The organism is Mesorhizobium sp. AD1-1, from assembly GCF_020164655.1.
In the GTDB taxonomy this organism is placed as follows: Bacteria; Pseudomonadota; Alphaproteobacteria; order Rhizobiales; family Rhizobiaceae; genus Mesorhizobium; species Mesorhizobium ciceri.
This window is the reverse complement of sequence record NZ_JAIUGP010000003.1, coordinates 57,450-169,488: the sequence shown is the minus strand read 5'-3', so window position 1 is coordinate 169,488 and position 112,039 is coordinate 57,450. Positions and strand designations below refer to the sequence as shown.

116 protein-coding genes, 1 tRNA gene and 1 pseudogene (2 of these 118 only partly in view) are annotated in these 112,039 nt (G+C 62.0%); 74 read left to right on the top strand and 44 right to left on the bottom strand.

All coding sequences use genetic code 11. The features are described 5' to 3' along the window. The 3 genes from LB519_RS07500 to LB519_RS07490 all read right to left on the bottom strand — a co-directional run. On the bottom strand, nucleotides 1–828 hold the 5' portion of the coding sequence (locus tag LB519_RS07500) for a YcjF family protein (RefSeq protein ID WP_224619299.1). Its footprint begins 264 nt before the window's first position; only the first 828 of its 1,092 coding nucleotides appear in the window; its start codon is at nucleotides 826–828; its stop codon lies off the left edge, out of view. Further along, nucleotides 825–2,303, bottom strand: a complete 1,479-nt coding sequence (locus LB519_RS07495) for a YcjX family protein (RefSeq protein WP_224619297.1) — start codon at nucleotides 2,301–2,303, stop codon at nucleotides 825–827. The genes LB519_RS07500 and LB519_RS07495 overlap by 4 nt, the downstream gene beginning before the upstream one ends. Before the next feature lie 63 nt (nucleotides 2,304–2,366). Then, nucleotides 2,367–2,870 (bottom strand): SixA phosphatase family protein, encoded by a 504-nt coding sequence (locus LB519_RS07490; protein ID WP_013531863.1) that lies wholly within the window; start codon nucleotides 2,868–2,870, stop codon nucleotides 2,367–2,369. 332 nt (nucleotides 2,871–3,202) lie between these two features. Here LB519_RS07490 and dksA point away from each other — a divergent pair, with 332 nt between their 5' ends. Further along, nucleotides 3,203–3,619: an RNA polymerase-binding protein DksA gene (gene dksA, locus LB519_RS07485; RefSeq protein ID WP_013531862.1), complete on the top strand. Its 417-nt coding sequence runs from the start codon at nucleotides 3,203–3,205 to the stop codon at nucleotides 3,617–3,619. 184 nt (nucleotides 3,620–3,803) lie between these two features. Here dksA and LB519_RS07480 read toward each other — a convergent pair whose 3' ends face one another. Beyond that, nucleotides 3,804–4,541 carry a flagellar biosynthetic protein FliO gene (locus LB519_RS07480; RefSeq protein WP_024503531.1) on the bottom strand — a complete coding sequence of 246 codons (738 nt, stop codon included), beginning with the start codon at nucleotides 4,539–4,541 and terminating at the stop codon, nucleotides 3,804–3,806. A gap of 225 nt (nucleotides 4,542–4,766) precedes the next feature. Here LB519_RS07480 and cckA point away from each other — a divergent pair, with 225 nt between their 5' ends. Next, a complete protein-coding gene (gene cckA / locus LB519_RS07475; RefSeq protein ID WP_024503530.1) occupies nucleotides 4,767–7,340 on the top strand; it encodes a cell cycle histidine kinase CckA in 2,574 nt (857 codons plus the stop codon). A gap of 86 nt (nucleotides 7,341–7,426) precedes the next feature. Next, nucleotides 7,427–8,134 carry a DeoD-type purine-nucleoside phosphorylase gene (locus LB519_RS07470; RefSeq protein WP_224619295.1) on the top strand — a complete coding sequence of 236 codons (708 nt, stop codon included), beginning with the start codon at nucleotides 7,427–7,429 and terminating at the stop codon, nucleotides 8,132–8,134. 9 nt (nucleotides 8,135–8,143) lie between these two features. Here LB519_RS07470 and LB519_RS07465 read toward each other — a convergent pair whose 3' ends face one another. From LB519_RS07465 to LB519_RS07455, 3 genes are read right to left on the bottom strand one after another with little or no spacing between them, the layout of a single operon-like run. After that, a complete protein-coding gene (locus tag LB519_RS07465; protein ID WP_127367115.1) occupies nucleotides 8,144–9,361 on the bottom strand; it encodes a c-type cytochrome in 1,218 nt (405 codons plus the stop codon). Next, nucleotides 9,358–11,124 carry a GMC family oxidoreductase gene (locus tag LB519_RS07460; RefSeq protein ID WP_063173670.1) on the bottom strand — a complete coding sequence of 589 codons (1,767 nt, stop codon included), beginning with the start codon at nucleotides 11,122–11,124 and terminating at the stop codon, nucleotides 9,358–9,360. Before LB519_RS07460 ends, LB519_RS07465 begins: the two co-directional genes overlap by 4 nt. 2 nt (nucleotides 11,125–11,126) lie before the next feature. Beyond that, on the bottom strand, nucleotides 11,127–11,753 hold the full coding sequence (locus LB519_RS07455; protein ID WP_224619294.1) for a gluconate 2-dehydrogenase subunit 3 family protein: 627 nt from the start codon (nucleotides 11,751–11,753) through the stop codon (nucleotides 11,127–11,129). 588 nt (nucleotides 11,754–12,341) lie between these two features. On the opposite strand from LB519_RS07455, the gene LB519_RS07450 reads away from it, so the two are divergent. Then, the gene (locus LB519_RS07450) at nucleotides 12,342–12,779 is read left to right on the top strand and encodes a VOC family protein (RefSeq protein WP_024503525.1); all 438 of its coding nucleotides are present in this window, start codon (nucleotides 12,342–12,344) and stop codon (nucleotides 12,777–12,779) included. A 10-nt stretch (nucleotides 12,780–12,789) separates the two neighbouring features. Here LB519_RS07450 and LB519_RS07445 read toward each other — a convergent pair whose 3' ends face one another. Beyond that, entirely contained in the window at nucleotides 12,790–13,095 is a 306-nt protein-coding gene (locus tag LB519_RS07445) for a ribbon-helix-helix domain-containing protein (RefSeq protein ID WP_013531854.1), read from the bottom strand. Nucleotides 13,096–13,303: 208 nt separating this feature from the next. Here LB519_RS07445 and LB519_RS07440 point away from each other — a divergent pair, with 208 nt between their 5' ends. The 3 genes from LB519_RS07440 (at nucleotide 13,304) to LB519_RS07430 (ending at nucleotide 15,929) form a co-directional block, all read left to right on the top strand. Then, a complete protein-coding gene (locus LB519_RS07440) occupies nucleotides 13,304–13,699 on the top strand; it encodes a VOC family protein (RefSeq protein ID WP_027161507.1) in 396 nt (131 codons plus the stop codon). 81 nt (nucleotides 13,700–13,780) lie between these two features. Next, complete coding sequence (locus LB519_RS07435; RefSeq protein WP_224619292.1) at nucleotides 13,781–14,311, top strand: gluconate 2-dehydrogenase subunit 3 family protein; 531 nt, start codon at nucleotides 13,781–13,783, stop codon at nucleotides 14,309–14,311. A gap of 46 nt (nucleotides 14,312–14,357) precedes the next feature. After that, nucleotides 14,358–15,929: a GMC family oxidoreductase gene (locus LB519_RS07430; RefSeq protein ID WP_013531851.1), complete on the top strand. Its 1,572-nt coding sequence runs from the start codon at nucleotides 14,358–14,360 to the stop codon at nucleotides 15,927–15,929. 64 nt (nucleotides 15,930–15,993) lie between these two features. Here the strand turns inward: LB519_RS07430 and LB519_RS07425 are convergent, their stop codons facing one another. Continuing rightward, entirely contained in the window at nucleotides 15,994–16,407 is a 414-nt protein-coding gene (locus LB519_RS07425) for a hypothetical protein (RefSeq protein WP_024503521.1), read from the bottom strand. Nucleotides 16,408–16,719: 312 nt separating this feature from the next. Between LB519_RS07425 and urtA the strand changes: the two genes are divergently transcribed. The 6 genes from urtA to LB519_RS07395 all read left to right on the top strand — a co-directional run bounded on the left by urtA (nucleotide 16,720) and on the right by LB519_RS07395 (nucleotide 22,934). Next, nucleotides 16,720–18,030 carry an urea ABC transporter substrate-binding protein gene (urtA, locus tag LB519_RS07420; RefSeq protein WP_013531849.1) on the top strand — a complete coding sequence of 437 codons (1,311 nt, stop codon included), beginning with the start codon at nucleotides 16,720–16,722 and terminating at the stop codon, nucleotides 18,028–18,030. A 97-nt stretch (nucleotides 18,031–18,127) separates the two neighbouring features. Next, nucleotides 18,128–19,741 (top strand): urea ABC transporter permease subunit UrtB, encoded by a 1,614-nt coding sequence (gene urtB / locus LB519_RS07415; RefSeq protein ID WP_224619290.1) that lies wholly within the window; start codon nucleotides 18,128–18,130, stop codon nucleotides 19,739–19,741. Continuing rightward, nucleotides 19,738–20,970, top strand: coding sequence for an urea ABC transporter permease subunit UrtC (urtC, locus tag LB519_RS07410; RefSeq protein WP_224619289.1), 1,233 nt, complete (start codon nucleotides 19,738–19,740; stop codon nucleotides 20,968–20,970). Before urtB ends, urtC begins: the two co-directional genes overlap by 4 nt. Before the next feature lie 6 nt (nucleotides 20,971–20,976). Then, nucleotides 20,977–21,723 carry an urea ABC transporter ATP-binding protein UrtD gene (urtD, locus tag LB519_RS07405; protein ID WP_013531846.1) on the top strand — a complete coding sequence of 249 codons (747 nt, stop codon included), beginning with the start codon at nucleotides 20,977–20,979 and terminating at the stop codon, nucleotides 21,721–21,723. A 69-nt stretch (nucleotides 21,724–21,792) separates the two neighbouring features. After that, entirely contained in the window at nucleotides 21,793–22,488 is a 696-nt protein-coding gene (urtE, locus tag LB519_RS07400) for an urea ABC transporter ATP-binding subunit UrtE (RefSeq protein ID WP_224619287.1), read from the top strand. 269 nt (nucleotides 22,489–22,757) lie between these two features. Next, the gene (locus tag LB519_RS07395) at nucleotides 22,758–22,934 is read left to right on the top strand and encodes a hypothetical protein (protein WP_013531844.1); all 177 of its coding nucleotides are present in this window, start codon (nucleotides 22,758–22,760) and stop codon (nucleotides 22,932–22,934) included. Nucleotides 22,935–22,978: 44 nt separating this feature from the next. Here the strand turns inward: LB519_RS07395 and LB519_RS07390 are convergent, their stop codons facing one another. From LB519_RS07390 to LB519_RS07350, 9 genes are all read right to left on the bottom strand, one after another. Beyond that, entirely contained in the window at nucleotides 22,979–24,130 is a 1,152-nt protein-coding gene (locus tag LB519_RS07390) for a GGDEF domain-containing protein (RefSeq protein ID WP_224619285.1), read from the bottom strand. 115 nt (nucleotides 24,131–24,245) lie between these two features. Further along, on the bottom strand, nucleotides 24,246–25,067 hold the full coding sequence (locus LB519_RS07385; RefSeq protein ID WP_127385406.1) for a DUF72 domain-containing protein: 822 nt from the start codon (nucleotides 25,065–25,067) through the stop codon (nucleotides 24,246–24,248). A 26-nt stretch (nucleotides 25,068–25,093) separates the two neighbouring features. Beyond that, the gene (locus tag LB519_RS07380; protein ID WP_224619283.1) at nucleotides 25,094–25,564 is read right to left on the bottom strand and encodes a GNAT family N-acetyltransferase; all 471 of its coding nucleotides are present in this window, start codon (nucleotides 25,562–25,564) and stop codon (nucleotides 25,094–25,096) included. 40 nt (nucleotides 25,565–25,604) lie between these two features. After that, nucleotides 25,605–28,526, bottom strand: a complete 2,922-nt coding sequence (gene uvrA, locus LB519_RS07375; protein ID WP_063167932.1) for an excinuclease ABC subunit UvrA — start codon at nucleotides 28,524–28,526, stop codon at nucleotides 25,605–25,607. Nucleotides 28,527–29,218: 692 nt separating this feature from the next. Continuing rightward, on the bottom strand, nucleotides 29,219–29,515 hold the full coding sequence (locus tag LB519_RS07370; protein WP_024503514.1) for a hypothetical protein: 297 nt from the start codon (nucleotides 29,513–29,515) through the stop codon (nucleotides 29,219–29,221). Between the two features lie 88 nt (nucleotides 29,516–29,603). Next, nucleotides 29,604–30,209: an ATP-dependent Clp protease proteolytic subunit gene (locus LB519_RS07365; protein WP_063167934.1), complete on the bottom strand. Its 606-nt coding sequence runs from the start codon at nucleotides 30,207–30,209 to the stop codon at nucleotides 29,604–29,606. A gap of 20 nt (nucleotides 30,210–30,229) precedes the next feature. Next, on the bottom strand, nucleotides 30,230–30,718 hold the full coding sequence (locus LB519_RS07360; RefSeq protein ID WP_224619282.1) for an SRPBCC family protein: 489 nt from the start codon (nucleotides 30,716–30,718) through the stop codon (nucleotides 30,230–30,232). Then, nucleotides 30,715–31,029 carry an ArsR/SmtB family transcription factor gene (locus tag LB519_RS07355; protein WP_013531836.1) on the bottom strand — a complete coding sequence of 105 codons (315 nt, stop codon included), beginning with the start codon at nucleotides 31,027–31,029 and terminating at the stop codon, nucleotides 30,715–30,717. Before LB519_RS07355 ends, LB519_RS07360 begins: the two co-directional genes overlap by 4 nt. Before the next feature lie 44 nt (nucleotides 31,030–31,073). After that, a complete protein-coding gene (locus tag LB519_RS07350) occupies nucleotides 31,074–31,493 on the bottom strand; it encodes a cupin domain-containing protein (RefSeq protein WP_013531835.1) in 420 nt (139 codons plus the stop codon). Nucleotides 31,494–31,676: 183 nt separating this feature from the next. On the opposite strand from LB519_RS07350, the gene LB519_RS07345 reads away from it, so the two are divergent. After that, nucleotides 31,677–32,198, top strand: a complete 522-nt coding sequence (locus tag LB519_RS07345; protein ID WP_024503512.1) for a single-stranded DNA-binding protein — start codon at nucleotides 31,677–31,679, stop codon at nucleotides 32,196–32,198. A 135-nt stretch (nucleotides 32,199–32,333) separates the two neighbouring features. Continuing rightward, nucleotides 32,334–32,759 carry an OsmC family protein gene (locus tag LB519_RS07340; RefSeq protein ID WP_127367750.1) on the top strand — a complete coding sequence of 142 codons (426 nt, stop codon included), beginning with the start codon at nucleotides 32,334–32,336 and terminating at the stop codon, nucleotides 32,757–32,759. A gap of 33 nt (nucleotides 32,760–32,792) precedes the next feature. Here LB519_RS07340 and LB519_RS07335 read toward each other — a convergent pair whose 3' ends face one another. Both LB519_RS07335 and LB519_RS07330 read right to left on the bottom strand, forming a co-directional pair. Continuing rightward, nucleotides 32,793–33,422: a MarC family protein gene (locus LB519_RS07335; RefSeq protein ID WP_013531832.1), complete on the bottom strand. Its 630-nt coding sequence runs from the start codon at nucleotides 33,420–33,422 to the stop codon at nucleotides 32,793–32,795. Nucleotides 33,423–33,582: 160 nt separating this feature from the next. Next, nucleotides 33,583–34,113 carry a hypothetical protein gene (locus tag LB519_RS07330; RefSeq protein WP_013531831.1) on the bottom strand — a complete coding sequence of 177 codons (531 nt, stop codon included), beginning with the start codon at nucleotides 34,111–34,113 and terminating at the stop codon, nucleotides 33,583–33,585. Nucleotides 34,114–34,199: 86 nt separating this feature from the next. On the opposite strand from LB519_RS07330, the gene LB519_RS07325 reads away from it, so the two are divergent. Both LB519_RS07325 and gyrA read left to right on the top strand, forming a co-directional pair. Then, entirely contained in the window at nucleotides 34,200–35,021 is an 822-nt protein-coding gene (locus LB519_RS07325) for a helix-turn-helix transcriptional regulator (RefSeq protein ID WP_224619280.1), read from the top strand. Between the two features lie 220 nt (nucleotides 35,022–35,241). Next, on the top strand, nucleotides 35,242–38,043 hold the full coding sequence (gene gyrA / locus LB519_RS07320; protein WP_224619278.1) for a DNA gyrase subunit A: 2,802 nt from the start codon (nucleotides 35,242–35,244) through the stop codon (nucleotides 38,041–38,043). Nucleotides 38,044–38,112: 69 nt separating this feature from the next. Here the strand turns inward: gyrA and LB519_RS07315 are convergent, their stop codons facing one another. Further along, nucleotides 38,113–38,265: a hypothetical protein gene (locus LB519_RS07315; RefSeq protein WP_081714296.1), complete on the bottom strand. Its 153-nt coding sequence runs from the start codon at nucleotides 38,263–38,265 to the stop codon at nucleotides 38,113–38,115. A 319-nt stretch (nucleotides 38,266–38,584) separates the two neighbouring features. Between LB519_RS07315 and coaD the strand changes: the two genes are divergently transcribed. From coaD to tgt, 7 genes are all read left to right on the top strand, one after another. Next, nucleotides 38,585–39,085 carry a pantetheine-phosphate adenylyltransferase gene (coaD, locus tag LB519_RS07310; RefSeq protein WP_013531827.1) on the top strand — a complete coding sequence of 167 codons (501 nt, stop codon included), beginning with the start codon at nucleotides 38,585–38,587 and terminating at the stop codon, nucleotides 39,083–39,085. Nucleotides 39,086–39,194: 109 nt separating this feature from the next. Further along, complete coding sequence (locus LB519_RS07305) at nucleotides 39,195–39,689, top strand: peptidylprolyl isomerase (RefSeq protein ID WP_224619653.1); 495 nt, start codon at nucleotides 39,195–39,197, stop codon at nucleotides 39,687–39,689. A 40-nt stretch (nucleotides 39,690–39,729) separates the two neighbouring features. After that, nucleotides 39,730–40,242 (top strand): peptidylprolyl isomerase, encoded by a 513-nt coding sequence (locus LB519_RS07300; RefSeq protein WP_013531825.1) that lies wholly within the window; start codon nucleotides 39,730–39,732, stop codon nucleotides 40,240–40,242. A 12-nt stretch (nucleotides 40,243–40,254) separates the two neighbouring features. Beyond that, entirely contained in the window at nucleotides 40,255–40,704 is a 450-nt protein-coding gene (locus tag LB519_RS07295; RefSeq protein ID WP_013531824.1) for a DMT family transporter, read from the top strand. After that, nucleotides 40,704–41,792 (top strand): tRNA preQ1(34) S-adenosylmethionine ribosyltransferase-isomerase QueA, encoded by a 1,089-nt coding sequence (queA, locus tag LB519_RS07290; protein WP_224619276.1) that lies wholly within the window; start codon nucleotides 40,704–40,706, stop codon nucleotides 41,790–41,792. The genes LB519_RS07295 and queA overlap by 1 nt, the downstream gene beginning before the upstream one ends. Continuing rightward, nucleotides 41,782–42,051: a hypothetical protein gene (locus LB519_RS07285; protein ID WP_013531822.1), complete on the top strand. Its 270-nt coding sequence runs from the start codon at nucleotides 41,782–41,784 to the stop codon at nucleotides 42,049–42,051. The genes queA and LB519_RS07285 overlap by 11 nt, the downstream gene beginning before the upstream one ends. Beyond that, nucleotides 42,044–43,174, top strand: a complete 1,131-nt coding sequence (tgt, locus tag LB519_RS07280; RefSeq protein ID WP_024503503.1) for a tRNA guanosine(34) transglycosylase Tgt — start codon at nucleotides 42,044–42,046, stop codon at nucleotides 43,172–43,174. The genes LB519_RS07285 and tgt overlap by 8 nt, the downstream gene beginning before the upstream one ends. Nucleotides 43,175–43,178: 4 nt before the next feature. On the opposite strand, the gene LB519_RS07275 is transcribed toward tgt, so the two are convergent. Next, nucleotides 43,179–43,598: a DUF4864 domain-containing protein gene (locus LB519_RS07275; protein ID WP_063167942.1), complete on the bottom strand. Its 420-nt coding sequence runs from the start codon at nucleotides 43,596–43,598 to the stop codon at nucleotides 43,179–43,181. 265 nt (nucleotides 43,599–43,863) lie between these two features. On the opposite strand from LB519_RS07275, the gene LB519_RS07270 reads away from it, so the two are divergent. From LB519_RS07270 to LB519_RS07195, 16 genes are all read left to right on the top strand, one after another. Next, on the top strand, nucleotides 43,864–44,100 hold the full coding sequence (locus tag LB519_RS07270) for an Lrp/AsnC family transcriptional regulator (RefSeq protein ID WP_010909609.1): 237 nt from the start codon (nucleotides 43,864–43,866) through the stop codon (nucleotides 44,098–44,100). Nucleotides 44,101–44,271: 171 nt separating this feature from the next. Continuing rightward, on the top strand, nucleotides 44,272–45,684 hold the full coding sequence (locus tag LB519_RS07265; RefSeq protein ID WP_024503502.1) for a circularly permuted type 2 ATP-grasp protein: 1,413 nt from the start codon (nucleotides 44,272–44,274) through the stop codon (nucleotides 45,682–45,684). 132 nt (nucleotides 45,685–45,816) lie between these two features. Continuing rightward, nucleotides 45,817–46,758, top strand: a complete 942-nt coding sequence (locus LB519_RS07260) for an alpha-E domain-containing protein (RefSeq protein ID WP_024503501.1) — start codon at nucleotides 45,817–45,819, stop codon at nucleotides 46,756–46,758. 85 nt (nucleotides 46,759–46,843) lie between these two features. Further along, nucleotides 46,844–47,638, top strand: a complete 795-nt coding sequence (locus LB519_RS07255) for a transglutaminase domain-containing protein (protein ID WP_063172085.1) — start codon at nucleotides 46,844–46,846, stop codon at nucleotides 47,636–47,638. A gap of 133 nt (nucleotides 47,639–47,771) precedes the next feature. Then, nucleotides 47,772–48,503 carry a peptidase gene (locus LB519_RS07250; RefSeq protein WP_027161528.1) on the top strand — a complete coding sequence of 244 codons (732 nt, stop codon included), beginning with the start codon at nucleotides 47,772–47,774 and terminating at the stop codon, nucleotides 48,501–48,503. A 100-nt stretch (nucleotides 48,504–48,603) separates the two neighbouring features. Then, a complete protein-coding gene (locus tag LB519_RS07245; protein ID WP_224619274.1) occupies nucleotides 48,604–50,013 on the top strand; it encodes a pyridoxal phosphate-dependent decarboxylase family protein in 1,410 nt (469 codons plus the stop codon). Between the two features lie 78 nt (nucleotides 50,014–50,091). Next, complete coding sequence (locus tag LB519_RS07240; RefSeq protein ID WP_013531814.1) at nucleotides 50,092–50,859, top strand: DeoR/GlpR family DNA-binding transcription regulator; 768 nt, start codon at nucleotides 50,092–50,094, stop codon at nucleotides 50,857–50,859. A 126-nt stretch (nucleotides 50,860–50,985) separates the two neighbouring features. Then, nucleotides 50,986–52,512, top strand: a complete 1,527-nt coding sequence (glpD, locus tag LB519_RS07235; RefSeq protein WP_224619272.1) for a glycerol-3-phosphate dehydrogenase — start codon at nucleotides 50,986–50,988, stop codon at nucleotides 52,510–52,512. Nucleotides 52,513–52,554: 42 nt separating this feature from the next. Beyond that, the gene (locus LB519_RS07230; protein WP_024503497.1) at nucleotides 52,555–53,634 is read left to right on the top strand and encodes an ABC transporter ATP-binding protein; all 1,080 of its coding nucleotides are present in this window, start codon (nucleotides 52,555–52,557) and stop codon (nucleotides 53,632–53,634) included. Between the two features lie 10 nt (nucleotides 53,635–53,644). Beyond that, a complete protein-coding gene (locus tag LB519_RS07225; protein WP_013531811.1) occupies nucleotides 53,645–54,712 on the top strand; it encodes an ABC transporter ATP-binding protein in 1,068 nt (355 codons plus the stop codon). Further along, nucleotides 54,713–55,579 carry a carbohydrate ABC transporter permease gene (locus tag LB519_RS07220; RefSeq protein ID WP_013531810.1) on the top strand — a complete coding sequence of 289 codons (867 nt, stop codon included), beginning with the start codon at nucleotides 54,713–54,715 and terminating at the stop codon, nucleotides 55,577–55,579. A 1-nt stretch (nucleotide 55,580) separates the two neighbouring features. Further along, nucleotides 55,581–56,495, top strand: a complete 915-nt coding sequence (locus tag LB519_RS07215) for a carbohydrate ABC transporter permease (protein WP_013531809.1) — start codon at nucleotides 55,581–55,583, stop codon at nucleotides 56,493–56,495. Nucleotides 56,496–56,497: 2 nt separating this feature from the next. Then, nucleotides 56,498–56,785 (top strand): DUF2160 domain-containing protein, encoded by a 288-nt coding sequence (locus LB519_RS07210; RefSeq protein WP_013531808.1) that lies wholly within the window; start codon nucleotides 56,498–56,500, stop codon nucleotides 56,783–56,785. 79 nt (nucleotides 56,786–56,864) lie between these two features. Beyond that, nucleotides 56,865–58,592, top strand: a complete 1,728-nt coding sequence (locus LB519_RS07205) for an ABC transporter substrate-binding protein (RefSeq protein ID WP_013531807.1) — start codon at nucleotides 56,865–56,867, stop codon at nucleotides 58,590–58,592. Nucleotides 58,593–58,792: 200 nt separating this feature from the next. Continuing rightward, nucleotides 58,793–60,283 carry a glycerol kinase GlpK gene (gene glpK, locus LB519_RS07200; RefSeq protein ID WP_224619270.1) on the top strand — a complete coding sequence of 497 codons (1,491 nt, stop codon included), beginning with the start codon at nucleotides 58,793–58,795 and terminating at the stop codon, nucleotides 60,281–60,283. Nucleotides 60,284–60,376: 93 nt separating this feature from the next. Next, nucleotides 60,377–60,784, top strand: a complete 408-nt coding sequence (locus LB519_RS07195) for a DUF6882 domain-containing protein (protein WP_224619268.1) — start codon at nucleotides 60,377–60,379, stop codon at nucleotides 60,782–60,784. Nucleotides 60,785–60,870: 86 nt separating this feature from the next. On the opposite strand, the gene LB519_RS07190 is transcribed toward LB519_RS07195, so the two are convergent. Beyond that, on the bottom strand, nucleotides 60,871–61,356 hold the full coding sequence (locus LB519_RS07190; protein WP_224619265.1) for a BA14K family protein: 486 nt from the start codon (nucleotides 61,354–61,356) through the stop codon (nucleotides 60,871–60,873). Between the two features lie 255 nt (nucleotides 61,357–61,611). Here LB519_RS07190 and LB519_RS07185 point away from each other — a divergent pair. Continuing rightward, nucleotides 61,612–61,687, top strand: a tRNA-Lys gene (locus LB519_RS07185). Between the two features lie 247 nt (nucleotides 61,688–61,934). Here the strand turns inward: LB519_RS07185 and LB519_RS07180 are convergent. From LB519_RS07180 to LB519_RS07150, 7 genes are all read right to left on the bottom strand, one after another. Further along, complete coding sequence (locus tag LB519_RS07180; RefSeq protein WP_063173672.1) at nucleotides 61,935–62,405, bottom strand: nucleoside deaminase; 471 nt, start codon at nucleotides 62,403–62,405, stop codon at nucleotides 61,935–61,937. A 129-nt stretch (nucleotides 62,406–62,534) separates the two neighbouring features. Beyond that, nucleotides 62,535–63,596: an ABC transporter ATP-binding protein gene (locus LB519_RS07175; protein WP_013531803.1), complete on the bottom strand. Its 1,062-nt coding sequence runs from the start codon at nucleotides 63,594–63,596 to the stop codon at nucleotides 62,535–62,537. A 41-nt stretch (nucleotides 63,597–63,637) separates the two neighbouring features. After that, on the bottom strand, nucleotides 63,638–64,459 hold the full coding sequence (locus LB519_RS07170; protein ID WP_013531802.1) for a carbohydrate ABC transporter permease: 822 nt from the start codon (nucleotides 64,457–64,459) through the stop codon (nucleotides 63,638–63,640). Beyond that, complete coding sequence (locus tag LB519_RS07165) at nucleotides 64,460–65,398, bottom strand: carbohydrate ABC transporter permease (protein WP_013531801.1); 939 nt, start codon at nucleotides 65,396–65,398, stop codon at nucleotides 64,460–64,462. It lies immediately after the preceding gene. Next, complete coding sequence (locus tag LB519_RS07160) at nucleotides 65,398–66,735, bottom strand: ABC transporter substrate-binding protein (protein ID WP_224619263.1); 1,338 nt, start codon at nucleotides 66,733–66,735, stop codon at nucleotides 65,398–65,400. Before LB519_RS07160 ends, LB519_RS07165 begins: the two co-directional genes overlap by 1 nt. Before the next feature lie 62 nt (nucleotides 66,736–66,797). Continuing rightward, the gene (locus LB519_RS07155; protein ID WP_224619261.1) at nucleotides 66,798–67,457 is read right to left on the bottom strand and encodes a GntR family transcriptional regulator; all 660 of its coding nucleotides are present in this window, start codon (nucleotides 67,455–67,457) and stop codon (nucleotides 66,798–66,800) included. Nucleotides 67,458–67,480: 23 nt separating this feature from the next. Continuing rightward, nucleotides 67,481–68,365, bottom strand: coding sequence for a dihydrodipicolinate synthase family protein (locus LB519_RS07150; protein ID WP_224619259.1), 885 nt, complete (start codon nucleotides 68,363–68,365; stop codon nucleotides 67,481–67,483). A gap of 355 nt (nucleotides 68,366–68,720) precedes the next feature. Here LB519_RS07150 and LB519_RS07145 point away from each other — a divergent pair, with 355 nt between their 5' ends. Next, nucleotides 68,721–69,803 carry a type I restriction enzyme HsdR N-terminal domain-containing protein gene (locus tag LB519_RS07145; RefSeq protein WP_224619249.1) on the top strand — a complete coding sequence of 361 codons (1,083 nt, stop codon included), beginning with the start codon at nucleotides 68,721–68,723 and terminating at the stop codon, nucleotides 69,801–69,803. A gap of 61 nt (nucleotides 69,804–69,864) precedes the next feature. On the opposite strand, the gene dprA is transcribed toward LB519_RS07145, so the two are convergent. From dprA to LB519_RS07125, 4 genes are read right to left on the bottom strand one after another with little or no spacing between them, the layout of a single operon-like run. Further along, entirely contained in the window at nucleotides 69,865–70,986 is a 1,122-nt protein-coding gene (dprA, locus tag LB519_RS07140; protein WP_224619247.1) for a DNA-processing protein DprA, read from the bottom strand. Next, a complete protein-coding gene (gene plsY, locus LB519_RS07135; RefSeq protein ID WP_024503489.1) occupies nucleotides 70,983–71,570 on the bottom strand; it encodes a glycerol-3-phosphate 1-O-acyltransferase PlsY in 588 nt (195 codons plus the stop codon). The genes dprA and plsY overlap by 4 nt, the downstream gene beginning before the upstream one ends. A gap of 60 nt (nucleotides 71,571–71,630) precedes the next feature. Next, nucleotides 71,631–72,917 (bottom strand): dihydroorotase, encoded by a 1,287-nt coding sequence (locus LB519_RS07130; RefSeq protein WP_224619245.1) that lies wholly within the window; start codon nucleotides 72,915–72,917, stop codon nucleotides 71,631–71,633. Further along, a complete protein-coding gene (locus tag LB519_RS07125; protein ID WP_224619243.1) occupies nucleotides 72,914–73,873 on the bottom strand; it encodes an aspartate carbamoyltransferase catalytic subunit in 960 nt (319 codons plus the stop codon). Before LB519_RS07125 ends, LB519_RS07130 begins: the two co-directional genes overlap by 4 nt. A gap of 193 nt (nucleotides 73,874–74,066) precedes the next feature. Between LB519_RS07125 and LB519_RS07120 the strand changes: the two genes are divergently transcribed. From LB519_RS07120 to LB519_RS07110, 3 genes are all read left to right on the top strand, one after another. After that, complete coding sequence (locus tag LB519_RS07120; protein ID WP_013531793.1) at nucleotides 74,067–75,695, top strand: DNA alkylation response protein; 1,629 nt, start codon at nucleotides 74,067–74,069, stop codon at nucleotides 75,693–75,695. 194 nt (nucleotides 75,696–75,889) lie between these two features. Further along, nucleotides 75,890–76,459 (top strand): hypothetical protein, encoded by a 570-nt coding sequence (locus LB519_RS07115; RefSeq protein ID WP_013531792.1) that lies wholly within the window; start codon nucleotides 75,890–75,892, stop codon nucleotides 76,457–76,459. Further along, nucleotides 76,459–76,800, top strand: a complete 342-nt coding sequence (locus LB519_RS07110; RefSeq protein WP_013531791.1) for a DUF6105 family protein — start codon at nucleotides 76,459–76,461, stop codon at nucleotides 76,798–76,800. The genes LB519_RS07115 and LB519_RS07110 overlap by 1 nt, the downstream gene beginning before the upstream one ends. Here the strand turns inward: LB519_RS07110 and ruvX are convergent. After that, the gene (gene ruvX / locus LB519_RS07105; protein WP_224619651.1) at nucleotides 76,718–77,224 is read right to left on the bottom strand and encodes a Holliday junction resolvase RuvX; all 507 of its coding nucleotides are present in this window, start codon (nucleotides 77,222–77,224) and stop codon (nucleotides 76,718–76,720) included. The two genes, LB519_RS07110 and ruvX, sit on opposite strands and share 83 nt — an antisense overlap. A 122-nt stretch (nucleotides 77,225–77,346) precedes the next feature. On the opposite strand from ruvX, the gene LB519_RS07100 reads away from it, so the two are divergent. The 7 genes from LB519_RS07100 (at nucleotide 77,347) to LB519_RS07070 (ending at nucleotide 82,273) form a co-directional block, all read left to right on the top strand. Continuing rightward, complete coding sequence (locus LB519_RS07100; protein ID WP_224619241.1) at nucleotides 77,347–78,054, top strand: metal-dependent hydrolase; 708 nt, start codon at nucleotides 77,347–77,349, stop codon at nucleotides 78,052–78,054. A gap of 54 nt (nucleotides 78,055–78,108) precedes the next feature. Beyond that, on the top strand, nucleotides 78,109–78,495 hold the full coding sequence (locus tag LB519_RS07095) for a hypothetical protein (protein WP_411909235.1): 387 nt from the start codon (nucleotides 78,109–78,111) through the stop codon (nucleotides 78,493–78,495). Nucleotides 78,496–78,625: 130 nt separating this feature from the next. Then, nucleotides 78,626–78,913, top strand: a complete 288-nt coding sequence (gatC, locus tag LB519_RS07090; protein ID WP_013531787.1) for an Asp-tRNA(Asn)/Glu-tRNA(Gln) amidotransferase subunit GatC — start codon at nucleotides 78,626–78,628, stop codon at nucleotides 78,911–78,913. An 8-nt stretch (nucleotides 78,914–78,921) separates the two neighbouring features. Continuing rightward, nucleotides 78,922–79,377, top strand: coding sequence for a GNAT family N-acetyltransferase (locus tag LB519_RS07085; RefSeq protein ID WP_013531786.1), 456 nt, complete (start codon nucleotides 78,922–78,924; stop codon nucleotides 79,375–79,377). Beyond that, nucleotides 79,377–80,942, top strand: a complete 1,566-nt coding sequence (locus LB519_RS07080) for an amidase (protein WP_024503484.1) — start codon at nucleotides 79,377–79,379, stop codon at nucleotides 80,940–80,942. The genes LB519_RS07085 and LB519_RS07080 overlap by 1 nt, the downstream gene beginning before the upstream one ends. A 1-nt stretch (nucleotide 80,943) precedes the next feature. Continuing rightward, entirely contained in the window at nucleotides 80,944–81,474 is a 531-nt protein-coding gene (locus LB519_RS07075) for a hypothetical protein (RefSeq protein ID WP_224619238.1), read from the top strand. Nucleotides 81,475–81,481: 7 nt separating this feature from the next. Then, nucleotides 81,482–82,273 (top strand): YdcF family protein, encoded by a 792-nt coding sequence (locus LB519_RS07070; protein ID WP_024503482.1) that lies wholly within the window; start codon nucleotides 81,482–81,484, stop codon nucleotides 82,271–82,273. Here LB519_RS07070 and LB519_RS07065 read toward each other — a convergent pair. Continuing rightward, nucleotides 82,252–82,965, bottom strand: a complete 714-nt coding sequence (locus LB519_RS07065; RefSeq protein WP_013531782.1) for a DUF599 domain-containing protein — start codon at nucleotides 82,963–82,965, stop codon at nucleotides 82,252–82,254. The two genes, LB519_RS07070 and LB519_RS07065, sit on opposite strands and share 22 nt — an antisense overlap. Nucleotides 82,966–83,143: 178 nt before the next feature. On the opposite strand from LB519_RS07065, the gene LB519_RS07060 reads away from it, so the two are divergent. From LB519_RS07060 to LB519_RS07045, 4 genes are all read left to right on the top strand, one after another. After that, nucleotides 83,144–84,547: an L-serine ammonia-lyase gene (locus LB519_RS07060; protein ID WP_224619236.1), complete on the top strand. Its 1,404-nt coding sequence runs from the start codon at nucleotides 83,144–83,146 to the stop codon at nucleotides 84,545–84,547. A gap of 76 nt (nucleotides 84,548–84,623) precedes the next feature. Further along, the gene (locus tag LB519_RS07055; RefSeq protein ID WP_027161545.1) at nucleotides 84,624–85,061 is read left to right on the top strand and encodes a DUF1489 family protein; all 438 of its coding nucleotides are present in this window, start codon (nucleotides 84,624–84,626) and stop codon (nucleotides 85,059–85,061) included. Nucleotides 85,062–85,145: 84 nt separating this feature from the next. Further along, nucleotides 85,146–85,877: a hypothetical protein gene (locus tag LB519_RS07050; RefSeq protein ID WP_027161546.1), complete on the top strand. Its 732-nt coding sequence runs from the start codon at nucleotides 85,146–85,148 to the stop codon at nucleotides 85,875–85,877. Next, nucleotides 85,877–86,575 (top strand): DnaJ domain-containing protein, encoded by a 699-nt coding sequence (locus LB519_RS07045; protein WP_224619234.1) that lies wholly within the window; start codon nucleotides 85,877–85,879, stop codon nucleotides 86,573–86,575. The genes LB519_RS07050 and LB519_RS07045 overlap by 1 nt, the downstream gene beginning before the upstream one ends. Nucleotides 86,576–86,621: 46 nt before the next feature. Here LB519_RS07045 and LB519_RS07040 read toward each other — a convergent pair whose 3' ends face one another. Then, nucleotides 86,622–88,031 (bottom strand): D-alanyl-D-alanine carboxypeptidase, encoded by a 1,410-nt coding sequence (locus LB519_RS07040; protein ID WP_013531777.1) that lies wholly within the window; start codon nucleotides 88,029–88,031, stop codon nucleotides 86,622–86,624. A gap of 285 nt (nucleotides 88,032–88,316) precedes the next feature. Here LB519_RS07040 and LB519_RS07035 point away from each other — a divergent pair, with 285 nt between their 5' ends. The 4 genes and pseudogenes from LB519_RS07035 to LB519_RS07020 form a co-directional block, all read left to right on the top strand. After that, nucleotides 88,317–88,646, top strand: a complete 330-nt coding sequence (locus LB519_RS07035) for a phasin family protein (protein WP_013531776.1) — start codon at nucleotides 88,317–88,319, stop codon at nucleotides 88,644–88,646. A 296-nt stretch (nucleotides 88,647–88,942) separates the two neighbouring features. Further along, nucleotides 88,943–89,272: an ATP-dependent Clp protease adapter ClpS gene (clpS, locus tag LB519_RS07030; RefSeq protein ID WP_023812950.1), complete on the top strand. Its 330-nt coding sequence runs from the start codon at nucleotides 88,943–88,945 to the stop codon at nucleotides 89,270–89,272. A 6-nt stretch (nucleotides 89,273–89,278) separates the two neighbouring features. Further along, nucleotides 89,279–91,747, top strand: coding sequence for an ATP-dependent Clp protease ATP-binding subunit ClpA (clpA, locus tag LB519_RS07025; protein WP_013531774.1), 2,469 nt, complete (start codon nucleotides 89,279–89,281; stop codon nucleotides 91,745–91,747). A gap of 59 nt (nucleotides 91,748–91,806) precedes the next feature. Further along, nucleotides 91,807–92,114: pseudogene (locus tag LB519_RS07020) on the top strand (phosphotransferase-like protein); the annotation flags it as partial. Nucleotides 92,115–92,193: 79 nt separating this feature from the next. Here the strand turns inward: LB519_RS07020 and LB519_RS07015 are convergent. The 6 genes from LB519_RS07015 to LB519_RS06990 all read right to left on the bottom strand — a co-directional run bounded on the left by LB519_RS07015 (nucleotide 92,194) and on the right by LB519_RS06990 (nucleotide 96,524). Further along, nucleotides 92,194–92,763 (bottom strand): phosphatase PAP2 family protein, encoded by a 570-nt coding sequence (locus LB519_RS07015; RefSeq protein WP_224619233.1) that lies wholly within the window; start codon nucleotides 92,761–92,763, stop codon nucleotides 92,194–92,196. A 6-nt stretch (nucleotides 92,764–92,769) separates the two neighbouring features. Beyond that, nucleotides 92,770–93,330 carry a hypothetical protein gene (locus LB519_RS07010; RefSeq protein WP_224619231.1) on the bottom strand — a complete coding sequence of 187 codons (561 nt, stop codon included), beginning with the start codon at nucleotides 93,328–93,330 and terminating at the stop codon, nucleotides 92,770–92,772. A 203-nt stretch (nucleotides 93,331–93,533) separates the two neighbouring features. Continuing rightward, nucleotides 93,534–93,965, bottom strand: a complete 432-nt coding sequence (locus LB519_RS07005; RefSeq protein ID WP_013531772.1) for an HIT family protein — start codon at nucleotides 93,963–93,965, stop codon at nucleotides 93,534–93,536. Between the two features lie 86 nt (nucleotides 93,966–94,051). Next, a complete protein-coding gene (locus LB519_RS07000; RefSeq protein ID WP_224619229.1) occupies nucleotides 94,052–95,266 on the bottom strand; it encodes a GNAT family N-acetyltransferase in 1,215 nt (404 codons plus the stop codon). Between the two features lie 50 nt (nucleotides 95,267–95,316). Continuing rightward, a complete protein-coding gene (locus LB519_RS06995; RefSeq protein WP_024503355.1) occupies nucleotides 95,317–96,045 on the bottom strand; it encodes a glycerophosphodiester phosphodiesterase in 729 nt (242 codons plus the stop codon). Nucleotides 96,046–96,059: 14 nt separating this feature from the next. After that, entirely contained in the window at nucleotides 96,060–96,524 is a 465-nt protein-coding gene (locus LB519_RS06990; protein WP_024503354.1) for a RidA family protein, read from the bottom strand. Between the two features lie 138 nt (nucleotides 96,525–96,662). On the opposite strand from LB519_RS06990, the gene LB519_RS06985 reads away from it, so the two are divergent. The 5 genes from LB519_RS06985 to tsf all read left to right on the top strand — a co-directional run bounded on the left by LB519_RS06985 (nucleotide 96,663) and on the right by tsf (nucleotide 101,249). Next, the gene (locus LB519_RS06985; protein ID WP_013531768.1) at nucleotides 96,663–97,490 is read left to right on the top strand and encodes a cell envelope integrity EipB family protein; all 828 of its coding nucleotides are present in this window, start codon (nucleotides 96,663–96,665) and stop codon (nucleotides 97,488–97,490) included. A gap of 102 nt (nucleotides 97,491–97,592) precedes the next feature. Continuing rightward, entirely contained in the window at nucleotides 97,593–98,891 is a 1,299-nt protein-coding gene (locus LB519_RS06980) for a hypothetical protein (protein WP_224619227.1), read from the top strand. A gap of 58 nt (nucleotides 98,892–98,949) precedes the next feature. Next, nucleotides 98,950–99,228, top strand: a complete 279-nt coding sequence (locus LB519_RS06975; protein ID WP_224619225.1) for a DUF4031 domain-containing protein — start codon at nucleotides 98,950–98,952, stop codon at nucleotides 99,226–99,228. A gap of 202 nt (nucleotides 99,229–99,430) precedes the next feature. Next, nucleotides 99,431–100,219, top strand: coding sequence for a 30S ribosomal protein S2 (gene rpsB / locus LB519_RS06970; protein WP_224619223.1), 789 nt, complete (start codon nucleotides 99,431–99,433; stop codon nucleotides 100,217–100,219). 109 nt (nucleotides 100,220–100,328) lie between these two features. Continuing rightward, on the top strand, nucleotides 100,329–101,249 hold the full coding sequence (tsf, locus tag LB519_RS06965; RefSeq protein ID WP_013531764.1) for a translation elongation factor Ts: 921 nt from the start codon (nucleotides 100,329–100,331) through the stop codon (nucleotides 101,247–101,249). 34 nt (nucleotides 101,250–101,283) lie between these two features. Here the strand turns inward: tsf and LB519_RS06960 are convergent, their stop codons facing one another. Next, complete coding sequence (locus LB519_RS06960) at nucleotides 101,284–102,210, bottom strand: LysR family transcriptional regulator (protein WP_224619222.1); 927 nt, start codon at nucleotides 102,208–102,210, stop codon at nucleotides 101,284–101,286. A 116-nt stretch (nucleotides 102,211–102,326) separates the two neighbouring features. On the opposite strand from LB519_RS06960, the gene LB519_RS06955 reads away from it, so the two are divergent. The 9 genes from LB519_RS06955 to lpxD form a co-directional block, all read left to right on the top strand. Further along, nucleotides 102,327–102,854: a nuclear transport factor 2 family protein gene (locus LB519_RS06955; protein ID WP_063167966.1), complete on the top strand. Its 528-nt coding sequence runs from the start codon at nucleotides 102,327–102,329 to the stop codon at nucleotides 102,852–102,854. 37 nt (nucleotides 102,855–102,891) lie between these two features. Continuing rightward, nucleotides 102,892–104,001 carry an aldo/keto reductase gene (locus LB519_RS06950; RefSeq protein WP_063167967.1) on the top strand — a complete coding sequence of 370 codons (1,110 nt, stop codon included), beginning with the start codon at nucleotides 102,892–102,894 and terminating at the stop codon, nucleotides 103,999–104,001. A 147-nt stretch (nucleotides 104,002–104,148) separates the two neighbouring features. Next, nucleotides 104,149–104,871 carry a UMP kinase gene (gene pyrH, locus LB519_RS06945; protein WP_013531760.1) on the top strand — a complete coding sequence of 241 codons (723 nt, stop codon included), beginning with the start codon at nucleotides 104,149–104,151 and terminating at the stop codon, nucleotides 104,869–104,871. A gap of 98 nt (nucleotides 104,872–104,969) precedes the next feature. Then, nucleotides 104,970–105,524 (top strand): ribosome recycling factor, encoded by a 555-nt coding sequence (frr, locus tag LB519_RS06940; RefSeq protein ID WP_224619212.1) that lies wholly within the window; start codon nucleotides 104,970–104,972, stop codon nucleotides 105,522–105,524. Between the two features lie 34 nt (nucleotides 105,525–105,558). Beyond that, a complete protein-coding gene (locus LB519_RS06935) occupies nucleotides 105,559–106,293 on the top strand; it encodes an isoprenyl transferase (protein WP_013531758.1) in 735 nt (244 codons plus the stop codon). Further along, nucleotides 106,290–107,105: a phosphatidate cytidylyltransferase gene (locus LB519_RS06930; RefSeq protein ID WP_013531757.1), complete on the top strand. Its 816-nt coding sequence runs from the start codon at nucleotides 106,290–106,292 to the stop codon at nucleotides 107,103–107,105. Before LB519_RS06935 ends, LB519_RS06930 begins: the two co-directional genes overlap by 4 nt. A gap of 103 nt (nucleotides 107,106–107,208) precedes the next feature. Then, nucleotides 107,209–108,351 (top strand): RIP metalloprotease RseP, encoded by a 1,143-nt coding sequence (gene rseP, locus LB519_RS06925; protein ID WP_024503348.1) that lies wholly within the window; start codon nucleotides 107,209–107,211, stop codon nucleotides 108,349–108,351. 217 nt (nucleotides 108,352–108,568) lie between these two features. Then, a complete protein-coding gene (gene bamA / locus LB519_RS06920) occupies nucleotides 108,569–110,938 on the top strand; it encodes an outer membrane protein assembly factor BamA (protein ID WP_224619210.1) in 2,370 nt (789 codons plus the stop codon). Between the two features lie 75 nt (nucleotides 110,939–111,013). Then, nucleotides 111,014–112,039, top strand: partial view of a UDP-3-O-(3-hydroxymyristoyl)glucosamine N-acyltransferase gene (gene lpxD, locus LB519_RS06915; RefSeq protein WP_224619208.1) — the 5' portion only. Its footprint extends 33 nt past the window's final position; the window shows 1,026 of its 1,059 coding nt (coding positions 1–1,026); the start codon lies at nucleotides 111,014–111,016; its stop codon lies beyond the right edge, outside the window.

Below are 112,039 nucleotides of genomic sequence, written 5' to 3'. Positions count from 1 at the left end.
ATGCGCCAGAACGCTGCGCGCCAGGCGGAAGAAACCCAGCGTTCCCGGCCGTCCGCCATAGAGTTCCGACAGGCGTCGAATGAGCCGCCCGGCCTCGAACACGACATAGGCAACATCGACCAGTGCGCGTGGACTGACCGCCGTCACCAGCGAGACGCGTTTGGCAGCTTCGAGAATCATCACTTTCGCCCTGGCATCGAGTGGTCCGAGAATTTCAGCCTCCGCCAGACGCACGAGATTGCCGCCGTCGATGATTTCGCCGCGCAATTCGGCCAGCGCGCGCCGGCCGGCCGCGGTCTCGGGTTTGGCCGAGACAAAGGCCGACAGTTCGTCGACGACCGATCGTGCCGCCTTGGGATCGTCGCGGGCGATCGCATCGAGCGCCCGCTTCTGCAGCTTTTCAACCTCGGCGAGGCGGGCGATCGCCAGGAATTCGCGAATCAGGATCACCACAAGCGCCAGCACGGCGATGGCGGCCATGCCGGCCGCCAGCCAGCCCAGCCACTCAGCGCGCGCAAAGAGGTCGCGTATGAGCTGGTCGGTCCACAGGCCGACCGCCAGCGAAACCAGCACGCCGAAGGCACCGAAGAAGATGCTGCCGAGCAGCGAGCGTTTCCTGGGGGCGACGGCTGGTGGCGGCTCTGCGGCAATGATGTCGGGCTCGTCGAAGACATCGACTTCCGCCGGTATGACCATCGCGACATCGGTTCTCATCGCGCGGGGTTTGCGCTGGGTGTCGGCCTGGATGTTGCGCGGCTCAGGGGCCGCTTGTCTCGGTGGGGCTTCCGGTTCGATGCGGAATGCCGCCGGCTTGCGGGGCGCGGTCATGCCAGATGATCTCCGATCAGGAACTGCAAGGCACGGTCGAGCCTGATATGCGGCAGCGACAGCGTGACGCCTTCGGCCGTGCGTTCGAGCTTTGGGGGACGGAAACGGACGAAGCGGATTGCAGGGTCCGCGGAGTCCTGCCTGTGATCGGCTCCCGAAACATCGAAAACCGCATCAATATTCTCCGGTAAGTCACCGGGAAATATGGCTGTTTCAGTTCTTCCATCGAAGGTTTCGCCGTTGATCTTCTCACCGGCTATCGGCGTGCCGATGATGACGGGAAGCGTCTCCCGGCCTTGCTTGACGGTGCCTTCGCGCGTCGCGCGCACCGCCGCCATGGCGACCACATCGACATCGGCGCCGGTGAAATTCGCCCGTGCCACGGCGCGGTCGGCAAGCCGCCGCACGATCGCCTGCAGGCGGTCATGGCTTTCGTGGTGCAGATGGTCGGCCTTGGTCGCCGCAACCAGGATGCGGTCGATGCGCCGCGAGAACAGATCGGTAAGGAAGCTGCCCCGGCCGGGGCGAAAACAGCTGAGGATCTCGGTCACCGCGCGTTCCAGGTCGGCCATGGCGCCCGGGCCGGCGTTCAGCGCCTGCATAGCGTCGATCAGCACGATCTGGCGGTCGAGGCGGGTGATGTGTTCCCGGAAAAAGGGTTTGACGACATGCGTCTTGTAGGCCTCATAGCGCCTGTCCATCATGGCGTGCAGCGAGCCTGCGCGCGGGCGCTTGTCGTCGATCCCGGCCAGTGGCGCGAAGGTCAGGGCCGGCGAGCCTTCGAGATCGCCCGGCATCAGGAAGCGGCCGGGCGGCAAGGTCGAAAGCGCCCGCTCGTCGAGCTTGCAGGCCTTCAGATAGGCGGCGAAACTCTCGGCCAGGCGGCGCGCCGTCATCTCGTCGGCATCGGCGTTCGGGTCGATCCCGGCCGATAGTGCCCGCCAGGCTTGCGACAGGTCCTCGCGCACCGGCAGAACAGCCATTTCAAAGGCTTCGTGGGAAAAATCGGCGAAGGATTTGCCGAGCAGCGGCAGATCGAGCAGCCATTCGCCGGGATAATCGACGATATCGACCGACAATCTGCCCGAGGAAAACATGCGGCTCCAGCCGGAAGCCGATTCATATTCGATGGTCAGCCGCAGCTCCGAAATGGCGCGCGTCGAATCGGGCCAGACGCGGTCGTTGACCAAGGCTGCGATGTGGTCCTCGTACTGGAAACGCGGCACCGCGTCGTCGGGCTGCTGCTCGAGGAAGGCGCGCGCGATGCGCCCCGATTTCTGCGCCTCAAACAGCGGCAGGCGCCCGCCATGGATCAAATTGTGGACAAGGGCCGATATGAACACCGTTTTGCCGGCGCGGGACAATCCGGTCACGCCGAGGCGCAGCGATGGGGAAAAAAGCCCGGTGGCGCGGCCCGATAGCGTGTCGAGGGCAATCCTCGCCTCGTCGGTGAAGGTGGTCAGCGATGATGCCAAAATATGCTCTCTCGAACTTCGGTCCGTCCGATATAGGCGCTGCGACAAGGCTTTGAAATGGCTTCAGAGATCGGCCGGCGTCAGGAACGCTTCGAGATAGCCGGTGCCTTGGGCGGCGCTGGCAAGATCGCCGTCGAAGCGGACGACCGCCAGGCCCGCGGTCGGGAACCCATGGTTCAGTGTGGCCCGCGCAGCCTCGTCGCCGCCGCCCGAAACTGCCATGGCAAGGTCTTCCATCATCGGGTTGTGGCCGATGACCAGCAACGAGCCCGATCCGCCATTGTTCCTGATAAGGTTGAGATAACCGGCCGCGTCCGCGCTGTAGAGCCCGTCGAAGAACAGGACCCGGCCGGTGTCGGTCTGGCCGGCCAGGCCTTCCAGCGTCTCTTTGGCGCGTTTGGCGTTGGAGCACAGCGTCCGGTCCGGAACATAGAGGCGGGAGCGCATGGCGGCGCCCATCATTTCGGCATCGGCGCGGCCGGACGCATCGAGCGGACGGTCGAAATCGCGCATGCCGGGCAATGCCCAGCCTGCCTTGGCATGTCGCAACAGATAAAGCCTGCTCACCCAACCTCCGAATGCCGAAGCCTTCCGGGATTAGCCACGAGAACGGCGTCGCGCACAATGGCCCGTGCTCTTCAAACACGGCGAATCAGCCAACGCTGGCTGCTGCAAAAGGCGCTTGCATATCGGCCCCGGGGTCACCGCGATCAGGGAAAATATGCGTCACCGGATCCAAAGTGTCGCGGCGGAGTTTGTACCAAAGCGACCGTACGCGGCTGCAAAGACGCGTGCCCAGGTACTTTAACAATTGCGTGAAACAGCGGCCGATTGCGCTTGTGCAGGCGTCGGACGACGAATATATAGGCGCCAAATTTGGGGCAGTTTGGGTGAGTCGAATGAACGACATCGTTACCGCCGATTACGTACCCTCCGAAGACGAGCCGTTCATGAACGAGCGGCAGAAATCCTACTTCCGCTCAAAGCTCGTCACCTGGAAGAATGACATATTGCGCGAAGCGCGCGAAACACTGGAAATCCTGCAGCAAGAAAACGCCAACCATCCCGATCTGGCCGATCGCGCCTCTTCGGAAACCGACCGTGCCATCGAACTCAGGGCCCGCGACCGTCAGCGCAAGCTCATTGCAAAGATCGATTCCGCCCTGCAGCGCATCGACGAAGGCACCTACGGCTATTGCGAAGAAACCGGCGAGCCGATCGCGCTGAAGCGGCTCGATGCACGTCCGATCGCGACATTGTCGATCGAAGCGCAGGAGCGGCATGAGCGCCGCGAAAAAGTCTATCGCGACGACTGAAGCTCACGGCCGGCTGTCTCGAACGAACTCGATTCTGAAAATGGCCGGTTTTCCGGCCATTTTCATTGGTGCGGCATCCACCGCTCAGGGCGCGCGAAGATCGAAAACCCTCGGCGCTTCGGACGAGGTGGTTCGGCAGCCGACCGGCGACGGTGTTTCGCGGGGATAGCGACCCGGCGGTCGCTCATTTCTTCTGGCTGGAGAGTTCACCGAGAAGCTTGGTCATCTCGTCGTCGAGCGACTGCGGCGCCGCCGGCTTGCCCACCTGGCCGCCCGAACGGGGCTGGTCCAGTGATACTTCAAGTTCTCTCATCAGCGTGTCGTCGATGCTGTCCTGCACCGGCTGCGGTGGTGGCGGGGCGTGCCGGGCGGTGTTGGCGTTGGCGGAGCCGTAGGCGGGCAACGGCGTGACATTGGTCGGCTGGTAGCTTTGCGTTGCCGGCTTCGGTGCAGGTGCCGGCGGCGCTGTCGGACGGGGGCGGGCGGGCGGCGTCGTATTCACCGGCTGTGGAGCGGGTGCCTGTCTCAGCGGCGGCGGAGCGGGTTGCGGCGGACGCGGCCTTGTCGGAGCGGCGGCCGGAACCGGCTGCAAGCCGCCATCTCCAGTCAATGCCGGCCGGCGCGGCGCCGAAAGCCGGATATCGCGCTCGACGACGACGTCGGTCGGACCGCCGATCAGAAGCAGATGTTCGATGTCGTCGCGGCGTATCAGCACCAACCTGCGATGGCTGTCGACGGCGGTGGCATCCATGACGGCCAGTCGCGTCTTGCGGTTCCGGCCGCCGGCGACGAACGTTCCGAATGTCAGGTTGCGCACCAGCTTGACGATGACGAGAACGATGACCAGCAGGACGAGCGCTGCAAACGTCCACAACAATGCTGCGGCATAACCGGGACCTGCCACGCTATCGAGCCATTGCATTGGTTTCCCCTGATCGCCCCTTGGAAGTGATAAGACACTAGACCGTTGCAGCGGGCCACCGCAAGTTGCGTTTCACGCTGTTGAACAGCTTGAAAAACTCCGAAGGCCGGAAGACATCATTTTTATCCGACATTTGCCGCCCAGGCCTTTTCCGGACTAGGAGAATGTGATTCAACCCGGTACGGGGCGGGTGTCGGAACACCGGAATTCACGAGCAGGGGGCACATGGCCAAGGAAGCGCGCGGCGATTTCTATCCGGTACCGATCGTCGACCAGAATACGCGACCGGGCGCGGTTACCCGGCTTATCATTTTCATCGTCGTTCTGACGGGGGCGGCGATCGTCTTCGGTCTTTTCCGCGAGCGCCTCGGCGATCCTTTCCTGCTCGGCATGCTCGGCGTGCTGGCGATGATCGGCGTCGGCTTCCTGTTCGCGACGGCGATCGGCTTCGTGCAGGTCACGCCACGCTCGACAGGCGACGAACTGTCGAAATCCTTCGTCGATTCGATGTCGCAGGGGCTTCTCGTCACCGACACCAAGGGCCGCGTCGTCTATGCCAACCGCGCCTATGCGGATATGACCGGAGCATCGTCTGCTGCCGACCTGAAGACCGTCGAGGGATTGCTCTCGGATGTCCCCGAAGCCTCGGTGACGATCTATCGCCTGGCGTCCGGCCTTCGCGACGGCCAGCCGGGCGACGGCGAGTTTAGGCTCGCACAGTCCATTCGGCCCGGTGCCGAGCCGGGCGCCCGCTGGTACCGCGCGCGCGCCCGCGCCTTCAGCGTTCCGGGCCAGCGGCTGCCGATGCTGGCCTGGCAGCTTGCCGACATCTCGCAGGAGCGGGCCGAGCAGGAGCGCTTCTTCCTCGATCTGCAGAAGGCGATCGATCACCTCGACCACGCGCCGGCCGGCTTCTTTTCGGCCGACCAGGAGGGCCGCGTCACCTACATCAACGCCACGCTCGCCGAATGGCTGGGCATCGACCTCACCAGCTTCACGCCCGGCGCCGTGTCTCTGTCGGAGATCGTGGCCGGCGACGGCATGGCGCTGGTCCGCTCGGTCAAGGCCGACCCCGGCACCACACGCAACGCGGTGATCGATCTCGATTTGACGACCATGACGGGCGAAGCGCTGCCGGTGCGCTTCATGCACCGCGTTTCGGCCAGCCGCGAAGGATTGAATGGGCCGACACGCACGATCGTGCTCAACCGCACGCAAGGCGAGGATGCCTCTGCCGATTTGCGGGCTTCGGAAGTGCGCTTCACCCGCTTCTTCAACTCGACACCGATGGCAATCGCCGGCGTCGACCACAACGGACGCATCCTGCGCACCAATGCGCCGTTTTTGTCGTTGTTTTCGTCTGTGGTCGATCGCGACGCCGTCGACCGTCGCGTGCGGCTCGACACGGTAATCCACGAACGCGACCGGCCGGCCTTCGCGGCTGCCTTCGAGAAAGCGCAGCAGCGGCAGGCCGACATCGAGCCGATCGACACGCTTCTGCCCGGCAACGACGAACGGCACATCCGCTTCTACGTCAACGCCGTCGCTGACGGCACCGGCGGCGAGGGCGCCGAGGAGTCGGCCATCGTCTACGCCGTCGAGACAACGGAGCAGAAGGCGCTGGAAGGGCAGATGGCGCAAAGCCAGAAGATGCAGGCAGTCGGCCAGCTTGCCGGCGGCATCGCGCATGATTTCAACAATGTGCTGACCGCCATCATCATGGCGTCCGACCTTTTGTTGACCAATCACCGCCCGTCGGACCCGTCCTTCCCAGACATCATGAACATCAAGCAGAATGCCAACCGGGCGGCTTCGCTGGTGCGGCAGCTTCTGGCCTTCTCGCGCAAGCAGACATTGCGGCCGGAAGTGCTCAACCTGACCGACGTGCTCGCCGATCTCAGGATGCTGCTGGCCCGCCTTGTCGGCAACGACATCAAGCTGAAGGTCGACCATGGCCGCGACCTGTGGCCGGTCAAGGTCGATATCGGGCAGTTCGAACAGGTGGTGGTCAACCTTGCGGTCAACGCGCGCGATGCTATGCCGGCGGGCGGCGATCTGACCGTGCGCACCCGCAATGTAACCGCCGAGGAGTGCAAGGCCTTTTCCTACCGCGAACTCGCCCCGGCGGACTATGTCGTGGTCGAAGTCGAGGACACCGGCAGCGGCATCGCGCCCGACGTGCTGAAGAAGATATTCGAGCCCTTTTTCACCACCAAGGAAGTCGGCAAAGGCACCGGCCTTGGCCTGTCGATGGTCTACGGCATCATCAAGCAGACCGGCGGCTTCATCTTCTGCGATTCCGAAGTCGGCAAAGGCTCGACTTTCCGCATTTTCCTGCCGCGTCACATCGCCGAAGCGAAAAAGGCAGGCGAGCCCGGCGATGCGCCGGCGGCGCCGGCAAAGGTCGCCGATCCGGCCAAGGATCTGTCGGGCTCGGCCACGGTGCTGCTCGTCGAGGACGAGGATGCCGTGCGCATGGGCGGCATGCGGGCGCTGACCTCGCGTGGCTACACCGTGCACGAGGCATCGTCGGGCGTCGAGGCGCTGGAAGTGTTCGAGGCGCTGGGCGGCAAGGTCGATATCGTCGTTTCCGACGTGGTGATGCCGGAAATGGACGGGCCGACGCTGCTCGGCGAATTGCGCAAGCGCCAGCCCGACATCAAATTCGTCTTCGTGTCCGGCTATGCCGAGGACGCATTCGCTAGAAACTTGCCGGCAGATGCGCATTTCGGCTTCCTGCCCAAGCCGTTTTCGCTCAAGCAACTGGCCACGATCGTCAAGGACGTGCTGGAGTCCTAGAGCCTTCCCCATGTTCCTCCTTGCGCAACGCCGTGACAACGCCATGATTGAAGGGTGAACGGCAGGAAGGCTTAGGGGAGCAACCGGTGACGCCGCACAACGAAGCGGGCAAGGACGACTATGCCGACACGGTGTTGTTGCCGGGCGACCCGCAGCGCGCCGAATGGATGGCGCAAACGTTCCTGGAAGCGCCGCGCTGCATCAATCGCCGACGCGGCACGCTTGGCTTCACCGGCTTGTTTCGTGGCAAGTCCATCAGCATTCAGGCGACGGGCATCGGCGTTTCATCGTTTCTGATCTATGCGCATGAACTGCTGGACCATTATGGCGCCCGGACGCTGATCCGTACCGGCACCTGCGGCAGCCTGACCGCAAAGGCAAAGCTGCGCAGCCTTGTCATCTCGCAATCGGCACAGGCGGAAAGCGCCCAGAGCGGCCAGGTTTTCGGCCTTTATGGACCGGCTGGCCCGGACCCGGCGCTCCTCGCATCGTCACGGGCCAAGGCGGTGGAATTTGGCATCGACCATCATGTCGGCCTGACGGTCTGCAGCGACATCTTCTATCACCCGGATGGGCGTGCCCGTTTTGCCGATGCACGGGCGCAAGGAGCCCTGGCCGTGGATATGGAAACCAGCGCGCTCTATGGCATATCGGAGCATTTCGGAGCACGTGCGCTGTCGATGTGTGTCGTGGTGGACAACATCGAGACCGGCGAACAGACCGACTATTCCGAGCGCCAGGCGCTTTTCACCGACATGAGCCGTCTGGCGCTGGCCGTCGCAGCAGAGAGCTAGAGTCCGGGTCTACTGGGTCAATCCCTTGCGTACGGCGGCGACATCGCCGGACGAGACTGCAGGAGCCGCGTTGCCCCAACTGGCGCGCACATAGGTCAAGACGTCGGCGACCTCCTGGTCTTTCAGGCGCCAGGCCAGGGAAGGCATGGCGGGCGTCGTCGGTGCATCGGCCGTGTGCACGGCCTGGCTGCCGGCAAGGACGAGCCGTGCCAGTGTTTCGGAACTGCCCTGCGCGACGATCGAATTGCCGGCAAGGGAAGGGAAAAGCGCGCCTGACCCGGCACCATCTCCACCATGGCAGGCCGAGCAATTGTCGCGATAGATTGCCTCGCCCGCGGTCATCCGTGTTGCGTCAGGCTTTGCCGGTTGGGCGCTGTCGACATCCGAGCCCAGGCTCTTGAGGTAGACTGCAACCGCCTTGAGATCGGGATCGGTCATTTTCGACGTGGAGTTCTCGATGGCCTCCGCCATCGGACCGGAGGCAATCGAATGCGCATTGACGCCGGTCTTGAGGTATTTCACCAAATCCTCTTCCGACCACTTGCCCAGGCCCGATTGCGCATTGTTGGTGATGTCGGGGGCAAACCAGCCCTGCAGGGAGGCACCTTGCAGGAACTCGCTGTCCTTATCGGCGCCAAGGAAAGATTTGGGCGAGTGGCAGGTGCCGCAATGGCCCGCGCCCTGGACGATATAAGCGCCGCGATTCCACTCCGCCGACTTGGAGGGATCCGGCTGAAAGCTTGCTTCGGTGAAGTTGAGGGCATTCCAGCCCAGCATCGCCAGCCGGATGTTCAACGGGAACGGCAGCTGATTGGCTTCGACCTTGTTCGATACCGGTTGAACCGTCGTCAGATAGGCCCACAAGTCGGAAATGTCCCGATCGTTCATCCTGGTATAGGCGGGGTAGGGCATTGCGGGGTAGAGCCGCACACCATTGTGGCCGATGCCTGACTTCATCATGCTGCGGAAGTCGGCTTCCGACCAACTGCCGATGCCCGTCTCGCGGTCAGGCGTTATGTTGGGCGGCACAAGCGCGCCGAACGGCGTTTCGAGCGGCAGGCCGCCGGCCAGCGGTTTGCCCTCGGCTCGCGTATGACAGCCTGCACAGTCGCCGAGCACCGCCTGATACTGTCCACGTATGATCTGGTCCGCCTGGTCGGCACTCCATGCCGGGCCGCCAGTGAGGGCCGCAGCACCGATGGCGAGCGTGAGAACGAGCTTGTTCATGCCTGCACCAGGGGTGCACCGGGATTGCGCAGATATTGATTGCGGATGGCATCGGCGGCGCGGAAAGCGAGCGCGCCGACCGTTCCTGTCGGATTTTTGCCGGCATTCTGCGGGAAGGCCGACGCACCGATGACAAAGACATTGGGGACGTCCCAGCTCTGGAGGAAGGTGTTGACCGCGCTCTTCTTCGGGTCCGTTCCCATGATGGCGCCGCCCGTATTGTGGGTGCTCTGGTAGGGGACGCTGTCCCAGCCTTTCTTGCGGCGGCTGACGGCGTACTGCTTTCCGCCGAGCGCCTTGGCGATTTCCTCCATCCGGTCGCAGACATAGTTCGACATGCGGATGTCGTTGTCGGGAAAATCGAACGTCATGCGCATCAGCGGCCGCCCGAAACGGTCCTTGTAGGTCGGGTCGAGGTCGAGGTAGTTGTTGCGCGTCGCGTAGCTGCTTCCCTGGGACGAGTAGCCAAGCGTGCTCTTGTAGCCCTCGACCGTTGCCTTCTTCCAGGCGCTGCCCCATTTCGGCGTGCCGGGCAGGGTCGGCCTGGTTCCGATCGGGCGCCCGTTGGTGGGAATGCAGTTGATGCCCGCACCGCCGACGAAGTCCAGCGCGCCGTGGTCGAACGCGTCACCATTGTAATCGTCGATCGTCTGGCCGAGCGCGCCTGCGGCGATGAACGGGTTGAAGTTCTTGTCGTCGAAGAACACCTGCACGCCGGCGTTTGTCTGGTAGCAGTAATTGCGCCCAACCGTTCCTTCGCCGCTGCCGGGGTCGTAGATCTTGCCGATGCCGGACAGCATCATCAGCCGGGCATTGTGCAGGCCGTAGGCGCACAGCAGCACCAGATCGGCCGGCTGGAAGTACTCCTCGCCTGAGGTATCGACGTAGGTCACGCCGCGCGCCGACTTGCCTCCGGGAGCCAGATCGACATGCAGTACCTCGCTGTCGGTGCGGACTTCGAAATTGGACTTCTTCATCAGCACCGGAAGGACGGTGGTCTGGGCGCTCGACTTCGAATAGTTGGCACAGCCGAAGCGTTCGCAGAATCCGCAATAGGTGCATTGACCCATGGCGATGCCGAGCGGGTTGACATAGGCCCGCGACATGTTGGCGGATGGGGTCGGGAAGGGATGCAGGCCGATCGACCGGCCGACCTCGGCGAACAGGGTTGGCGCGTAGGTCATCTGCATCGGCGGGTTCGGATAATCCCGCGACCTTGGATCCTCGAACGGATTGCCGCCTTCCTGCAACTGCCCCTTGATATTGCCGGCCTTGCCCGAGATGCCTGCCAGATACTCGAACTGGTCGTAATAGGGCTCCATCTCCGCGCCGGTCACGCCCCAGTCCTCGACCTGGAGATCGGCGATTCTCGATGCACCATATTTCTTCGTCAGATTGGTCTTTATCTGAAAATCTGAATCCCAGAACCGCCAGGTGTGGCCGTTCCAGTGGACGCCGGCGCCGCCGACGCCGTTGCCGGGGAGGAAGGAGCCGAAATCGCGCATCGGCAGCGCCTTCTGCGACGGGTCGTTGCGCACCGTCATGGTTTCCACGGCGGGCTGCAGGAAGAGGTCGCGCCGGATGCTGTAGCGCAACTCATCCTGCGCGTAGCCGATGTTGAAATCGGTTGCCGTATCGCGCCAGGGGCCGCGTTCTATAGCCACCACGTCCAGGCCCTGATCGGTCAATTCGTGCGCCAGAATGGATCCCGTCCAGCCGAGGCCGACGATCACGACGTCTTTGCGAGGCAGTATGTTGGTCATGATCAGGCGCCTTTGCCGAGCCATTCGGGGCGCCCGATGATCGAGACAGGCGGCTGCGGATATGGCTGATTGTGTTTGCTGACATGGTCGCGATAGTCGTAGCGGGCGCCTGGAAAACCAAGCATGCGCCACGAGACCATGTCCTTGTTGCCGCCATAGACGGGGTCGGCAAAGAACCCCTCCATGGTGTTCTGCAGCAGAAGCCCGAAGAAACCCGGCCCCTTGACGCCATTGGGCAGGTCGACCTTCCCGGCCTCCATAGCCGTCAGGAAGGCATCCTGTTCGGCCGGTGCGAGCTCGACGAATGTCTTGCCGTCCCGCTGTTTCAGGAAAGCGTCGATGGCGGCAAGCCCGGTGCGGTAACGCTGCGCCGGATTGGCCTCGCCCTGATAGCCCTGGGTGGGCAGTCCAGGCAGAAACGGGCCTTGCGTGTAAAGCCGGCTCGACGCACCGAACGCCCCCATCAACTGCCTGTCGATATAGACGGCGCAACCGGCTTCCTTGCCGCCCATGCTGAGCTCGTCGGCCGGAATGATGCGGTCGACGATCGCCTCGACTAGGGCTGCTTCCTGGGCCGAGAAAAAGTGCCAGCCGCCTGCCACGACCTGCGTCGGTGGATCGGATGCCATTGGCGTCCAGGGCAAAGTGCCCGAGAACGATCGCGCAAAACCGGCCGATGTCGCGGTTGCCGTAAACATTGCGACCGAGGACAGGAAAAGACGCCGATTCATTCGGACAGGGTTGCGACGGTTCATATTAGGAATCTCAAAAATAAGAGAGCGCGCTTGGGAAGTGATGCCCAAGTATTCATGACAACGATAGTTAGGTTAAGCCGCAGATCGAATGCCGATAGACTGCGAGATGAAAATGAGCTCGTCAACCACATCACAAAATCGTTAGCGAGGGTTTGGTCTACTGTCGACCAGGTCTGCTTGTGCTGTTGGAAGCCGGTTTTCGCCCGGAACTTGGGCTGCAGCGTCGCCTCTTGCAGAGCGTCCTGGCATACGCGGCCGGATACTGGACCGATAGAAACAGCATCGTGCCATCAGGCATGAATCAGGGACAGCCACAGACCGGCTGGCGTTCGAGGTAGTGGTCGACACCAGGGCGCCACCGCGACGTATCACGAGGCGTTCCGGACCCCTTGATCATACCTGCTCAGCTGGCAAGCAGCCTAATGAGTTTACGACCTGGACGACGCCTTGTAGACTGAACACATGGCGCTCAAACGGATGGACAACATAGGAATCGTCGTCGATGACCTCGAAGAGACGATTGGTTTCTTTGGCGAGCTCGGCCTTGAGCTCGAAGGGCGGGCCACGATCGAAGGAGAATGGGCCGGACGTGTCACTGGACTGGGCGATCAACGCGTCGAGATTGCCATGATGCGGACGCCGGACGGCCACAGCCGGCTCGAACTGTCCCGCTTCCTCACGCCGCCTGTCGTCTCGGATCACCGCAACGCCCCGGTTAACGCCCTCGGCTACCTCCGCGTCATGTTCGCCGTGGACGACATTGACGGGACGCTTGAAAGGCTCCGCAATCGCGGTGCGCGGCTCGAAGGCGAAGTCGTCCAGTATAGAGACGTGTACCGGCTCTGCTACATTCGAGGGCCCGGAGGGCTTCTCATCGGGCTCGCGCAAGAACTCAGCTGAGCGCAATGCGCTAAGCAGCCTCCCGTTTCGGCACCATCTGCTCATCCATCCCCGGCCGATGGCCGCGCAGATAGAGCGCGCAGGTGGTGCGCAGCATCGACGCAAAGTTCGGGATGGCGCCGTTGATCTCTATGGCTTCGTCATAGAGCTTGGAGATGAATTTCGGCGTCGTCAGGTTCTGGTTTTCGGCGATCTCGTCAAGCAACGCCCAGAACGTCGCTTCGAGCTGGATGCTGGTCGAGTGACCGTCGATGCGAATCGAGCGGTTGATCTGGCGATAGCCTTCGGGGTCCTGGCCCGCAAACACCCTGCACATCCGACAAACCTCCCATGATTGTTGGTCTTGGGTGGACGGGCGTGCAGTTTGATACTGCTTGACCTGTCCCCACACGTATTCTCGGGCAAAATTGCCGGTCCGGCAATCGGACTTTCGTCCCGTTCGCGGCTGCGGCCGTGGTAACCGGCTGCCACCACCTTTTGTCCGCGCCGCGCATAATCGCCTCCACACCAGCGCGGAGACTGATTTGGCCAAGGCGATCCACAGTATGATCCGGGTTCTCGACGAGACCCGATCGGTCGATTTCTACAGAAACGCCTTCGGGCTCAATGTCGCCGACAGGCTGGATTTCGAGACGTTCACGCTCCTTTACCTCAGCAATGCCGAGGCAGGGTTCGAGCTCGAACTGACCGTGAACAAGGATCGGCAGGAAGCTTACGGGCTCGGCGACGGCTACGGTCACTTCGCTGTCTCCGTCGCCGACCTCGACAGCGAACATGACCGTCTCGGTGCGCTTGGCCTGAATCCGAAGAAGATCGTCGAGTTCAACCGCGACGGATCGCTGATCGCCCGCTTTTTCTTCATCGAGGACCCCGACGGCTACAAGATCGAGGTTCTGCAGCGCGGAGGTCGCTTCCAATAGGAGACATAGCAGTCGCGCCGGCAGGTGCGGCGCCAGCAAACGCACTCTCAACAGTGCACATAGCAAGCAGGGAGGAATAAAATGGTCACGATCTATGACGCGAAGCCCGGGCTTTCACGTCGCGAGCTTCTCAAACGCGGCGGCATCGGCGCGCTGCTCGTCATCTCCGGTAGCGCCGTCATCAGTCCTGAACATGCCTGGGGGCTCGAGACATCGGCACTCAAGCCCGAAACCATGGCGACGCTGATCCAGATGGCGCGCGACATCTATCCGCACGATCAGGTGCCGGACAAATACTACGCCATTGCCGTGAAAGGTCATGACGAGCAGGCCGGCAAGGACGCCGCCTACAAGGCGATGCTCGAGGATGGCGTCGCCGACCTCGACAAGAAATCCGGTGGCGGCGGCTATCGCGGCCTCGGCTGGGAGGACCAGCGCGTCGGCGTGCTGAAGCAGATCGAGGCGACGCCGTTTTTCCAGGCCATCAGAGGCGGCCTTGTGGTCGGCCTCTACAACCAGAAAGAGGTGTGGCCGATCTTCGGCTACGAGGGCGAGTCCTATTCCAAGGGCGGCTACATCGCGCGCGGTTTCGACGACATCGAGTGGCTCTGAGCCCCGTCGTTCCTGAACCCGCAAACAGAAATCATGGGAGGAAACCATGGCAGCTTCATTTGATCTGAACAACGACGGCGTGGTCGTCATCATCGGTTCGGGCGCCGGCGGCGGCACGCTCGGCAACGAACTTGCCCAGAAGGGTGTCGACGTCGTCATCCTGGAAGCCGGCGCGCGCCACGAATACGAGGATTTCGTCAATGACGAGTGGGGTTCGTTCGCCCAGCTCGCCTGGACCGACAAGCGCACCACGTCCGGCGACTGGCGCGTGGCAAAGGATTTTCCGAACCTGCCGGCCTGGATCGTCAAGTCGGTCGGCGGTTCGACCACGCATTGGGCGGGAGCTTCGCTGCGCTTCCAGGAGCACGAGTTCAAGACGCTCTCGACCTATGGCAAACTGGAAGGCGCCAACCTGCTCGATTGGCCGATCACGCTGGCCGAGATGGAGCCCTACTACGCCAAGGCCGAGGCCAAGATGGGCGTCACCGGCACCAATGACTGGCCGCGGCTGCCGGGCAACAACAATTTCAAGGTGTTGAAGGCCGGCGCCGACAAGCTCGGCTACAAGGAATGCCACACCGGCAACATGGCCATCAACTCGGTCGATCGCGACGATCGTAATTCCTGCCAGCAAACCGGCTTCTGCTTCCAGGGCTGTAAATGGGGCGCCAAATGGTCGACGCTCTACACCGAGATCCCCAAGGGCGAGGCGACAGGCCATCTCGAAGTCAGGCCGAATGCCATGGCGATCAAGATCAACCACGACGCCAGCGGAAAGGTGACCGGCGTCGTCTACGCCGACAAGGACGGCAAGCTGCAGGAGCAGAAGGCGCGCATCGTCGCGGTTGCCGGCAACTCGATCGAGAGCCCAAGGCTGCTGCTCAATTCGGCGTCGGGAAAATTCCCCGATGGGCTTGCCAACTCGTCGGGCCAGGTCGGCAAGAACTACATGCGCCACACCACCGGCTCGGTCTATGCCATCTTCGACAGGCCGGTGCATATGTATCGCGGCACCACCATGGCCGGCATCATCCGCGACGAGGCGCGGCATGATCCGTCGCGTGGGTTCGTGGGCGGCTACGAGTTCGAGACGCTGTCGCTCGGCCTGCCGTTCATGGCCGCATTCCTCGATCCGGGCGCCTGGGGGCGCTCGTTCACCACCGCACTCGATCACTACGACCACATGGCCGGCCTGTGGATCGTCGGTGAGGACATGCCGCGCGCGGAGAACCGCATCACGCTGCATGCAGACGAGAAGGACGCACACGGCATGCCGATCGCCGACGTGCATTTCGACGACCATCCGAACGACACGGCGATGCGTAACCACGCCTACAAACAGGCTACGGCACTTTACGATGCGGTCGGCGCCACCCGCACCTTCCCGACGCCGCCCTATCCCTCGACCCACAATCTCGGCACCAACCGGATGAGCGAGAAAGCGGAAGACGGCGTCGTCAACAAGCACGGCCAGGCGCACGACATCAAGAACCTGTTCGTGTCGGACGGCAGCCAGTTCACCACCGGGGCCGCCGAAAACCCGACCCTGACGATCGTGTCGCTGGCGATCCGCCAGGCCGACTACATCGCCGCGCAGATGTCGGCAAAGACGATCTAGTCACATCCTCCCGACGGACTGCTGGCGCGGAACCCGCAAGGTTCCGCGCCTTTTTCTTGCCGCCTTATTGCTTGGTGCAGGTCGATGCGGTGAAGGCGCCGTCGGGTTGCTTCATGATGATGTCGAAGGAGGGCACGGTTTCGCCGTCCAGCGTCGCCTGGGTCAGCGACAGCGAGTTGCCGCCGGCGGTGTAGCCGCCCAGTGGTCCCAGCCAGGAAATCACGCCGTTCGCATCCATTTGGTAGTTGTACCCTTGCTGAGCGGGGCCGAAGCCGCCGAGGCTGGTGTAGACAGGGCCGCTGTAGACGTTCCCCTTGATGGTGATGTCGCCGAGGCTGAGGAACATGCCAAGCAGGTACACTTCGCAATGATAGGTGCCGTCAGGCATCTTGCCATCGCTGAAATCGGCTCGCGCGGCTCCGGTTGCTGCGGCCAGAAGCAGTATGCCGATGAAAAAGCGTGAAATCCCTGAAATCATGACGTCGCTCGTTTGAAGAGCGAGCTTGCCCTATTTTTGCACCGCGCCGCAACATCGGTCGCCCAAGGCGCCGCTATTCAGATCAAAATCTAGGCAGTCTGGGAGAATGAGCGAAAATTGGGCAAAAACTGTGTAAGCTGCGCAAATTTCCCTCAATCGAGTTCTGGCCGGCTCTCTTTGTTTTGGAAGCCGCGATATCCAAGGCGCTGATATCTATGAACTATTTGTACCCTTTCGGGATCGCTGGAGCGGTTGGCATGGGGGTTGCATTGTAGTGTTGCAGTGCAATCAACTAGCTTGGGAGTCCGTAATATGAGGGGTAATTTCTCGACAATAACAAAAATGTTTTCGGCTGGTGCGGTCGCCGCCGGCCTGTTGATGTCGGCTCCGGCCAAGGCCGCCGACGACACGATCAAGGTCGGCATTCTCCATTCGCTCTCGGGGACCATGGCGATTTCGGAGACGACACTGAAGGACGCCATGCTGATGCTCATCGACGAGCAGAACGCCAAGGGCGGCCTGCTCGGCAAGAAGCTCGAGGCGGTCGTCGTCGATCCGGCTTCCAACTGGCCGCTGTTTGCCGAAAAGGCGCGCGAACTGATCTCCAAGGACAAGGTTGCGGCGGTGTTCGGCTGCTGGACCTCGGTGTCGCGCAAATCGGTGCTGCCGGTGTTCTCCGAACTCGACAACATCCTGTTCTATCCGGTCCAGTATGAGGGCGAGGAGAGCGAGCGCAACGTGTTCTACACGGGTGCGGCGCCGAACCAGCAGGCGATCCCGGCGGTCGACTATCTGATGAGCGAGGACGGCGGTTCGGTTAAGCGCTGGGTGCTGGAAGGCACCGACTACGTCTATCCGCGCACCACCAACAAGATCCTCGAGGCCTATCTGAAGGCCAAGGGCGTGGCGGCTGAAGACATCATGGTCAATTACACGCCGTTCGGCTTCTCCGACTGGCAGACCGAGGTTTCGGCGATCAAGAAGTTCGGTTCGGCCGGCAAGAAGACCGCCGTCGTCTCGACCGTCAACGGCGACGCCAACGTGCCGTTCTACAAGGAACTCGGCAACCAGGGCATCAAGGCCGAGGACATTCCGGTCATGGCCTTCTCGGTCGGCGAGGAAGAGCTTGCAGGTCTCGACACCGCGCCGCTGGTCGGCCATCTCGCCGCCTGGAACTATTTCGAGAGCATCGATACGCCCGAGAACAAGAAGTTCATCGCCGACTGGCACAAGTTCATCAAGAACGACAAGCGCACCACCAACGACCCGATGGAGGCCCATTATATCGGCTTCAACATGTGGGTGAAGGCGGTCGAGAAGGCCGGCACCACCGATCCGGACAAGGTCATCGACGCCATGATCGGCGTGTCGGTGCCGAACCTGACCGGCGGCTATTCGACGATGATGCCGAACCACCACATCACCAAGCCGGTGCTGATCGGCGAAATCCAGGCCGACGGCCAGTTCGAGACCGTGTCGCGCACGCCGGGCCTGGTGATGGGCGACGAATGGTCCGACTATCTGCCTGATTCCAAGGACCTGATCTCGGATTGGCGCGCGCCTCTGTCCTGCGGCAACTTTAATGTTGCCACCGGCAAGTGCGGCGGCAAGGGCACGAACTGATCCCTCCCAGGGCTGACCCAGTCAGACCGCGCGCGTCCGGACGGCTTCCTCCGCCGTCCGGACGCCCACTTCAACCTTCAGGGGTTACCAGAAACCGATGACCTTAATCCGCACGGGTTTGATGCTGTTGTTCCTGCTGGCGACACTGTCGTCATCGGGCGCTGGCGAAACCGATCTGCGCGGCATCATCGCCAAATTCGCCACGGCCAAGGGCTTTTCCGAGATCGGAGCCGTCGTCCACGAACTGGCAGCCGCCGGCGACCCGGCGGTGGAGCGGCCGCTTGCGGCACTTGCCGACGGCAACCTCTATGTCCGCAAGGCCGATTCCCTGGTGTTTGTCGGCAAGGAAGCGGGCGAGAGCGTCCAGCTTTCCGACCCGTTGAGCGGGGAGGCATCGGGTGAGGCGGCCAAGGACGGCATCACCAAGATCAAGGTCAACAACACGCTGCGTCGCGTCATCCGCGATGCGTTGGGCACGCTGACGCTCGGCGCCAAGGATCCGGCTGTCCGCATCGCCGCCGCCGACACCATGTTCAAGACACCTGACGCCGCAAATATCGCCCCCCTCGATACGGCGATCGCCGGTGAGGCCGTGGCCAGCGTCAAGGCTCTGCTCGAACAGGCCCGTGCCGCGTCAGTTCTTGTCTCGGATCGGCCCGAAGCCGACAAGCTCGCCGCCATCGCGCTTATCGGGGCACGGGGCGATCGCGATGCTGTTTCGCTGCTCACTTCGGTCGTGGCGAATTCCACTGACGCGGTTAGGCAAGCGGCGACAGCCGCGATCGCCAACATCAATTCGACGCTGGCCTTCTGGGACGCCGGGCAGAACATCTGGTACGGCATCTCGCTGGGCTCGGTGCTGCTGCTGGCGGCAATCGGCCTCGCCATCACGTTCGGCGTCATGGGCGTCATCAACATGGCGCATGGCGAGATGGTCATGCTCGGCGCCTACACGACCTTCGTCGTCCAGCAGGTGATCCGTACATCCTTCCCGGACCTGTTCGACTGGTCGCTGGTCATCGCACTGCCGCTCGCGTTTCTCGTCGCGGCCCTGGTTGGCCTGATCATCGAGCGCGGTGTCATCCGCTTCCTCTATGGCCGGCCGCTTGAAACGCTGCTGGCGACATGGGGCGTCTCGCTGATCCTGCAACAGGCCGTGCGCTCAATCTTCGGGCCGACCAACCAGGAGGTCGGCAACCCATCCTGGATGTCGGGCTCGTTCAATGTCGGACAGTTGGCGATCACCTGGAACCGCCTGTGGATCCTGGTTTTCGCGCTCGCTGTCTTCGGCATCCTGCTCTACGTGATGAAGCGCACGCCCTGGGGCCTGCAGATGCGCGCCGTCACCGCCAACCGGCGCATGGCTGCCTCGATGGGCATCAGGACGCCGTGGGTCGACGCGCTGACCTTCGCGCTCGGCTCCGGCATTGCCGGCATTGCCGGCGTCGCGCTGAGCCAGATCGACAACGTCTCGCCCAATCTCGGCCGCGGGTACATCATCGGCAGCTTCATGGTCGTTGTCTTCGGCGGCGTCGGCAATCTGTGGGGCACGCTGGTCGGCGCCTTCTCGCTCGGCATCGTCAACAAGTTCCTCGAGCCTTATGCGGGCGCGGTGCTCGGCAAGATCGTCGTGCTGGTGCTGATCATCCTGTTCATCCAGAAACGCCCGCGCGGCCTGTTCGCGCTCAAGGGCAGGGCGGTGGAAGCATGATCACGGGACGCTTCTTTGCCGCCGGCGCGGACCGCCGCATCGCCATTACGATCTCCATCCTGCTGGCGGTGGCCGTCATCGTGCCGTTGCTCAACCTTGCGGTGTCTCCTACCAGCGCCTTCTACATCCCATCCTACATCGTCGCGCTGACCGGCAAATATCTCTGCTATGCGCTGCTCGCCTTGGCGCTCGATCTGGTCTGGGGCTATTGCGGCATCCTTTCGCTCGGCCACGGCGCCTTCTTCGCGCTCGGCGGCTATGCGATGGGCATGTATCTGATGCGCCAGATCGGCTCGCGCGGCGTCTATGGCAATCCCGTCTTGCCCGACTTCATGGTGTTCCTGAACTACAAGGAACTGCCATGGTTCTGGTATGGCTTCGACCATTTCTGGTTCGCCGGCCTCATGGTGCTCGCGGTGCCTGGCCTGCTCGCTTTCGTCTTCGGCTGGTTCGCCTTCCGCAGCCGCGTCACCGGCGTTTATCTCTCCATCATTACCCAGGCGATGACGTATGCGCTGCTGCTTGCCTTTTTCCGCAACGATATGGGGTTCGGCGGCAACAACGGCCTGACCGATTTCAAGGATATTCTGGGCTTCAACGTGCAGGCCGACGCGACGCGCTCGGCGCTGTTTGCCGCCAGCGCGGTGATGCTGGCACTTGCCGTCTTCGTCACCTGGGCGATCGTCGGCTCAAAATACGGCAAGCTCTTGATGGCGGTACGCGATGCCGAGAGCCGCACGCGCTTTCTCGGCTGGCGGGCGGAGAACGTGAAACTGTTCGCCTTCACCGTCTCGGCCGTCATGGCCGGCATAGCCGGCGCGCTCTACGTGCCGCAGGTCGGCATCATCAATCCGGGTGAATTCGAGCCGGCCAATTCGATTGAAGTCGTCGTCTGGGCGGCTGTCGGCGGGCGCGGCACCATTGTCGGGCCGATCATCGGTGCGTTGCTGGTCAATGCCGGAAAATCCTGGTTCACCGGCGTACTGCCGGAGTTCTGGCTGTTTGCATTGGGTGGACTGTTCGTCGCCGTCACGCTTTTGCTGCCCAAGGGCATCATCGGCATGTGGGACAGCTGGCGCGGCAACGCCAAGGCGTTGCGGGCAGCTTCCGTTGCCGAGGAAGCCGGCAGCGACTCCGACGTCCCGCCACCGGCGAAAGTCGTGCGCAGCGAGGCGAGAAAGCCAGGTGACTGGTCCGCCAGCAACCCCGAACCACAGCCGGCGGAGTGAGCGACCATGTCAAAGTCGAACACGATCCTTTATCTCGACGGCGTCTCGGTCTCCTTCGACGGCTTTCGCGCCATCAACAATCTGTCGCTGGTGCTCGACAAGGGCGAGATGCGCGCCATCATCGGCCCCAACGGCGCCGGCAAGACGACGATGATGGACATCGTCACCGGCAAGACGCGGCCCGACGAGGGCGAAGTGTTCTTCGACGGCCAAGTCGATCTGACCAAGCACGACGAGGCCGAGATCGCCATGATGGGCATTGGCCGTAAATTTCAGAAGCCGACCGTCTTCGAAAGCCACACGATCGAGGAAAACCTGATGCTGGCGCTGAAGGGTCCTCGCTCGATCTTCCCGGCGCTGTTTCACCGCCGCTCGGCCGCCGAGACGCGGCAGATCGATGACATCCTCGGCATCATCCGGCTTGGCGACAAGCGTGACGAACTGGCGGCCAATCTCAGCCATGGGCAAAAGCAGTGGCTGGAGATCGGCATGCTCTTGGCGCAGGACCCGAAACTGCTTCTGGTTGACGAGCCGGTCGCCGGCATGACCGATGCCGAGACCGAGGAAACCGCGCGGCTGCTCAAGGATATCGCCCGCGACCATTCGGTCATCGTCGTCGAGCACGACATGCATTTCGTGCGCGAGCTCGGCGTCAAGGTCACCTGCCTGCATGAAGGCTCGGTGCTCTCGGAAGGCACACTCGATTTCGTGTCGGCCGACGAGCGTGTCGTCGAAGTCTATCTGGGGAGATGAGCGTGGTCTGGCGGGTTCAATTCCATCACTTCGATCTGTCGTTTCTCAAATTCTGGAGAAAGCGCTGACATGCTCGAAGTTTCCAATGCCACGCTGCACTACGGCGCCGCCCAGGCGCTGCGCGGCGTGTCGCTGAAGGCGGGCGCCGGCAGGATCACCTGCGTGCTCGGCCGCAACGGCGTCGGTAAGACCAGTTTGATGAGATCGATCGTCGGCCACCACCGGCTGACGAGCGGAAGCGTTGCCTTCGAGGGGAAGGCGCTCGACCGGAGCGCGGCGTATGACCGCGCCCGGTCGGGCATCGCATTCGTACCGCAGGGCAGGGAGGTCTTTCCGCTGCTCACCGTGCGGGAGAACCTGGAATCAGGCTTTGCGCCGCTGAGGCGAGCCGACCGCAACATTCCGGCGCATGTCTTCGAATTGTTCCCGGTGCTGAAGCAGATGCTCGGCCGTCGCGGCGGCGATCTTTCCGGCGGCCAGCAGCAACAGCTCGCCATCGGGCGGGCGCTGGTGATGCGGCCGAAACTGCTCGTGCTCGATGAACCGACCGAGGGCATACAGCCGTCGATCATTAAGGACATCGGCCGCGCCATCCGCTATCTGCGCGACCAGGCGGGCATCGCCGTGCTTTTGGTCGAACAATATCTCGATTTCTGCCGCGAGCTCGCCGACGAGGTCAACATCATGGACCGGGGCGTGATCGTCCATACCGGCCCGGCTGAAGATTTAGACCGGGCTGATGTGCGGAAGTTCCTTACCGTCTAGAATTGGCGGTGAACTTCAGTTGGCGATCCGAAGTTCTTGCCAAGTCCAATATTTCTCCATCCGATCACCTGCGTCTCTGGCACGCTCAATATCGCGTGCTAGTCTTTTCCATGGCTTTGTGAGTCGGCCGCTTCCGTATCAGTCTGGTTATCGCAGATCGAGGACCACGGCCAATGCCGGGCAAGTTTCACGCAAGCAAGGCTGCCTAGCTTCCCTCCTGCGATCTCTGTCGTTCAAACGCGTTTGGGCACACAGGCTAAAGGACAGCCATGGAACGTTACGTCGAGGATTACCAGAAGCGGCGGCTTACCGAACGCGTCGACATCATCGCTGCCATCAATATCTTAAGATCACAGGGCTGCGACTACGACGATCTGATCGAGGAGATCACCAAGGTCTTCTATGTCGATCTCGATACCTTCAATGAGATTGTCATGGCGGCCTAGGAGCCGCATTCGTCTCCCCACGATCAGAGGCCGGTGTTGCGCGATTAGCTTGCGCGCCTGAACGGAGACGCGGTGACGCGGTTACGGCCTCCGCGCTTGGCGTCGTAGAGCGCCTTGTCGGCGGCGTTGAGCACCTTGTCGAAGCCGAGGCCTTCCTTGGTGCCGAAAGCAAATCCGGCACTGACGGTGCATATCAGCGAGCCTGTCTCGGTTTCGATGCGGTGCGCGGCGAAAGCTGCCCGTATGGCCTCGGCGGTGGCCTCCACCGTTTCGGGCAAGGTCCGCTTCAGCACCAGCGCGAACTCCTCGCCGCCCATGCGCGCGGCGACGTCGGCCGGGCGGCGATTGCTGGCGAGTTCCCGTGCAAACACCCTCAGCACTTCATCACCGGCGGCGTGGCCGAATTCGTCGTTGATGGCCTTGAAGTTGTCGAGATCGAAGACGACCACCGCCGTGAAGGCGCCGACCGGCGCATCGCCGTGCAGGTCGAACAGGGCGCGGCGGTTGAGCAGGCCGGTCAGCGGGTCGGTCAGGGCATTGTGGCGGTGATGCCGGGCCAAGCGTCCCTGATTCAGGGCCAGGGAAAGCGCTCCAATCCCGGTCATGCTGGCGATGACGATGATGAGGCTCAGTTCCTCGGCCCAGTTGCTTGGCGCATGTCCAAGGACCAGCTTTCCGTCCAAGGCTAAAACCATGGCGCAGAGAGCGAAGGATGCGGCCGTGGCAGAATAGAGCGCGGTGATACCGATCGTCAGGGCAGGGGCTTCGTCGCGGCCCTTCCAGTATTCGACCGCCGTTGCGAACAGAAGCAAGGCGGCGAAGGCATTTTCGAACATGAAGCCCAGCCCGTCATAGCCTAGAGCCATGGGAGGCAACGTCACGGCCAGCGAAATGGCGCTGCCAAGTACAGTTCGGGGCACTGGCGAGCCGCCGGTTCTGAACTGGTAGGCCGCGCCTAGCATTGTCGAGAAACCGAGCAGGAGGAAAGCCAGCGTGGCGACGCCCAGCAGGCGCCCGGGCATGTCGATATAGGCGTCATAGACAAAAATATCGCCGACCACGAACACCAGGCTGATCGCCCATGTCAGCAGGAATTTCTCCGAGCGAGCGGTCAGCCACATGCCGAACAATGTCAGGCTCAGGCAGGCAGCGGAAAAACCGACAGCCAGGAGAAGTGAAGTGTAGTCGAGCGACATGCCCCTCGTCCTTGCCCGTGGCGGCCCAGATCTGCGACTGGTCTGGCTGGATTCATGCAGCAAGGAGGTATCGATAAGGTTACGACGGTGGCGAAGATGCCATGATTCCGCTGCGTCAGGGCACCGGTTGACCCTGGTCCACTCGCTTCATCAGTGCCATGGCGCCGAACGGCGCGCGCACCTTGCCCTCGGTGATGAAATAAACGAACACGTCGCGTGGCTTGACCGGCGCATCGGTGGCGGGGTCGGCGCGCCGCAGGTCGGCCGGCTGCTTGCCTTGCGCCCAGGTCTTTACCCGCGCGGCCCATTCATCGAGGCCTTTCGGCGTATAGCAGTCGGGATTGTCATCGCTGCCGGTCTGCAGTCGGGCGTAGACGAAATCGGCGGTGATGTCGGCGATATCAGGATATTTGGCATGGTCGGCGTAGACGATCGCGGCCTTGTATTTTCGGGCAAGTGCTGCGAATTCCGGCACGACAAAACTGTCGTTGCGGACTTCGAGCGCATGGCGCAGCGCAACGCCGTCCTGCTTTTCCGGGAGCAGCTTCAGGAAGGCTTCGAAATCGTCCGGATCGAATTTCTTGGTCGGTGCGAACTGCCACAGGATCGGCCCGAGCTTTTCGCCGAGCGCCGCCACGCCGGAGCCAAGGAAGCGCATCATCGATTCGCCGGCCTCGCCCAGCACGCGCCGGTTGGTGACGAAGCGGTTGCCCTTCAGCGAATAAACAAAGCCGTCCGGCGCCTCGCTGGCCCATTTGACGAAGGTCGGCTCCTTGAAGCTGGAATAGTAAGTGCCGTTGACCTCGATGCTCGGCACCTGGCGAGTGGCGTAGTTCAACTGCTTGGCCTTGGAAAGCTTGTCGGGATAGAAGGAGGTATCCCAGGGTTCGAAGGTCCAGCCGCCCATGCCGGCGCGGATTGTTCCCGATGTGCTCATTGTCATCCTCCCAATGCAGAAAAAGATCAGGCCGCGGTGATCTGATCGACGGTTTTGATCATGTCGACGAGCACCCATCCTGGCCGGTAGGGATTGGGCCGGCGACCCGTTTCGTGGAAACCATAGGCAAGATAGAGCGCAATGTTCCGCTCCATCCTGGCATTGGTGTAGAGCCGCACTTCTGGCAGACCCCAGAGATGGGTCTGCTCATCCGCGTGTTTCAGCAGCGCAATGCCGAAGCCTTTGCCTTGAAAGTCGGGGGAGACCGCGACGGAGAAGATCATCGCGTGGTCGTCATGTCGCTCCAGCGTGATCAGCCCGGCAAGCTCGCCGCCACTTTCCAGCAACCAGACCTCGCCGCGCACGATGCGCGGCGCATAGTCCTCGGTGACCGGGATCGGCGGCGCGCCGAACAGTGCGATGTAAGGCGCATAGGCCGCTTCCGTCAGCGAGACGACGGTTTGGAGATCACCGGCAAGCGCTCTTCTGATTGTCATTCAAAAGCTCTCCAGAGCTCTCCAGGCGCCAACCGGTCGATCACTCCGCCGCTTCGCGCTTGCCTCCGGGACGTCGCTCCAGAAGCTCCTTGAGGAACTGGCCGGTGTAGCTGCGCTTTTCGCGCACGATGGCTTCCGGCGTGCCGGAGGCGACCAGTTCGCCGCCGCCGTCGCCGCCTTCGGGGCCGAGGTCGAGCACCCAGTCCGCGGTTTTTATCACTTCGAGATTGTGCTCGATGACCACCACCGTGTTGCCCTGGTCTACCAGTTCGTGCAGCACTTCCAGCAGTTTGGCAACGTCGTGGAAATGCAGGCCAGTGGTCGGCTCATCCAGGATGTAGAGCGTCTTGCCGGTCGCCTTGCGCGACAGTTCCTTGGCCAGCTTGATGCGCTGCGCCTCGCCGCCGGACAGCGTTGTCGCCTGCTGGCCGATATGGATGTAGCCGAGGCCGACCTGCTTCAGCGTGTCGAGCTTGTCGCGCACGCCGGGCACGGCGGCGAAGAAATCGACGCCTTCCTCGACCGTCATGTCGAGCACGTCGGCGATCGACTTGCCCTTGAACAGCACATCGAGCGTCTCGCGGTTATAACGCTTGCCGTGACAGACGTCGCAGGTGACGTAGACGTCGGGCAGGAAGTGCATCTCGATCTTGATGACGCCGTCGCCCTGGCAGGCCTCGCAGCGGCCGCCCTTGACGTTGAACGAGAAGCGTCCCGGCTGATAGCCGCGCGCCTTGGCCTCCGGCAGGCCAGCGAACCAGTCGCGGATCGGCGTGAAGGCGCCGGTATAGGTGGCCGGGTTTGAACGCGGTGTGCGGCCGATCGGCGACTGGTCGATGTCGATGACCTTGTCGAGGAATTCGAGGCCCTCGATGCGGTCGTGGTCGGCCGGATGTTCGCGCGAGCCCATGATGCGTCTCGAGGCGGCCTTGAACAGCGTCTCGATCAGGAAGGTCGACTTGCCGCCGCCGGACACGCCAGTGACGGCGGTGAAGGTGCCGAGCGGGATTTCGGCGGTGACGTTCTTCAGATTGTTGCCGCGCGCGCCGACGATCTTGATGCGGCGGTTCTTCTTCGCTTCACGCCGCACGCCGGGCGTCGCCACTTCGAGCGCGCCCGACAGATATTTGCCGGTGATCGAATTGGGATTGGCCATGACCTGCTGCGGCGTGCCCTGGGCGATGATCTCGCCGCCATGGATCCCGGCGGCCGGGCCCATGTCGACGACATAGTCGGCATGCAGGATGGCGTCCTCGTCATGCTCGACGACGATCACCGTGTTGCCGATGTCGCGCAGGTGCTTCAGCGTATCGAGCAGGCGCGCATTGTCGCGCTGGTGCAGGCCGATCGACGGCTCGTCCAGCACATAGAGCACGCCGGTCAGGCCGGAGCCGATCTGCGATGCCAGCCGGATGCGCTGGCTCTCGCCGCCCGACAGCGTGCCGGAATTGCGCGACAGCGTCAGATAGTCGAGCCCGACATCGTTGAGGAAGCGCAGCCGTTCACGGATTTCCTTGAGCACACGCACCGCGATTTCGTTCTGCTTGTCGTTGAGCGACGCGGGCAGGTCGGTGAACCACTGGTCGGCCTTGCGGATGGAAAGCTCGGTGACTTCGCCGATGTGCCTGCCGGCGATCTTCACCGCCAGCGACTCGGGCTTCAGCCGATAGCCCTTGCAGACCGGGCAGGGTGTGGCCGACATGAAGCGCTCGATCTCCTCGCGCATCCAGGCGGATTCGGTCTCTTTCCAGCGCCGCTCGAGATTGGGGATGACGCCTTCGAAAGTCTTCGTCGTCTTGTAGGAGCGCAGGCCGTCATCATACTGGAAGGTGATCTCGCGCTCGCCGGTGCCGCGCAGGACGGCTTCCTTGGCCTCTTCGGACAAATCCTTGAACTTGTCGCCGAGCTTGAAGCCATAGGCCTTGCCCAATGCCTCCAGCGTCTGCGCGTAATAGGGCGAGGTCGACTTCGCCCACGGGCTGACGGCGCCGTCGCGCAGCGAGATGTTTTCATCCGGCACGATCAGATTGCCGTCGATGGCGCGCTGGCTGCCGAGACCGTCGCAAGTCGGGCAGGCGCCGAACGGGTTGTTGAACGAGAACAGCCGCGGTTCGATTTCCGGAATGGTGAAGCCGGAGACCGGGCAAGCGAACTTTTCCGAGAACAGGATGCGCTCATGCGTCTCGTTCTTCGACTTGTTGACCGAATCCTCGCCCGTCTGGCTGGAATCGAGCGGCTTGTCGGCGAATTCGGCGACCGCCAGCCCATCGGCCAGCTTCAGCGCCGTTTCTATGGAATCGGCAAGCCGCGTCGCGAGATCGCCGCGCACGACGATGCGGTCGACGACGACATCGAGGTCATGCTTGTACTTCTTGTCCAGCGCCGGCACGTCGGCGATCTCATAGAAGACGCCGTCGACCTTGACGCGCTGAAAGCCCTTCTTCTGCAGTTCCAGCAATTCCTTGCGGTATTCGCCTTTGCGGCCGCGCACCATCGGCGCCAGGATGAACAGGCGCGTGCCTTCCTCGATCGCCAGCACGCGGTCGACCATCTGCGAAACCGTCTGGCTCTCGATCGGCAGGCCGGTGGCCGGCGAATAGGGGATGCCGACGCGCGCAAAAAGCAGGCGCATGTAATCGTAGATCTCGGTGACGGTGCCGACCGTCGAACGCGGGTTCTTCGATGTGGTCTTCTGCTCGATGGAAATGGCAGGCGACAGGCCGTCGATCTGGTCGACGTCAGGCTTCTGCATCATTTCGAGGAATTGCCGCGCGTAGGCCGACAGGCTTTCGACGTAGCGGCGCTGGCCCTCGGCATAGATCGTGTCGAAGGCAAGCGATGACTTGCCGGACCCCGACAGGCCGGTCATGACAATCAGGCTGTCACGCGGCAGGTCGAGATCGACATTCTTCAGATTGTGTTCGCGCGCCCCGCGAATGGAAAGATATTTATGGTCGGCCATAGCCGGTCGCCGCCTCAGAATCTGGAATTTCCTGGAATGGCGGGTTTTCCCGGCCATCCCCTATGTAGGTAGTTTTGCCGCCACGTCGAGAGACGCCACAATTCCCGACAAAAGCGTTTAAGCGTCTTTCACGTGAACGGGCAAGCGGAAAGAACAAAGGCCGAACACGCTCCTGACAAAGCTGTGCAAAAACTGACTTGTACGTAACCTCCCGGCGATCACGTTTTTCGGTAACCGGCTATTGATGGTTGACGCGGGCAACCCAGGAGCGCAGTCTCCGGAAGTCAACGAAGCCGGCCGTCTTTCGATGGCCTCGCCGCCCAAAGGCGGCCTGCGAGACGCCGCAGGCATTTGCGATTTGTGCTTCGAATTGACAACAATCGCAACGGACAGAGGAGCGGAGCTATGACGCCACCGGATCGTCCCCTAGGGTTCCAGTTGTCACTGGAGCCGCGGCAGGCATAAGTGCCAGGGTTTAGCGTCTGCGCCACCCGGCAAACCGTGACCTGCCATATCCCCTAAAAATCAGAGACTGCTAGTCGGATCGTCGGCCGAACGCCGCGGTGCATCCGAAATCAAACGCCGGCAGTACACTCCCGGCAAAGTTGGATTTGAGATCCAGAAGGCCCCGTCCGTTTGCCCAAGGCACGACGGGGCCGTTTTATGTGGGGAACGCTCATTTCCGCGCGCACTCAGTGACGCGGCGGCCCGATCGAGCCGGCGCCGACATCGACTGTGATGCTGCCGGAAATCCTGACATCCGTATCGCCGATCTTGAATGTGCCGTTCTCGCCGGCCGGCAGCGCATCGTCCGGCTCGGGAGCCGGCTTGGCGATGCGGTAGTCGCCGGTCACGCCGGGCAGGGCGCTTTTTTGCGTCGACGGCGAACTGTCCTCTGCAAGAGCCGCGCCGCTCACGAGGCTGGCAACAGCGAGCACCATGACGGCGATGACGGGGCGCAGTGGTCTGGAAGGATGAGTGTCGGTCATCCCAGGACTATAGTGGCGCGCCGCCGATGGAACCAGACCGGCATCGTCAAATCTTCGGCAGCCGGCCGGACTCCGCTCCGGCCCTGGCTTACGCCGCCTTTTTGCGCGTGTCGAAAACATGGTCGACGATGCCCCATGCCTGCGCCTCGCGGGCGGTCATGAAGTGGTCGCGGTCCAGCGTGCGCTCGACCTCTTCATAGGTACGGCCGCAATGCTGCGCGTAGAGCTCGGCCATGTGCCGTTTCGTCCTGCCGATGCGCTCGGCATGGCGCTGGATGTCGGAGGCCTGGCCCTGGAACCCGCCCAGCGGCTGATGCAGCAGGATGGTGGCGTTCGGCAGGGAAATCCGGCGCCCCGGTGTGCCTGCCATCAGCAGGAACGAGCCCATCGAAGCGGCAAAGCCCATGCATACGGTCGACACCGGACAGCTGATATATTGCATCGTGTCGTAGATGGCGAAACCACTGGTCACCACGCCGCCCGGCGAGTTGATGTAGAGCGAGATCTCCTTGTCCGGATTGTCCGATTCCAGCGACAAAAGCTGCGCGCAGACCAGCGCCGAGATGTCGTCGTTGATCTCGCCGTTGATGAAGATGATGCGCTCGCGCAGCAGCCGCGAAAAGATGTCGAAGGCGCGTTCGCCGCGGCTCGATTGCTCGATGACCATCGGCACCAGACTGGCAACACCGCTCATTTTTCTTCTCCGATTTTCTATTATGCCGCGCGCAGAAGGCGCGGTGCGTTCGCGGCGATGGGCTTTCCAATTGCGCGCAAACCGAGCGAAAGACGGCAGCCGGCGCCTGCCATGGCGACGGCAGGCATGGCCTTGCGGGCAAAGCCGTCATGGACGACACGCAGATGCGTGCCGCCGGAAACGGTCCGGGCAAGTGTGAAGGTGACGGTACTGTCGAGCGGATCCTGCCTGGCTGCGTCGCCCGGCTGCTCCCGCCAGGAATAGCGCAGCAACTTCTCGGGTTCGGCGTCGAGGATTTCGCATTCGATCGGCGCGCCCGTCCCGGCGAAGGCAAAACGGTTGCCGATCTCGGGTCTCATGTCGTTGGGCATCATCCAGGCGGCGAGCAATTCCGGTACGGTCAGGGCCCGCCAGACCTTTTCCGGCGGCTCGGCAAGGTCGTACTCGAACTCGAGCGCATCCGCGGCGTCGATTTGGCCCTCGTTGGTCGTTGATCCCGCCTTCTTCATTGATCCATGTCCTTCAAAACCGCCTTCAGCCTTTCGATGCGTTCCGGCCAGAAAGTCCGGTAGCGTTCGATCCAGGAGAGCAAGGGGGCGAGCCCCTGCGGATCGGCGCGGTAATAGGCGTTGCGGCCGGCTCGCCGCTCGACCACCAGGCCGGCGCCACGCAGCACCGCCAGATGCTGCGACACCGCGGGCTGCGACACCGTCATACCGGTGCGCAATTCCGACACGCTCATCTCGCCTGCGGCCAGCCGCTCAAAGACGGCGCGGCGCGTCGGGTCGGCCAGTGCGCGAAAAATCTCTGCTTCGATCATGTCGAAAGCATAAGTGAATACTTATTGATTTGGCAAGCACTGTTTTACGAGATTGTCGGAAGCCAGCGTCTCACCATTCCGGCAGGCCCATCGAACGTCGCCTCGAAAATCGGCGACGCAAGGACGGCGTGGATGTGAAGCGTTCCAGTGCCGGCGTTCTTGAACCCGTGTTTCCTGTTCGCGGGGACAACGAGAGACTGGCCCGATGTCACGACTGTATGCTCATCGTCGATCCACATCTCAGCCCTACCGGCGATAACGGTCAGCACTTCCTCCACGGGATGCCAATGCGTTGGGGCGCCGACCGTGGGCTCGACCCATTGCTCGAATATGCAAAGTTGCGATGCACCATTGCTGGCCGACACATGCATGCGTGTTTCCACACCTGCTCGCCATTGCTCGCGCTGCTGGTCCTCATGTGCGACAGACTTCATTTGATCGCCCCCGGTCAGATCCGATTTCATGGAAATTTCCGGCCGGGACACTACATCTTGCTGACAAACATTGACAGAACGTCATCTGCACCATAGAACGAACAGGGAACAAAAACCTTGTGGGTAAAGGCAGCCACGGCAAGCGGCTGACGCCTGCAGCCTGTAAGGTGCTGCGACAAAAAAATTTGTTTCGGATGAGCGCGGAGAAATATCATGGCGGGTAGCGTCAACAAGGTCATTTTGGTCGGCAACCTCGGCGCGGATCCCGAAATCCGTCGCCTCAACTCGGGCGAGCCGGTCGTCAACATTCGCATTGCGACGTCGGAAAGCTGGCGTGACAAGAATTCCGGCGAGCGCAAGGAAAAGACCGAATGGCACAACGTCGTCATCTTCAATGAGGGCATCGCCAAGGTGGCGGAGCAGTATTTGAAGAAGGGCATGAAGGTCTATGTCGAGGGCCAGTTGCAGACGCGCAAATGGCAGGACCAGACCGGCGCCGACAAGTACACGACGGAAGTCGTGCTGCAGAAATTCCGCGGCGAGCTGCAGATGCTCGACGCACGCGGGCAGGGTGAGGGCGGTCAGGTCGGCGGCTATGCCGGTGGCGGCAGCAGCCGTGGTTCCGATTTCGGCCAGTCCAGCCCGAGCGAAGGCTTCAATCGCGGTGGTGGCGGTGCCAAGAGCGGCGGCGGTGGCGGTTCGTCGCGCGAACTGGACGACGAAATCCCGTTCTGATCGCAACTGCAGATGTTATTTTTGGCTTAAGTCAAACATTGCGCCCCGAGAGTCCCTCATGGACTTTCGGGGTTTTGCATTGTCGAACTGAACGCCGACATGGCGATCAACGAAATATGGCGAAGGACGAGTTCGATGAAAGCACGCGTAAAATGGGTCGAGGAACGCACTTTCGTCGGCGAGTCCGGTAGCGGCCACAAACTGGTGCTGGGAACCGCGCCCGGACCGGAAGGCAGGACGCCGGGACCGAGCCCGATGGAGCTGGTGCTGATCGGCACCGGCGGCTGTTCGGCCTATGATGTCGTGCACATCCTCGAAAAGGGGCGCGAGGCGGTCGAGGACTGCGTGGTCGAGCTCGAGGCCGACCGGGCGGAAACCGAACCCAGAGTGTTCACCCGCATTCATATGCATTTCGTCGTCAAGGGCAGGCAACTCTCCAGCGACAAGGTGAAACGCGCGATCGACCTTTCGATCGAAAAATATTGCTCGGCCTCCGCGATGCTTGCCAAGACCGCCACGATTACCCACGATTTCGAGGTCGTCGACACGACGGCGAGATAGAGCCGGCTTCGAGATTCTCGCCGCGTCAGCCTGTCAGCCCGCTATCAGCGCCTTGATGCCGTCGGCGACGAATTGCACGGCCAGTGCTGCCAGGATGACGCCGAGCAGGCGGGTCAGGATCGAGCGGCCGGTCTGGCCGAGGATGCGGTCTATGCGTTCCGACAGCACGAACACCAGATAGGTGATGGCAAGGCAGACGAAGATGATGCCGACCAGCGCCGCCTGCGCCGCAAAGCCTTGAAAGGAACCTGAGAGCAGCACAGTTGCCGAAATGGCGCCTGGGCCGGCGATCAGCGGGATTGCCAGCGGGAAGGCGGCGATGTTGTGGATCATGTCCTTGGTGATGGCGACGTCGCCGATCTTCTCCTTGCGGTCCTGCCGGCGCTCGAACACCATTTCGAAGGCGATGAAGAACAGCAGGAAACCGCCGGCGACGCGGAAAGCCGGCAGCGTGATGCCGAACACCGACAGGATCGAGGCGCCTGCAACCGCAAACAGCGCCATCACCAGGAAACCGATGATCGAGGCGCGGACGGAAACCTGCTGGCGCTCCTCGCGGTTCATGCCGCGCGTCACGGCGAGGAACAGCGGCGCCAGGCCGGGCGGATCGATGGTCACGAGAATGGTGACGAACGCGTTGAACAGGCTGTCGAAACTCGGCATCTCTGACCCTCCCGCCGGGCCGTGCCCGTACCAGGACAATTGGTAGAGCAAAGCCCGTTCGGTGGGAACTGTTCGTGAGAAAGTGGTTGATGCCGGCGAGACAGCGGAGGGCGCAAAGGGTCGCGACGCTTTTATTCCGGGCTGCTGCATTCTTCGGCGATCAAACCGCTCGGCGCGCCAGGAACTCGACCTCCAGCCGCCATGTCGCGCCATTGTCATGCGAGCGCTCGCCCAGCCATCGGAAGGCGTTTTCGGTGATGCGTGAAAAGCCCCAGCGTACTGAGCTGCCGGTGCCGTCGGTGCCCACTTGGACGATCGTGTCGCCCTCGGCGCGGCCGAGCTGGCGGCTGAAATACTGGTTGCGCGGGTCGCTCCAGAAGATGTGCCAGGCATCCGCGCCGGGATCATAGACGCGCAGCGTCGTGCCATAGAAAGTCCATTTGCCGAGCGAAGGCTGGGAACCAGTGTCCCGCGCGGGCAGGATCCAGACGTCCTGGATCGCCCGGCCTTCCAGCACCCAGCCGAAATGCACCTCGCCGCGCCCTGTCAGCACCGTGCCGTCCTCGAGGTGGCGCGAGGCGTCGAAAGTCCAGGCGCCGACGAAGCGGCCGTAAAGGCTCAGTTTTTCGGCAAGGCCTTCGATCGGTCCGGGGCTATGCAGAGCATCGGCAAACGAAGATTGATCGAACATGGTTGTGGCCTCTTCTTGTCAGGAGATTGGGAGGGAATAGGCGGTTACGGGGTTCTGGGCTTGGGAAAAATTGCTATATTTCGACCATGACGACGACCACGCATAGTCTCGCATCCGGAGCCGGTTGGCATGTGACGGATGTGATCTGCACGGCCGGCGCCGGCCGGCCGTTCGAGGAGGCGCATCAGGATTTCTGTGTGGCTGCAGTCACCAGCGGCACGTTTCGCTACCGCGCCCAACAAGGAACGGCGATGCTGGCGCCCGGCGCGCTCCTGCTCGGCAATCCCGGCACATGTTACGAATGCGGGCACGAGCATGGCGGCGGCGATCGTTGCCTCTCGTTCCATTTCAGGCCGTCCTACATGGAGCGGATCGCGGCTGGCGTGCCGGGCGCCAGGAAGCTGGCTTTCGAGGCGGCGCGCCTGCCGCCTTTGCCGGTCCTGGCGCCACTCCTGGCCGAGGCGGAGACCGCGCGCGAGACGGCCGACATCGACGCCTTCGAGGAACTTTCCCTGCGCATGGCCGGTGCTGCCGTGGCCACAGCCTCTGGCGCTACGTATGTCAGCCGCGCGCCGAGCCGCCGCGACCAGAAGCGGGTGGCCGAGGCAGTGCGGTGGATCGAACTCGATGCCGACGGGCCGGTTTCCCTTTCAGCGCTTGCCGATGGGACGGCGACCAGTCCGTATCATTTCCTGCGCATCTTCCGGCAGGTGGCGGGCATGACCCCCTACCAATTCCTGCTCAAGACGCGATTGCACAGGGCCGCGGTGCGGCTACGCATGTCGGACGATACGGTTTCCGCGATCGCTTTCGGCGCTGGCTTCAGCGATCTGTCGACCTTCAATCGTCGTTTTCGGCGGATCATGGGGCAGACGCCAAGCCAGTATCGCAGCCGCCGTGGCGCATAGGTCGTTTCTGCTTGGTGAATCGGCCCGGTGCACCGCAAGGCAGACACGCAGGCTTTTGCGTCAGGGCGGCGAAAACCGCCTTGGCCATATCGTCGCAATCATCGGTATCCATTTGAAATTACCATCAAAAATGACACTGGAAAAGTGCCGTGAAGGTTGGAGTTTCGGGCTTGCTTCCTATATAAGCACCAAGTGATTCCTGATTAGATTGTGATCCGATTTGACCGACCAGAAGACACCGCGCGGCGCCGACGGCGGCCCCACCGGCATCGAGCCGATATCCATCGTCGAGGAGATGCAGCGCTCCTATCTCGATTACGCCATGAGCGTGATCGTCAGCCGTGCGCTGCCGGACGTGCGCGACGGCCTGAAGCCGGTGCATCGCCGCATTCTCTTCGCCGCCCATGAGAGCGGCTACCATTGGAACCGCAAATATGTGAAGTCGGCGCGTCCTGTCGCCGACGTGATGGGTAAATACCATCCGCATGGCGATGCTTCCATCTATGACGCCTTGGTGCGCATGGCGCAGGACTGGTCGTTGCGCGTTCCGTTGATCGACGGGCAGGGCAATTTCGGCTCCATCGACGGCGATCCGCCTGCGGCGATGCGCTACACGGAAGCGCGGCTGACCAAGGTCGCGCACGAGCTCCTGGAGGATATCGACAAGGATACGGTCGATTTCCAGGACACGTATGATGCTTCCGGCAGCGAACCGAAGGTTCTGCCGGCACGTTTTCCCAACCTTCTGGTCAATGGCTCGGGCGGCATCGCCGTCGGCATGGCGACCAACATCCCGCCGCACAATCTCGGTGAAGTCTGCAATGGCGCCATCGCCATCATCGACAATCCGGCGATCGACCTGCCGGCGCTGATGGAGATCATTCCTGGCCCTGATTTTCCGACCGGTGGCATCGTGCTTGGCCGTTCGGGCATCTACAGCGCCTATTCGACCGGCCGCGGCTCCATCGTCATGCGCGGGCGCGTCAACATCGAACAGCGCGGCAACGACCGCGAGTCCATCATCATCACCGAAGTTCCCTACCAGGTGAACAAGTCGTCGATGATCGAGAAGATGGCTGAGCTGGTGCGCGACAAGCGCATCGAGGGCATTTCCGATATCCGCGACGAGAGCGACCGCCAGGGCTACCGGGTCGTCATCGAGCTGAAGCGCGACGCCGTTGCCGACGTCATCCTCAATCAGCTCTACCGCTTCACGCCGCTGCAGACCTCTTTCGGCGCCAATATGGTGGCGCTGAATGGCGGCAAGCCGGAAGTGATGAACCTGACCGATATGCTGAAGGCTTTCGTCGCCTTCCGCGAGGAGGTGATCACAAGGCGGACGAAGTTCCTGCTGCGCAAGGCGCGCGATCGCGCCCATGTGCTGGTCGGTCTCGCTATCGCAGTCGCCAACATCGACGAAGTCATCAAGCTGATCCGCACCGCGCCGGATCCGCAGACGGCGCGTGAGCAGTTGATGGAGCGGCGCTGGCCCTCTGGCGACGTGGAATCTCTGATCCTCCTGATCGATGACCCACGCCACCGGATCAACGAGGACGGTACCTACAATCTGTCCGAGGAGCAGGCGCGCGCCATCCTCGAGCTGCGCCTGCAGCGCCTGACCGCGCTCGGCCGCGACGAGATCGCCGACGAGTTGAACACGATGGGCGCCGAAATCATCGATTATCTGGACATTTTGTCTTCCCGCGCGCGCGTCCAGCAGATCGTCAAGGACGAGCTTGCCGCCGTGCGCGACGAGTTCGGCACGCCGCGCCGCACCGAACTCACCGACGGCGGTTCGGACATGGAAGACGAGGATCTGATCCAGCGCGAAGACATGGTCGTGACGGTCAGCCATTCCGGCTACATCAAGCGCGTGCCTCTGTCGCTCTACCGGGCGCAGCGCCGCGGCGGCAAGGGCCGCTCCGGCATGTCGACCAAGGAAGAGGATTTCGTCACCCGGCTGTTCGTCGCCAACACCCATACGCCGGTGCTGTTCTTCTCCTCGCGCGGCATCGTCTACAAGGAAAAGGTCTGGCGGCTGCCGATCGGCAATCCGCAGTCACGCGGCAAGGCGCTGATCAACATGCTGCCGCTGGAGCAGGGCGAGCGCATCACCACCATCATGCCACTGCCCGAGGACGAGGCCAGCTGGGGCGAACTCTACGTGATGTTCGCCACCACGCGCGGCACCGTGCGCCGCAACGATCTATCCGACTTCGTCCAGGTCAACCGCAACGGCAAGATCGCCATGAAGCTGGAGGAAGAAGGCGACGAGATCCTCGGCGTCGAAACCTGCACCGACAAGGACGACGTGCTGCTGACCGCCAGTTCCGGCCAGTGCATACGCTTCTCCGTCGGCGACGTGCGCGTCTTCCAGAGCCGCAATTCGGTCGGTGTGCGAGGCATAACCATGGCCGAGACCGACCGCATCATCTCGATGTCGGTGATCGAGCATGTCGATGCTTCGCCGGCGGAACGCGCCGCTTACCTGAAGCGCGCGGCGGCGGAGCGGCGGCTTGCCACGGAAACGGCCGGAGAAGAGGAAGAGATCGCGCTGACCAATGAGGAGATCGGCGAGGAGACAGAGCTTTCCGACAGCCGATACGAAGAACTCAAGGCGCACGAACAGTACGTGCTGACGGTGACCGAATTCGGCTACGGCAAGCGTTCGTCGTCCTATGATTTCCGGCTGACCGGACGCGGCGGCAAGGGCATCCGCGCCACCGACGTGTCGAAGGCGGCCGAGATTGGCAGGCTGGTGGCGACCTTCCCGGTCGGCAATGACGACCAGATCATGCTGGTGTCGGACGGCGGCACCGTCATCCGGGTGCCGGTCAACGGCATTCGTTTCGCCAGCCGCGCCACCAAGGGTGTGACCATCTTCAACACGGCTGAAGGCGAAAAGGTGGTTTCGGTCGAGCGGATCTCTGAACCGCAAGCGGACGAAGAAAGCGAAGAAACCGTCGAGGGCGGTGCCGATGCCGCTGCGGCGTCTGACGCCGGTCCGGAGGGTGCGGACTAAGTCCGGCACCCAGGTTTTGACATGGCAACGCCGGCCAGCTGGCCGGCGCGGCAGCAAGTCCAGGCTTTATCAGTAGTGGCGATATGGCTTACGCGGGCCGAAGCCTTCGAAGCGCTTGGTGTTTGCCTTGACGCGGATGCGTTGTGCCTCCTGATGCAGCCCAAATACGGTGGCGATCAGCATGGCGACGGTCATTGCGGTGGCGAGCATGTAGATCAGCATGTGCGTGTTCTCCTGCGCCTAACAACGGATAGATGGGATTTTGGTTTCATCTTATTAAGGTGCAACCTAGTGAACGCTGCGTGAAGGCTTCGTGATCAGCGTGTTCATCTGTCGTTCATGTGCCGGAAAAGGTTCACGGCCGGCGCCCCGATCGGATTTGCCTTTGCGAGAGAGGCTCGCTAGAGCCTGTTCCATCTTGGTGGACGGACGGAACAGGCTCTAGCTTTCATTTGAGCATGATCTCTAGGACAAACGAAAAACCGTTTGTCCGCAAAAACCGGTTTCCACTTTTTGGGATCATGCATTAGAAGCACCTGCCATGACCGAACGCATCGCCCTCTATGCCGGCTCCTTCGACCCGCTGACCAACGGCCATCTCGATGTGCTGAAGGCTTCGCTGGCCGTGGCCGACATCGTCTATGCGGCGATCGGCATCCATCCGGGCAAGCAGCCGCTGTTTTCCTTCGAGGAGCGGGTGAAGCTGATCGAGACCGCGGCGAAGGCGGAATTCGGCAGCGATGGTGCCCGTATCAAGGTCGTCGCCTTCGACGGGCTGGTCATCGACGCCGCCAGGAAGCACGGCGCCTCGATCATGATCCGCGGCCTGCGCGACGGCACCGACCTCGACTATGAGATGCAGATGGCCGGCATGAACGAGACTATGGCACCTGAGTTGCAGACGGTTTTTCTGCCCGCCAGCCCGTCCGTGCGCACCATTACCGCCACACTTGTCCGCCAGATTGCCTCTATGGGAGGCAACATCCGCCCCTTCGTGCCGGCGGCGGTTGCCGGTGCGCTCACCGCCAAATTCGCGAAATAAGATTCCGGAGATAGATATGCAGCTGAAAAAGCTCGCCTCGTTCCTCGTTGTGCTTGCCGGCCTTGTGACCGCATCGGTCTCGGCCTTCGCCGCCGACCCGGAAAACACCATGGTCATCACGCTGAAGGACGGAGACGTCACCATTGCGCTTCGGCCCGATCTGGCGCCAAAGCATGTCGAGCAGATCAAGAAGCTGGTGCGCCAAGGCGCCTATGACAACGTCGCCTTCCACCGCGTCATAGACGGCTTCATGGCGCAGACCGGCGACGTCAAGTTCGGCAATATGAAGAAGGGTTTCAGCGCCGAGGCCGTCGGCACCGGCGGTTCCGACCTGCCCGACCTGCCGGCCGAATTCTCGCAGACCGAACATTACAAGCGCGGCGTGGTCGGCATGGCCCGCTCGCAGGACCCCAATTCGGCCAATTCGCAGTTCTTCATCATGTTCGCTCCGGCACCGCCGCTCGACGGCCAGTACACCATCGTCGGCAATGTCGTCAGCGGCATGGAACTGGTGGATCACATCAAGAAGGGCGACCAGGCGGATAACGGCACGGTCTCCGACCCCGACCGGATGATCAAGGTGCGCATCGCCGCAGACAAGTAAAATTGTCAAATAACTCTGTTTTCTCAAAAGGATATCTGACATGGCCGAAATCAAGGACCGCGAGAACGCGCTCATCATGGAAACGACCAAGGGCACGGTCGTCATCGAACTTTTCCCCGACCTGGCGCCGGGCCACGTCTCCCGCATCAAGGAACTGGCTAGGGAAGGCGCCTATGACGGCGTGGTCTTCCACCGCGTCATCGAAGGCTTCATGGCCCAGACCGGCGACGTCAAGTTCGGCAATTCGAGCAAGCCTTCCTTCGCGCCGTCCCGCGCGGGCATGGGCGGCTCTGAGAAGCCGGACCTGAAGGCCGAATTTTCCAACGCCAACCATGGCCGCGGCACCTGCTCGATGGCCCGTTCGCAGAACCCGAACTCGGCCAATTCGCAGTTCTTCATCTGCTTCGACGACGCCGCCTTCCTCAACCGCCAATACACGGTCTGGGGCCAGGTCATCGAAGGCATGGACAATGTCGACAAGATCAAGCGCGGCGAGCCGGTGCAGGATCCCGACAAGATCGTGTCGCTGAAGGTCGCGGCCGACGTCAAGTAAGGGCAAACGACAATGATGGGCGTCGTCTGGTCGCTTCTCGGCATCCTGTCCGGCGCCTTCATTGCCATTCAGGCGCCAATCAATTCGCAGCTGGCGCGCGGCCTGGGTCTCCCGGTCGCGGCGGCTGCGTTTTCGTTCCTGTCGGGCGCGATCGTGCTCGGCATCATCTCCGTTACGGTGGTGAAGCTGCAAGGCATCTCGCTCGACTGGAAAGCGCCGGCGCCCTGGCTGTTCGTGGCCGGCGGCATGCTCGGCGGTTTCTATGTCACGCTGTCGACGATCCTGACGCCACGCATAGGTGCTGCCGCGCTGATGGCGTTTCTGGTCGCCGGCCAGTTGCTGGCCGGCATGCTCATCGACCGCGTCGGCTTCCTCGGCGTCGCGGTGCGTGAAATCTCGCTGGGACGCGTTGCCGGCGCGGTGCTGCTCTTGGCCGGAGCGCTGCTCGTCCGGCTCTACTGATGCGCGTCGATCTCTTTGACTTCGACTTGCCGGAGGAGCGCATCGCGCTCCGCCCGGCGCAGCCGCGTGACAGCGCCAAGATGCTTCTGGTCAAGCCCGGCGAAGGGCTCGAGGACCGGACGGTTGGCGACCTGCCGTCCTTGCTCAGTGCCGGCGACGTGCTGGTGTTCAACGACACCAAGGTCATTCCGGCGCAACTCAAAGGCATAAGGCGGCGGGGCGAGGCGACGGCGCAGGTCGAAGCCACGCTGCATATGCGCATGGCGCCGGACCGCTGGCTGGCCTTCATGAGGCCGGGCAAGCGCATTGCCGCCGGCGACCGCATCCATTTCGGCCATGACGGCAATTCCTGTTTCCTCGGTCAGCTCGACGCCACGGTGATCGAGAAAGGCGAGGGCGGCGAGGCGCTGCTTGGCTTCGATCTGTCGGGGCCGTTCCTCGACGAGGCGCTGCACGCGGTAGGCCATATTCCGCTGCCGCCCTATATCGCCTCGAAACGCGACGACGACGAACGCGACCGGGCCGATTACCAGACCATCTATGCAAGCGAGGAAGGCGCCGTCGCGGCTCCGACAGCGGGCCTGCATTTCACGCCGGAGCTTTTTGCAGCGCTTGACGCCAAAGGCGTCGAATGCCGCTTCGTCACCTTGCATGTCGGCGCCGGTACGTTCCTGCCGGTGAAGGCGGACGACACCGCCGACCACAAGATGCATGCCGAGACCGGGTCGGTCAGCGAAGCCACTGCGGACGCCCTGAATGCCGCAAGAGCAAGGGGCGGGCGCATCGTTGCTGTCGGCACGACCTCGCTGCGTCTGCTGGAGAGTGCGGCGCGTGAGGACAGTACTCTGGCTGCGTGGTCCGGCCCGACCGATATCTTCATCACGCCCGGCTACCGTTTTCGCACCGCCGACATGCTGATGACCAATTTCCATCTGCCGCGCTCGACTCTGTTCATGCTGGTTTCGGCCTTCAGCGGCCTCGACACGATGCGCGCGGCCTATGCCCATGCGATCGAGAACCGTTACAGATTCTATTCCTATGGCGACGCAAGCCTGCTTTTCCGAGCGGAGACGAGCGATGGACGATGATCTGCAAGCCTTTGACCGCGATGCGCTGATCGCGGAAGTGAAGAAACTGCGCGCCGGCATTCGCCAGCACCGCGATTCCACCGGCCATGAATTGTGCTGGCATCACCCCGATCTGTGGGACCTGCTGCCGGAAAAAACCGAACCATCGATCGCCGTGCCGCCCTGGCCAAAATTCATGCGCGGCTGCATCCACTACCGCCAGTCGCTCGACAAGCAGGCGCCGGACGCCCCGGTCCACGACAAGGAATTCAATGGCTAAGCAGTTCAGCTTCAAGGTTCTGGCAATCGACGGCAAGGCGCGGCGCGGCGTGATCGACATGCCGCGCGGCGAAATCCGCACGCCGGCCTTCATGCCGGTCGGCACCGGCGGTACCGTCAAGACGATGTATATGGACCAGGTGCGCGGCGTCGGCGCCGACATCATCCTTGGCAACACCTACCATCTGATGCTGCGGCCAGGCGCCGAGCGTGTGGCGCGGCTCGGCGGCTTGCATGAATTCGCCCGCTGGCCGCATCCGATCCTGACCGACAGTGGCGGCTTCCAAGTCATGTCGCTGTCGAAGCTGAGAAAGCTGACCGAAAAGGGCGTAACCTTCCGCTCGCATATCGATGGCGCCGCCTACGAGATGTCGCCGGAGCGGTCCATCGAGATTCAGGGGCTGCTCGATTCCGATATCCAGATGCAGCTCGACGAATGCACGGCGCTGCCGGCCGAAATGAAGGAGATCGAGCGCGCCATGGAGCTGTCGCTGCGCTGGGCCGAGCGCTGCAAGACGGCGTTCGGCGACCAGCCGGGCAAGGCGATGTTCGGCATCGTGCAAGGCGGCGACAACGCAGCGCTGCGGGTGCGTTCGGCGCAGGCGCTGAGCGCGATGGAGTTGAAGGGCTATGCGGTCGGCGGCCTGGCCGTCGGCGAACCGCAAGCGGTGATGCTCGAGATGCTCGACATCACCTGTCCGGAGCTGCCGGCGGACAAACCGCGCTATCTGATGGGCGTCGGCACGCCTGACGATATCCTGAAATCGGTGGCGCGCGGCATCGACATGTTCGACTGCGTGATGCCGACACGGGCCGGCCGCCACGGCCTCGCCTATACAAGGCGCGGCAAGGTAAATCTGCGCAACGCCCGCCATGCTGACGATCCGCGCCCACTGGACGAGGAAAGCGACTGCCCGGCCGCCCGGGACTACTCACGCGCCTATCTGCATCATCTGGTGCGCTCGCAGGAAGCGCTCGGCGCCATGCTTTTGACGTGGAACAACCTGTCCTACTACCAGAAACTGATGCAGGACATCCGCGCTGCGATCGAAGCTGGCACCTTCGAGGCGCGCGGCGCCGAAATCACCGAGGGCTGGGCGAGGGGCGATATCCCGTTGCTGTAAGGCCTCAAGTGCTGAGCGAATTCGAGGCGCGCAGGCTGCAGCCGGTGATCTGGAACGTGCCGTCGGGCTGCTGCTGCAGCGTATAGACCGCCTCGTAATCCTTGCCATCGGGGCCGACGATCAGCACCTGCTGGACGATCGAACCCGGACCGGTCTCCTCGACCTTGCCGAAGGAATAAGTCTGCGGCTTGCGCACCGGCGGATAGCCGTTGGTCACCATGTTCATGAAGGCATCGACGGTCGGGAAGATCCGCTTCACATTCGGGGCGGCGAAGCTGTAGGCGGTGGCGCCGTCATTGGCGATGAGGGCCTTTAGCTGACCGTCGATGACGGACTGGCCTGCCTTGATCTCGGCATCGCCGGCCAATGCCGACGACACGCAGAGGAATGGAACGACTGCGAATGCGAAAAAGGCGCGGCGCATGGCCTGTCTCCGTTGTCCCGCGAAACATCTTCCCTTGAAATGGTGCTGTCCGAAGACGCATCATAACATACGCTTGGCAGCGCATCGCGGTTTCAGCGATCGCGAATAATCGCTGGCGATCGGCGGCAGGTTTGCATGCTGGCGGAGAGCTGCGGCAGGTCGCAGCCCAGGCCTGGGCCGGCAGAGTACGGATTCCAGCGCTTGAAAGCCCGCCTCCAGTCTGCCAGAAGGGCCGCTGGACTTGGACGTTTAGCGGGACGAAGCCATGAAGGCGTTTTTCGTGCAGATCAAATGCGAGCTCGGCAAATCCTATGAGGTTGCCAGCGCGCTTGCCGATGCCGAGATCGCCTCGGAAATCTACTCCACCGCCGGCAACTACGATCTGCTCGCCAAATTCTATGTCGACGACGAGGAAGACGTCGGCCATTTCGTCAACGAAAAGGTGCAGATTCTCCCCGGCATCAAGGACACGTTCACCGTCGTCACGTTCCGTGCTTTCTAGCCGGTAAACGCATTTGCCCGGGCACGAGGCAAAGGCTGATCAAGGTCATATTTCAGTTGCCTCAATTTTAGGCAGGCGCAACATACTGATCGCCCGTATCTCCCAAATCACCGATTGCGCTTGATTTTCTCCGGCGACGCCAGTGAAATGGCGTCACAGGGGAGTATGCGATTGGCAGCGTTCGATGAAATGCTTCCGGAAGTCTCCGGATTGAGAAGACCGTATTCGGCGTATGATCGCTGGCTGAAGGAGCAGGATCCAGCCAGGCTGACCGAGAAGATGCAGGACGCTGAGCGCGTCTTCCGCAAGACCGGCATCACCTTCGCCGTCTATGGTGAGCAAGAAGCCTCCGAGCGGCTGATCCCGTTCGACATCGTTCCCCGCATCATTTCAGGCAATGAATGGCGGCGCCTCACGCAGGGCATCGAGCAGCGCGTGCAGGCGCTGAACGCCTTCCTCGACGACATCTATCATCGCCAGGAAATCCTGCGGGCAGGGCGCGTCCCCAGGGAATTGATCGCCAGGAATGAGGCATTCCTGCCGGAGATGATCGGGGTCAGGCCGCCGGCCGGCGTCTATACCCACATCATCGGCGTCGACATCGTCCGCATCTCGGAGGACGAGTTCTACGTGCTGGAGGACAATGCGCGCACGCCGTCCGGCGTCTCCTACATGCTGGAGAACCGCGAGACGATGATGCAGCTGTTCCCCGAGCTGTTCCAGAAGATCAAGGTGCGGCCGGTGGAAAACTACCCGCAGCTTCTGCGCCAGTCGCTGGCGGCGGTGCGGCCGCAAAGCACCAAAGGTGCGCCGACCATTGCGGTGCTGACGCCCGGCAGCTTCAATTCCGCCTATTTCGAACACGCCTTCCTTGCCGACCAGATGGGCGTGCAGTTGGTCGAAGGCCAGGACCTGCGCGTGGTCGACGGCCATGTCGCGATGCGCACGACGGAAGGCTACAAGCAGATCGATGTGCTCTACCGCCGCGTCGACGATTCGTTCCTGGACCCGTTGACGTTCCGTCCGGATTCCGCTCTCGGCATACCCGGCATCATGGATGTCTATCGCGCCGGCAACATCACCATCGCCAATGCGCCGGGCACCGGCATAGCCGACGACAAGGCGATCTATTCCTACATGCCCGAGATCATCGAGTTCTACACCGGTCGCAAGGCAATCCTGGGCAACATTCCGACCTGGCGCTGCTCGGAGCCCGACAGCCTGAAATACGTGCTCGAACACATCGACGAGCTGGTGATCAAGGAAGTGCACGGTTCCGGCGGCTACGGCATGCTGGTCGGGCCTGCGGCAACCAAGAAGGAATGCGAGACCTTCGCCAAGAAGTTGGCGGCCAAGCCATCGAATTATATTGCCCAGCCGACGCTGGCGCTGTCGACATGCCCGATCCTGACGGAAAAAGGGCTGGCGCCGCGCCACGTCGATCTCAGGCCCTATGTGCTGGTCTCCGACCGCATCCAGATCGTGCCTGGGGGCCTCACACGCGTCGCGTTGAAGGAAGGTTCGCTGGTTGTGAACTCGTCGCAGGGCGGCGGGACGAAAGATACTTGGGTGTTGGATGATTGAGACGAGTGAGTAGGGAATAGTCAGTAGTCAGTAGCGGAAATAGAGGGACAGGAATGCCATATTTCATTGAGATTCAATTGCTTAATATTCACTACTCACTATTCGCTACTCACTAGCCCGAAGGGCCACTTCATGCTTTTAGGCCGCACCGCAAACGGGCTCTATTGGATGAACCGCTATATCGAGCGGGCGGAAAACATGGCGCGCTTGGTCGATGCCGGCCTGCGCATGGCGCTGACCCGCACCCAAAGCGCCTCGGAAGAGTGGAATTCGGTGCTGCTCAGCGCTGGTTCCGACGTCACCTTCAGCCAGAAATATTCCGACTATACCGCCGCCAATGTCGCCGACTTCCTGTTGCGCGACACGTCGAACCCATCGAGCACGATGTCGTCCATCGAGACAGCCCGCAACAATGCCCGCATGGTGCGCACCGCGCTGACGCGCGAGACCTGGGAAAGCATCAACGAAGCCTGGATGGCGCTGAAGCGGATGCTGGCCAAGCCGATCGACGAGCGCGACCTGCCAAGCGTGCTCGACGCCATCAAGCGCGAGACGGCGCTGATCCGCGGCTCGTTCTACGGCACCATGCTGCGCAACGAGATCTTCGACTTCTCGCAACTCGGCACTTACGTCGAGCGCGCCGACAACACGGCGCGCATCCTCGACGTGAAATATTATGTGCTGCTGCCGTCGATCTCCTGGGTTGGCTCGACGCTCGACAATTATCAGTGGGAATCGATCCTGCGTTCGGTCTCGGCGCATCGCTCCTATCGCTGGGTCTACGATGCTGATTACAAGCCGACCAACATTGCCGACTATCTGATCCTCAATGTCCGCATGCCGCGTTCGCTGATGTTCTGCTATCGCTTCCTGTCGGAGCATCTGAAATTCCTCGGCGACGATTACGGCGAGCGCCATGCCTGCCACGCAACGGCCGAGAAGACGCAGACAATGCTGAGAGCCGGGTCGATCAAGGATATCTTCGATACCGGGCTGCATGAATTCCTGGCCAATTTCATTCGCGACAACACCAAGCTGGGCGACGAAATCGCACAAGATTATCGGTTCAATTGAGCATGGTCCCGAAAGGTGGAGCCGGTTTTCTTAGACAAACGGAAACCGTTTGTCCGGAGATCGCGCTCACAAACGGAACAGAAGCATGCGGCTGAAGATTACCCACCGAACTGAGTACCGTTACGATACGCCGGTGCACTATCTGTTGCAGCGGCTGCGGCTGCTTCCGGTCAGCGGGTCGACGCAGACCGTTCTGTCCTGGGCTCTGGCGATCGAAGGCGCGCGCGAAGAGGTCCGCTTTGTCGACCATTTCGGCAACGACACAAGGCTGTTGAGCGTCGAGGGCGAGCGCGACTTCATCACGGTGGAGGCGTCGGGCGAAGTGGTGACGCGCGACACCGCGGGCGTCTCGGGGCCACACCAGGGCTTCACGCCGCTCTGGCTGTACAGCCATGAGACACCATTGACGGTGATCGGCAGCGGTATCCGCGAACTCGCCGCATCGGTTGGCAAGGGCAGCGACATCGAACGGCTGCACCGGCTGATGGCTGTCATCGGAGAGCGCGTCGCCTACACGCCCGGCACGACCAATGCGACGACGCCGGCGGAGGAAGCCTTGGCGCTCAAGACCGGGGTCTGCCAGGATCATACCCATATCTTTGCCGCCGCCGCCCGTGCCATGGGCTTTCCGGCCCGCTATGTCAGCGGCTATCTGATGCTGGATGCGACGGTCGAGCAGGCGGCCAGCCATGCCTGGGCCGAAGCGCATGTTTCGGGTCTCGGCTGGGTTGCCTTCGATGCCGCCAATGGCATTTCACCCGACGAGCGTTATGTAAAGGTGGCGACGGGCCGCGATTACCGCGACGCCACGCCGGTGTCGGGAATTCGGCTGGGACAGGCGGAAGAACAGCTTGCGGTCACCGTCACGGTGGAGCAGTAATCCTCCGCAAGATTGCTGCCGAGCGATTCATCGTTTCAAGGAAACGCCGAACCGCTCTATCCCCTTGTTTTAACGCAATTCCGGACGGAAAACCGCTTCACACTTTTCCTGGAATTGCTCTAGAAGAGATTCCATGACCTATTGCGTTGGCCTGAAGATCGATCGCGGGCTCGTGTTCATGTCCGACACGCGCACCAATGCAGGCATGGATTCCATCTCCACCTTTCGCAAGATGCATGTCTGGGAAGAGCCGGGCGAACGCGTCATCGTTTTGATGTCGGCGGGCAATCTGGCGACGACGCAGGCCGTGGTCAGCCTGCTTGACGAGCGCACCAAGGCAGTCTCCGAAAGACATTCCACACTGCTCGAAACGCCGTCGATGTACCAAACGGTCCGCATTGTTGGCGACACGGTCAAGGAAGTTATCGCCAATTCGTCACCCGCTGGCGAGAAGGCGGATTCCTATTTCAATGCGTCCTTCATCCTCGGCGGTCAGATCAAGGGCAGCGAGCCGCGCCTGTTCATGATCTATCCCGAAGGCAATTTCATCGAATCGACCGATGACACGCCGTTCTTCCAGATAGGCGAGACCAAATACGGCAAGCCGATCATCATCCGCGCCTATGAAAAGACGATGAGCCTCGCCGAGACGGTGAAGCTGCTTTTGGTGTCGTTCGATTCGACGTTGAAGTCGAACCTGTCTGTCGGCTTGCCGCTCGACCTGCTCTTCCTGGAGAAGGACGCTTTCAAGGTCGGATTGAAGAAGCGGATCGGCCAGGACGACCAGTATTACCGCACGATCTCCGATGGCTGGTCGAATGCGCTGAAGACGGCTTTTGCCAGCTTGCCGGATTTCCCTGGCTGAGGCGTGCGGCATCTCTTGCTGGTTGCATATATTTCACGCGTTAATTAATAAGAGACCAACCGCGACGGATGGTAGCGATGGATCATGTCGGGAGGACAGGATGAACAATGATGATTTCCGGCAATGGTCGCGGCGCGCCGCCGACTGGGGCGCTGACTATCGCAACAATCTGCGCGACCGCCCCGTGCGGCCACTGGTAGAACCCGGCGCCGTTTCCAGAAACATCGAGGTTTCGCCGCCCGAAGACGCCGAACCGATGGACCGGATCTTCGCCGATTTCGAAGAGAAGATCCTGCCGGGAATGACGCATTGGCAGCATCCGCGCTTCTTCGCCTATTTCCCGGCCAATGCGGCGCCGGTTTCGGTGGTGGCGGAATATCTGGTTTCGGCGATGGCCGCGCAATGCATGCTGTGGCAGACGTCGCCGGCGGCGACCGAACTCGAAACGCGCACCGTCGACTGGATGCGCCAGGCGCTCGGTCTGCCGGAAGGCTTCTCGGGCGTAATCCAGGATTCAGCCTCATCGGCGACGTTGGCCGCGGTGCTGACCATGCGCGAACGGGCACTCGACTGGCAAGGCAACAAACAGGGCCTGGCAGGGCAGGCGCGGCTGCGCATCTACTCCTCCGACCAGGTGCACACGTCGATCGACCGGGCGATCTGGGTGTCCGGTATCGGCGAGGACAATCTCGTGCGCATTCCCGTCAGCGGCCGCTTTCGCGCCATGGACACGGCCGCGCTCGAGGCGGCAATCGTCGCCGACCGGGAAGCCGGCATGCTGCCGGCGGGCATCATCGCTTGCGTCGGCGGCACCAGCACTGGCGGCACCGACGACATTGCTGCGGTTGCCGAGGTGGCACGGCGGCATGGGCTTTATCTCCATGTCGATGCCGCCTGGGCGGGATCGGCGATGATCTGTCCGGAATATCGGCATTTCTGGACAGGCGTCGAAGGCGCCGATTCGATCGTTTTCAATCCGCACAAATGGCTGGGCGCTCAGTTCGACTGCTCGATCCAGTTCCTGCGCGACCCTGAAAGCCATGTCAGGACGCTGGCCATCAAGCCGGATTATCTGAAGACGCACGGTCATGACGGCATCATCAACTATTCCGAATGGTCGGTACCGCTCGGCAGGCGATTTCGCGCGTTGAAATTATGGTTCCTGCTGCGCGCCCATGGCCTGGAACGCCTGCGCACGATGATCCGCAACCATGTCGCGTGGAGCGAAGGGCTGGCGGCGCGGCTGGCAAGGGAGCCGGATTTCCAGATCGTCAGCGAACCGATGCTGTCGTTGTTCTCGTTCCGGCACAAGACCGCAACCGACGGGGACGAGCACAATCTGCGCCTTGTCAATGCGATCAACGACGATGGCCGCATCTACCTGACGCAGACGAAGGTTGATGGACTGATCGCAATCCGGTTCCAGGTCGGACAGTTCGAGGCGACCGCCGCCGATGTCGAAACGGCTTTTGTGGTGATTACTGAAATCGCACGTGGCCTGGGTCGCTGATTTCGTTAGCCGGCTTCTGCCTTTTCATCGGTTTCGTTTTCGACTATAGACAAGAAAAACGAAAACGGGAGGTTGCCCATGTATCTGTCGCCGCGCCATGCCGAGATTATCCAGATGGCCAAGGATCACGGCCGCGTGCTGGTCGATGATCTGGCCAACCACTTCAATGTGACGCCGCAGACCATACGCAAGGACCTCAACGATTTGTGCGACCAGCGGCTGCTCTCGCGCATCCATGGCGGCGCGCTGTACCCCTCCGGCATCGAGAACATGGAGTATGAGGCGAGACGCAAGATTGCCGCCGACGAGAAGGAGGCGATCGGCCGTGCGGCAGCCAGGCTGATCCCCGACAACGCCTCGCTGTTCATCAACATCGGCACCACGACCGAGTCAGTCAGCAAGGCGTTGCTCGATCACAACGGTCTCATGGTCATCACCAATAACATCAATGTTGCCAATAGGATGCGGATATATCCGTCGATCGAAGTGGTGATCGCCGGTGGTGTCGTGCGCGGTTCCGATGGCGGTGTGGTCGGCGAGGCGGCGGTCGATTTCATCAGGCAGTTCAAGGTCGATTACGCGGTGATCGGCGCATCCGCCATCGACCATGACGGGGCCTTGCTCGACTTCGATTTTCGCGAGGTCAAGGTGGCGCAGGCGATCATCGCCAATGCAAGGCATGTCATCCTGGTTTCCGACCAGACCAAATTCGAGCGAACCGCACCGGTGCGCATCGGCCATCTGTCGCAGGTCAACACCTTCATCACTGACCGCTGCGACATCCCCTCGGTGCGCAAGATCTGCCAGGAGGCCGAGGTTCAGCTGATCGAGACGTCGCTCGCCTAGGCGGTTTTCAGCTGATATCACGCGCCCGTGATATTTCGTTTGACATTCGTTATCATTTCGAAATAATTCCGACACGGTTTCGTAAAAGCCCAAAAATGGTGCAATGCGAAATCGCTGGAGGAATTTGTGGACGCATCTCCGATCCGTGACATTTTCGTCATAGGCGGCGGCATCAATGGCTGCGGTATCGCCCGCGACGCCGTCGGGCGTGGCTTTTCCGTCTTTCTCGCCGAGATGAACGACCTCGCCAGCGGGACCTCCTCGGGCTCGACCAAATTGATCCATGGCGGCCTGCGCTACCTCGAATTCTACGAATTCCGCTTGGTGCGCGAAGCGCTGATGGAGCGCGAGGTTCTGTGGAAGAACGCGCCGCACATCATCTGGCCGATGCGCTTCGTGCTGCCCTATGCCAAGGGCCTGCGCCCGGCCTGGCTGATCAGGCTCGGTCTCTTCCTCTACGACCACATTGGCGGGCGCAAATTGCTGCCGGCGACCCGGACGCTGGACATGGCCAGGGATCCGGCCGGCAAGCCTTTGAAGCCGCTATTCAAGAAGGCCTTCGAATACTCGGATGGCTGGGTCAATGACGCGCGGCTGGTGGCGCTGAATGCACGTGATGCGGCCGACCGCGGCGCGACAGTCCGCACCCGCACGAAAGTGACCGGCGCGCGCCGCGAAAACAGTCTGTGGACGGTCCAGGTCGAGGATCTGCAGACCGGCGAGACCGAGGAGATCAAGGCGCGCCTGCTGGTCAATGCCGCTGGACCCTGGGTCGATCATGTGCTTTCCGGCGTCGTCGGCCTCAACGATGTGCACAATGTCCGCCTCGTGCAGGGCAGCCACATCGTCATCGCCAGGAAATTCGACGATCCGCGCGCCTATTTCTTCCAGAACAGGGATGGTCGCATCATCTTCGCCATTCCCTATGAGGAAGAGTTCACCCTGATCGGCACCACGGACCAGGATTATCCCGGTGATCCGCATGACGTGAGGATCAGCGACACCGAGATCGACTATCTCTGCGCCGCAGCAAGCGAATATTTCGCTGAAGCCGTCAAGCGCTCGGACATCGTCTGGACCTATTCCGCCGTCCGTCCGCTCTATGATGACGGAGCCTCCAAGGCGCAGGAAGCGACGCGCGACTATGTGCTCAAGGCCGATGGCGGCGAGGGTGCCGCCCCGATCGTCAACGCCTTCGGCGGCAAGATCACCACCTATCGCCGGCTGTCGGAATCGATGCTGGAAAAGATCGAGGGTTTTCTGGGTAAACGCGGCAAGCCGTGGACGGCAAACGCGCCGTTGCCGGGCGGCGATTTCCCGGCCACCGGTTTCGATGCCGAAGTGGCGAAACTGAAGACTGCCTATCCGTTCCTCGACGCGCGCCTGGCTCGCCGGCTGACCCGGCTCTATGGCACCCGCGCAAGGATGCTGCTGGGGCTGGCCAAATCGAACGTCGATCTCGGCCGCAACTTCGGCGCCGATCTCTACGAGGCCGAGGTGCGCTATCTCGTTCAAAACGAATGGGCCGTCACATCGGAAGATGTATTGTGGCGCCGTACCAAGCGCGGTCTGCATCTCAGCCGCGAGCAGGTGGCGGCTCTCGATGAATTCATGCACGGCATAAGCCGGCGCCATGTCGCGGCTGCCGAATGAAGAGGGGTTTGAGCTGATGCGGAAGGCCTGGGAGGAGGCGTCATGCTGGAACTGAGAAACGTCACCAAGACGGTCGGCGCTGTCGCGCATATAAGCGATGTGTCGCTGACGCTCCAGCACGGCTCGCTCAATGTCCTGCTCGGACCGACGCTTTCGGGCAAGACCAGCCTGATGCGGCTGATGGCCGGCCTCGACGTGCCGACCTCCGGTTCGATCTGGTTCGACGGCCAGAATGTCACCGGCGTGCCGGTGCAGAAGCGCAAGATCGCCATGGTCTACCAGCAGTTCATCAACTATCCGGCGATGACCGTCTATGAGAACATCGCCTCGCCGCTCAGGGTGGCGGGAACCGATCAGGCGAAGATCGACAAGGAAGTGCGCCATGCCGCAGCACTTCTCAAGCTGACGCCCTATCTCGACCGCACGCCGCTGAGCCTGTCCGGTGGCCAGCAGCAGCGCACCGCACTGGCGCGCGCCATCGTCAAGAACGCCAGCCTGGTGCTGCTCGACGAACCGCTCGCCAATCTCGACTACAAATTGCGCGAGGAACTGCGCGCCGAATTGCCCAGGATCTTCGCCGCCGCCGGCACCATCTTCGTCTACGCCACGACCGAGCCGCACGAAGCGCTGCTGCTCGGCGGCAACACGGCGACGCTTTCCGAAGGGCGCATCACCCAGTTCGGACCGACCATCGACGTGTTCCGCAAACCGGTCGATCTGGTGACGGCCAAGACTTTCGCCGACCCGCCGCTCAACACCATCGTGCTGGCCAAGAAAGGTGGGGATTTCCTGCTCGAAGGTGGGGTCAAACTGCCGGTGCCCGCCGATCTCGCCGGCATTGCCGATGCCATGTACACGGTCGGTTTTCAGCCGCATCACCTGTCGCTCGATCGGCCCAATGCCGCCGCTGTGCCGGTGCGCGCCAAGGTGACGATCACCGAGATCACCGGCTCGGAAAGCTTCATCCATCTCGATTTCGCGGACGCGCGCTGGGTGATGCTGAGCCACGGCATCCGCGACTTCGAACCCGACGCCGAGATCGAGGTGTTCATCGATCCGCGCCACATCATGGTCTTCGACGAGCACGGCCGTGCCGTGGCCGCGCCGAAGCTGGCGGCTTGAGGGGAAAGATATGGCACGCATAGACGTCAACCATGTCAGGCATTCCTATCTGCCGAACCCTCGGAAGGATGCCGATTTCGCGCTCAGGGAAGTGCACCACACCTTCGAGGACGGCGGCGCCTATGCGCTGCTCGGGCCATCGGGCTGCGGCAAGACCACGCTGCTCAACATCATTTCGGGATTGCTGCACCCGTCGCACGGTCAGTTGCTGTTCAACGGCAAGGACGTGACCAATTTGTCGACGCAGGAGCGCAATATCGCGCAGGTGTTCCAGTTCCCGGTCATCTACGACACCATGACCGTCTACGACAATCTGGCCTTCCCGCTGCGCAATCGCGGCGTGCCGGAAGCCGATGTCGACCGCAAGGTGCGCGAGACGCTGGAGATGATCGACCTGGCGTCCTGGGCGAAGAAGAAGGCGAGGGGCCTGACCGCCGACCAGAAGCAGAAGATCTCGCTCGGCCGCGGGCTGGTGCGCTCCGACGTCAACGCCATCCTGTTCGACGAGCCGCTGACCGTCATCGACCCGCATATGAAATGGGTGCTGCGCTCGCAGCTGAAGCAGCTGCACCGCCGCTTCGGCTACACCATGGTCTATGTGACCCACGACCAGACCGAGGCGCTGACCTTCGCCGACCAGGTCGTGGTCATGTATGACGGCGGCATCGTCCAGATCGGCACGCCGGCCGAACTGTTCGAACGGCCACGCCATACCTTTGTCGGTTATTTCATCGGCTCGCCCGGCATGAACGTCATGCCGGTGGCCATCGACGGCAAGACGGCGACGCTCGGCTCGCAGCGCATCGAACTGCCGGGCGCGCCAAAAGCGGGCAGCGGCGCCATCGAACTCGGCATCCGTCCCGAATATGTCCGGCTTGGCCGCGACGGCATGGCCGTGCAGGTGAGCAAGGTCGAGGATCTCGGCCGCCACAAGGTGGTCCGCGCCAAGCTCGAAGGCCGCGAGATTGCGGCCGTCATCGGCGAGGACGAGACCGTGCCGGCCGATCCGAAGGTGCGGTTCGAGCCGGCCGGCATCAACATCTATGCCGATTCCTGGCGCGTCGAGATGGGGGCATAGATGGAAAAGACCTGGAACAACAAGGCCTGGTTCCTGGTGCTGCCGGTGCTGGTGCTGGTGGCGTTCTCGGCGGTCATCCCGCTGATGACCGTCGTCAACTATTCGGTGCAGGACACGTTCGGCAACAACGTCTTCTTCTGGGCCGGCACCGAGTGGTTCGAGGAACTGCTGTCTTCCAGCCGCTTCTGGGAAGCGATGGTCCGCAACCTGATCTTCTCCTTCATCATCCTGGCGATCGAAGTGCCGCTCGGCATCTTCATCGCGCTCAACATGCCGAAAAAGGGCTGGGGCGTGCCGGTCTGCCTGGTGCTCATGGCGCTGCCGCTGCTGATTCCGTGGAACGTCGTCGGCACCATCTGGCAGGTCTTCGGCCGCAACGACATCGGCCTGCTCGGCTACTACGTCAACGCGCTCGGCATCGACTACAACTATGTGCAGGACCCGTTCGATGCCTGGGTCACCGTCATCATCATGGATGTCTGGCACTGGACCAGCCTCGTCGTGCTGCTCTGCTATGCCGGCCTGGTCTCCATTCCGGATGCCTTCTATCAGGCGGCCAAGATCGATGGCGCCTCGCGCTGGGCGGTGTTCCGCTACATCCAGCTGCCGAAGATGAACAGGGTGCTGCTGATCGCCGTGCTGCTTCGCTTCATGGACTCATTCATGATCTATACCGAACCCTTCGTGGTGACGGGCGGCGGTCCCGGCAACTCGACGACATTCCTGTCGATCGACCTCGTCAAGACCGCGCTCGGCCAGTTCGACCTCGGTCCGGCCGCAGCCATGTCGCTGGTCTACTTCCTCATCGTCCTTCTGCTGTCATGGGTCTTCTACACCGTGATGACCAACTACGACGCGGAGCGCTGAGATGACCGGCGCCAACGAAAGAGCCGATAGAGTGAGCGAGACCACAGCAGCGGGCAAACTGGCGAGCACACTCTCGCAGGATCAGGTCGCCCGGCTGATGCGCAAACGCGGCGAGGAATCGCGCTGGTGGTGGATCGTGCCGACGATCTACATCGTCGTGCTTTTGCTGCCGATCTACTGGCTCATCAACATGAGCTTCAAGACCAATGCCGAGATCGTCTCCTCGCTGACGCTCTATCCGCACCAGCCGACGCTCGCCAACTACGTCACCATCTTCACCGACGCCTCCTGGTACTCGGGCTACATCAACTCGATCACCTATGTGGTGATGAATATGGTGATTTCGGTGGCTGCCGCGCTGCCGGCAGCCTACGCCTTCTCGCGCTACCGCTTCCTCGGCGACAAGCACCTGTTCTTTTGGCTGCTGACCAACCGCATGGCGCCGCCGGCGGTGTTCGCGCTGCCGTTCTTCCAGCTCTATTCGGCCTTCGGCCTGATCGACACGCACATTGCGGTGGCGCTGGCGCACTGCCTGTTCAACGTGCCGCTGGCGGTGTGGATCCTCGAAGGCTTCATGTCGGGTGTGCCGAAGGAAATCGACGAAACCGCCTATATCGACGGCTATTCGTTCCCGCGCTTCTTCGTCAGAATCTTCATGCCCCTGATCGCCAGCGGCATCGGCGTGGCCTGCTTCTTCTGCTTCATGTTCTCGTGGGTGGAACTGCTTATCGCCCGTACGCTGACCACCACCGACGCCAAGCCGATCGCCGCCACCATGACCCGCACGGTTTCGGCCGCTGGCATGGACTGGGGCCTGCTCGCCGCCGCCGGCGTGCTGACGTTGATCCCCGGCGCGCTCGTCATCTGGTTTGTGCGCAATTATATCGCCAAGGGCTTCGCCCTGGGGAGGGTTTGACGATGAATTTCGACCTCACCTGGATGGCGTGGACGTGGCCGACGGCGGCCTTTTTCGGGACCATCCTTCTGCTGCTGTGCGGCATGGCGGCTTGGGAATACGCTTCGCCGGGCGGCAATCCGCGCGTCGGCGTGCTGCGCTTCGAGACAACGCGCGGCGACCGTCTTTTCCTGTCGCTGCTTGGCAGCGCCTTTATCCATCTCGCTTGGTTGGGTCTTGTCGGATCCAACCTGTGGTGGGCTCTCGCTCTCTCCGTGGTCTACGCCATTGGCGTGTTCCGCTACGTATAGAGGGGGAAACTGTTGGAGCGACCGCGTGCCGGCGGCCGCTCCAGATCGCACTTGAACCTTAAAACTGTGGAGGAAACACATGCGAAGGCAATTTTTAACATCAACGACGGCCCTTGTCCTGTTGCTGGGCGTGGGCAATGCCTATGCCGGGATGGACGAGGCAAAGGCTTTCCTGGACAAGGAAATCGGCCCGCTCTCGACGCTCGACCGCGCTGGCCAGGAAGCCGAAATGCAGTGGTTCATCGATGCCGCGAAGCCTTTCGCCGGCATGGACATCAAGGTCGTTTCGGAAACCATCGCCACGCACCAGTATGAATCGCAGGTGCTGGCGCCGGCCTTTACCGCCATCACCGGCATCAAGATCACGCATGACGTCATCCAGGAAGGCGACGTCGTCGAGAAGATCCAGACCCAGATGCAGACGGGCCAGAACCTTTATGACGGCTGGGTCAACGATTCCGACCTGATCGGCACCCACTGGCGCTACCAGCAGGTGCGCAACCTGACCGACTGGATGGCGGGCGAGGGCAAGGATGTCACCAACCCGAACCTCGACCTGAAGGATTTTATCGGCACCTCGTTCACGACCGCTCCGGACAAGAAGCTCTACCAGCTTCCCGACCAGCAGTTCGCGAACCTCTACTGGTTCCGTTACGACTGGTTCAACGACGAGAAGAACAAGGCGGACTTCAAGGCCAAGTACGGCTACGACCTTGGCGTTCCCGTCAACTGGTCTGCCTATGAGGACATCGCCGAGTTCTTCACCGGCCGCGAGATCGACGGCAAGAAGGTCTATGGCCACATGGACTACGGCAAGAAGGACCCGTCGCTCGGCTGGCGGTTCACCGACGCCTGGCTGTCGATGGCCGGCAATGGCGACAAGGGCCTGCCGAACGGTCTGCCTGTCGATGAGTGGGGCATCAAGGTCGACGAGAATTCGCGTCCGGTCGGCTCCTGCACGGCGCGCGGGGGCGACACCAATGGCCCGGCCGCCGTCTACTCGATCCAGAAATACCTCGACTGGCTGAAGGCCTACGCTCCGGCGGAAGCCCAGGGCATGACCTTCTCCGAATCCGGCCCGGTTCCGGCGCAGGGCGCGGTTGCCCAGCAGATCTTCTGGTACACCGCCTTCACCGCTTCGATGGTCGATGCCGGCGCCAAGGCGGTGCTGAACGACGACGGTACGCCCAAGTGGCGCATGGCGCCGTCGCCGCATGGCGTCTACTGGAAGGACGGCATGAAGCTCGGCTATCAGGACGTCGGCTCCTGGACGCTGATGAAGTCGACCCCGACCGACCGCGCCAAGGCCGCCTGGCTCTACGCGCAGTTCGTCACCTCGAAGACAGTCGACGTGAAGAAGAGCCATGTCGGCTTGACCTTCATCCGCGAGAGCACGATCCACGACAAGAGCTTCACCGAGCGGGCTCCGAAGCTCGGCGGCCTGATCGAGTTCTACCGTTCGCCGGCCCGCGTTCAGTGGTCGCCGACCGGCACCAACGTGCCTGACTATCCGAAGCTGGCACAGCTCTGGTGGCAGGCGATCGGCGATGCGTCGTCGGGCGCCAAGACCGCGCAGGAAGCGATGGACTCGCTCTGCGGCGAACAGGAAAAGGTCATGAGCCGCATCGAGAAGTCGGGCGTCCAGGGCGATATCGGCCCGAAGATGGCCGAAGAGCATGACCTCGCCTACTGGAACGCCGACGCGGTCAAGAAGGGCAATCTCGCTCCTCAGCTGAAGATCGAGAACGAGAAGGAAAAGCCGATCACCATCAACTACGACGAACTGGTGAAGAGCTGGCAGAAGTAGCCTTGGTGTCGGCGCTCGCGCCAGCATCATGAGAATAGGGGGAGGCGGCATCTTGCCGTCTCCCCTGTTTGTGTAAAAGACTAAAGCGCGTCGCGTTGAGACGGATTCATGCAACGCGCTTTAGGTCTTTGTTTTTGTGCATGTCGTTCTCCCAAAACCGAGGTCACCTTTGGGCGACATGCATTAAGCGGGGAAGCAGAATGACCGGATACATCCTTGCCATCGACCAGGGCACGACTTCGACCCGGGCGATCCTGTTCGACGGCGATATGAAGGTCGCCGGCAGCGGGCAGAGGGAATTCATCCAGCACTATCCGGCCTCCGGCTGGGTCGAGCACGATCCCGAAGATATCTGGGCGAGCGTGGTGACGACCGTGAAGGCGGCGCTGAAGAAGGCCGGCCGGAGTGCATCCGAAGTGGCCGCGCTCGGCATCACCAATCAGCGCGAAACCGTCGTCATCTGGGACAAGGCGACCGGCAAGCCTATCCACAATGCCATTGTCTGGCAGGACCGGCGCACCACGCCGCTGTGCCAGAAACTGAAGAAGCAGGGACTGGAGAAAAAGTTCACCAAAAAAACCGGCCTGCTGCTTGATCCGTATTTTTCCGGTACCAAGATCGCCTGGATGCTGGACAAGGTAAAAGGGGCGCGGCGTCGTGCCGAGAAGGGCGAGTTGCTCGCCGGCACCATCGACAGCTTTCTGATCTGGCGGCTGACCGGCGGCAAGGTCCACGCCACGGACGCAACCAACGCCGCGCGCACGCTGGTTTACAACATCGCTGAGAATGCCTGGGACGACGAACTGCTGTCGATACTGAACATCCCGGCAAAAATGCTACCCGAGGTAAAAGACTGCGCCGATGACTATGGAATCACGGAGAAAAATCTCTTCGGCGCCGAGATAAGAATCCTTGGCGTTGCCGGCGACCAGCACGCGGCGACCATCGGCCAGGCCTGTTTCGAGCCGGGCATGATGAAATCCACCTACGGCACGGGCTGCTTTGCGCTGCTCAACACCGGCAGCGACCTTGTGCGTTCGAAGAACCGGCTCTTGACCACTATTGCCTACAGGCTGAACGGCAAGACCACTTATGCGCTGGAGGGCTCGATCTTCATTGCCGGCGCCGCGGTCCAATGGCTGCGCGACGGCATCAAGGTGATCGGCAAGGCCGAGCAAAGCGGCAAGCTGGCTGCCGAGGCTGATCCAACGCAAAACGTCTACCTGGTGCCGGCCTTCGTCGGGCTCGGCGCGCCGCATTGGGACGCCGAGGCACGCGGCGCCATTTTCGGGCTGACGCGCAATTCCGGGCCGGCGGAATTCGCCCGCGCCGCACTCGAATCCGTCGCCTACCAGACGCGCGACCTGCTCGACGCCATGCGTAAGGACTGGAAGGGAGCTTCGGCCAAGACCGTGCTGCGGGTCGACGGCGGCATGGTTGCGTCGGACTGGACCATGCAGAGGCTGGCCGACATCCTCGACGCGCCGGTCGACCGTCCGACCATCCTGGAGACGACGGCGCTGGGTGCCGCGTGGCTCGCCGGGTCGAAGGCAGGCGTGTGGCCGGATGCCAAGAAATTCGCGAAGAGCTGGGCGCTCGAGCGGAGGTTCCAGCCGGCCATGGATGGCTCCGCGCGCGCAGCCAAACTTGCTGGTTGGCGCGATGCCGTGCGCCGGACGCTGAGCGTGTAGTGAGCAGCCATCAGGGTGAGGGGAGAATGAAGCCAGACTGGTATCCTGCTTGGCGCGACGGCCGTTGAGCAACTGCATGCCAAGAATGACCGCTTGCATAGAGATTTTCGCCTCGGCAGTTGGTCACGCTATGACTATGACCTCACGGCCGGAAAGCTTCTGTTCTCGGATGAAGGAGGCGTCAAGATCGTCACTGAGATCCAGATTGCAGGCTCCACGAGCGCCAAGGCCAGCAATTGGCTGTGGGCTTGGGCAAATTCGAATTTGCCCAGCGAGCTTCTCAGCGACGCCAAGCTGGTTCGCTCCTTCGGCGAGAAGAACAGCATAGATGAGTTGGCCCAGGCCTATGTGCCCAACGCCGGCAATGACCTGGAAGCGCTGGGTTGGGAATTGACGGGAACAATGGTTCGAATTTGCCATGCTCTCGGTGCGTATCGCTCACCGCGTGGTGAGGGTGGAGCGCTCTATTTGATTTTCAAAAGTATCAGCTCGGCGAACTGACCAGCACTCTCGCGCCTGGGCACGTCGAAAAATGGCCCGCGCTGTTGCCGGCGCAGGCCATTTTTACTCGGTACTCACACTTCGGATCAGTAAGGCGAACGGCACTCCCTGCGAGGGCCGTAATTCGGCTGGAACGTGTTGTCCGAAGCACGGTAGCTGCGATAGTGGTCGTAGCACCACTGGACGTGGGCGTTGCCCCCGTAGACGCGGTTGTTTTCATTGTTGATGATTGCCCCGGTAATCAGCGCGCCGGTAGCGAAGGCCGCAAGCGGGAACCAATAATCGCCGTGACGACGGTAGCCGGGGCGATATTCACGATAGCCCCGATGGCCGTTCCAATACGCGCCGCGATTGCGGGAAAAACTGCGGTCACGCGAAAAACTGCGGTCACGCGAAAAATTGCGATTGTAGCGGTCCTTGCGCCACTCCCGGTACTGGACTGTCTGTACATCCGGCACCGCGACCTGGGACTGCGGCACATAGTTCGGTTGGGCATTAACCGACACCGCCTCCGCCGCAACGAATGTGGCGGAGAGAGCGGTCGCCAGCAGGCTCGTTGTGATTCTGTTCATTGGTCTTCTCCTCGATGGTTTGGCGGACGTCCCTGTGCCCGAAAAACGAGCGGCGCATACAATTGTTCCCCAGACTGGATGCCACCGTCAGGCATAAATGGCAGCGTTCCTTGGCCGTTCTCCCCCGACAGCGCGTGGGACAAGTGCCGCGACAGGGCGAAGCCGCCCGTGTTGCGAGACCTCTTTTTCCGGTTGACCGGTCGAGGCACTCTCCCTATGTTCCGCGCAATTTCGAGGGCCGCCTTTCGCCCGCGGGAGCGCGTAGCTCAGCCGGTAGAGCAACTGACTTTTAATCAGTAGGTCATGGGTTCGAATCCCATCGCGCTCACCATTGTTTTAGCGTTAAATATCAGCCACTTAGGATCTTTAAGTCTTTGAAAAAAGCAGCGACTGTGCGAGTTTTCACGGCCTGCACGCCCTTCTCAAGGATCTCGCCACGGGCAACGCATGACAAGATCGTCCCACTTGGATCGTTGATTCTACAAGTCTTTGATTTTGTTGAACGGCGGCGGCGACTCCCACCGCGATCCGACAGTCACTGCTGCCATTGATCGACCTTACCAACCGGGACGAAGCCGTCAGCGCTTCCAGAAATCGCGGTGCGGTGCGAGCATCTCGTCGGCGATGTCGGGGAAGGGGCCAAAGACCTCGATCTTTTTCTGGCCGGAGCCGAGGACGGTGCGCGAAGAGAGGCTCATCGTCGGATTCTCCGCGTGATCCCCGGTGAGCGCCAGGAGCTCGGTCTCCTCGACCCCGTAAACCAGCCGCCCGATATTGGCCCAATACATCGTGCCGGCGCACATCGCGCACGGCTCGAAGGTTGAGACCAGCGTGCATTGCCACAGGAACTCCGGCTCGTAGGCAGCCGCGGCGCGCCGGGCGAGCTCCGTCTCGGCATGGCGCACCGTGTCGAGATTGCCCTGCCGCATCAGCACGCGGTCATCCGGCCCGACCAGAACGCAACCAAAGGGATGATGCCCATGTGCCGCCGCCTCGCGCGCGACCGCGTCGGCGGATCGAAGGTGGGCGAGCATCTGATCGCGTGTCATGGCAAAACCCCGGGACGCTGACATCCACCCGATGAGCGGCTCTTTGATCCGAGATTGCTGCCAAGCGATGCGAGTGGCAAGAGCGAACCGTGGCTTGAGACCTTTGCGCGGGGATATCAGACCTTTGCGCTAGAATCGCCGACCGGTCTTGGCGTCGAACAGATGAGCACAGGCGCGGTCGATCTCGATGCGCATCTGCGCGCCTTGCTTTAGCGCAAGCCGCTCCCGGAACAGGCAGGAGATTTCCTCGCCGGCGCAGTCGACCCTGGCGAAGATTTCCGAACCCGTGGCTTCCAGAAGCACGATCGTGCCGGCAATACCCTGGGAAATCGTTGCTCGGATATGTTCGGGACGGATGCCGTAGATGAGTTCACCCACGGGAATTTTTGCCAGGTTGATGCCCTCCGGCAGCGGTAGGGTCAGCCCACTGGCGCTGCGGAAAACGCCTTCCTCGACGCGGCCGGCAATGAAGTTCATGGCCGGCGAGCCAATGAAGCCGGCAACGAACAGATTGGCCGGACGGTCATAGAGGTCGAGCGGCGCACCGATCTGCTCGACAAGGCCGTCATGCAGCACGACGATCTTGTCGGCCATGGTCATGGCCTCGATCTGATCATGCGTGACGTAAATGGTGGTGGTGCCCAGCCGCTGGTGCAACGCCTTGATCTCGCCGCGCATCTGGACGCGCAATTTGGCGTCGAGATTGCTGAGCGGCTCGTCGAACAGGAAGACTTGCGGGTCGCGCACGATGGCGCGGCCCATGGCGACGCGCTGGCGCTGGCCGCCGGAGAGCTGGCGCGGATAGCGGTCGAGCAGCTTGTCGAGGCCCAGGATGCTGGCGGCCCTGCCGACGCGGCTTGCGGTGTCGGCCGGATCGGCTTTCTTGATCTTGAGGGCAAAGCCCATATTGTCCGCCACCGTCATGTGCGGATAGAGCGCGTAGTTCTGGAACACCATGGCGATGTTGCGGTCGCGCGCCCGCAGATTGTTGACGGTGCGATCGCCAATGGCGATCCTGCCACCCGAGATCGTTTCAAGTCCGGCAATCATGCGCAGCAGCGTCGACTTCCCGCAGCCCGACGGGCCGACCAGGATGACGAACTCGCCGTCAGCGATATCGACGCTGACATCGTGGATAATCCTGGCCGTTCCGAAAGCCTTTTGCACGTTGTTGATTGTGACCGATGCCATTGGGTTTTCCTCGAAAAAGAGTGCGATGCCGTAGCGTGCCTTCAGCCGCCCTTGACGGCGCCCGCGGTCAGTCCGGCGACGATCTGCCTTTGTGCGAACATGGTCAGGACCAGTACCGGCAGTGTCACCACCAGGGCCGCGGCGGCGAGCGGCCCCCAGCTCACTTGCTCGTAGGAGAGCATGTTGTAGACGGCGACCGGCAGCGTGCGCGTCTCACGGCTGGCGAGCACCACGCCGAAGACGAAATTGTTCCATGAGAAGATGACGGACAGGATAAAAGCGACCACTATGCCCGGCTTGGCGATGGGCAAGGCGACCAGCCGGAACACCTGCCAGGAACTGGCGCCGTCGATGTTGGCGGCCTCTTCCAGTTCCATCGGGGTGGTCTCGAAATAGCCGATCATCACCCAGACGACGATCGGCACGGTCACCACCAGATGGATGATGATCTGCGGCCACAGCGTGCCGAGAATGCCGACCCATTGGAACAGCAGGAACAGCGGGATGAGATAGGAAAGCCCCGGCGTCATGCGGGCGATCATGATGACCACCGCCGATCGCTCGGCCTTGAGCCGCGCGATGCCATAGCCGGCCGGCACGCCGATCAGCAGCGCCAAAAGCGTCGCCGTGCCGGTCACCAGAACCGAATTCCAGAGATAGAGCAGGAAATTGTTCTCCTCGAACACTTTTGCATAGTTCGACCAGGCGAGATGTTCGGGGATCAGGATCGGCGGATAGGCGCCGTTGTCGATCTCGAATTTCAGCGACAGCGAGATCATCCAGAGGAAGAACAGGATTGCCGGCGAGACGAAGACCAGGGCCGCGAAGAACAGCCCGATCCGGTTGAGCAGTCGTGAACTCATCTATTTGCCCTCCACGCCGATCCACTGCGAGCGCTGGCGCAACATCAGGAGGATGAAGGACAGGGCGACGATGACGATGAAGAACACCACGGCCATGGCCGAGCCATAGCCGATGTCGTAGTAGGAGAAGGCGGTGTTGTAGAGATAGATGTTGATGGTCTCCGAGGCCGTGCCCGGCCCGCCCTGGGTCATCGCATAGATGATGTCGAAACTCTTCAGTGCGTCGATGGTGCGGATGATCACCGCGATCATCAGGAACGGCGCGATCATCGGCAAGGTGAGATAGCGGAATTGCTGCCAGGCATTGGCGCCGTCGATCTCGGCGCTTTCGAACGGCTCGCGCGGCACGGACGCCAGGCCGCCGAGCACGATCAGCATCACCAGCGGCGTCCACTGCCAGGTCTCGACCGCAACCAGCGACGGGATGACCGTGTTGGCGTTGAAGATCCATTCCTGCGCCGGAATGCCGACCAGCGACAGAAGATAGTTGAGGACGCCGAGCTGGGGGTGGAACATCATCGTCCAGACCAGCGCCACGGCGACGGGCGTTGCCATCATAGGCATCACGAAGACGCCGCGCAGCAGGCCACGCAGCGGAAACCTGGCGTCGAAGATCAGGGCGGCGATGGTGCCGAGCAACATCGGCGCGGCAACCGAAAGGAAGGTGTAGCTCAACGTATGGAGAAGCGATTCCCAGAAGCGTTGGTCGTACGCCAGCCGCAGATAATTCTCCATCCCGGCAAAGCTTCGCGACTGGCCGAGCGTCCAGCGGTTGACGCTCATCCACAGCGTGAAGGCCCAGGGAAAGACGATCACGGCGCCGACGACGACGAGCGCCGGAACGACGAAAGGCCAGTAGTTGGGAGCCAGCCGGATCGTCTGGCTCCCTTCGATGGCTTGCGTCGTTACCCCGGTGCGTTCTGGGGTGGTGGCGGACATCAGCCTTGCTCGCTCCTGTCGAGGACCGGCTGGAATTGGTCGGTAGCCTTCTTCAACTCCTCGGCGGGATCAGCGCCGGCGATCAAATTGGTCAGCGCCACGCCGTAGATGTCGCGGAACTCTGTGACCGGGATGATGACCGGCAGCGACAGCCGGCTCACATTGCCGGAGCCGACCACCGCATCGAGCCAGCTTGCCGGCATGGTGACGCCTTCGCGCACCTTTGGATCTTCGAGCACCGATTTGCGGAACGGTACGCCGGCGCCTGCCTGCAGCAGGCGCGCGCCCATGACCGGCGACACTGCCCACTGGCAGAACAGATAGGCGGCCTCCTTCTTCTCGCTGGTGGCCGTCACGCCGATACCGTCGCCGAAGGTGCCAGCCGCGTGCGCCTTGGGACCCTTGGGCATGACGCCATAGCCGACCTTGCCGACCACCCGCGATTTTTCCGGATTTTCCATCGGCGGGGCAAAGCCGACGCCATCGAACCACATGCCGATCTTGCCTTGCAGGAAGGCGGACTGCGCTTCGGCCCAGTTGAAGCCAGTGACGCCTGGAGGCGCGGATTTGGTCATCAGCCGCTGGTAGAGCCCGGCGGCCTCGATCGCCTCGGGCGACGTCGTGCGCAGCTTGCCCTGAGCGTCGAGTGGCGTCATGTCGTAGCCGAGCATGAGCGATGTCCACACCGGCGTGTTGGCGTTCTTGATGCCGCGGGCGACGAAACCATAAGTATTGGTCGACGGGTCGGTCAGCGCCTCGGCCGCGGCCACCAGCTGCTCGAAGGTTTCGGGATATTTGAGGCCCTTGGCCTCGAACAACTCCTTGTTCCAGTAAACGATCCAGTAGTCGACCGAGAAGGGCAGCGAGCGCAGCACGCCCTGACCGTCCTTGGCGAACAGCATGCCGGCGTCGGCGAAATCGTTTTCGACCAGACCCGGATCGGTAAGGGTGGGGTCGGCGAGATAGCCTGATATGTCGGCAAGCCAGCCGCCTTTTTCGAACTGCCGCTTCTGCACATGGTAGCTCAGATGCACGACGTCGAAGCTCGGCTTGCCGGAGCTCAATTCGATCACCGTCTTCTGGCGCTGCTGCTGCTCAGGCGTTGCCTCGGCATTGACCTTGATCCCGGTCAACTCCTCGAACTCGACGAGATATTTTATCAGGGTGTCGCTGCGCGGGCTTTTCACCAGATTGACGTCAAGCGTCGTGCCGGCAAAGCGCTTCCAGTCGACGGCCGCGGCAAAGCCTGGGCGAACACCCACAAGGCCGGCGGCGGCAACTGCAGCGGTTCCCTGGAGGAGTTGCCTCCTGGTTGGGTTGAACAGATTGGACGACATTTCTTCCTCCCGGTTGCTGTCGTTGTCGAATGCGTCGCGACCGCGACGCGGCTCATGCTTCCTCAGATTTGCAGCGCCAGCCGGCGCGCCTTGTCGATGTGCAGGCTGATCGCCTCGACCGCCTTCTGCGGGTCGCGGCTTTCCATGGCTTCGATGACCGCAAGGTGCTCACGCATGACCGGCACGACGCGCCCGTCGATGCGGAAGCGCTCCTGATGGATCAGCCGGATCTTCACCGAGTTGACCAGATAGGCCTTGGCGATGATCTCGTTGCCCAGCGCATCGATGAAAGTGTCGTGCATCGCCCAGTCAATGCTCTGCGCCCTGGCTTCCATTTCCGGCGTCGGCGCCTGCGAAAGGGCTTGAGCCAGCATCTCCTCGTGTTCGCGCCGCAGGCGGGCAAGTTCGTCATCGGAAGCGCTGCCGGTGAACAGCGCCACCGCTTCGCGCTCCATGAACAGGCGGAACTGAAAAGCCTCGCGGATCAGGCTGATGTCGATATGGGCGATCTGCATGCCGCGCTGCGGGATCGTCGTCAGAAGCCCTTCGGCCTCGAGACGCGGCACGATTTCGCGAATGGCGCCGAGCGGCAGACCGGTGAAGGCGACCAGTTCGCGCTGCGATACGAACTGGCCCGGCAGCAGGTCGCGGGCCAGCAAATGCCGCGTGAAGCTGGCATAGGCTTTTTCCCTAAGCGTGGTCGGTTCGCTGCCGTCTTCCATTTCAGCGCATATTCCTTCGCCGGTCAGGCTGATTCCCTGGCAAACAGCCCATCATAGGCGTCAGCCAGCTGTTGTCGCCCCTGCGAACCGATCGGCTCCAGCGGCGGACGGACCGCCAGCCAGCGGTCGTCGCTGGTCTTGCGCGCCACCATGACCTTCACCGCCGGCGTTACCGGGTGTTTGAGCAATTCGAGCACGAAACGCTCGACGCGTGTGTCGTCGCGCCCGTCCTCGGCCATGGCGCGGATTTCGCTGGTAACGAAATTGGCCATGCCGGAGATTGCGCCTTGAGCGCCAATTCGCACGGCTCGTGCCAGATGCCGCTCGTCACCGATCAAGATCACCAGATCGCCATGGGCGCCGAGCAGCGCCTCGCTATAGTCCCAGTCCCCGCCGGAATCCTTGACCCCCGCAATGACATCCGGAAAAGCCGTACGCAATCGGCCGATCAGGTCAAGCGAGAGCTGCACCATGGTGACCGACGGAATGTTGTAGAGCAGAACGCCACGGGCGAGGGGACCGAGCACGGCAAAGACAGTGGAAAACCAGCCGAAAAGACCATCGTCGCCGACATTCTTGAAGTAGCTCGGCGGCGCCAGCAGAATGTTGCGGGCGCCGCGCTGCAAGGCATGCCGGGCCTGCTCAACGGCGTCTTCGGCCGCATCGACCAGCACGCCGGCAACAAGCTGATGCGGCAGGATGCCGGCAGCCAGCATGGCTTCGGTCACCGACCGCCGCTCCCCGGTGCCAACCGATGCGCCTTCGCCGGTGGTGCCAAAAAGCGTAACACTGGTGCACCCCTCCGCCAGGCAACGCTTGGCCTGGGCGACCATGAGGGCGGTGGCGATCTGCCCGGAGGCATCGAAAGGCGTGGCGAGGGCGGCCGAAAGGCCAAAACGTGATGTCACCGGAAGTCTCCGAAAAGAAGTTCGAGGCAGTGATATCTCACTAACATGTCAGTTGTAAATCTGGTTGGTGCGAATTTTGTGGTGAGGCGCTTACATGCTGGCCTGTGACGCGATCGGCCTGTCGAGCTAGGAAGCGCGGTAGAGCTCCTGGTTTCTTACTCACGTCTACTTCACCAGAATTGCCGAATTTCGGAGCGGAGGTTCTGTGCCTGAGAGGCTGGCGTTATCTTTCTGGCAGACGGTTGAGGTCGACTGCGTTGACAGATCTTGGTGCATCATAAGTTCTGAAGTGCAGATCGACTTGCGCAAAAACATATTGTGCACGATCCTATCTCAAATTTTGAGGGAGGGGACTATGAGCGTCGAAGAGAAACTTCGCGTACTTGCTGACAGAATCAAGACGCATTCCAGCGCAATGCTTACCGAAGAGGCCTTGAAGACAGCGATAGTGCTGCCATTCTTGGCGGCTCTAGATTATGACGTTTTCAATCCTGATGAAGTAATACCTGAGTACTGTGCCGACGCGGTGGGTAAGAAGGGAGAAAAGGTAGATTACGCGATCAAAATTGATGGAGAAATCAGGATTCTTGTCGAATGCAAACCAATCACTACAGTTCTTGATCGGATTCACCTTGCGCAGCTTTACAGGTATTTTTCCGTCACCAACGCCAAATTTGCCATACTTACCAACGGCCGTGCCTTCCATTTCCATACAGATCTGGTTGCACCGAATAAGCTCGATGATCGCCCGTTCCTGACATTTGACCTTTCGGACCTACAGGGTCAACTGACGTCCGAACTGAAGAAATTCGCAAAAGCTGATTTCAACGTAGACGGAATCTTGCAGTCCGCTCATCGCCTAAAATACACTTCGGCAATCAAAAAAGAGATTGGCAACGTGATGGAAAATCCGCCCGAGGAGTTTGTTCGGATGGTGACGGTTGGACTTTACCAAGGCCGGTTCACCGGTCAGGTGAAGGAGCAGTTCACACCGATGGTCAAAGCAGCCTTTCGCGAGATTGTTCGGGAATCTGTTCAGTCGCGTTTATCCACTGCGTTGGCTGAAACTGAGATTTCCGAGATTGGCGCGGATGGAATTGAGACCGAAGAGGAGGTTGTGACTACGGAGGACGAACGCGAGGGTTTCATGGTCGTCCGGGCTATTGTCCGCGATCTTCTAAAGCCAGCAAGGGTAATTATGCGCGACCAGAAGAGCTATTGCGGTATCCTCGTTGATAACAACAACCGCAAGCCACTTGCCCGACTATGGTTCAACCGGACTGTCAAATATCTCGGGCTTTTCGATGGAGAGAAGGAAGAGAAGGTCAAGATCGACTCGCTGGACGAAATCTATGACCACGCCGATCGCTTGCGAGCTACAGCAAAGGAATACCTTGCTGGGGCAATGGCTGCGCCATCCATCGCTTCGGCTTCCTAACCTTCCACGATCTCGCTGTACGCCCGCAACCGACGCCAAATTCGCGGCAGCCGTTTGTGGGTCAAACCAGCGATACATGTCCTCCGGCGTGGCGTTCTAGCCGCCCGGCGAGGTCGAGTTCCAGCAGCACCATGAACACTTGGGCCGGGTGCAGGCCAGTGTGGCGGATGATCTCGTCGACCGAGACGGGCGTCGGGCCGAGTGCCTCGATGACGCGGGCGCGATCGCTTTCGCGGGGCGGTGGTGCGGCCAAGAAGTCGGGCGGCTCTTCGAACGGCGGCACGTCGGGCGCTCGCATGCCGGTCAGCGGCGCGATTGCCCTGGAAATATCCGATGCCTCGGTGACCAGGGTGGCGCCCTCCTTGAGCAGGCCGTTGGCGCCGGCGGCGCGTGGATCGAGCGGTGAGCCCGGTACAGCGAAGACCAGTCGGCCCATTTCGCCGGCAAGCCTGGCGCTGATCAGGGACCCAGAGCGTTGCGCTGCCTCGACCACCACCAGCCCAAGGACCGCACCCGCGACAAGGCGGTTGCGGCGCGGAAAATCCTGAGCGCGCGGCTGCCAGCCGAACGGCATCTCCGAAATGATGGCGCCACGCTCGGCAATCTCTTCGCACAGGCCTGCATTTTCAGGCGGATAAGGCTGGTCGAGGCCGCCGGCCAGCACGCCGATCGTGCCGGTCGAAAGACTGCCCTGATGCGCCGCTGTGTCGATGCCGCGCGCCAGGCCGGAGACGATTGCGCAGCCGTCGCGGCCGAGGTCGGCTGCCAGCATGCGCGCCATCTTGATGCCGGCCAGCGACGCGTTGCGTGCCCCGACTATGGCGACACCCGGCAGCCGGAAAACAGCTGCGTTGCCCTTTACCGCCAGCAGGGGCGGCGGATGGTCCATGTTGCGCAAGAGGGGTGGGTAGTCTGCTTCACCGATGCCGACAAAGCGGGCGCCGGCCTTTCCAGCTGTTTCCAGTTCGGCCTCGGCCTCGGCAACGGACGGGATGCGGGCGATCCGGATGGCGCCGCCCGAAATCATCAGTTCCGGCAGTATTTCAAGCGCCGCTTCGGCTGAGCCGAAGCGGTTGATCAGGTCGCGAAAGGAGGCAGGGCCGACATTCTGGGTGCGGATCAGTCGTAGCCAGCTCAGCCGCTGCCGGTCGCTGAGGCGCGGCCCGGCGGTCGGCTCGCTCATCCCTTGGCTCCGATCTTGCCCTCGGTGCCGGCAAGCAGGCGCGAAATGTTTTCCCGGTGCTTGATGAAAACGATGACGCTCATCACCACGAACAATCCGGCAATTTGCGGCGTGCTCAGGACATAGAGGGCGATCGGCACGATGACCGCCGCCGTCAGCGCCGCAAGCGAGGAATAACGGAAGAGGAATGCCATCACCAGCCAGACGACGGCGAAGATCAGCGCTACCTGCCAGGCAAGGCCGATCAGCACGCCGAGATAGGTGGCGACGCCCTTGCCGCCCTTGAAGCCCAGCCATACCGGGAAGAGATGACCGAGAAAGGCGCCGAGACCGGCCCAGATCGCCAGGTCAGGCGCGAAATAGCCAGCAATCAGCACGGCGGCCGTGCCCTTCAGCACGTCGAGCAACAGCGTCGCCGCGGCTAGGCCCTTGTTGCCGGTGCGCAGAACATTGGTGGCGCCGATGTTGCCCGAGCCGATCTGGCGCACATCGCCAAGGCCGGCCGCGCGGGTGAGCAGAAGCCCGAACGGAATCGAGCCCAGGAGATAGCCGAACACAAGCGCTGGGATGAGGCTGTAAGTCATTGTTTCCCCCGCATTTCCCCCAGTTTGGCCGGATCAGGCGCGGTGCGCGGGTTGTCCGGCTCAGACGGAGAACACTGTGCGGCCCGCAACCAGCGTTTGCAAGACCTTGCCTTGCAGGCGCGCACCTTCGAAACAGGTGTTTTTTGAGCGCGAACGAATGCCGCTTTCGCTGACGATCCAGGGTTCGTCGAGGTCGACAAGCGCAAGATCGGCGACAGCGCCGGGCTTCAGCGTGCCACCGGGCAGTCCGAACAGTTTTGCCGGGGCCGTGGACAGGGTCTCGATCAGCCTCAGCAACGGCACGTCGCCATTGTGGTAGAGCCGCAAGGCCGCGCCCAGCAGCGTCTCCAACCCGATGGCGCCGGCCGCCGCATCGGCGAAGGGCAGGCGCTTGGTGTCGACATCCTGCGGATCGTGCGAGGAGACGATGATGTCGATCGTACCGTCCCTGACCGCCTCGATCATCGCCAGCCGGTCTTCCTCGGCACGCAATGGCGGCGTCAGGCGAAAGAAGGTGCGGTATTCGCCGACATCGTTTTCATTGAGCGACAGATTGTGGATCGCCACGCCCGACGTCACCGTCGCCCCGTCGGCCTTGGCACGCGTCACAGCGTTTGCCGCCATCGCCGTCGAGATCTTCGCCGCATGGTACGAACCGCGCGTCAGCCGCGCCAGCGCAAGGTCGCGTTCCAGCGGGATGGATTCGGCCTCGCGCGGAATGCCGGAAAGGCCGAGCCAGCTGGCGTAGAGGCCTTCATTCATCACGCCGGATGAACCGAGGTCCGCATCCTGCGTCTCATGCACGATGGTGGCGCCGAAGTCGCGCGCATAGGTCAGCGCGCGGCGCATCACCAGCGCACTCGATATGGTGTGGCGGCCATCGGTGAAGGCGACCGCGCCGGCTTCGCGCAGCAGGCCGAACTCGGTCATCTCGCGCCCGTCGAGGCCCTTGGTGATCGCCGCAGCCGGAAAGACGTTGACGATAGCCGTGTCTTTCGCGGTGCGCAGCACGAACTCGACCAGCGCCACATTGTCGATCACCGGGTCGGTATCGGGCATCATGACGATGGAGGTGACGCCGCCAGCCGCCGCCGCGACACTCGCCGACGCAATGGTTTCGCGATGCTCGCCGCCCGGTTCGCCGATGAAGACGCGGCCATCGACCAGGCCTGGAATGATCGCCTTGCCGGCGCAGTCGATAATGGTGGCGCCCTCGGGCGCGCCCTGGTTGAGCGCTGGCTTGCCGGCGGCAACGATCTTGCGGCCATCGACGATGACGGCGCCGATCTCGTCCATGCCGCGCGAGGGGTCGACGATGCGGGCGCGCTCAAAGACCGTTGTGCTCATGCGCCGCGGCCCTCTTGGTTGCGACGGGGATCGAGCAGCGCTTCCATGACCGCCATGCGCACAGCAACGCCCATTTCGACCTGTTCCTGGATGACGCTTTGCGGGCCGTCGGCGATTTCCGAAGCGATCTCGACGCCACGGTTCATCGGTCCGGGGTGCATCACCAACGCGTCGTCCTTGGCCGCCTTCAGTTTTTCCGCATCGAGGCCGAAATAGCGGAAATACTCGCGCACCGAAGGCACGAAGGCGCCTTCCATGCGCTCGCGCTGCAGGCGCAGCATCATCACCACATCGGCGTCCTTGAGGCCTTCGGCCATCGAACGGGTGACGATGACGCCCATCTTCTCGATGCCAGTGGGCAGCAGCGTCGACGGCGCAACGACGCGCACCTGCGCGCCGAGCGCGTTGAGCAGCATGATGTTGGAGCGCGCCACGCGCGAATGCAGGATGTCGCCGCAGATCGCCACGATCAGCTTCGACAGCGGGCCTTTGGCGCGGCGGATGGTCAGCGCGTCGAGCAGCGCCTGTGTCGGGTGCTCATGCGCGCCGTCGCCGGCATTGACGACGGAGCAGCCGACCTTCTGCGCGAGAAGCGCGGCCGCACCGGCCGACTGGTGGCGGATGATCAATATGTCGGGCCGCATGGCATTCAGCGTCATCGCCGTGTCGATGAGCGTTTCGCCCTTCTTCACCGAAGAGCTTGCCACCGACATGTTCATGACATCGGCGCCAAGCCGCTTTCCGGCCAGTTCGAACGACGACTGCGTGCGCGTCGAGGCTTCATAGAACAGGTTGATCTGTGTGCGGCCGCGCAGCGTCGAGGTTTTCTTCTCGGACTGCCGCGAGATCGCGACCGCCCGGTCCGCCCTGTCGAGCAACAGCTCGATGTCGGCAGGGGAAAGGTCGCGGATGCCCAGAAGATGGCGATGAGGATAGGGGGACGCAGCGTCGGTCATCTCAAGGGGCTGCTATAGGGTGGAGACTTTGCGGCTGCAAGCGCCAGCTTTGCATTGGAGCCGTTCTCCTCATTTTTTTCGTGTAGATGGCCGATTGTATCGGCCGGTATTTTCATCGCGCGCGCTGCATGGCTTGGCTATATCTAGCCGACAGCCTCGGATTCGTGGCTTTCTGACGATAGAAGGATTGGGCGTGACCGACGACGTGACGAACCAGCCGCCGCCGCTGACGGGCGGCAACGCCTGGCGGGGCGATCCGTTGCTGATCCAGCTCGCGGAGCGTTTTTCCGATCCGGTGCGCCGGGAACTCGACGGTCTCGGCCGTTTCGTGCTGACGCAGGAGGCGCAGGAACTGGCGCGCCTCGCCAATGTCGAGACGCCGAAGCTGAGGACGCATGATCGCCAAGGACGGCGCATCGACGTGGTCGAGTTCCATCCCGCCTATCACGCCTTGATGCGCCGCTCCGTGGCCAATGGGCTGCATTCCTCGGTGTGGGAAAACGGCGACACCGAGATCGGCCGCCGCCATCAGGTCCGTGCCGCCCGGTTTTATCTGACGGCGGAGCTCGAGACCGGGCATCTGTGCCCCATCACCATGACCAACGCTTCGCTGGCGGCCTTGATGGCCAGCCCGAAACTGTTTCGTGAATGGGCGCCGCGCGTGACGACGCGCAAATATGACCAGAGCCAAAAGCCGCCGGTCGAGAAAACCGGGCTGACGCTCGGCATGGGCATGACCGAGAAACAGGGCGGCACCGATGTGCGCGCCAATGTGACGAGGGCGGAACGCGCCGGCAGCGGTTTTTATCGTCTGACCGGGCACAAATGGTTCATGTCGGCGCCGATGTCGGATGCCTTCCTGGTGCTGGCGCAGGCGCCGGAGGGGCTGTCGTGCTTCCTCGTACCGCGCGTTCTCGGTGACGGCTCGGGCAACGGCTTCCGCTTCCAGCGGCTGAAGGACAAGCTCGGCAACCGTTCCAACGCATCCTCCGAAGTCGAATTCGTCAATGCCATCGGCGAGATGGTCGGCGAACCCGGTGCCGGTGTGAAGACGATCATGGACATGGTGACGCTCACCCGGCTCGATTGTGCCATCGCCTCGTCGGCGATCATGCGCGCGGGCCTCGCCGAGGCCGTTCATCATGCCCGCCATCGTCAGGTGTTCGGTTCGACCCTGATCGAGCAGCCGTTGATGCAGCGCGTGCTGGCGGACATGGCACTCGATGTCGCCGCCGCCACCGCACTGTCGTTCCGGCTGGCGCGGTCCTTCGACGAGGCGGCCAGCGACCGCGGTGAAGCGGCGTTTGCCCGCGCCATGACGCCGGTCGTCAAATACTGGGTCTGCAAGATCGCGCCGCCTTTGCTCTATGAGGCGATGGAGTGCCTCGGCGGCAATGGCTATGTCGAGGAGGCGCCGCTCGCCCGCTATTATCGCGAGGCCCCGGTCAACGCGATCTGGGAGGGCTCGGGCAATGTCATGGCGCTCGACGTGCTGCGCGTGCTTGGCCGTGCGCCCGGCCTGTTCGAGGATGTGCTGGCCGGCATCGACCGCGATCTCGGCGCCGGCGGACGCGGCACGATCGGCGTGCTGAAGGCGGCGATGCAGGTCGCTTCAACCGACGAAGGTTCGGCTCGGCTGCTCACCGAGCAGCTGGCTCTGTCGGCTGCGGCGGCGGAATTGCGCCGTCTGGGGGCAGGGCGGATCGCCGACGCTTTCGTCGAGACGCGATTGGCCGGCCAATGGCGCAACACCTATGGCATGATCGATTCGCGCCACGATGCACGCATGATCATCGACACGCTCTATCCGCCAGTGAACTGAGCCGCGAGCATCGCAAAAACCGGCGCCATCCACAGTTTTGAGGCGTTGGTCCGTATCCTCTCGCATATGGCTAATTTCCGTTAACCTTAACAAATGGTTTCCGTTGCGATGGCGAGCGGCAAGGCCCACTGTCCCGGCGCAAGCAGGCAATGGTTCAGATTGGCCGTCTCCTGCTTTGCGAAGCAGGAACACCGATGCGACAGGTACTGACCTCTTTTCTGACCTTGCACTGGACGATTGTTTTCGCCCTGCTTGCGCTCATCTGCATCGACGGAAACCGTGGTGTGGCGGCGGCGCTCGGCGTGATCGGTGCCACAATCGAGGGTACCCGCTTCGTCAACCTCGACAATTTCGTTGTCGTGGCGCCGCTTGCCACCGCATTGCTGGTCGTCGCGGTTCTGTTTTTCTGGGCCTTTGTCGAAGCCCTGGTCAACGACGCGACCAGCCCGGACGCCGACAGCGTTGCCCGCATCGCCTTCATCTGCGCGTCCGGCGTGTTGTCGCTGATCGTCATCGGGGGTGCTGCGCAAGGCATAAACGGGCTGTTCATGGCTGTTGCCGTGCAGCTGGCAGCACTTCTGGCATCCTATGTCGCCATGCTTGCCGAACGGCGGTCCGTGGTTGCGGCAGCGGCTTCGGGCGAAGGCGAGATCCATGCCGTCGCGCACGGCATGGCAAAAGCCGCAGCCCACAATTCGCTGCTTTCACTCATATCAGGCCGAACGGTGTCCAAAACCGGCTCCAATCCCAGGGGAGGCCGCTGATGCGCTACATCTTCGGATTCTGGGCGGCGCCGATGGCGATTTTCTGGGGCTGGTTCTATCTGTCGGCCAATGACATCAATTTCGGCTACGCGATGCTCAGCCGACAGATGCACGACTTCTTCTTCCAGCTCTACGGTCAGATGCTCGGCATCGATCCGGCGATCATCCCCGGCATGGTGGCGAAGACGTGCGTCTTCGACGGGTTGCTGCTGATGGCGCTTTGGGCATTCCGCCGTCGCCGCGAAATCGCCGGCTGGGTCAGACAGCGCTGGGCGGGTCCGGTTCCGTTCGAGCGGATGCGTGGAGCGACTGAAGCCGGTCCAAAACTCCCTGCAGAATAAACGCGGCTGCCGCCGAATCGATCTTACCGGCGCGCTTGCGGCGCGAGAAATCCATCTCGATCAGCGTCCTTTCGGCCGCGACCGTCGATAGCCTTTCGTCCCAGAGCACGAAGGGCAGGTCGCTCATTTGTGCCATGTTACGGACGAAGGCGCGCGATTTCTGCGCACGCGGACCTTCCGAGCCGTTCATGTTGATCGGCAGCCCAATCACCACGGCGCCGGCATTCTCCTTCTGCAGCAAGGCGAGCAGCACCGCCGCATCGAGCGAAAATTTCCTTCGCATGATGACCGGACGCGGATGGGCGAAGGAAAACCTCTGGTCCGAGACCGCGACGCCGATCGTCTTGTCGCCGAGGTCAAGCCCCGCCAGCGTCTTACCGCCGGCTAACCGCGCCGGCAATTCTTCGATCGTGATAATACCCACCGGCCGTCCTTCGCCTTTCACCACCAGGTGTTTTGTCAAACGCGTGGCGGACAAGTAACCCTTTGATCTCGGGGCCACTGGCGTTCTATCCTTTGGCAAGTCAAAAATCGAGGAATGCATTCATGAAACTGACCTGGTACGGCCACTCGGCCTTTCGGATCGATACCGCTGATGTCAAGATCCTCATCGACCCCTATCTGATAGGCAATCCGTCATGGACGGGTGGCTGGGAGGGCCCGGCTGAGGATGTCACGCATGTGCTGCTGACGCATGGCCACAGCGACCACATCAGCGGCGCGGTGGAGGTGCTCGGCAAAAGCGGCGCCCAGCTCGTCGCCAATTTCGAGATCTGCATGTATCTGGTCGGCAAGGGCGTCAGCGACAAGAAGATCAATCCCGGCAACATCGGCGGCACCGTCGATTGCGGCAGCTTCACCACCACTTTTGTCCAGGCGCTGCACTCATCCTCGTTCCCGGGCGAGGGCGGCCAGAACACCTATCTCGGCAATCCGGGCGGCCTCGTCCTGCATTTCCCGGAAGACAAAACGCTCTATCACATGGGCGACACCGACATCTTCTCCGACATGGCGCTGATCAACGAGTTGCATGAGCCGAAGATAGGCCTGGTGCCGATCGGCGACCGCTTCACCATGGGCGGCGCGGTGGCGGCACTTGCCTGCCGGCGCTTCTTCAAATTCGACACCGTGGTTCCCTGCCACTTCGGCACGTTTCCGATGATCGACCCGACCGCCGATAAGTTCGAGGCCGGCCTGGAAGGATCCGGTGTAAGGCTGGCGTTGCCGAAAATCGGTGAGACGATTACGATCTAGAAACAGCTAAAGTGGAATAAATCCATGGTATTGGGGCGATCTCTTTGCGTTTCCATGTTTGTCGCGGCGTCGCCCGCGCTCGCCGCGGATGATTTCATCGAAGGCGTCTACCTTCAGTCCGAAGAGCTTTGCACGCAGGCCAAAAAGGACACGCTGCAAACGCTGATCGACGCCGGCAACATCGTGCTTTCGGCGCACGGCCTGCAGAGCGTGGAATACAATTGCGAGTTTCTGCAGGTCAGCAAGGCGACCGCTTCGCCGAGCTGGGCGGTGACGGCCCTCTGCCAGGAACCGGGCTATGTCTTCCCGGATGTCCTCTCGGTGAGGCAAATGAATGAGAAGCAGATCGATCTCGTGTCGGTCCGGCCCGTCAACGACGAAAGCGAAGCAAGCGGCAACAGCGGCAGCTACTATTTGTGCGAGGGCGTTGCCCTGCCGTAGACATCATCCTGTGCGTGGATCGATGGCCGAAGACTAGGCCGCCGCCGCAGCCTGGTCTCTCGCACGATGCATGTTGCGCAGCGCGCGCGGCGCCGCTATAGCCCGAACTGGTTTTCCCCGAGGCAAAAACATGTCCGTAGATCTTCAGACAGTGAAGCGCGTCGCGCATCTCGCCCGCATTGCGGTGAGCGAGGAAGATGCCGAACGGATGACCGGCGAGCTGAACGCCATTCTGGGCTTCGTCGAACAGCTGAATGAGGTCGATGTTTCCGGCATCGAACCGATGACCTCGGTGACGCCGATGGACATGAAGAAGCGTCAGGACGTTGTTACTGACGGCGGCAAGGCAGCTGACATCGTCGCCAACGCGCCGGCGACCGAAGAGAATTTCTTCCTCGTGCCGAAGGTCGTGGAGTAAACCGGCCGATGGCAATCGACATCGCCATTGAAACGCCACTGCAGGACGACGTGCGCGGCCTGGTTGAGGAACTCAACCAGACCTTGCTCGAACTGACGCCGCCGGAGCATTGCTATCATCTGACGGTCGAGCAGATGGCTGGTGAGGACACGACTGTCTTCATCGCCCGCGACAACGGCATGGCCATTGGCTGCGGTGCGCTGAAACGCCATGACGGCGCTGTCGGCGAGGTCAAGCGCATGTACACGCGGCCCTCGCATCGCGGGCAGAAGATCGGCGCGAAAATCGTCGAGCAGGTCGAGGCGCTGGCGCGCAACGAGGGGCTGAAGCGCCTGGTGCTGGAGACGGGCGACCGTCACCCCGCGGCGTGGACCGTCTACGAACGCGCCGGGTTTTCGCGTTGCGGCCCGGTGCTGGATTATCCCGATTCCGAGTGGTCGGTGTTTTACGAAAAGAGCCTTTGATGAGCGACCTGACCCAGCTGACGATTTCACAGGCCCGCGCCAAGCTGCACGGCAAGGAAATCACCGCGACCGAGATCACCGAGGCCTATCTCTCGGCCATCGATCGCGCCAATCCCGCGCTCAATGCCTATGTCGCGGTGACAGGCGACAAGGCGCGCGACATGGCCAAGGCGTCCGACGCAAGGCTGGGCAAGGGCGAGGGCGGTGCGCTGGAAGGCATCCCGCTCGGAATCAAGGACCTGTTCGGCACCGAAGGCGTCCATACGCAGGCCTGCAGTCATGTGCTGGACGGGTTCAAGCCGCGCTACGAATCGACCGTTACGTCAAATCTGTGGGCCGACGGCGCCGTCATGCTCGGTAAACTCAACATGGACGAGTTCGCCATGGGCTCGTCCAACGAGACGTCCTACTATGGCCCGGTCATCAATCCGTGGCGGCGCTCGCGCCTAGACACGGTGGTGATGCCGACGACGCATCAGGGTGATGGCGGCTTCGTCTCGGCCGGCGGCACCAGGACCGCGCGCAGCCTGGACAATGCGCAGCTGGTGCCGGGCGGTTCTTCCGGCGGTTCGGCAACCGCAGTGTCGGCCTTCCTGTGTGCCGGCGCGACCGCGACGGATACTGGCGGCTCGATCCGCCAGCCGGCCGCCTTCACCGGCACGGTCGGCATCAAGCCGACCTATGGCCGCTGCTCGCGCTGGGGCATCGTCGCCTTCGCCTCGTCGCTCGACCAGGCCGGCCCGATCGCTCGTGACGTGCGCGATGCCGCGATCCTGCTGAAGTCGATGGCCTCCGTCGATCCGAAGGACACGACGTCGGTCGACATGCCGGTACCGGACTATGAGGCCGCGATCGGCAAGCCGATCAAGGGCATGAAGGTCGGCATTCCCAGGGAGTACCGCGTCGAGGGCATGCCCGAAGAGATCGAAGCGCTGTGGCAGAAGGGCATTGCCTGGCTGAAGGACGCCGGCGCCGAGATCGTCGATATTTCCCTGCCGCATACGAAATACGCGCTGCCCGCCTATTACATCGTGGCGCCCGCCGAGGCTTCGTCCAATCTCGCCCGCTACGATGGCGTCCGCTACGGCTTGCGCGTGCCGGGCAAGGATATCGTCGACATGTATGAGAAGACCCGTGCCGCCGGTTTCGGCCGTGAGGTCAAGCGCCGTATCATGATCGGCACCTATGTGCTGTCGGCCGGCTATTACGACGCCTACTATCTGCAGGCGCAGAAGGTGCGCAATCTGATCAAGCGGGATTTCGAGACTGTCTTCGCCGCCGGCGTCGATGTCATCCTGACCCCGGCAACGCCATCCGCCGCCTTCGGCATCGCCGACGAGGACATGGCTGCCGATCCGGTCAAGATGTACCTGAACGACATCTTCACCGTCACGGTGAACATGGCCGGCCTGCCGGGCATCGCTGTGCCCGCCGGGCTCGACGCCAAGGGTTTGCCGCTCGGGCTGCAACTGATCGGCCGGCCGTTCGACGAGGAAACCCTGTTCCAGACCGCCGCCGTCATCGAGCAGGCCGCCGGCACATTCCAGCCGGAGAAATGGTGGTAGCATGCCGCCCCCGTCTCGCATTTCCATCGTCGAGACGGAAGACGAACTGCTGATAACCAACCCACCGCGCATCTCGGATTTCAGGATGGGCTTCGTCCTGGTTGGGGCCGCGATCGTTGCCTACACCGGCTACATGGGATTGACCGACGCGTCGCCCGCAAACGTCGCCAGCGGCACTCTCGGACTGCTGTCGTTCACTGCGATCATTGCCCTCTTCACCTACTTCCTCGGCAAGGATTTCATGTGGCTGGTGTTCGGCAAGGAAACCCTGCGGCTAACCGACGTGGCAGCCGTGCGCGACGTCAGGGGTTTTGTGCGAAATCGTTCCTCATTGCCTTTGAAAGGGCACCTTGAGGCCGAAATCCTCGACCATACCTATCCAACGGATGAAGCGAGGCTGTCGGAAGTCATCAGGTTGACCAACACCAACGGCGTCCTTGTTTTCGGCAGGGAGTTGAGCCGGCCCGAGGCCGAGGCTGTGACAAGTGCCGTCGAGCACTTCATCGGTCGTGAGAATTCGAGCCGACGATAGGCAGCCAATGTTCTTCTACCTTTCCAAGATCTTCTGGTTCTTCATCCAGCCGCTCAACCTGGCGATCTTCCTGCTGCTAGCGGGACTGCTCGCGGTCACGATCGGGCGCCGACGGTTAGCGGCCGCCGGCAGCGTGCTGGCATTTTTGATCCTTGCACTGTCAGCATGGACGTCGCTCGGCGCCATGATGCTCAATCCGTTGGAAGAGCGCTTTCAACGCCCGCCGCTGCCGGAAAAGGTCGACGGCATCGTCGTGCTCGGCGGCGGCTTCGAGGGCGCCATCAATCTGGCGCGCGGCGGCTATGAGCTGAACAGCAGCGGCGATCGGATGGTCGAGACCGCGATTCTCGCCCGGCGCTTTCCCACCGCCAAGGTGGTCGTCTCCGGCGGCACCGGCGCGTTGTTTCTCGATGGCGAGGGCGATGCCGCAACCGCGCCGCGCCTGCTCACCGCGCTTGGCGTGGCCGCCGACCGTATGATCCTGGAGAACAAGTCCCGCAACACCTATGAGAACGCGGTCTTCACCAAGGAGTTGGTAACGCCGAAACCCGGCGAGACCTGGCTGCTGGTGACCTCGGCCTTCCATATGCCGCGCGCCAAGGCGCTGTTCGACAAGGCCGGCTTTGCAACTGTTCCATGGCCGGTCGACTATCGCACCTCGGGACGGGAAGGCGTCGGCCTGTTCCGCGACAATCCAGCCGATTCGCTGCAGGCCACCACCATGGCCATCCGGGAATGGATCGGGCTTTTTGCCTACTGGCTGTCAGGCCGGATCGATCAGCCTTTTCCGGGTGGCTGACCGATCACCGCCTGCCTGGCCGCCGAGAAGAACTGGCGCCGCACCAGCACCGCCAGCAGCAACAGCGTCGACAACACGAACACCATGGGGTCGACGAACCAGCCGAGATAACCGATCGAGAAGAACACGCCGCGTAGGCCGGAGTTGAAGTGCTTTCCGGCGAGCATGTTCATTTGCGCCGCACGCCACACCGCCGTTTCGGTGACCGGATTGCGCGAGGCTTCGCCATGCGGGATCGGTACGGCGCCGATCAGGATCGTGCAATAATTGAACAGCCGGTACGCCCAGCCGAATTTGAAGAACGAAAACGCCAGGATCAGCACCAGCCCAAACACCTTTATCTGGAAGGCCGCGCGCGACGGCGCGCCACCCAGAGGCAGGTCGCTGAGCACTTCAAGAACCCGGTCGGACGCGCCGAGCAGGGCAAAGCAGCCGCCGATCGCGATCAGCGAGCTGGAGGCGAAGAAGGCGGTGCCTTGCTGCAGCCCGCTCATGATGGCGGTGTCGACGATGCGGATCTCGCGCTCGGCCATGGTCCGCATCCAGGCTTGCCGCTGTGCATTCATCGCCGTCGTCAGCGACACCCGGCTGACAAGCTTGCCGTCGGAGGCAAACGTGTGCAGCAGCCACGCGACGAGGAAGAAGGCCAGCGCCGCGAGATCGGCTGTCGAAAGATCGAGGGAATCGCCCATGGCCTGAATTTATCACATTCAGGGCGATCGCTTCGATGTCCGCATTCAGCGATCGTGCCAATGTCGCTGCCGGAGCAAACAAGGTCGGCGGGTGCAGCGCCGCGATTTCCAAAAGAGCGGAAACATCGTGGGAATTCCTATATGTAGTCCTCGACCTGACTCCAGGAGACAACGCCGCGTGTTCCTTTCGGTTTTCGACCTGTTCAAGATCGGCATAGGACCCTCGAGTTCGCACACGATGGGACCGATGACCGCCGCGGCGCGGTTTCTCGACGAGGTCGCGGGAAATGACTGGCCGCGCCCGGCGGGTGTGAAGGTCGACCGCCTTGGTGCCAGCCTGCACGGGTCACTCGCCTATACCGGCATCGGCCACGGCAGTGACCGCGCCGTCATGCTCGGCCTTGCCGGTCTGACGCCGCAGACGGTCGATCCCGACCAGGCCGATGGCATTGCCAGCCGCATCGCCGCCGAAAAGCGCATTTCGCCGCCCGGCCATCCCACCTATCGCTTCGATCCGGCCACCGATCTGGTGCTGGACCGCAAGACGCCGCTCACCGGCCACGCCAACGGCATGGCGTTCTACGCCTATGATGCCGGCGGCCGCCTGCTGCTCAAGCGCATCTATTATTCGATCGGCGGCGGCTTCGTGGTTTCCGAAGAGGAACTGCAGCGGATGAAGGCCAAGGGATCGGTGACGACGGAAGGCAAGAAAGTGCCTTATCCGTTCAAGAATGCGGTCGAGATGCTGGCCATGGCCGGCAAAAGCGGCCTTTCCATCGCCGACATGAAACGCGTCAACGAGGAGACGCAGATGACGCGCGAGGCGCTCGACGCCGGCCTCGACGGCATCTGGAGCGCCATGAAAGGCTGCATCGACCGTGGCCTGTCGCAGGACGGCATCATGCCGGGCGGGTTGAAGGTGCGCCGCCGGGCCCGCATGCTGCATGACAAGCTGCAGGAGCAATGGCAGCAGAACAAGCCCAATCCCTTGCTCGCCAATGACTGGCTGTCGATCTACGCCATGGCGGTGAACGAGGAAAATGCTGCCGGTGGCCGGGTCGTCACAGCGCCGACCAACGGTGCGGCCGGCACGCTGCCGGCGGTGCTGCGCTACTGGCTGCATTTCCATCCCGAGGCGGACCAGCCGAGCATTCGTGATTTCCTGCTGACGGCTGCTGCGGTCGGCGGCATCATCAAGACCAATGCTTCGATCTCCGGCGCCGAAGTCGGCTGTCAGGGCGAGGTCGGGTCGGCATCGGCAATGGCGGCGGCCGGCCTGTGCGCCGTCATGGGCGGTACGCCCGAGCAGGTCGAGAATGCCGCCGAGATCGCGCTCGAACACCATCTCGGCATGACCTGCGATCCGGTTGGCGGGCTGGTGCAGGTGCCGTGCATCGAGCGCAATGCGCTGGGCGCGGTCAAGGCGGTGACGGCAGCGTCACTAGCCATCAAGGGCGACGGCACCCATTTCGTACCTCTCGATGCAGCGATCGAGACCATGCGCCAGACCGGCCTCGACATGAACGAGAAGTACAAGGAAACCAGCCTGGGTGGGCTCGCCGTCAACGTCGTGGAATGCTGAAGGCTGGCCTAAACTGCCACTGTGGAGAAGTCGATCCGGTCGTTGACGCGTCCGCATGCGGGACTAACCTTAAGCGATGTCTCTCAATCTCATAAAACTCTGTGTCGGCTGCGACAGCGTCGAAGATCTCGAGGAGTGGATCGCCTTCCGCCTCGACGAGCGGCGGCGCGCCGGTGAGCCGGTCGAGCAATATCACACCACGCGCATGATGCCGACGCGCGGCGCCGAGGTCACTGATGGCGGTTCGCTCTATTGGGTGATCAAAGGAAATGTGCAGTGCCGCCAACTGATCACCGAGATCCGGCCGTTCACCGATAGTGAAGGCATCGGCCGCTGCCACCTGATTCTCGACCCGAAGGTTGTTCGAACCGACTGGCAGCCGCGCCGGGCCTTTCAGGGCTGGCGCTATCTGAAGCCGGCCGACGCGCCGCTCGATCTGGGCAAGGGCAAGGCCGGACTGATCGAGATGCCGCCGAAACTCAGGCGCGAGCTTGCCGATCTCGGCCTGCTCTGACCCGAGGTGGCATCACCGTCTGGCCCTTTGTGCCACCCGATGTGGGGCTTGCAAGCGATGTGGCAACGCCACATCTTGTTTTTTATGAGCGATAAGAAGCAACCTGTGCCAGCGAGGACCAATCCTGCGCCGATCAAGCCTCAATCCAACGCTGGCGAGATCGACGCCTTCATTCGCCAGGCGAGGACACTTGCCGCATCGGCGACCGGTTCGGGCAGGCTGATCCTTGCTCTCGACGCGACGATGAGCCGCCAGCCGACATGGGATCTGGCCTGCACGCTGCAGGGCCAGATGTTCGACGCCGTCGGCAAGGCAGGAACCCTCAGCGTGCAACTGGTTTATTTTCGCGGTCTTGGCGAATGCCGTTCGTCCGCTTTCGTGAGCGACACCAATGCCTTGAAGCAGCTGATGACGCGGATCGAGTGCCGCAGCGGTCATACCCAGATCGGCAAGGTGCTGGCGCATGCGTTGAAACAGACGGCAACCGCTAAGGTCAATGCGCTGGTCTATATCGGCGATGCGATGGAAGAGGATATCGACGATCTGGCCGAAAAGGCCGGCAGCCTCGGCCTTCATGGCGTTCCTGTCTTCGTCTTTCAGGAAGGCCATGATTCCAGCGCGGAAAAGGCGTTCAAAGAGGTTGCGCGGCTGTCCAAGGGGGCCTGGTTCCGGTTTGATCGGCGGGCTGCCGCGACCCTGGCCGGACTGCTTTCGGCTGTCGCCGTGTTCGCGACCGGCGGGTTGAAGGCGCTCGAAGCCAGAGGCAGGCCGGAAGACCGGCTGATGATCGAGCATCTGCGGGGCGGCGGAAAATAATGGGCGCAATCATCGCTTTTGTAGCGTTGCTTTTGCTGTTGCTCGGCGCGGTGACGATCTTTCTGCGTGCCGAGCCGGCGAAACTGGCGGGCACGCTGCGAACGCTCGGGCCGGCTCTTCTGGCAGTTGTCGGCGTCGCCGTGCTGGTGGTCGGCCGTGAAGGCGTCGGCGGCATGATCCTCACCGCGGCAATTGCCTGGTATGGTTCCATGCGAATGAAACGCCAGCCGGCGGGGCTTGCGCCGGGCAAACGCTCGACGGTGCGCACAGCGGCATTGGAAATGGAGCTCGATCACGATACCGGCGGCCTCGAAGGACTGGTCCTGGCTGGCCGCCACGAAGGCAAGATGCTTGGCGCGATGGGGCTGATGGAATTGCAGCATCTCTACCGCGAACTCTCCGGTGATCCGGAGAGCCGGCAGTTGCTAGAGACGTATCTTGACGGCAGATTTCCCGTCTGGCGCAAAAACACTGAGACGAACGGTGGCGAAGGGCTGGGTGTTGCGCCAGGTCCGGGCGCCATGACTAAGGAGGAGGCCTACAAGGTCCTTGGTCTTGAAGCGGGGGCCGCCGCGGCGGATGTCCGCAAGGCGCACCGCCGCCTGATGCAGCGCCTGCACCCCGATGTCGGCGGCACGTCTTTCCTGGCGGCGCGGATTAACGAAGCCAAGGACGTCTTGCTCTCCAATCACAACTAGTCTCCTTCGACGCAGAATTTTTCCGGGAGATGATTTCCACGCCGTCCTACTGCTGGACGGCGTAGCACTCGATGTTCTTCTTCTTCAAAGCGGTGCAGGCCTTCCAGGCGGCGGTCTTCGAACCGAAGCCGCCGAAGCGGGCGCGATAGTAGGTGACGCCGTCCTTGTCGAAGGCGACGGTGAAGCCGGAGGCGTCGGCCAGCACCTTGGGCGCCTGCTTGGTGGTCTTGTCGAGGAAGGCCTGTGCCTCGGACTGCTTTGGCGACGAGGCGACCTGAATGGCCCAGCCCGACGGCACCGACGCCGTGTTGACCGGGTCGACGGCCGCTGGCGTTGGCTCGGCATAGGCAGCGACGACCTGGGCCGTCGCGACCTGGGGGGCTGAAACGATGACGGTCTTGACCTTTCTGGTCTTGACGACGGGGGCTGCTTCTTCGGCCTGCGGGGTATCGTCTTCCGCGACCGTGGCGTCCTCGGCGACGGTGGCGTCGTCCTGCGCCACAACAGGCTTGTCATCGGGCGTCGGAGCGTCATGCTTGGGCAGGAGAACCTGGGCGAGGGCGGTGACCGGGTTGTTGCCGCCGGCCTTGGCCACCAGATCGCCACCGCCGCGAGTCGATGCCCTCGGCAGATAGGTGTTGATCAAGCTGGCCATCTGATTGTCGCGGCTGCGGCCGGAACTGCCGCCCATGACCACGCCGACGATGCGGCGATTGCCGTCGGAAACCGACGAGACGAGGTTGAAGCCGGAGGCGCGGGTGTAGCCTGTCTTGATGCCGTCGACACCCTTGATGCGTCCGAGCAGGCGATTGTGACCGTTGATGCGCTGACGCCCGTAGAGAAAGGAGCGCTGCGAGAAATAGCCGTAATACTGCGGAAAATGCTCGCGCAGCGCGATGCCGAGCGTCGCCATGTCGCGCGCGGTGGTGAACTGGCCAGGGTCTGGCAGGCCATTGGCGTTGCGGAACACGGTGCCGTTCATGCCCAGCGCACGCGCCTTGGCGGTCATCATGCGGGCAAAAGTGGTTTCATTGCCGCCGAGCATTTCGCCGAGCGCGGTGGCCGAGTCGTTCGCCGACTTGGTGACGATCGACAGGATCGCGGTCTCGACCGTGACCGAACCGCCCGGCTTCACGCCAAGTTTCGTCGGCGCCTCGGCGGAGGCCTTGGCGGAAAACACCACTGGCGTATTCCTGCTGATCTTGCCCTTCGCCATCGCTTCGAAGGTCAGGTACAGCGTCATCATCTTGGTCAGCGAAGCTGGATAGCGCCTGCCGTTGGCATCTGCGGAGTAAAGCACCTTGCCAGTCTTGGCATCCACGACGATGGCCGCCTGCTTGGCCGCCAGCGACGAGGCAACGTCTCCAAAAACGAATGTCATCGCCAAGGCGATGATCATCATCGTTTTGAGAGGGGAGGTGGATTTGGAAACGATGCCCAACAACGCCTTACGCACTGGTACTTCCCTTGGATTTCTTCGTTGCGTTGGAGGCGGCAAAGGGTCCTGCCTCGCTTCCGGCCAAGCTACCGGCGCAGCGTTACCAATCCGTTTATGGTAACCGCCGCGTTCACCATTTTCTTCGTGCTTGAAGCTCTCTTTATTCGATTTTTAGCCATTGGCTGCGCAGGCGGGTCCGCAAGCCCGCGAAATCTTGACTTTTGTGCGGCGCACAATATATTATCTTGCATTGCACAAGGGCGCCCCGAAGAAGGACGCCTCAACCGTCAAGGGAATCGTGAAATGACCCAGACCTATGAGGACTTCAGCAAATACGGCAAAGAGTTCGCCGACACCGGATTGAAGAGCTTCGCGTCGCTCTCCAAGGGCGCACAGGCGATTGCCACCGAGGCTGGTGAATACACCAAGAAGAGTTTTGAAACCGGCAGCGCCACTGTGGAGAAGCTGTTTTCAGCCAAGTCGCTGGAAAAGGCCATCGAGATCCAGTCGGACTATGCCAAGCAGTCCTATGAGGCTTTCGTCGCCGAGGCCACCAAGATTGGCGATCTCTATGCCGAACTCGCCAAGGAAGCCTACAAGCCATTCGAATCGATCGTTGCCAAGGCGAAGTAATTTCGCCCGGGCGAACTGATTTCGCCTGACGTGACCCAGATTCAGCCTTTTGACCCGAGAAAAAGCCCGGCCGTGGAAACGTGGCCGGGCTTTTTCGTGTCAATTTCCGTTCCAGAGCCTCGCGCCCCTTCACGATTGCGAAAATCGTCCAAGTTTGGTGACCTAGCCATATTGTCAGCTAACCAGAAGGGCTTAAAATCGTACATCGAACACCTACATGTCGAACTCGCATGGGGAATCGAAAGAGGCAGGAATACGTGACGATCGGTTTGACTGCCACGAGACGCGTGGTGCGAATGCAAGACGGCGACGGTAACGGCAATGGGGCCGGCCGTGGGACGGCCGTTATCACGCGCACCAAAACCAAGACCAAGAAGCCCAGCCTTTATCGGGTCCTCATCCTCAACGACGACTACACTCCGATGGAGTTCGTGGTTCACGTGCTGGAGCGTTTTTTCCAGAAGGATCGCGAAGCCGCCACACGCATCATGCTTCATGTTCACAATCATGGAGTGGGCGAGTGCGGGGTCTATACATTCGAGGTGGCCGAGACCAAAGTGTCCCAGGTCATGGATTTCGCCCGACAGAATCAGCATCCGCTGCAATGCGTGATGGAGAAGAAGTGAGGTAACATGCCGGCTTTCTCCCAAGGCCTGGAAAAGGCGCTTCACCAGGCGCTGACGCTCGCCAATGAGCGGCACCATGAATATGCAACCCTAGAACATCTGCTGCTCGCGCTCATCGACGACACCGAGGCGGCCGCCGTCATGCGCGCCTGCAATGTCGATCTCGATGAGCTCAAGCATACGGTTCTCACCTATATCGACACCGAGCTGGACAACCTCGTCACCGGTTACGACGAGGACTCCAAGCCGACGGCCGGTTTCCAGCGCGTCATCCAGCGCGCGGTGATCCATGTGCAGTCTTCTGGCCGCGAGGAGGTTTCGGGCGCCAACGTGCTCGTCGCCATCTTCGCCGAGCGCGAGAGCCATGCCGCCTATTTCCTGCAGGAACAGCAGATGACCCGCTACGATGCGGTCAACTACATCTCGCACGGCATTGCCAAGCGTCCGGGCGCGTCGGAGACACGCTCGCCGCGCGGCGCCGACGACGAGCAGGGCGGCCAGAACGGCGCCGAGCCGCAAGAGGAAGGCGGCAAGAAGAAGCAGCAGCAGGACGCGCTGACGGCTTATTGCGTCAACCTCAACAACAAGGCCAAGGCCGGCAAGATCGATCCGCTGATCGGCCGCGAGTCCGAGATCAACCGCACGATCCAGGTGCTGTGCCGCCGCTCCAAGAACAACCCGCTCTATGTCGGTGACCCCGGCGTCGGCAAGACGGCGATCGCCGAGGGCCTGGCCAAGCGCATCGTCGAGGGCGACGTTCCCGAAGTGCTGCACAATGCCACCATCTTCGCGCTCGACATGGGCACGCTGCTCGCCGGCACGCGCTATCGCGGTGATTTCGAGGAACGGCTGAAGCAGGTCGTCAAGGAGCTCGAGGATTATCCTGGCGCCGTGCTGTTCATCGACGAGATCCACACGGTGATCGGGGCAGGGGCGACTTCAGGCGGCGCCATGGATGCGTCCAACCTGTTGAAGCCGGCGCTGTCGTCGGGTGCGATCCGCTGCATCGGCTCGACCACTTACAAGGAATTCCGCCAGTTCTTCGAGAAGGACCGTGCCTTGGTGCGGCGCTTCCAGAAGATCGACGTCAACGAGCCGACCATCGAGGACGCGATCGAGATCATGAAGGGCCTCAAGCCCTATTATGAGGAGTTCCACAAGGTGAAGTTCACCAACGAGGCGATCAAGGCCTCGGTGGAACTGTCGGCACGCTACATCAACGACCGCAAGCTGCCGGACAAGGCGATCGACGTGATCGACGAGACCGGCGCCTCGCAGATGCTGGTGCCGGAAGCCAAGCGCAAGAAGACTATCGGCATCAAGGAGATCGAGGCGACGATCGCCACCATGGCCCGCATCCCGCCGAAGACGGTTTCGGCCGACGACGAGAAGGTGCTGCAGGGCCTCGATATCGAGCTGAAGCGAGTCGTCTATGGCCAGGACACTGCGATCACCGCACTGACCTCGGCGATCAAGCTGGCGCGTGCCGGCCTGCGCGAACCGGAGAAGCCGATCGGCTCCTACCTGTTCTCCGGCCCGACCGGCGTCGGCAAGACCGAAGTGGCCAAGCAGTTGGCCGCGTCGCTCGGCGTGGAGCTGATCCGCTTCGACATGTCGGAATATATGGAGCGCCACACCGTGTCGCGGCTGATCGGTGCTCCTCCCGGCTATGTCGGCTTCGACCAGGGCGGTCTTCTGACGGACGGCGTCGACCAGCATCCGCATTGCGTGCTGTTGCTGGACGAGGTCGAGAAGGCGCATCCGGACCTGTTCAACATCCTGTTGCAGGTTATGGACCATGGCAAGCTGACCGACCACAACGGCAAGCAGATCGACTTCCGCAATGTGATCCTGATCATGACCACCAATGCGGGTGCGTCGGATGCGCAGCGCGCGGCGATCGGCTTCGGCTCGACCAAGCGCGAAGGCGACGATGTCGAGGCGATCAACCGGCTGTTCACGCCGGAGTTCCGCAACCGTCTCGATGCGATCATCCCGTTCGGCTCGCTGCCGGTGCCGGTCATCCATCAGGTGGTGCAGAAGTTCGTCATGCAGCTCGAGGCCCAGCTTTCCGAGCGTGGCGTCACCTTCGACCTGTCGGCGGACGCGATCGCCTGGCTCGCCGACAAGGGCTATGATGAGCGCATGGGCGCGCGGCCGCTCGGTCGTGTGATCCAGGAGCACATCAAGAAGCCATTGGCCGACGAGGTGCTGTTCGGCAAGCTCAAGAAGGGCGGCACGGTGCGCGTCACCGTCGAGAAGAAGGAAACCGGCGAGACCGGCCTGAAGCTCGAATCGCTGGCCGACGAGGCGCCGGTGAAGCCGAAGAAGGAAGAGCCGGAAGAAACGCCGAAGTCCAGAAAGGCCGTGGTGAAAAAGCCGGCGGCCAAGAAGCTGGTGGCGCAGAAGCCCGAAGCCAAGGGCAAGGACGGCGGCAAGCGCAGCCTGGTGCCACAACTGCCCCGAAAGAACTGAGCTTACGAAAGTCAAAAAAGCCCCGGAGACGGGGCTTTTTTATTGGAGCGAGGGTAGGCATAATCGGCCAGATCATCATCCTGAACGGTGCGCCGCGATCGGAAAACAAGCATCGCCAAGGCTGTTCAGGAGTGCTTCGATAGCGTCTGGATCAATCTCGGTGTCGACGTTTGCGAGCAGGCCATGCCGCCGCGCTATCGATCCGGGATGGGATTGCGGCCCGATGGCGCGCCTGTGGCAGGAAGAGGTGCACCGGCCCGGCGTGTACGATCTGGAAGTCGACACGTCGCTCCTGAGCCCTGGGCAATGCGCGGACACGCTCGCAGAGCAGCTTCGGCAAGGACCGTATCGAACAGCGTTTCGGAAATGTCCAACCCATCCAGCGCCGCCCTTGAGGCGTTTTGACCGGCATGCCGCCGCAGGCGAGTTCGTCCAGATCGGCGAATTTACATCCCGCAAAGGGCCGGCGATTGCATGGTGGAGCTCTCAGCGGCCGCGCTGTCCGACTCGAAACGGGTCAGCAAATATCCGCACGCCTTCCAGATCGCGACCATCAGGGATGCGCCCGCATAGCCATCCACGGCATAGTGCCAGCCAAGCACGACGGATCCGACCATAATGACGCCCGCGAATAACCACATCACAACACCGGCCAGCCGAGACCGCCGCGTTGCATAGAGAGCGAACAGCACCGCCATCGCAACGTGCAGGGATGGGAAGGCGGATATACCGACGCTGCCGGTAGTTGCGCCGGTGTAGCCACCCCACAGCATATCCTGCGTGTTGAGCGCCCAGATTGGATAGATGCGATCGGCGGTGGCGAGTGCTTGCATGAGGGCGTGAAAGTCGTTGCCGAACCCCAATCGCTCGTAAAAGCAAGGGCCAGCCGACGACAGGCCCATCGCGAGGAAGAAGCCACCCAGCGTCCACACCGTCATGAAGCTCATCAGGAACTGGTGACGCAGCTTCGTATCCTTGCGTGCGATGCACACGGTGAAAACCGCGGTAATGAGCACGACGAATCAGAAATTGTAAGCGATGTTGATGATCTTCAATGCAAGCGGCGACTGGACGATAAACCACAACCATTCGTGCGGGGCTCGACCGAAATGCAGGATGCGGTCGGCCTGAGCCAATGCCTTGTCCCATGCAAACGGAGAGAGGATTGCAATGGCTCCCTTCAACACACCGATCGCGGATATGAAGGCAAGACCCGCACCCAGGCCATTCAGGCTGTTGGCAATGCGTTCGGCGTCGCCAAAGAATCTACCCAGTGACTTGAGGAAGGTGTGCAGCGGTTCGGTATCCCGCTGGACCAGCGCAAGATGGAGAAGCGTCCCAAGTGCAAAGGCTGAGCCGCAAATCCAGAAGGCGATGAAAAGATACTCAGCGTATTCCTCCAGAACGCCGAAATCCGGCATGTTTCCAGTGTGCCACCCGACTGCGCTTGCCAGAAGCAGCGCAGCGGCACCCATAGCGTGCAGCAGCCGGTGTCGCCAAAAGGCATCCGCCAAGATGCCAAGAAAAGCACGCTCGACAATTGCCCCCGCCAGTGGGGCCGATGCCGCAACCGAATGTTCCATGGTTTTGAAGCCCCACAGCTCGCCACGCGTTAGCATTTTACCGTGAGATGGTTCGATATTTCCTAATCAGACGATTAGAGTTGCAAACGGTTGAGTCGGCACTGGGCACGGCCGGGCATTAGAATCGGCTTCTGGACTGAACGGCGCTTGTCAGTCCGATATTCTCGACCCGGTCCACCACATCATTGGCGGACCTCCCGCTCTCAATTTTTGAGTGCAGTCCGTATCTTTTCGGCGTTACCGACCAGAATCTCCGGCTTCTCCATCTCGCCCGTGTGCGGCTTCAGCGGGATGCCGTCGAAGCGCGGAATGACATGCACATGCAGATGATAGACGGTCTGCCCTGAGGCCGGCTCATTGAACTGCATGACGGTGACGCCATCGGCGCCGAAGGCCTTTTTCACCGCCAGCGCCACTTTCTGAACGGCGCTCAAGAGATGGCCGAAAATTGACGGATCGGCATCGAGAAGGTTGCGCGACGGCGCTTTCGGCACCACCAGCGTATGGCCGGGCCCCTGCGGCATCACATCCATGAAGGCGATGACCGCGTCATCCTCGTAGACACGGTGCGAGGGAATTTCGCCGCGCAGGATCTTGGCGAAAATGTTGTCGGTATCGTAGGCGGCCTCGGTCATGGCGAACGCTCCGGATTGTGCCTTCGTGTAGCGAAGGCGTCGAAATTCGGCAAGATAATCGTCGCCCCCCAGCCGGCCAGCCGGGGCTACTCCTCGAGATCCTTGCGGAACGGGGTATGCTCTTCCAGATATTCGCTCATCCGCTCCACCTCCTGCCGTTCGCGCCGAAGATAGTCGGCGACGGCGTTGCGCAGGCCTGGGTGCGCAATGTAGTGCGCGGAATGCATGGTCACCGGCCGGTAGCCGCGCGCCAGCTTGTGCTCGCCCTGCGCTCCCGCCTCGACCACCTTGAGCTTGCGCTCGATGGCGAAGTCGATCGCCTGGTGATAGCAGACCTCGAAATGCAGGAAGGGATGGTCCTCGATGCAGCCCCAGTTGCGGCCATAAAGTGCATCCGAACCGATGAAATTGATCGCGCCGGCGATATAGCGCCCGTTGCGCCTGGCCATCACCAGCAGGATGTCGTCGGCCATGCGCTCGCCGATCATCGAGAAGAATTGACGATTGAGATAGGGCCGGCCCCATTTGCGACTGCCGGTGTCCATGTAGAAGGCGAAGAAATCGTCCCAGGCTTTCTCCGTGAGGTCCTTGCCGGTCAGCCGGTCGATTGAAATGCCTGGGGCAAGCGCTTCGCGCCTTTCCTTTTTCATCGCCTTTCGCTTGCGCGAGGCAAGGGTGGCGAGGAAGTCGTCATAGGTTGAAAAGCCTTCGTTGAAGAAATGGAATTGCTGGTCCGTGCGGTGCAGGAAACCGGCTGCTTCCAGCACCTCCACATCGCTCTCTTGCGCGAAGGTGACATGTGCGGAAGAGACACCGAGCTTTTGCGTCACCGCCTTTAGGCCCGCCGCGAGACCGGCCTTCACCTTGGCACTGTCCTCGCCCCTGGTGACCAGCAGGCGAGGGCCGGTGACCGGGGAGAACGGCACGGCACTTTGCAGTTTGGGATAGTAACGGCCACCGGCGCGTTCGAACGCATCCGACCAGCCATGGTCGAACACATATTCGCCCTGGCTGTGCGATTTGAGATAACAGGGCACCGCGCCCAGCAATCTGCCTTGCCCATCCTCCAGCCGGAGGTGGTGGCCCTGCCAGCCGGTACGCCGCACGGCGCATCCAGAATCTTCAAGCGCGCCTAGAAAAGCGAATGAAACCAAAGGATTGTAGCTGGTTTCTAAATCGCCGCGCGCAGTTCCCGCAAAGCCATTCCATTCATCACAGGTGAAGGCGCCGATGCCGGCGGCGACGCGGATCGAATAGTCCGCATTGGCCGTTTGTCCGTCACCCTCGTCGCCCTGATCCATGAGGCTTATTTAACCTCCGTCCGGCCTGGTGCAAGTCACGTTTCAGACACTCAGGCGACTTTGACCAGATCGGGTTCGAACCCTTCGAACGTCATCTGATCGGCATATCTGAAGGTCAGGTCGACCGCCGGCTGGTCATGCACCGTCCAGGTGATAACAGGCATTTTCAGCCTTTCACGCACGAAGCTGACAAATGGGTTTGGCAGGTCGCCGGCGGCGTAGGAGGTGAAGGCGATCTCATGCGCCAGCATGGCGAAATGCGCCTCGATCAACCCGACGTCCTTGCCGTAGGCGGTGAGACCCCCTGGGATACCCGGCGCGTCCTTCGGAAAATCGCGGACCAGCCAATGGTCGAACGACATGATCGCCGCCTTGCCCTTGTAGCGCTTGAGCATCTTGCCGACGCTTGCCACCAGGCCTTCGTCATAGCCGGGCGTGCCTTTCAGCTCGACGACCAGTGGCACGCGGCCATCGACCAGGTCGAGCGCTTCCTGCAGCGTCGGCACATGGTCCGCCGTGCCACCGACCCTGAGCGCCGCGAGTTCAGCTGCGGTACGCTGCCAGACGAAACCATCCTGGCCGGTCAGGCGCTTGAGATCGCCGTCATGGATGATGACGGGAACGCGGTCGGACGACAGGTGCACGTCGCATTCGATGGCGTAGCCGCGTTCGGCGGCTGCGGCGAAGGCCGACAGCGTGTTTTCCCAGCGCGTCTTGTTCATGTCGTGGAAGCCGCGGTGGGCAACGGGCCGGGCGGTCAGCCAGGATAGGTCGGTCATATCTGTACCCTGGCTCATGCGACTTCGAAGATGGCTTCGATTTCCACTGCGGCATTAAGCGGCAGGCAGGCCGTGCCGACGGCGGAGCGTGCATGCTTGCCGCGCTCGCCAAGGGCGGCGACCAGGAAATCGGAGGCGCCGTTGGCAACCAGATGCTGCTCGACGAACTCGGGTGACGAGGCGACGAAAACGGTGATCTTCACCAGACGGCTGATCTTCTCGAGGTCGCCGAGTGCTGCCTTGGCCTGCGCCAGGATGTTGATCGCGCAGTATTTTGCCGCGTCCTTGCCGCCTGCCGTGTCGACGTCGCGGCCGAGCAGCCCGCTCGCCTGCAGCTTGCCGTCCTTGAGCGGCAATTGCCCGGCAGTGAACAGCAAATTGCCGGTCCTGCAATAGGGCACGTAGTTGGCGGCGGGCGCGGCGGCGACGGGAAGCGTCACGCCCAGATCGCTTAGCCGCTTTTCGATTGTTTCACTCATGGTATTTCCCTATTGCTTGGTGACGCCGCGCCGGCCGGGCCGAAATTGCTATTTTTGCCTCGCTTCCGCCACGACTTTTTTTAAGCTGGACCATCTTTCCCTGCGGCCTGCCATCAGTCGCGACGATCGGAGTACCTCATGCGCGCAACGCGCCTCGCATTCCATGCCGTCCTGTTGTCGGGGATATTCTCGATAGGTCCTGTCTTCGCGGCGCCGGCGCTGCAAGCCCACCGCGCCGTTTACGATCTTACCCTGAAAAAGGCTTCCGATCAGTCCGGCATCACGGGCATATCCGGCCGCATGGTCTATGAGTTCAATGGCTCGGCCTGTGAAGGCTATACGGTGAAATTCCGTTTCGTCACCCAGATCGTCACCGCCGACAACACTAGGTTGACCGACCAGCAGACGACCACTTTCGAGGATGCCGAGGGCAAGACCTTTTCGTTCGTGACAAAGTCCTTCGTCGACCAGAATCTCGACAAGGAGGTCAAGGGCATCGCCACGAAAGAAACCAAGGGCCTGAAGGTCGACATCGACAAGCCTGAAAAGAACAGCGTCGAGCTCGCGACAACCCAATTCCCGACCCAGCATTTGGTCGAATTGATCGGCAAGGCCGAAAAAGGCGAGAATTTTTACGAAACCAACCTGTTCGACGGTTCCGAAGACGCCAACAAGGTGATGACCACCACCGTCGTTGTCGGCAAGAAAACCGATGCCGACAAGGCCGACCCGGAAGCTTCGGCACTGGCAAAGCTCGCCACCGACAAATACTGGCCGGTCGACATCGCCTATTTCGACGACACCAACAAGACCGGCGAAGAGGTTCCGGAATACCGTATCAGCTTCAAGCTGCATGAGAACGGCATCACCCGCGATCTCGTCATGGACTATGGCGACTTCTCGATGACCGGCAAGCTGGTCAACCTGTCGCTGTTCGACCAGACAAAACCTTGTCCCGCCAAATAGTGCCCGTTTGCCACGGCACGGCGTGGTCGTAACGAACGACTTGAACGTGCCGCAATCGTCTCCCAACCTGCTTCCCAGCGTCCAGGCGCGAGGGGGATCAGCTTGAGCAGGATCGATACGTTCGTCGCGCCGCGGCCCAACCCGGCACTGATCAGGGCCATGACATCCGTCAACCGGATCGTCATGCTGCGCGGCATTCCCGGGTTTCGGGATCTGTTGCCGTTCAATCGCCTGGCCGGTCTGCGCGGCGTCTCAAATGTCCGCCATATCGACTTTCCCGACGCCGATCTTGAGCGGCTGAAGGCCAGTTGCGGGGCAGGGAAGGCGACCTTCATCACGCCCAATCATCCCGAGTTCTTCACCGACTGGATGATCGACAAGGAAATCGTGTCGCAGGTCAGCCCGCTCACGGCCTCATGGGCGACCAATGGTGTCGTCAACGGCCTTGGCCGGCTGATGCAGAAGTTCTGGCTTGCCAACAATCTGATCGCCCAGATACCCGGCAACAGCGGGGCAGCGAAGGAACACTCGATCGCCTGGGCCCTGAAAGGCCATGGCGTGCTGCTGCATCCCGAAGGCGGCGTCGGCTGGCATGCCAATGTCGTTGCGCCTTTGCTGCCGGGTGCCGTCGAGATGGGACTGGAAGCCCTCAAGCGCGGTCGGGCCACGGATCCCAATTTCAAGGTCTGGATCGCGCCCGTCGTCTGGAAGCTTGCCTTCACCGGCAACGTCGAAGCGGCACTGGCGAAGGAATGCGCCTATGTCGAGAAAAACCTCAAAATAGAACGCCAGGCGACCGACACGCTGCCGCAGCGCATTCACCATGTCTATTCGACACTGCTGGCCCGCGATGAAGCTGCCAGCGGCATGCCGTTCGACCAAAGCGCTTCCTATGCCCAGCGTCAGAGGGTTTTGGTCACCGAGCTCAGCCGCCAGCTCGGCAAAAGCATCTCAGCCGACATTGATGTCGCCGACATCACCGAGCTTCTGCGGCGGGCGCGTCGCTGGCAGCGCGAAAACACTGGCGATGCCGAACGGCAAAGGCAGGTCCGCGCGCTCGTCGATAGGGTTCAGAGGCTGCAACGCGTCGGACCCTGGGCCTGCGCCAATCCGCGCATTAGCCAGGAGGAGATCGCCGAACATCTGAAGCGGATCCGCAACGACTATTGTCGGGGCGGGCTGCGCGACACGATGAACCGGTTCGTTCCGCAGCCGGCCGGGCCGCGTTGCGCCCACATCCGGGTGCCGGAGGCACTGGGCTTGCATGAGCATACGGGCTCGATCGACGATGCGGTTGCCGATCTGCACCGTCGCATGCAGGATACAGTCACCAACATCGTCGCCGAGCTTGCAGCCAATGGCGGCTTCATTTTCTATCCGAATCCATTCTATCGTCACTGACATCAGCCGGGCCATGTGGCCGACTGTCGTGACGGATGGAAGGCAGACAGCAAGCTTTATGGCAGCCTATGTCGACGCAGCGATCTGGAACTGGGCCGGCCATCGCTGGTGCCATCTGTTGGCCGACGACACCGACGAGTTGCATCGCTTTGCCGCGCATCTTGGCGTCAAGCGCTCATCTTACCAGGGGCCGCCCAAGACATCGGCGCCGCATTATGACATAACCGGCTTCGAGCGTGACCGAGCGGTGCGGCTCGGCGCCATCGAATGCAGCCGCGAGGAGATCGTCGCGGTCTTCCGGCGGGTGCGGGTGCCGAACGGCAAGATAAGGCGCTGACGGCAGCGCGCGGATCGTCGCACGCCGCACACAGGTCCCACGGCGCTTGCGTTTATCGCGCATCCCCTCTATATGCGCGCTCATTCCACACACGGACTTTGGTGTCTGCCCGGGAGAAATCCGGCTGAAACCTCCGGTGGCGTTCGAGGACAAAGTCCAAAAATGCCTGTGTCCGTGGAGGCTAACCGGAAAGGAACTTTGAATGGCACTGCCTGATTTCAGCATGCGCCAGCTTTTGGAAGCTGGCATTCACTTCGGCCACCAGACCCATCGCTGGAACCCGAAAATGGCGCCCTACATCTATGGCGCCCGCAACAACATCCACATCATCGACCTCTCGCAGACGGTGCCTTTGCTGCACCAGGCGCTGAAGCAGGTTTCCGAGACCGTCGCCAAGGGCGGCCGCGTGCTGTTCGTCGGCACCAAGCGCCAGGCGTCCGACATCGTCGCCGATGCGGCACAGCGTTCGGCTCAGTACTACGTCAACTCGCGTTGGCTCGGCGGCATGCTGACCAACTGGAAGACGATCTCGAATTCGATCCAGCGCCTGCGCAAGCTCGACGAGATGCTGGCCGGCGAGGCGCAAGGGTTGACCAAGAAGGAACGCCTGAACCTCGACCGCGAGCGCGAGAAGCTCGACAAGGCGCTGGGCGGCATCAAGGACATGGGCTCGACGCCCGACCTGATGTTCGTGATCGACACCAACAAGGAAGCGATCGCCATTCTCGAGGCCAAGCGCCTCGGCATCCCGGTCGTCGCCATCATCGATTCGAACTGCGATCCGGACAAGATCGACTTCCCGATCCCCGGCAATGACGACGCGGCCCGCGCCATCCAGCTCTATTGCGATCTGATCGCCAAGGCTGCGATCGACGGCATCGCCCGTCAGCAGGGCGCGCTCGGCGTCGACATCGGCGCTTCGATCGAAGCTCCCGTCGAACCCGCGCTCGACCCGGCTCCGGCCCCGGCTGCAGACGCTCCGGAAGCTTGATAATCGAAGGCCGGTTGCGGCCTTCATCTTTCTCATATTCTGGCACGCTAAACAGACGCACCATCGAATACCGATGGTGCGTCGGTGCATTTAAAACAAAGAGGCGACAATGAGCATTTCGGCTGCACAGGTCAAAGAACTCCGCGACTTGACCGGCGCGGGCATGATGGATTGCAAGGCGGCGTTGACCGAGACCAACGGCAACATGGAAGAGGCCGTCGACTGGCTGCGCAAGAAGGGTATCTCCAAGGCTGACAAGAAGGCTGGCCGCACCGCGGCTGAGGGCCTGATCGGCGTCGACAACGGCGTGCGCGAGGCTGCCGTCGTGGAAGTCAATTCCGAGACCGACTTCGTTGCCCGCAACGCCGCGTTTCAGGAAATCGTCGCCAATGTTGCCAAGGTTGCGCTGGCCTACGGCACGACGGAGGCTGTGGCCGCCGCAAAGTATCCAGGTTCCGACAAGTCGGTTGCCGACACCATCAAGGACGCTGTCGGCACCATCGGCGAAAACATGGGCTTCCGCCGCTCGGCCAAGCTCACCGTCCCGCACGGTGCTGTCGCCACCTACGTCCACAACGCAGTTGCCGATGGTCTTGGCAAGCTCGGCGTTCTGGTCGCGATCGAGACCACGGGCAATGAGCATGCCGCCAATGCCTTTGGCCGCCAGGTTGCCATGCATGTCGCCGCCACCAACCCGCTGGCGCTGACGGCCGAGCAGATCGATCCGGCTGCGGTCGAGCGCGAGAAGGCGATCTTCGCCGATCAGGCGCGCCAGTCCGGCAAGCCGGAAGCGATCATCGAAAAGATGGTCGAAGGCCGCCTACGCAAGTTCTATGAGGAAGTCGTGCTCCTGAAGCAGGCCTTCGTGCTCAATCCCGACATCACTGTCGAGCAGGCACTGAAGGATGCCGAGAAGGAAATCGGCGCTCCGGCCAAGATTTCCGCCTATCTGCGCTTTGCGCTCGGCGAAGGCATTGAAAAGGAAGAGACCGATTTCGCGGCGGAAGTCGCGGCTGCGGTGAAGAAATAATCCTTACAAATAGCCCCTGAAGGGGCTTCTCAGCTCAGGCAACTCGGCCGGGTGTCCGCAAGGATGCCCGGCCGATTTCTTGTGCGGTGTCGATAAAGGCCCTGAGCTTCGGCGCCATTGACGCCCGGCGCGGGAAATAGAGGAATAGCCCCGGTTCCTCGATCGCCGTCTGCGGCAGCACCTGGACCAGGCGGCCCGCGGCAAGATCGGCGCGCGCCAGCGGCTCGAAGACATAGGCAAGCCCGACGCCTGCAAGCGCAAGATCGATTGCTGCGAGCGAATCCGTCACGACAACGCTGCCCCGCGTCTCCATGGCGATGTCCTTGCCATCCTCGATCAGATCCCAGCGATAGAGCGCACCGGAGCGGACGAGCCGGTAGCCAATACAATTGTGGTTCGCCAAATCGGCAACGCTGCTGGGACGGCCGTGCCGTCCGACATAAGCGGGCGAGGCCACGATGACGACGGAGAACGGCGGCGTCAGCCGGACCGCGACCATGTCCTGGGCGATCATCTCGCCAAGCCGGATGCCGGCATCGAAGCCTTCGCCGACGATATCAACCAGACCCTGGTCAGCGAAGACCTCGACGGTAACCTCCGGATAGCGCTCGGCCATCGCGGCGACCACCGGCGTCACCGCCAATGGTATGGCGATGTTGGAGGCGTTGATCCTGAGCAGGCCAGACGGCCTGCCTTTGACGCTGCGGATACGGTCCATCCGCTCGGCAATATCCTGGAGGGCCGGAGCCGCCGTTTCCACCAGCGCCTTGCCGGCCTCGGTGAGCGAAACGCTGCGCGTCGTCCGTGCGAACAAAGGCTGGCCGATCCGCTCTTCGACAATGCGCACCGCATGGCTGACTGCCGAAGGGCTCATGCCGAGTTCGGCGGCGGCAAGCGCAAAGCCGCCGCGTCGGGCCACGGCGACGATCACAGGCAAGTGGGTGAGCAGGTCCCGGTCCATTCATGCATGATATCGCATGGTCCATGCGAACAATGCAATCTTATCGATGTCGGCCGAGCGGTCCACATTGCCGGCCGCACGTCGGCGATGGGCTGATGGCATCGAGGAGAAAGAACATGAATGCGTTGAAGCGCGTAACTTTCGCGGCAGGCATGGCGTTGGCGCCGATGGACGCCGGCGGGGCGGAGCCATCAGACTGGCGGGCGCTCGCAGACGAACGCGCGGTCATTCGCATTGCCGATGCAATCGACCGGGCCGTCGACGCCCAGGACTGGAAGCTTGCACGCAGCTATTTCGCGGATCGGGCCACTGCCGATTTCAGCAGCCTTTCCGGACAGCCGGCGGCCAACATCGCTTCCGACGACCTGATTGGCGCCTGGGCGGCCAACCTCAAGGGCAGCAAGACAAGCCTGCATCTGCGCACCAATCACCAGGTCGTTCTCGAAGGGGACACGGCGACTGTCCTGTCGAACGGCTATGCCTGGAACCGGATGGAAGGCAATGGCGACCCGCTTTGGGAGGTCTGGGGCACCTATGAGCATCACCTGACGCGTTTTGCGGATGGCTGGAAGGTCGATGGCTTTGCGTTCCGCATGACACACGAGCGCGGCAATCCCTGGGTCAAGACCACTCCGGGCCAGTGACGCTCGGGCATCTATCACCAAGCATTGGAAGACGATTATGACCATGACCTACTACACTCTTGGCAACAGCGGCCTCAGGGTCAGCCGGCTGGCGCTGGGCACGATGACTTTCGGCACGGAATGGGGCTGGGGAGCCGACAGGGATACGGCGCGGGCGATGTTCGACGCCTATGTCGAGGCGGGCGGCAATTTCTTCGACACGGCGGATCTCTACACAGACGGCACGGCCGAAGCCTGGCTTGGCGAATTCATCGCCGAGCGCGGCTTGCGCGACATGGCGGTGATCGCCAGCAAGTTCACCATGAACATGCAGCCCGGCAATCCGAATGCCGGCGGCAATGGCCGCAAGAACATCATGCGGGCCGTCGATGCTTCGCTGAAACGGTTGGGGACCGACTATATCGATCTCTATCTCATGCATGTCTGGGACAGGCTGACCCCGGCCGAGGAGGTCATGCGCACGCTGGACGACCTGGTTCGGATGGGCAAGGTGCGCCATGTCGGTCTTTCGGATGTGCCCGCCTGGTATGCGGGCCGCGCACAGGCGATCGCCGAATTGCGCGGATATGAGCCGGTTTCGGCGCTACAGCTCGAATATTCATTGGCCGAACGCGCGATCGAGAATGAGTTCGTGCCATTCGGCACGCGCCATGGCGCCGGCATCATGGTGTGGAGCCCGCTGGCCAGCGGACTGCTGAGCGGTAAGTATCGGCCGGCTCAGGCCGGAACCGCGGGCCGGCTCGACGGATTTCGCAACTCGACGCATCCGGGGTTCCAAAAGTTCACGCAACGCAACTGGGCTATCGTGGCCGAACTCGAGAAGGTCGCATCCGAGATCGGCCGCAGCATGCCTCAGGTCGCGCTCAACTGGGTAGCGACGCAGCCGGGGATCGCGACCGTCATTCTCGGTGCGACGACGCTCAGCCAAATGCAGGACAATCTTGGCGCGCTGGATTTCGAGATTCCGAAAGCGCATCGCGACCGGCTGGAGAGGGTCAGCAGAACTCCAGCGCCGTTTCCCTATTCCTATTTCGGCGCGCAGATACAGGCGCGCGTCACCGGCGGCGCGACAACCGGCGACAAGCCCTCCAACTACGTGTCACCGGTGCTTATCGAAGGAGAGTCGGCCAGCGTGTCCACCAATTGATTGATGGGACAGGAAACCGGCGAATTTGCCGTTTGGGCGCCGCGTGACATCGCGGCGCCCTTCGTGTATCGGAACGCCATTGTTTCGAGGCGGCGCCTGCGCGAGGGTAGCCACCGGAACGCGCCACATGCAAATGAAGAGGCCCAGATGACGGTGAAGCCCCTCTACCGACGTGTCTTGTTGAAAGCGTCGGGCGAAGCATTGATGGGCGAGCAGCATTTCGGCATCGACGTTTCAGTGGTGGATCGCATCGCCGGCGACATCGCCGAGGCGCGTGCATTGGGCATCGAGGTCGGCGTCGTCATCGGCGGCGGCAACATCTTTCGCGGCGTGGCGGTTGCCTCCAAGGGCGGCGACCGTGTCACCGGCGACCACATGGGCATGCTTGCCACGGTGATCAACTCGCTGGCGCTGCGCACGTCGTTGAACAAGATCGGCGTCGACGCCGTGGTGCTTTCGGCGATCGCCATGCCCGAACTTTGCGAGAGCTTTTCGCAGCGCCAGGCGACTGCCTACATGAACCAGGGCAAGGTGGTGATCTTCGCCGGCGGCACCGGCAATCCGTTCTTCACCACTGATTCGGCCGCCGCCCTCCGCGCGGCTGAAATTGGCGCCGACGCACTGTTCAAGGGTACTCAGGTCGACGGCGTCTACTCGGCGGACCCGAAGAAGGACCCGAATGCGACGCGTTTCGAGCGCATCAGCCATGGCGAAGTCATAAATCGCGGCCTTTCCATCATGGATACTGCAGCGATTGCACTTGCGCGCGAAAACAACATTCCGATAATCGTCTATTCGATCCACGAAAAAGGTGGTTTCGGCGATATTCTGAGGGGCGGCGGCCGCTGCACGGTCGTCGCGGACGATTGATCGGCGGCCTGGCCCGAAGGGAAACCGGTTTTCGAAGGTCCGATTCGAAGACGGCCCCGAAGCAGTGAGCCCGCATTAGACGGGTCGAGGAGATAAAGATGAGTGGTGAGTACGACGATCTCAAGCGGCGCATGGATGGGGCCATCGCCGCGTTCAAGCATGATCTGGCTTCGCTGCGGACCGGTCGCGCCTCCAGCAATCTGCTCGATGCGATCCAGGTGCAGGCCTATGGCACCACCATGCCGATCAACCAGGTCGCCAACGTCTCGGTGCCGGAGCCGCGCATGATCTCGGTATCGGTATGGGACAAGTCGATGGTCGGCGCGGGCGCCCGCGCGATCCGCGAATCCAATCTGGGTTTCAACCCGATCGTGGACGGCACCAACCTCAGGATTCCGCTTCCCGAACTCAACGAACAGCGACGCAAGGAACTGGTCAAGATCTCGCACACCTACGCCGAGAACGCCCGGGTCGCCGCGCGCCATGTGCGCCGCGACGGCATGGACTTCCTGAAGAAGGCGGAGAAGGACGGCGACATCAGCGAGGACGATCAGCGCAAGCGCTCGGACCAGGTTCAGAAACTTACCGACGAGACGATCAGCACCATCGACCACCTGCTTTCCGATAAGGAAGCTGAAATCATGCAGGTTTAGGGTCTTGGCCTCCGGCTGACCCGAAAGCGAGAACATGGCAACGCCCGCGCATGTCGCGATCATCATGGACGGAAACGGACGCTGGGCCAAGGCGCGCGGCTTGCCTCGTCTTGCGGGCCATCGTGCCGGCGTCGAGGCGCTGCGCAAGACGGTGCGCGCAGCACCCGGGCTCGGCATCTCCTACCTGACCGTCTACGCTTTCTCGTCGGAGAACTGGTCGCGGCCGAAATCCGAGGTCAGCGACCTGATGGGCCTTCTGAAAATGTTCATCCGCCGTGACCTTGCCGAACTGCACCAGAGCGGTGTGCGGGTTAGAATCATCGGCGACCGGGCAGGGCTGCAGCCCGATATCAGGGGACTGCTCGACGAGGCCGAAACGCTGACGGCCGCAAACGAATCGCTGACGCTGGTGATCGCCTTCAACTATGGCGGACGCGACGAGATCGTTCGCACGGCGCAAAAGCTCGCTTTGGCCGTGGCGCGTGGCGAACTCGACGCCGAGGCGATATCTGCCGAAAGCTTTGCCGTTGCGCTTGATACGCAAGGCATTCCCGACCCGGAACTGGTCATTCGCACCAGCGGCGAGCTTCGGCTGTCGAATTTCCTCCTGTGGCAGGCCGCCTATAGCGAGCTCGTCTTCCTGCCTTGCTACTGGCCCGACTTCAGCCGCGAGCACCTTGCCGAGGCCTTGCGTGAGTTTGCTGGCCGCGAACGCCGTTTCGGCGGACTTGGAGGCCAGGACGTCGCTTCGCGACCGGCCGCGGGATGAGCAATCTCCAGCTGCGTGTCGTTTCGGCGATCGTGCTCGCCATCATCACTCTCGGTTTGACCTGGATCGGCGGTCTGCCGTTCCGGCTGCTGTGCGCCGTGATATCGGCGGCGATCTTCTATGAATGGACCCGCATGTCGCGCCCGACCGGGGTCACGGGCCTGGGCTTCCTGCCGGAAGCATTGCTGGTCGTCTTCGTTGGCGCCTTGATCGGCGGCCTGGCCGCCTCCTGGCTGCTACCGCTTGTGGCGGCCATTGTTGCCGCAACGGCGATAGCCGCCTCGCTTCGCAAGACCGGACAATGGGATGCGAGCGGCCTCGCCTATGCCGCGGTTTCAGGCCTGTCGCTCGCCTTGCTGCGCGATGGCGATCGTTCGGGCCTCATTGCCATCCTGTTCCTGTTTGCGGTCGTCTGGGCCACCGATATCCTTGCCTATTTCGTTGGCCGTGCCGTTGGGGGGCCGAAACTGGCGCCCTCTATCTCGCCCGGCAAGACGCGCAGCGGCGCGCTCGGCGGTGCGCTCGGCGGCGTCGTCGCCGGGCTGGTCCTCGCCGTAGCTGCCGGTGTCGGCAATCTGGCATTGCTCGGCCTGGTGGCGCTCGTGCTGTCGATTGTCTCGCAGGCAGGCGACCTGTTTGAATCCTGGGTCAAGCGCCGCCATGGCCGCAAGGACTCAGGCGCGCTCATCCCGGGCCATGGCGGCGTCATGGATCGTGTCGATGGGCTTGTCGCAGCCGCATTCGCCCTATACGTCATCGGCTGGATTTCGGCGAACGCCGATCATCCGGCGCAGGGTCTGTTTCCCGTTTGAGTGGTGTCATTTCAGGTCCTTTGCGCGATGCGCCTTGGATTCGCCCGGATTGGTGTCACAGTCACGGCGCAGTCTGCGCCGTGGAAGAATTTGAGGGTTTGTCTTGAACGAGATTCTTCACGCGCTTTTCAGCACACAAGGCTTTGTCCTCGGCACGCTGGTGCCATTCCTCTTCGTGCTGACCGTGGTCGTGTTCGTCCACGAAATGGGCCATTACCTTGTCGGGCGCTGGTGCGGCATCGGCGTCAGGGCCTTCTCGATCGGCTTCGGCCCGGAACTCTTCGGCTTCAACGACAGCCACGGCACGCGCTGGAAACTGTGTGCGATACCGCTTGGCGGCTATGTCAAATTCGTCGGCGACATGAACGCCACATCGAGCCAGCCGACGTCGGAAGAAATTGAAACGCTGACCGCGGAAGAGCGCAAGGTCGCCTTCCACACGCAGCCGATCTGGAAGCGCGCGGCAACGGTGGTGGCCGGACCGCTGTTCAATTTCCTGCTGACGATCGTTGTCTTTTCCGTGCTGTTCACCGCCTATGGCCGCTATGTCGCCGAGCCCATGGTGGCCGAGGTGACCGCCGACAGCCCGGCGGCGAAGGCCGGCATCCTTCCCGGCGACCGATTCGTCAGCGTCGACGGCAACAAGGTCGAAACCTTTGGCGACGTCCAACGCCTGGTCTCGGGCCGTGCGGACGACGCAATCACTTTCGTCATGCTGCGCGACGGCCGGGAGGTCACTGTGACCGCGGCACCGCGGCTGATGGAACAGGAAGACGCGCTCGGCAACAAGGTCAAGGTCGCTGTAATCGGTGTCGTCAACAACAAGGAACTCGGCCAGCCACGGCTCATCACCTACACGCCTGTTGGAGCTGTCGCGGCAGCGGTCGAGGAAACCGGTCACGTCATCCAGCGCACCGGCCAGTTCCTGCAGCGCTTTGTTGTCGGGCGCGAAGACAAATGTCAGCTGGGCGGTCCGGTGAAGATCGCCGACATGGCGGGCAGGGCTGCGAAACTGGGATTCGAATGGCTCGTGCAGCTGGTTGCACTGCTATCCGTTGGCATCGGAATTCTGAACCTTTTGCCGATTCCCCCCCTCGACGGCGGTCACCTCTTGTTCTACGGGGTGGAGGCTGTCATTCGCCGTCCGGTGTCGGAACGGATGATGGAAATGGCCTATCGGGCCGGGTTGCTTCTGGTGCTGTGCTTCATGGGGTTCGTTTTTTGGAACGATCTGTTTGGGTGCTGAAATCATGAAGAAATTTGGCTTCTGCATGGACGATGTTGAGACGCCGTTTACCATGCAAGGGGATATGAGTGACGCGAAAGCCACGCCGCAGGGTTAAGTAAATACAAATTAACCAGAAGCCTTGCGTGTAGGGAAAATCCGGTTAATACGGTAGGGGAAATTACCGCACGTCCGGTTTTCTCGCCGTGGGGACTACGAGAAAAGGTTATTAAGCCCGATGAAGGCAGCATCCAAGTTTCTAAGCGCCGCGTCCGCGGTGACCCTGTCCGCGGCCATGGTCGTGCCAGGCGCGCTCGCAGTGCAGTTCGTTGCCACATCGGCGGCTGAAGCCGCTGTCGTCAGCAGAGTCGAAGTAAGCGGCAACCAGCGTATCGACGCTGAGACCATCCGTAATTACATCACCATCAAGCCGGGCAAGGCTTTCTCCAGTTCCGATATCGACGGTGCGGTCAAGGCACTGTTTGGCACCGGGCTGTTTTCGGACGTGCAGATTAACCAGGTCGGCTCGACGCTGGTTGTCAAGGTTGCCGAGTACCAGGTTGTCAACCAGGTGCTGTTCCAGAACAACAAGAAGCTCAAGGACAATGCGCTCGCGGCGGCGGTGCAGCTGAAGCCGCGCGGAACGTTCTCGCAGGCGACGCTCGATGCCGACGTGGAATCGGTCAAGGCTGCCTACAAGCGCATTGGTCGCGACGACGTGACCGTGACCACGCAGGTCATGCAGCTTGGCGACAATCGCGTGAATGTGGTCTTCAACATTGCCGAAGGCGATCGCACGCAGATCGCGGCGATCAATTTCGTCGGCAACAGCGCCTATTCCAGCCGCCGCCTGTCGGATATCATCAACACCAAGCGTTCGTCCTGGGTTTCCTTCATCCTGCGCGACGACGTCTACGACGATGACAAGCTGCGCGCGGACCAGGAGCTGCTGCGCCGCTTCTACTACAATCACGGCTATGCCGATTTCCAGGTCGTGTCCGCTGTCGGCGAGCTTGACAGCGCGACAAACAAGTACACGGTCACCATCACCGTCCAGGAAGGCGACCGCTACACGTTCGGCGATGTCAGCGTCGAGAGCACGATCCCTGAAGTCGACGGCAAGTCGCTGGAATCGGTGATCGAGACCCACAAGGGTGACGTCTACAACGCCAAGAACGTCGAGGATTCCATCATCGCGCTGACCGAGAAGGTGGCCGGTTCCGGCTATGCCTTCGCGCAGGTCACGCCGCGCGGCGACCGGAATTTCGAGAACCACACCATTTCGGTCGTCTACACGATCGACCAGGGCACCAAGGCCTATATCGAGCGCATCGAGATCCGCGGCAACGATCGCACGCGTGACTATGTCATTCGCCGCGAGTTCGATGTCAGCGAAGGCGACGCCTTCAACCAGGTGCTCATCCAGCGCGCGAAGAAGCGCCTGGAAAACCTGAATTACTTTGAGAAAGTCGACATCTCGACCGTGCCGGGCTCGCAGCCCGACCAGGTCGTTCTGGTGGTCGATGTGGTCGAGAAATCGACCGGCGAGTTCTCGGTGGGCGCTGGTTATTCGACCGGTGGCGACACGGCCGGTCCGTCGGTCGAAGGATCGGTGACCGAGCGCAACTTCCTCGGTCGTGGCCAGTTCATCAAGCTGTCGGCGGGCGGCGGCAAGAATTCACGCGACTACAGCCTGTCCTTCACCGAGCCTTATTTCCTCGGACGGCGCATCGCCGCCGGCTTCGACATCTTCAAGTCGACCAGGGAATACGACAACTACGACAGCGATACCACGGGTGCGACGGTGCGCTTCGGTCTGCCGATCACCGACAGCATCTCGACCCAGTTGGCGTACAACATCTCGCAAGAGAAATATGAGCTGGATGACAGCTGCGATGCAAATGGCGACGGGGTTCCTGATCCCGGTTGCAGTGTTTCCACGGCTATCCTGGACGGCATCGAACAAAGCCCTTGGATCAAGTCGTCGGTCAGCCTCGGGCTGGTCTACAACACCATCGACGATATGAAGAGCCCGCACGAGGGTATCTATGCCACCACGACCGTGGAAGTCGCAGGCCTCGGTGGTGATGCCAAGTTCGTGAAAGTCACGGGCCGCGGCAGCATCTACCAGACGCTGTCGGAGCAATACGACCTGGTCGGGCTCATTTCAGGTGGCGCTGGCCATGTTGAAGGATACGGCAGCGATGGTCTGCGGATTTTCGATCAGTTCCAGAGCACCGATCGCATGATCCGTGGCTTCGCCTATGGCGGCATCGGTCCTGTCGATACTGCTACGGGCGACCATCTCGGCGGCACGACCTATTTCAATGCGTCGGCGGAGGCCCAGTTCCCGCTCCCGGTCATTCCGGAGAGCTTTGGCTTGCGTGGTGCTGTCTTCGCGGACGCGGCAACGCTCTATGGAAGCAAGGTCGACACCGCTGGCGTCACTCAGGACTCGGTCGGCATGAAGTTGCGTGCCTCGGTCGGCCTCGGCCTGATGTGGGCGTCGCCGTTCGGTCCGATCCGTATCGACTATGCGATCCCGGTCAAGAAGGAAGCGCGCGACGACGTGCAGGAATTCAACTTCGGCATATCGACCCGCTTCTGATCGGCGGCCAACGATGCTCCCGGGTCTTCAGGGTCCGGGAGAAATGTTCCGACCTAGCTGGATATAGCTTCTGGAATGACCGATCCGGTGTTCTTCGCGCCATCACGCCGGTATACGGCGGGCGAAGTCGCGAATCTGACCGGCTCGGTGCTTGTCGATTCCGGCCACTCCAATATTTTGATCGAAGCACTCGCGCCGGCCAGCGAGGGCGGCGAAAATGCGCTCGTCTTTGTCGACGGCAAGCGTAATTCCGCGCTGATGCCGTCGCTGCGGGCTGCCGCGGTGCTGTGCCCGGCGGAATTTGCCGGCAAGGCGCCGGCAAGCGTTGCCGTTCTCATTCATCCGCGTCCACAACAGGCCTTCGCGCTGATCGGGCGTCTGCTGTTTCCGAGGGCGGCGACACCAGGGCCGATGACCAGCGAAACCGGCGTCTCGCCGCACGCTCACGTCGATGCGACCGCGCATGTCGAAGCCGGTGCCGTCATCGAGGCCGGCGCGGTTATCGGGCCAGGCGCTTCGATCGGCAGCGGTACTGTCATCGCCCCAAATGCGGTCATCGGACAATCCTGCCAGATCGGCCGCGACGGCTATGTCGGTCCGGGCGCCAGCATCCAGTATGCCTTGATCGGCAATCGCGTCATCATTCATGGCGGCGCCAGGATAGGCCAGGATGGTTTTGGCTTCGTCGGCGGGGCCAAGGGTCCCGAACGCGTGCCGCAGATCGGTCGTGTCGTTATCCAGGACGACGTCGAGATCGGCTCCAACACCACCGTCGATCGCGGCGCCATGTCCGATACGATCATCGGCCAAGGCACCAAGATCGACAATCTCGTGCAGATCGCCCATAACGTCCGCATCGGCCGCAATTGCATAATTGCCGGGCTTTCGGGTATTTCGGGTTCTGTGGTCGTGGGTGACAATGTCACCATGGGCGGCGGCGTGGGGCTTGCGGATCACCTGACCATAGGGACAGGGGCCAAGCTTGCCGCCAGAAGTGGATTTATGAGCAATGTCCCTGCAGGCGAGATCTGGGGCGGCTATCCTGCACAGCCGATGGCGGAAGCCATGCGGGAGATAGCCATGCTGCGCAAGCTCGCCAGG

Coding starts and splice junctions, on each gene's coding strand:
- dksA (WP_013531862.1), top strand. CDS start 3,203: ATGAACGACATCGTTACCGCCGATTACGTACCCTCCGAAGACGAGCCG.
- LB519_RS07480 (WP_024503531.1), bottom strand. CDS start 4,541: ATGCAATGGCTCGATAGCGTGGCAGGTCCCGGTTATGCCGCAGCATTG.
- cckA (WP_024503530.1), top strand. CDS start 4,767: ATGGCCAAGGAAGCGCGCGGCGATTTCTATCCGGTACCGATCGTCGAC.
- LB519_RS07465 (WP_127367115.1), bottom strand. CDS start 9,361: ATGAACAAGCTCGTTCTCACGCTCGCCATCGGTGCTGCGGCCCTCACT.
- LB519_RS07460 (WP_063173670.1), bottom strand. CDS start 11,124: ATGACCAACATACTGCCTCGCAAAGACGTCGTGATCGTCGGCCTCGGC.
- LB519_RS07455 (WP_224619294.1), bottom strand. CDS start 11,753: ATGGCATCCGATCCACCGACGCAGGTCGTGGCAGGCGGCTGGCACTTT.
- LB519_RS07450 (WP_024503525.1), top strand. CDS start 12,342: ATGGCGCTCAAACGGATGGACAACATAGGAATCGTCGTCGATGACCTC.
- LB519_RS07445 (WP_013531854.1), bottom strand. CDS start 13,095: ATGTGCAGGGTGTTTGCGGGCCAGGACCCCGAAGGCTATCGCCAGATC.
- LB519_RS07435 (WP_224619292.1), top strand. CDS start 13,781: ATGGTCACGATCTATGACGCGAAGCCCGGGCTTTCACGTCGCGAGCTT.
- LB519_RS07430 (WP_013531851.1), top strand. CDS start 14,358: ATGGCAGCTTCATTTGATCTGAACAACGACGGCGTGGTCGTCATCATC.
- LB519_RS07425 (WP_024503521.1), bottom strand. CDS start 16,407: ATGATTTCAGGGATTTCACGCTTTTTCATCGGCATACTGCTTCTGGCC.
- urtA (WP_013531849.1), top strand. CDS start 16,720: ATGAGGGGTAATTTCTCGACAATAACAAAAATGTTTTCGGCTGGTGCG.
- urtB (WP_224619290.1), top strand. CDS start 18,128: ATGACCTTAATCCGCACGGGTTTGATGCTGTTGTTCCTGCTGGCGACA.
- urtC (WP_224619289.1), top strand. CDS start 19,738: ATGATCACGGGACGCTTCTTTGCCGCCGGCGCGGACCGCCGCATCGCC.
- urtD (WP_013531846.1), top strand. CDS start 20,977: ATGTCAAAGTCGAACACGATCCTTTATCTCGACGGCGTCTCGGTCTCC.
- urtE (WP_224619287.1), top strand. CDS start 21,793: ATGCTCGAAGTTTCCAATGCCACGCTGCACTACGGCGCCGCCCAGGCG.
- LB519_RS07395 (WP_013531844.1), top strand. CDS start 22,758: ATGGAACGTTACGTCGAGGATTACCAGAAGCGGCGGCTTACCGAACGC.
- LB519_RS07390 (WP_224619285.1), bottom strand. CDS start 24,130: ATGTCGCTCGACTACACTTCACTTCTCCTGGCTGTCGGTTTTTCCGCT.
- LB519_RS07385 (WP_127385406.1), bottom strand. CDS start 25,067: ATGAGCACATCGGGAACAATCCGCGCCGGCATGGGCGGCTGGACCTTC.
- LB519_RS07380 (WP_224619283.1), bottom strand. CDS start 25,564: ATGACAATCAGAAGAGCGCTTGCCGGTGATCTCCAAACCGTCGTCTCG.
- uvrA (WP_063167932.1), bottom strand. CDS start 28,526: ATGGCCGACCATAAATATCTTTCCATTCGCGGGGCGCGCGAACACAAT.
- LB519_RS07370 (WP_024503514.1), bottom strand. CDS start 29,515: ATGACCGACACTCATCCTTCCAGACCACTGCGCCCCGTCATCGCCGTC.
- LB519_RS07365 (WP_063167934.1), bottom strand. CDS start 30,209: ATGAGCGGTGTTGCCAGTCTGGTGCCGATGGTCATCGAGCAATCGAGC.
- LB519_RS07360 (WP_224619282.1), bottom strand. CDS start 30,718: ATGAAGAAGGCGGGATCAACGACCAACGAGGGCCAAATCGACGCCGCG.
- LB519_RS07355 (WP_013531836.1), bottom strand. CDS start 31,029: ATGATCGAAGCAGAGATTTTTCGCGCACTGGCCGACCCGACGCGCCGC.
- LB519_RS07350 (WP_013531835.1), bottom strand. CDS start 31,493: ATGAAATCGGATCTGACCGGGGGCGATCAAATGAAGTCTGTCGCACAT.
- LB519_RS07345 (WP_024503512.1), top strand. CDS start 31,677: ATGGCGGGTAGCGTCAACAAGGTCATTTTGGTCGGCAACCTCGGCGCG.
- LB519_RS07340 (WP_127367750.1), top strand. CDS start 32,334: ATGAAAGCACGCGTAAAATGGGTCGAGGAACGCACTTTCGTCGGCGAG.
- LB519_RS07335 (WP_013531832.1), bottom strand. CDS start 33,422: ATGCCGAGTTTCGACAGCCTGTTCAACGCGTTCGTCACCATTCTCGTG.
- LB519_RS07330 (WP_013531831.1), bottom strand. CDS start 34,113: ATGTTCGATCAATCTTCGTTTGCCGATGCTCTGCATAGCCCCGGACCG.
- LB519_RS07325 (WP_224619280.1), top strand. CDS start 34,200: ATGACGACGACCACGCATAGTCTCGCATCCGGAGCCGGTTGGCATGTG.
- LB519_RS07315 (WP_081714296.1), bottom strand. CDS start 38,265: ATGCTGATCTACATGCTCGCCACCGCAATGACCGTCGCCATGCTGATC.
- coaD (WP_013531827.1), top strand. CDS start 38,585: ATGACCGAACGCATCGCCCTCTATGCCGGCTCCTTCGACCCGCTGACC.
- LB519_RS07305 (WP_224619653.1), top strand. CDS start 39,195: ATGGTCATCACGCTGAAGGACGGAGACGTCACCATTGCGCTTCGGCCC.
- LB519_RS07300 (WP_013531825.1), top strand. CDS start 39,730: ATGGCCGAAATCAAGGACCGCGAGAACGCGCTCATCATGGAAACGACC.
- LB519_RS07295 (WP_013531824.1), top strand. CDS start 40,255: ATGATGGGCGTCGTCTGGTCGCTTCTCGGCATCCTGTCCGGCGCCTTC.
- queA (WP_224619276.1), top strand. CDS start 40,704: ATGCGCGTCGATCTCTTTGACTTCGACTTGCCGGAGGAGCGCATCGCG.
- LB519_RS07285 (WP_013531822.1), top strand. CDS start 41,782: ATGGACGATGATCTGCAAGCCTTTGACCGCGATGCGCTGATCGCGGAA.
- tgt (WP_024503503.1), top strand. CDS start 42,044: ATGGCTAAGCAGTTCAGCTTCAAGGTTCTGGCAATCGACGGCAAGGCG.
- LB519_RS07275 (WP_063167942.1), bottom strand. CDS start 43,598: ATGCGCCGCGCCTTTTTCGCATTCGCAGTCGTTCCATTCCTCTGCGTG.
- LB519_RS07270 (WP_010909609.1), top strand. CDS start 43,864: ATGAAGGCGTTTTTCGTGCAGATCAAATGCGAGCTCGGCAAATCCTAT.
- LB519_RS07260 (WP_024503501.1), top strand. CDS start 45,817: ATGCTTTTAGGCCGCACCGCAAACGGGCTCTATTGGATGAACCGCTAT.
- LB519_RS07255 (WP_063172085.1), top strand. CDS start 46,844: ATGCGGCTGAAGATTACCCACCGAACTGAGTACCGTTACGATACGCCG.
- LB519_RS07250 (WP_027161528.1), top strand. CDS start 47,772: ATGACCTATTGCGTTGGCCTGAAGATCGATCGCGGGCTCGTGTTCATG.
- LB519_RS07245 (WP_224619274.1), top strand. CDS start 48,604: ATGAACAATGATGATTTCCGGCAATGGTCGCGGCGCGCCGCCGACTGG.
- LB519_RS07240 (WP_013531814.1), top strand. CDS start 50,092: ATGTATCTGTCGCCGCGCCATGCCGAGATTATCCAGATGGCCAAGGAT.
- LB519_RS07230 (WP_024503497.1), top strand. CDS start 52,555: ATGCTGGAACTGAGAAACGTCACCAAGACGGTCGGCGCTGTCGCGCAT.
- LB519_RS07225 (WP_013531811.1), top strand. CDS start 53,645: ATGGCACGCATAGACGTCAACCATGTCAGGCATTCCTATCTGCCGAAC.
- LB519_RS07220 (WP_013531810.1), top strand. CDS start 54,713: ATGGAAAAGACCTGGAACAACAAGGCCTGGTTCCTGGTGCTGCCGGTG.
- LB519_RS07215 (WP_013531809.1), top strand. CDS start 55,581: ATGACCGGCGCCAACGAAAGAGCCGATAGAGTGAGCGAGACCACAGCA.
- LB519_RS07210 (WP_013531808.1), top strand. CDS start 56,498: ATGAATTTCGACCTCACCTGGATGGCGTGGACGTGGCCGACGGCGGCC.
- LB519_RS07205 (WP_013531807.1), top strand. CDS start 56,865: ATGCGAAGGCAATTTTTAACATCAACGACGGCCCTTGTCCTGTTGCTG.
- glpK (WP_224619270.1), top strand. CDS start 58,793: ATGACCGGATACATCCTTGCCATCGACCAGGGCACGACTTCGACCCGG.
- LB519_RS07190 (WP_224619265.1), bottom strand. CDS start 61,356: ATGAACAGAATCACAACGAGCCTGCTGGCGACCGCTCTCTCCGCCACA.
- LB519_RS07180 (WP_063173672.1), bottom strand. CDS start 62,405: ATGACACGCGATCAGATGCTCGCCCACCTTCGATCCGCCGACGCGGTC.
- LB519_RS07175 (WP_013531803.1), bottom strand. CDS start 63,596: ATGGCATCGGTCACAATCAACAACGTGCAAAAGGCTTTCGGAACGGCC.
- LB519_RS07170 (WP_013531802.1), bottom strand. CDS start 64,459: ATGAGTTCACGACTGCTCAACCGGATCGGGCTGTTCTTCGCGGCCCTG.
- LB519_RS07165 (WP_013531801.1), bottom strand. CDS start 65,398: ATGTCCGCCACCACCCCAGAACGCACCGGGGTAACGACGCAAGCCATC.
- LB519_RS07160 (WP_224619263.1), bottom strand. CDS start 66,735: ATGTCGTCCAATCTGTTCAACCCAACCAGGAGGCAACTCCTCCAGGGA.
- LB519_RS07155 (WP_224619261.1), bottom strand. CDS start 67,457: ATGGAAGACGGCAGCGAACCGACCACGCTTAGGGAAAAAGCCTATGCC.
- LB519_RS07145 (WP_224619249.1), top strand. CDS start 68,721: ATGAGCGTCGAAGAGAAACTTCGCGTACTTGCTGACAGAATCAAGACG.
- dprA (WP_224619247.1), bottom strand. CDS start 70,986: ATGAGCGAGCCGACCGCCGGGCCGCGCCTCAGCGACCGGCAGCGGCTG.
- plsY (WP_024503489.1), bottom strand. CDS start 71,570: ATGACTTACAGCCTCATCCCAGCGCTTGTGTTCGGCTATCTCCTGGGC.
- LB519_RS07130 (WP_224619245.1), bottom strand. CDS start 72,917: ATGAGCACAACGGTCTTTGAGCGCGCCCGCATCGTCGACCCCTCGCGC.
- LB519_RS07125 (WP_224619243.1), bottom strand. CDS start 73,873: ATGACCGACGCTGCGTCCCCCTATCCTCATCGCCATCTTCTGGGCATC.
- LB519_RS07115 (WP_013531792.1), top strand. CDS start 75,890: ATGCGACAGGTACTGACCTCTTTTCTGACCTTGCACTGGACGATTGTT.
- LB519_RS07110 (WP_013531791.1), top strand. CDS start 76,459: ATGCGCTACATCTTCGGATTCTGGGCGGCGCCGATGGCGATTTTCTGG.
- LB519_RS07100 (WP_224619241.1), top strand. CDS start 77,347: ATGAAACTGACCTGGTACGGCCACTCGGCCTTTCGGATCGATACCGCT.
- LB519_RS07095 (WP_411909235.1), top strand. CDS start 78,109: ATGTTTGTCGCGGCGTCGCCCGCGCTCGCCGCGGATGATTTCATCGAA.
- gatC (WP_013531787.1), top strand. CDS start 78,626: ATGTCCGTAGATCTTCAGACAGTGAAGCGCGTCGCGCATCTCGCCCGC.
- LB519_RS07085 (WP_013531786.1), top strand. CDS start 78,922: ATGGCAATCGACATCGCCATTGAAACGCCACTGCAGGACGACGTGCGC.
- LB519_RS07080 (WP_024503484.1), top strand. CDS start 79,377: ATGAGCGACCTGACCCAGCTGACGATTTCACAGGCCCGCGCCAAGCTG.
- LB519_RS07075 (WP_224619238.1), top strand. CDS start 80,944: ATGCCGCCCCCGTCTCGCATTTCCATCGTCGAGACGGAAGACGAACTG.
- LB519_RS07070 (WP_024503482.1), top strand. CDS start 81,482: ATGTTCTTCTACCTTTCCAAGATCTTCTGGTTCTTCATCCAGCCGCTC.
- LB519_RS07065 (WP_013531782.1), bottom strand. CDS start 82,965: ATGGGCGATTCCCTCGATCTTTCGACAGCCGATCTCGCGGCGCTGGCC.
- LB519_RS07055 (WP_027161545.1), top strand. CDS start 84,624: ATGTCTCTCAATCTCATAAAACTCTGTGTCGGCTGCGACAGCGTCGAA.
- LB519_RS07050 (WP_027161546.1), top strand. CDS start 85,146: ATGAGCGATAAGAAGCAACCTGTGCCAGCGAGGACCAATCCTGCGCCG.
- LB519_RS07045 (WP_224619234.1), top strand. CDS start 85,877: ATGGGCGCAATCATCGCTTTTGTAGCGTTGCTTTTGCTGTTGCTCGGC.
- LB519_RS07035 (WP_013531776.1), top strand. CDS start 88,317: ATGACCCAGACCTATGAGGACTTCAGCAAATACGGCAAAGAGTTCGCC.
- clpS (WP_023812950.1), top strand. CDS start 88,943: ATGCAAGACGGCGACGGTAACGGCAATGGGGCCGGCCGTGGGACGGCC.
- clpA (WP_013531774.1), top strand. CDS start 89,279: ATGCCGGCTTTCTCCCAAGGCCTGGAAAAGGCGCTTCACCAGGCGCTG.
- LB519_RS07010 (WP_224619231.1), bottom strand. CDS start 93,330: ATGGAACATTCGGTTGCGGCATCGGCCCCACTGGCGGGGGCAATTGTC.
- LB519_RS07005 (WP_013531772.1), bottom strand. CDS start 93,965: ATGACCGAGGCCGCCTACGATACCGACAACATTTTCGCCAAGATCCTG.
- LB519_RS07000 (WP_224619229.1), bottom strand. CDS start 95,266: ATGGATCAGGGCGACGAGGGTGACGGACAAACGGCCAATGCGGACTAT.
- LB519_RS06995 (WP_024503355.1), bottom strand. CDS start 96,045: ATGACCGACCTATCCTGGCTGACCGCCCGGCCCGTTGCCCACCGCGGC.
- LB519_RS06990 (WP_024503354.1), bottom strand. CDS start 96,524: ATGAGTGAAACAATCGAAAAGCGGCTAAGCGATCTGGGCGTGACGCTT.
- LB519_RS06985 (WP_013531768.1), top strand. CDS start 96,663: ATGCGCGCAACGCGCCTCGCATTCCATGCCGTCCTGTTGTCGGGGATA.
- LB519_RS06975 (WP_224619225.1), top strand. CDS start 98,950: ATGGCAGCCTATGTCGACGCAGCGATCTGGAACTGGGCCGGCCATCGC.
- rpsB (WP_224619223.1), top strand. CDS start 99,431: ATGGCACTGCCTGATTTCAGCATGCGCCAGCTTTTGGAAGCTGGCATT.
- tsf (WP_013531764.1), top strand. CDS start 100,329: ATGAGCATTTCGGCTGCACAGGTCAAAGAACTCCGCGACTTGACCGGC.
- LB519_RS06960 (WP_224619222.1), bottom strand. CDS start 102,210: ATGGACCGGGACCTGCTCACCCACTTGCCTGTGATCGTCGCCGTGGCC.
- LB519_RS06955 (WP_063167966.1), top strand. CDS start 102,327: ATGAATGCGTTGAAGCGCGTAACTTTCGCGGCAGGCATGGCGTTGGCG.
- LB519_RS06950 (WP_063167967.1), top strand. CDS start 102,892: ATGACCATGACCTACTACACTCTTGGCAACAGCGGCCTCAGGGTCAGC.
- pyrH (WP_013531760.1), top strand. CDS start 104,149: ATGACGGTGAAGCCCCTCTACCGACGTGTCTTGTTGAAAGCGTCGGGC.
- frr (WP_224619212.1), top strand. CDS start 104,970: ATGAGTGGTGAGTACGACGATCTCAAGCGGCGCATGGATGGGGCCATC.
- LB519_RS06935 (WP_013531758.1), top strand. CDS start 105,559: ATGGCAACGCCCGCGCATGTCGCGATCATCATGGACGGAAACGGACGC.
- LB519_RS06930 (WP_013531757.1), top strand. CDS start 106,290: ATGAGCAATCTCCAGCTGCGTGTCGTTTCGGCGATCGTGCTCGCCATC.
- bamA (WP_224619210.1), top strand. CDS start 108,569: ATGAAGGCAGCATCCAAGTTTCTAAGCGCCGCGTCCGCGGTGACCCTG.